The 112,159-nt window shown below is 66.4% G+C and carries 109 protein-coding genes (2 of these 109 running past the window's edge); 73 read left to right on the top strand and 36 right to left on the bottom strand.

The window, feature by feature from the left end; all coding sequences use genetic code 11:
• A protein-coding gene (locus H1S04_RS16720; protein ID WP_181746647.1) for an LON peptidase substrate-binding domain-containing protein crosses the window boundary here: on the top strand, positions 1-445 show its 3' portion. Its footprint begins 194 nt before the window's first position; only the last 445 of its 639 coding nucleotides appear in the window; its start codon lies off the left edge, out of view; it ends in the stop codon at positions 443-445.
• The gene (locus H1S04_RS16715; RefSeq protein WP_181746646.1) at positions 442-648 is read left to right on the top strand and encodes a Trm112 family protein; all 207 of its coding nucleotides are present in this window, start codon (positions 442-444) and stop codon (positions 646-648) included. Before H1S04_RS16720 ends, H1S04_RS16715 begins: the two co-directional genes overlap by 4 nt.
• 59 nt (positions 649-707) lie before the next feature.
• Here H1S04_RS16715 and H1S04_RS16710 read toward each other — a convergent pair whose 3' ends face one another.
• Complete coding sequence (locus H1S04_RS16710; RefSeq protein ID WP_181746645.1) at positions 708-1,931, bottom strand: UbiH/UbiF/VisC/COQ6 family ubiquinone biosynthesis hydroxylase; 1,224 nt, start codon at positions 1,929-1,931, stop codon at positions 708-710.
• 107 nt (positions 1,932-2,038) lie between these two features.
• Here H1S04_RS16710 and H1S04_RS16705 point away from each other — a divergent pair, with 107 nt between their 5' ends.
• From H1S04_RS16705 to H1S04_RS16685, 5 genes are all read left to right on the top strand, one after another.
• Positions 2,039-3,373: an amidase gene (locus tag H1S04_RS16705; RefSeq protein WP_181746644.1), complete on the top strand. Its 1,335-nt coding sequence runs from the start codon at positions 2,039-2,041 to the stop codon at positions 3,371-3,373.
• A gap of 72 nt (positions 3,374-3,445) precedes the next feature.
• On the top strand, positions 3,446-4,618 hold the full coding sequence (locus H1S04_RS16700; protein WP_181746643.1) for an aminotransferase class I/II-fold pyridoxal phosphate-dependent enzyme: 1,173 nt from the start codon (positions 3,446-3,448) through the stop codon (positions 4,616-4,618).
• A gap of 11 nt (positions 4,619-4,629) precedes the next feature.
• Positions 4,630-7,248 (top strand): DNA translocase FtsK, encoded by a 2,619-nt coding sequence (locus tag H1S04_RS16695; protein ID WP_181746642.1) that lies wholly within the window; start codon positions 4,630-4,632, stop codon positions 7,246-7,248.
• 161 nt (positions 7,249-7,409) lie between these two features.
• On the top strand, positions 7,410-8,342 hold the full coding sequence (locus H1S04_RS16690) for an MBL fold metallo-hydrolase (protein WP_181746641.1): 933 nt from the start codon (positions 7,410-7,412) through the stop codon (positions 8,340-8,342).
• Positions 8,343-8,531: 189 nt separating this feature from the next.
• On the top strand, positions 8,532-9,245 hold the full coding sequence (locus H1S04_RS16685) for a DUF2268 domain-containing putative Zn-dependent protease (protein WP_181746640.1): 714 nt from the start codon (positions 8,532-8,534) through the stop codon (positions 9,243-9,245).
• Between the two features lie 66 nt (positions 9,246-9,311).
• On the opposite strand, the gene H1S04_RS16680 is transcribed toward H1S04_RS16685, so the two are convergent.
• The 7 genes from H1S04_RS16680 to H1S04_RS16650 all read right to left on the bottom strand — a co-directional run bounded on the left by H1S04_RS16680 (position 9,312) and on the right by H1S04_RS16650 (position 15,750).
• Positions 9,312-10,334, bottom strand: a complete 1,023-nt coding sequence (locus H1S04_RS16680; RefSeq protein ID WP_181746639.1) for an aspartate-semialdehyde dehydrogenase — start codon at positions 10,332-10,334, stop codon at positions 9,312-9,314.
• A 69-nt stretch (positions 10,335-10,403) separates the two neighbouring features.
• Entirely contained in the window at positions 10,404-11,099 is a 696-nt protein-coding gene (locus H1S04_RS16675; protein WP_181746638.1) for an ABC transporter ATP-binding protein, read from the bottom strand.
• Positions 11,089-11,757, bottom strand: coding sequence for an ABC transporter ATP-binding protein (locus H1S04_RS16670; RefSeq protein ID WP_181746637.1), 669 nt, complete (start codon positions 11,755-11,757; stop codon positions 11,089-11,091). Before H1S04_RS16670 ends, H1S04_RS16675 begins: the two co-directional genes overlap by 11 nt.
• Complete coding sequence (locus tag H1S04_RS16665) at positions 11,750-12,679, bottom strand: branched-chain amino acid ABC transporter permease (RefSeq protein WP_181746636.1); 930 nt, start codon at positions 12,677-12,679, stop codon at positions 11,750-11,752. The genes H1S04_RS16670 and H1S04_RS16665 overlap by 8 nt, the downstream gene beginning before the upstream one ends.
• On the bottom strand, positions 12,679-13,539 hold the full coding sequence (locus tag H1S04_RS16660) for a branched-chain amino acid ABC transporter permease (protein ID WP_181746635.1): 861 nt from the start codon (positions 13,537-13,539) through the stop codon (positions 12,679-12,681). Before H1S04_RS16660 ends, H1S04_RS16665 begins: the two co-directional genes overlap by 1 nt.
• Positions 13,536-14,684, bottom strand: a complete 1,149-nt coding sequence (locus H1S04_RS16655; protein ID WP_181746634.1) for an ABC transporter substrate-binding protein — start codon at positions 14,682-14,684, stop codon at positions 13,536-13,538. The genes H1S04_RS16660 and H1S04_RS16655 overlap by 4 nt, the downstream gene beginning before the upstream one ends.
• 64 nt (positions 14,685-14,748) lie before the next feature.
• Positions 14,749-15,750 (bottom strand): sugar-binding transcriptional regulator, encoded by a 1,002-nt coding sequence (locus H1S04_RS16650; RefSeq protein ID WP_181746633.1) that lies wholly within the window; start codon positions 15,748-15,750, stop codon positions 14,749-14,751.
• 237 nt (positions 15,751-15,987) lie between these two features.
• Between H1S04_RS16650 and H1S04_RS16645 the strand changes: the two genes are divergently transcribed.
• Positions 15,988-17,445, top strand: a complete 1,458-nt coding sequence (locus H1S04_RS16645) for a mannitol dehydrogenase family protein (RefSeq protein ID WP_181746632.1) — start codon at positions 15,988-15,990, stop codon at positions 17,443-17,445.
• Between the two features lie 177 nt (positions 17,446-17,622).
• Complete coding sequence (xylB, locus tag H1S04_RS16640) at positions 17,623-19,053, top strand: xylulokinase (RefSeq protein WP_181746631.1); 1,431 nt, start codon at positions 17,623-17,625, stop codon at positions 19,051-19,053.
• A 3-nt stretch (positions 19,054-19,056) separates the two neighbouring features.
• Here xylB and H1S04_RS16635 read toward each other — a convergent pair whose 3' ends face one another.
• Positions 19,057-19,578, bottom strand: coding sequence for a tetratricopeptide repeat protein (locus H1S04_RS16635; protein ID WP_181746630.1), 522 nt, complete (start codon positions 19,576-19,578; stop codon positions 19,057-19,059).
• Positions 19,575-19,994 (bottom strand): Fur family transcriptional regulator, encoded by a 420-nt coding sequence (locus tag H1S04_RS16630; protein WP_181746629.1) that lies wholly within the window; start codon positions 19,992-19,994, stop codon positions 19,575-19,577. The genes H1S04_RS16635 and H1S04_RS16630 overlap by 4 nt, the downstream gene beginning before the upstream one ends.
• A gap of 133 nt (positions 19,995-20,127) precedes the next feature.
• Between H1S04_RS16630 and H1S04_RS16625 the strand changes: the two genes are divergently transcribed.
• The 4 genes from H1S04_RS16625 to H1S04_RS16610 are packed head-to-tail and all read left to right on the top strand — an operon-like array spanning position 20,128 to position 23,584.
• On the top strand, positions 20,128-21,030 hold the full coding sequence (locus H1S04_RS16625) for a metal ABC transporter substrate-binding protein (protein WP_181746628.1): 903 nt from the start codon (positions 20,128-20,130) through the stop codon (positions 21,028-21,030).
• Positions 21,031-21,033: 3 nt separating this feature from the next.
• On the top strand, positions 21,034-21,900 hold the full coding sequence (locus H1S04_RS16620; RefSeq protein WP_181746627.1) for a manganese/iron ABC transporter ATP-binding protein: 867 nt from the start codon (positions 21,034-21,036) through the stop codon (positions 21,898-21,900).
• On the top strand, positions 21,897-22,754 hold the full coding sequence (locus tag H1S04_RS16615; protein WP_181746626.1) for a metal ABC transporter permease: 858 nt from the start codon (positions 21,897-21,899) through the stop codon (positions 22,752-22,754). The genes H1S04_RS16620 and H1S04_RS16615 overlap by 4 nt, the downstream gene beginning before the upstream one ends.
• Positions 22,751-23,584, top strand: coding sequence for a metal ABC transporter permease (locus H1S04_RS16610; RefSeq protein WP_181746625.1), 834 nt, complete (start codon positions 22,751-22,753; stop codon positions 23,582-23,584). Before H1S04_RS16615 ends, H1S04_RS16610 begins: the two co-directional genes overlap by 4 nt.
• 3 nt (positions 23,585-23,587) lie before the next feature.
• Here the strand turns inward: H1S04_RS16610 and H1S04_RS16605 are convergent, their stop codons facing one another.
• The 3 genes from H1S04_RS16605 to H1S04_RS16595 are packed head-to-tail and all read right to left on the bottom strand — an operon-like array spanning position 23,588 to position 25,789.
• Positions 23,588-24,382, bottom strand: coding sequence for a VOC family protein (locus H1S04_RS16605; protein ID WP_181746624.1), 795 nt, complete (start codon positions 24,380-24,382; stop codon positions 23,588-23,590).
• Positions 24,366-25,067 carry a glutathione S-transferase family protein gene (locus tag H1S04_RS16600; protein WP_181746623.1) on the bottom strand — a complete coding sequence of 234 codons (702 nt, stop codon included), beginning with the start codon at positions 25,065-25,067 and terminating at the stop codon, positions 24,366-24,368. Before H1S04_RS16600 ends, H1S04_RS16605 begins: the two co-directional genes overlap by 17 nt.
• The gene (locus H1S04_RS16595) at positions 25,064-25,789 is read right to left on the bottom strand and encodes a DUF1428 domain-containing protein (protein ID WP_181746622.1); all 726 of its coding nucleotides are present in this window, start codon (positions 25,787-25,789) and stop codon (positions 25,064-25,066) included. The genes H1S04_RS16600 and H1S04_RS16595 overlap by 4 nt, the downstream gene beginning before the upstream one ends.
• Before the next feature lie 99 nt (positions 25,790-25,888).
• Between H1S04_RS16595 and H1S04_RS16590 the strand changes: the two genes are divergently transcribed.
• The 3 genes from H1S04_RS16590 (at position 25,889) to H1S04_RS16580 (ending at position 28,498) form a co-directional block, all read left to right on the top strand.
• Positions 25,889-26,578 (top strand): helix-turn-helix domain-containing protein, encoded by a 690-nt coding sequence (locus tag H1S04_RS16590; RefSeq protein WP_181746621.1) that lies wholly within the window; start codon positions 25,889-25,891, stop codon positions 26,576-26,578.
• A 91-nt stretch (positions 26,579-26,669) separates the two neighbouring features.
• Entirely contained in the window at positions 26,670-27,227 is a 558-nt protein-coding gene (locus H1S04_RS16585; RefSeq protein WP_181746620.1) for a PRC-barrel domain-containing protein, read from the top strand.
• A 128-nt stretch (positions 27,228-27,355) separates the two neighbouring features.
• Positions 27,356-28,498, top strand: a complete 1,143-nt coding sequence (locus H1S04_RS16580; protein ID WP_181746619.1) for a type III PLP-dependent enzyme — start codon at positions 27,356-27,358, stop codon at positions 28,496-28,498.
• A gap of 22 nt (positions 28,499-28,520) precedes the next feature.
• Here H1S04_RS16580 and H1S04_RS16575 read toward each other — a convergent pair whose 3' ends face one another.
• Positions 28,521-28,847, bottom strand: a complete 327-nt coding sequence (locus H1S04_RS16575) for a YnfA family protein (RefSeq protein ID WP_181746618.1) — start codon at positions 28,845-28,847, stop codon at positions 28,521-28,523.
• Positions 28,848-28,983: 136 nt separating this feature from the next.
• On the opposite strand from H1S04_RS16575, the gene H1S04_RS16570 reads away from it, so the two are divergent.
• The gene (locus H1S04_RS16570; RefSeq protein ID WP_181746617.1) at positions 28,984-30,048 is read left to right on the top strand and encodes a DUF2235 domain-containing protein; all 1,065 of its coding nucleotides are present in this window, start codon (positions 28,984-28,986) and stop codon (positions 30,046-30,048) included.
• 507 nt (positions 30,049-30,555) lie between these two features.
• Here H1S04_RS16570 and metF read toward each other — a convergent pair.
• Positions 30,556-31,410 (bottom strand): methylenetetrahydrofolate reductase [NAD(P)H], encoded by an 855-nt coding sequence (gene metF / locus H1S04_RS16565; protein ID WP_181746616.1) that lies wholly within the window; start codon positions 31,408-31,410, stop codon positions 30,556-30,558.
• Between the two features lie 84 nt (positions 31,411-31,494).
• On the opposite strand from metF, the gene H1S04_RS16560 reads away from it, so the two are divergent.
• The 15 genes from H1S04_RS16560 to H1S04_RS16490 all read left to right on the top strand — a co-directional run bounded on the left by H1S04_RS16560 (position 31,495) and on the right by H1S04_RS16490 (position 45,411).
• The gene (locus H1S04_RS16560) at positions 31,495-32,406 is read left to right on the top strand and encodes a LysR family transcriptional regulator (protein ID WP_181746615.1); all 912 of its coding nucleotides are present in this window, start codon (positions 31,495-31,497) and stop codon (positions 32,404-32,406) included.
• Positions 32,407-32,793: 387 nt separating this feature from the next.
• Positions 32,794-33,582: an inositol monophosphatase family protein gene (locus H1S04_RS16555; protein ID WP_181746614.1), complete on the top strand. Its 789-nt coding sequence runs from the start codon at positions 32,794-32,796 to the stop codon at positions 33,580-33,582.
• Complete coding sequence (gene ybgC, locus H1S04_RS16550) at positions 33,579-33,971, top strand: tol-pal system-associated acyl-CoA thioesterase (protein ID WP_181746739.1); 393 nt, start codon at positions 33,579-33,581, stop codon at positions 33,969-33,971. Before H1S04_RS16555 ends, ybgC begins: the two co-directional genes overlap by 4 nt.
• A gap of 83 nt (positions 33,972-34,054) precedes the next feature.
• On the top strand, positions 34,055-34,750 hold the full coding sequence (gene tolQ, locus H1S04_RS16545; RefSeq protein ID WP_181746613.1) for a protein TolQ: 696 nt from the start codon (positions 34,055-34,057) through the stop codon (positions 34,748-34,750).
• Positions 34,751-34,753: 3 nt separating this feature from the next.
• A complete protein-coding gene (locus tag H1S04_RS16540) occupies positions 34,754-35,209 on the top strand; it encodes an ExbD/TolR family protein (RefSeq protein ID WP_181746612.1) in 456 nt (151 codons plus the stop codon).
• A gap of 4 nt (positions 35,210-35,213) precedes the next feature.
• The gene (locus H1S04_RS16535; protein ID WP_181746611.1) at positions 35,214-36,962 is read left to right on the top strand and encodes a protein TolA; all 1,749 of its coding nucleotides are present in this window, start codon (positions 35,214-35,216) and stop codon (positions 36,960-36,962) included.
• Positions 36,959-37,318 (top strand): hypothetical protein, encoded by a 360-nt coding sequence (locus tag H1S04_RS16530; protein WP_181746610.1) that lies wholly within the window; start codon positions 36,959-36,961, stop codon positions 37,316-37,318. Before H1S04_RS16535 ends, H1S04_RS16530 begins: the two co-directional genes overlap by 4 nt.
• Positions 37,318-38,631 (top strand): Tol-Pal system beta propeller repeat protein TolB, encoded by a 1,314-nt coding sequence (gene tolB, locus H1S04_RS16525; RefSeq protein WP_181746738.1) that lies wholly within the window; start codon positions 37,318-37,320, stop codon positions 38,629-38,631. The genes H1S04_RS16530 and tolB overlap by 1 nt, the downstream gene beginning before the upstream one ends.
• 21 nt (positions 38,632-38,652) lie before the next feature.
• Positions 38,653-39,207, top strand: a complete 555-nt coding sequence (locus tag H1S04_RS16520) for an OmpA family protein (protein ID WP_181746609.1) — start codon at positions 38,653-38,655, stop codon at positions 39,205-39,207.
• The gene (locus tag H1S04_RS16515; protein ID WP_181746608.1) at positions 39,207-40,244 is read left to right on the top strand and encodes a tol-pal system protein; all 1,038 of its coding nucleotides are present in this window, start codon (positions 39,207-39,209) and stop codon (positions 40,242-40,244) included. The genes H1S04_RS16520 and H1S04_RS16515 overlap by 1 nt, the downstream gene beginning before the upstream one ends.
• A complete protein-coding gene (gene tilS, locus H1S04_RS16510; RefSeq protein ID WP_298947716.1) occupies positions 40,234-41,481 on the top strand; it encodes a tRNA lysidine(34) synthetase TilS in 1,248 nt (415 codons plus the stop codon). The genes H1S04_RS16515 and tilS overlap by 11 nt, the downstream gene beginning before the upstream one ends.
• Before the next feature lie 58 nt (positions 41,482-41,539).
• The gene (gene ftsH, locus H1S04_RS16505) at positions 41,540-43,432 is read left to right on the top strand and encodes an ATP-dependent zinc metalloprotease FtsH (RefSeq protein WP_181746607.1); all 1,893 of its coding nucleotides are present in this window, start codon (positions 41,540-41,542) and stop codon (positions 43,430-43,432) included.
• A 352-nt stretch (positions 43,433-43,784) separates the two neighbouring features.
• Complete coding sequence (locus tag H1S04_RS16500; protein ID WP_255435660.1) at positions 43,785-44,096, top strand: chorismate mutase; 312 nt, start codon at positions 43,785-43,787, stop codon at positions 44,094-44,096.
• On the top strand, positions 44,077-44,958 hold the full coding sequence (folD, locus tag H1S04_RS16495; protein ID WP_181746735.1) for a bifunctional methylenetetrahydrofolate dehydrogenase/methenyltetrahydrofolate cyclohydrolase FolD: 882 nt from the start codon (positions 44,077-44,079) through the stop codon (positions 44,956-44,958). The genes H1S04_RS16500 and folD overlap by 20 nt, the downstream gene beginning before the upstream one ends.
• Before the next feature lie 51 nt (positions 44,959-45,009).
• Positions 45,010-45,411: a hypothetical protein gene (locus tag H1S04_RS16490; protein WP_181746606.1), complete on the top strand. Its 402-nt coding sequence runs from the start codon at positions 45,010-45,012 to the stop codon at positions 45,409-45,411.
• Between the two features lie 46 nt (positions 45,412-45,457).
• Here H1S04_RS16490 and H1S04_RS16485 read toward each other — a convergent pair whose 3' ends face one another.
• Entirely contained in the window at positions 45,458-45,631 is a 174-nt protein-coding gene (locus H1S04_RS16485) for a DUF1674 domain-containing protein (RefSeq protein WP_181746605.1), read from the bottom strand.
• A 54-nt stretch (positions 45,632-45,685) separates the two neighbouring features.
• Here H1S04_RS16485 and H1S04_RS16480 point away from each other — a divergent pair, with 54 nt between their 5' ends.
• The 7 genes from H1S04_RS16480 (at position 45,686) to H1S04_RS16450 (ending at position 54,281) form a co-directional block, all read left to right on the top strand.
• On the top strand, positions 45,686-46,978 hold the full coding sequence (locus H1S04_RS16480) for an RsmB/NOP family class I SAM-dependent RNA methyltransferase (RefSeq protein ID WP_181746604.1): 1,293 nt from the start codon (positions 45,686-45,688) through the stop codon (positions 46,976-46,978).
• Between the two features lie 9 nt (positions 46,979-46,987).
• Positions 46,988-48,640 carry a heparinase II/III family protein gene (locus H1S04_RS16475; protein ID WP_181746603.1) on the top strand — a complete coding sequence of 551 codons (1,653 nt, stop codon included), beginning with the start codon at positions 46,988-46,990 and terminating at the stop codon, positions 48,638-48,640.
• Positions 48,641-48,673: 33 nt separating this feature from the next.
• Entirely contained in the window at positions 48,674-50,263 is a 1,590-nt protein-coding gene (gene purH / locus H1S04_RS16470) for a bifunctional phosphoribosylaminoimidazolecarboxamide formyltransferase/IMP cyclohydrolase (protein WP_181746602.1), read from the top strand.
• A 20-nt stretch (positions 50,264-50,283) separates the two neighbouring features.
• Positions 50,284-50,862 (top strand): signal peptidase II, encoded by a 579-nt coding sequence (gene lspA, locus H1S04_RS16465; RefSeq protein ID WP_366521916.1) that lies wholly within the window; start codon positions 50,284-50,286, stop codon positions 50,860-50,862.
• Positions 50,863-50,898: 36 nt separating this feature from the next.
• The gene (locus H1S04_RS16460; protein ID WP_181746601.1) at positions 50,899-51,411 is read left to right on the top strand and encodes a DUF3035 domain-containing protein; all 513 of its coding nucleotides are present in this window, start codon (positions 50,899-50,901) and stop codon (positions 51,409-51,411) included.
• 99 nt (positions 51,412-51,510) lie between these two features.
• The gene (locus tag H1S04_RS16455; RefSeq protein ID WP_181746600.1) at positions 51,511-52,977 is read left to right on the top strand and encodes a pitrilysin family protein; all 1,467 of its coding nucleotides are present in this window, start codon (positions 51,511-51,513) and stop codon (positions 52,975-52,977) included.
• A complete protein-coding gene (locus tag H1S04_RS16450) occupies positions 52,974-54,281 on the top strand; it encodes a pitrilysin family protein (RefSeq protein ID WP_181746599.1) in 1,308 nt (435 codons plus the stop codon). The genes H1S04_RS16455 and H1S04_RS16450 overlap by 4 nt, the downstream gene beginning before the upstream one ends.
• Positions 54,282-54,371: 90 nt before the next feature.
• On the opposite strand, the gene H1S04_RS16445 is transcribed toward H1S04_RS16450, so the two are convergent.
• The gene (locus tag H1S04_RS16445) at positions 54,372-54,548 is read right to left on the bottom strand and encodes a hypothetical protein (RefSeq protein WP_181746598.1); all 177 of its coding nucleotides are present in this window, start codon (positions 54,546-54,548) and stop codon (positions 54,372-54,374) included.
• A 146-nt stretch (positions 54,549-54,694) separates the two neighbouring features.
• Between H1S04_RS16445 and mutL the strand changes: the two genes are divergently transcribed.
• The 8 genes from mutL to H1S04_RS16405 are packed head-to-tail and all read left to right on the top strand — an operon-like array spanning position 54,695 to position 62,277.
• Complete coding sequence (gene mutL / locus H1S04_RS16440) at positions 54,695-56,518, top strand: DNA mismatch repair endonuclease MutL (RefSeq protein ID WP_181746597.1); 1,824 nt, start codon at positions 54,695-54,697, stop codon at positions 56,516-56,518.
• Positions 56,519-56,560: 42 nt separating this feature from the next.
• Positions 56,561-56,932: a DUF3775 domain-containing protein gene (locus H1S04_RS16435; RefSeq protein WP_181746596.1), complete on the top strand. Its 372-nt coding sequence runs from the start codon at positions 56,561-56,563 to the stop codon at positions 56,930-56,932.
• A 6-nt stretch (positions 56,933-56,938) separates the two neighbouring features.
• A complete protein-coding gene (locus H1S04_RS16430; protein ID WP_181746595.1) occupies positions 56,939-57,856 on the top strand; it encodes a histone deacetylase family protein in 918 nt (305 codons plus the stop codon).
• Positions 57,853-58,086, top strand: coding sequence for an exodeoxyribonuclease VII small subunit (locus tag H1S04_RS16425; RefSeq protein ID WP_181746594.1), 234 nt, complete (start codon positions 57,853-57,855; stop codon positions 58,084-58,086). Before H1S04_RS16430 ends, H1S04_RS16425 begins: the two co-directional genes overlap by 4 nt.
• Entirely contained in the window at positions 58,086-58,952 is an 867-nt protein-coding gene (locus tag H1S04_RS16420) for a polyprenyl synthetase family protein (RefSeq protein WP_181746593.1), read from the top strand. The genes H1S04_RS16425 and H1S04_RS16420 overlap by 1 nt, the downstream gene beginning before the upstream one ends.
• 22 nt (positions 58,953-58,974) lie before the next feature.
• Positions 58,975-60,891 (top strand): 1-deoxy-D-xylulose-5-phosphate synthase, encoded by a 1,917-nt coding sequence (gene dxs, locus H1S04_RS16415; protein ID WP_181746592.1) that lies wholly within the window; start codon positions 58,975-58,977, stop codon positions 60,889-60,891.
• A 29-nt stretch (positions 60,892-60,920) separates the two neighbouring features.
• Entirely contained in the window at positions 60,921-61,637 is a 717-nt protein-coding gene (locus tag H1S04_RS16410; protein WP_181746591.1) for a VIT family protein, read from the top strand.
• Positions 61,638-61,641: 4 nt separating this feature from the next.
• Complete coding sequence (locus tag H1S04_RS16405; RefSeq protein ID WP_181746590.1) at positions 61,642-62,277, top strand: COG3650 family protein; 636 nt, start codon at positions 61,642-61,644, stop codon at positions 62,275-62,277.
• On the opposite strand, the gene ubiB is transcribed toward H1S04_RS16405, so the two are convergent.
• Both ubiB and ubiE read right to left on the bottom strand, forming a co-directional pair.
• Positions 62,274-63,806, bottom strand: a complete 1,533-nt coding sequence (ubiB, locus tag H1S04_RS16400; protein WP_181746589.1) for a 2-polyprenylphenol 6-hydroxylase — start codon at positions 63,804-63,806, stop codon at positions 62,274-62,276. The genes H1S04_RS16405 and ubiB overlap by 4 nt on opposite strands.
• Before the next feature lies 1 nt (position 63,807).
• A complete protein-coding gene (gene ubiE, locus H1S04_RS16395) occupies positions 63,808-64,554 on the bottom strand; it encodes a bifunctional demethylmenaquinone methyltransferase/2-methoxy-6-polyprenyl-1,4-benzoquinol methylase UbiE (protein WP_181746588.1) in 747 nt (248 codons plus the stop codon).
• A 75-nt stretch (positions 64,555-64,629) separates the two neighbouring features.
• Between ubiE and mutM the strand changes: the two genes are divergently transcribed.
• The 6 genes from mutM (at position 64,630) to recF (ending at position 70,906) form a co-directional block, all read left to right on the top strand.
• Positions 64,630-65,469 carry a bifunctional DNA-formamidopyrimidine glycosylase/DNA-(apurinic or apyrimidinic site) lyase gene (gene mutM / locus H1S04_RS16390; RefSeq protein ID WP_181746587.1) on the top strand — a complete coding sequence of 280 codons (840 nt, stop codon included), beginning with the start codon at positions 64,630-64,632 and terminating at the stop codon, positions 65,467-65,469.
• Positions 65,470-65,538: 69 nt separating this feature from the next.
• Positions 65,539-66,315, top strand: coding sequence for an enoyl-CoA hydratase (locus H1S04_RS16385; protein WP_181746586.1), 777 nt, complete (start codon positions 65,539-65,541; stop codon positions 66,313-66,315).
• A 153-nt stretch (positions 66,316-66,468) separates the two neighbouring features.
• Positions 66,469-66,738 carry a 30S ribosomal protein S20 gene (gene rpsT, locus H1S04_RS16380; protein ID WP_181746585.1) on the top strand — a complete coding sequence of 90 codons (270 nt, stop codon included), beginning with the start codon at positions 66,469-66,471 and terminating at the stop codon, positions 66,736-66,738.
• A gap of 515 nt (positions 66,739-67,253) precedes the next feature.
• Positions 67,254-68,606, top strand: coding sequence for a chromosomal replication initiator protein DnaA (gene dnaA / locus H1S04_RS16375; RefSeq protein ID WP_220185263.1), 1,353 nt, complete (start codon positions 67,254-67,256; stop codon positions 68,604-68,606).
• 117 nt (positions 68,607-68,723) lie between these two features.
• The gene (dnaN, locus tag H1S04_RS16370) at positions 68,724-69,842 is read left to right on the top strand and encodes a DNA polymerase III subunit beta (protein WP_181746583.1); all 1,119 of its coding nucleotides are present in this window, start codon (positions 68,724-68,726) and stop codon (positions 69,840-69,842) included.
• On the top strand, positions 69,839-70,906 hold the full coding sequence (gene recF, locus H1S04_RS16365) for a DNA replication/repair protein RecF (RefSeq protein ID WP_181746582.1): 1,068 nt from the start codon (positions 69,839-69,841) through the stop codon (positions 70,904-70,906). The genes dnaN and recF overlap by 4 nt, the downstream gene beginning before the upstream one ends.
• 9 nt (positions 70,907-70,915) lie before the next feature.
• Here the strand turns inward: recF and H1S04_RS16360 are convergent, their stop codons facing one another.
• Complete coding sequence (locus H1S04_RS16360; RefSeq protein ID WP_255435659.1) at positions 70,916-72,445, bottom strand: phospholipase D family protein; 1,530 nt, start codon at positions 72,443-72,445, stop codon at positions 70,916-70,918.
• A gap of 203 nt (positions 72,446-72,648) precedes the next feature.
• Between H1S04_RS16360 and gyrB the strand changes: the two genes are divergently transcribed.
• Positions 72,649-75,084, top strand: a complete 2,436-nt coding sequence (gene gyrB, locus H1S04_RS16355) for a DNA topoisomerase (ATP-hydrolyzing) subunit B (RefSeq protein WP_181746580.1) — start codon at positions 72,649-72,651, stop codon at positions 75,082-75,084.
• A gap of 172 nt (positions 75,085-75,256) precedes the next feature.
• Positions 75,257-76,012 (top strand): outer membrane protein, encoded by a 756-nt coding sequence (locus H1S04_RS16350; protein WP_181746579.1) that lies wholly within the window; start codon positions 75,257-75,259, stop codon positions 76,010-76,012.
• A 49-nt stretch (positions 76,013-76,061) separates the two neighbouring features.
• On the opposite strand, the gene H1S04_RS16345 is transcribed toward H1S04_RS16350, so the two are convergent.
• On the bottom strand, positions 76,062-76,760 hold the full coding sequence (locus H1S04_RS16345) for a YafY family protein (protein WP_181746578.1): 699 nt from the start codon (positions 76,758-76,760) through the stop codon (positions 76,062-76,064).
• 62 nt (positions 76,761-76,822) lie between these two features.
• Between H1S04_RS16345 and H1S04_RS16340 the strand changes: the two genes are divergently transcribed.
• A complete protein-coding gene (locus tag H1S04_RS16340; protein ID WP_181746577.1) occupies positions 76,823-77,410 on the top strand; it encodes a glutathione S-transferase family protein in 588 nt (195 codons plus the stop codon).
• On the opposite strand, the gene H1S04_RS16335 is transcribed toward H1S04_RS16340, so the two are convergent.
• The 3 genes from H1S04_RS16335 to H1S04_RS16325 all read right to left on the bottom strand — a co-directional run bounded on the left by H1S04_RS16335 (position 77,371) and on the right by H1S04_RS16325 (position 80,809).
• The gene (locus H1S04_RS16335; protein WP_181746576.1) at positions 77,371-78,297 is read right to left on the bottom strand and encodes a DMT family transporter; all 927 of its coding nucleotides are present in this window, start codon (positions 78,295-78,297) and stop codon (positions 77,371-77,373) included. The two genes, H1S04_RS16340 and H1S04_RS16335, sit on opposite strands and share 40 nt — an antisense overlap.
• 548 nt (positions 78,298-78,845) lie before the next feature.
• Positions 78,846-79,142, bottom strand: a complete 297-nt coding sequence (locus H1S04_RS16330; protein ID WP_166328703.1) for an HU family DNA-binding protein — start codon at positions 79,140-79,142, stop codon at positions 78,846-78,848.
• Positions 79,143-79,330: 188 nt separating this feature from the next.
• Positions 79,331-80,809, bottom strand: coding sequence for an AMP nucleosidase (locus tag H1S04_RS16325; RefSeq protein WP_181746575.1), 1,479 nt, complete (start codon positions 80,807-80,809; stop codon positions 79,331-79,333).
• 94 nt (positions 80,810-80,903) lie between these two features.
• Here H1S04_RS16325 and H1S04_RS16320 point away from each other — a divergent pair, with 94 nt between their 5' ends.
• Entirely contained in the window at positions 80,904-81,908 is a 1,005-nt protein-coding gene (locus tag H1S04_RS16320) for an LLM class flavin-dependent oxidoreductase (RefSeq protein WP_181746574.1), read from the top strand.
• 464 nt (positions 81,909-82,372) lie between these two features.
• Positions 82,373-83,260, top strand: coding sequence for an SDR family oxidoreductase (locus H1S04_RS16315; protein WP_181746573.1), 888 nt, complete (start codon positions 82,373-82,375; stop codon positions 83,258-83,260).
• A gap of 310 nt (positions 83,261-83,570) precedes the next feature.
• On the opposite strand, the gene H1S04_RS16310 is transcribed toward H1S04_RS16315, so the two are convergent.
• On the bottom strand, positions 83,571-84,242 hold the full coding sequence (locus tag H1S04_RS16310; protein ID WP_181746572.1) for a flagellar hook capping FlgD N-terminal domain-containing protein: 672 nt from the start codon (positions 84,240-84,242) through the stop codon (positions 83,571-83,573).
• A 25-nt stretch (positions 84,243-84,267) separates the two neighbouring features.
• Positions 84,268-86,259, bottom strand: coding sequence for a flagellar hook-length control protein FliK (locus tag H1S04_RS16305; RefSeq protein WP_181746571.1), 1,992 nt, complete (start codon positions 86,257-86,259; stop codon positions 84,268-84,270).
• An 81-nt stretch (positions 86,260-86,340) separates the two neighbouring features.
• On the opposite strand from H1S04_RS16305, the gene H1S04_RS16300 reads away from it, so the two are divergent.
• From H1S04_RS16300 to H1S04_RS16260, 9 genes are all read left to right on the top strand, one after another.
• Positions 86,341-86,571, top strand: a complete 231-nt coding sequence (locus tag H1S04_RS16300) for a rod-binding protein (protein ID WP_181746570.1) — start codon at positions 86,341-86,343, stop codon at positions 86,569-86,571.
• A 19-nt stretch (positions 86,572-86,590) separates the two neighbouring features.
• Complete coding sequence (locus H1S04_RS16295; protein ID WP_181746569.1) at positions 86,591-86,872, top strand: hypothetical protein; 282 nt, start codon at positions 86,591-86,593, stop codon at positions 86,870-86,872.
• 154 nt (positions 86,873-87,026) lie between these two features.
• Positions 87,027-87,893: a flagellin gene (locus H1S04_RS16290; RefSeq protein ID WP_181746568.1), complete on the top strand. Its 867-nt coding sequence runs from the start codon at positions 87,027-87,029 to the stop codon at positions 87,891-87,893.
• 75 nt (positions 87,894-87,968) lie between these two features.
• Positions 87,969-88,319: a flagellar biosynthesis regulator FlaF gene (flaF, locus tag H1S04_RS16285; RefSeq protein WP_181746567.1), complete on the top strand. Its 351-nt coding sequence runs from the start codon at positions 87,969-87,971 to the stop codon at positions 88,317-88,319.
• The gene (gene flbT / locus H1S04_RS16280; RefSeq protein WP_181746566.1) at positions 88,316-88,717 is read left to right on the top strand and encodes a flagellar biosynthesis repressor FlbT; all 402 of its coding nucleotides are present in this window, start codon (positions 88,316-88,318) and stop codon (positions 88,715-88,717) included. The genes flaF and flbT overlap by 4 nt, the downstream gene beginning before the upstream one ends.
• Positions 88,714-89,505 carry a DUF1217 domain-containing protein gene (locus H1S04_RS16275; RefSeq protein WP_181746565.1) on the top strand — a complete coding sequence of 264 codons (792 nt, stop codon included), beginning with the start codon at positions 88,714-88,716 and terminating at the stop codon, positions 89,503-89,505. Before flbT ends, H1S04_RS16275 begins: the two co-directional genes overlap by 4 nt.
• A gap of 180 nt (positions 89,506-89,685) precedes the next feature.
• Positions 89,686-93,021, top strand: coding sequence for a carbamoyl-phosphate synthase large subunit (gene carB, locus H1S04_RS16270; RefSeq protein ID WP_181746564.1), 3,336 nt, complete (start codon positions 89,686-89,688; stop codon positions 93,019-93,021).
• A 428-nt stretch (positions 93,022-93,449) separates the two neighbouring features.
• Positions 93,450-93,932: a hypothetical protein gene (locus H1S04_RS16265; protein WP_181746563.1), complete on the top strand. Its 483-nt coding sequence runs from the start codon at positions 93,450-93,452 to the stop codon at positions 93,930-93,932.
• 3 nt (positions 93,933-93,935) lie between these two features.
• Entirely contained in the window at positions 93,936-95,162 is a 1,227-nt protein-coding gene (locus H1S04_RS16260) for an HlyD family secretion protein (RefSeq protein WP_181746562.1), read from the top strand.
• 67 nt (positions 95,163-95,229) lie between these two features.
• Here the strand turns inward: H1S04_RS16260 and truA are convergent, their stop codons facing one another.
• The 6 genes from truA to metG form a co-directional block, all read right to left on the bottom strand.
• Positions 95,230-96,009 carry a tRNA pseudouridine(38-40) synthase TruA gene (truA, locus tag H1S04_RS16255; protein WP_181746561.1) on the bottom strand — a complete coding sequence of 260 codons (780 nt, stop codon included), beginning with the start codon at positions 96,007-96,009 and terminating at the stop codon, positions 95,230-95,232.
• Entirely contained in the window at positions 96,009-96,962 is a 954-nt protein-coding gene (locus H1S04_RS16250) for a 5-bromo-4-chloroindolyl phosphate hydrolysis family protein (RefSeq protein WP_181746560.1), read from the bottom strand. Before H1S04_RS16250 ends, truA begins: the two co-directional genes overlap by 1 nt.
• A 155-nt stretch (positions 96,963-97,117) precedes the next feature.
• Entirely contained in the window at positions 97,118-98,038 is a 921-nt protein-coding gene (gene rocF / locus H1S04_RS16245) for an arginase (protein ID WP_181746559.1), read from the bottom strand.
• A gap of 66 nt (positions 98,039-98,104) precedes the next feature.
• Complete coding sequence (locus H1S04_RS16240; protein WP_181746558.1) at positions 98,105-98,866, bottom strand: TSUP family transporter; 762 nt, start codon at positions 98,864-98,866, stop codon at positions 98,105-98,107.
• A gap of 77 nt (positions 98,867-98,943) precedes the next feature.
• Positions 98,944-99,330: an NUDIX domain-containing protein gene (locus H1S04_RS16235; protein ID WP_220185262.1), complete on the bottom strand. Its 387-nt coding sequence runs from the start codon at positions 99,328-99,330 to the stop codon at positions 98,944-98,946.
• Between the two features lie 26 nt (positions 99,331-99,356).
• Complete coding sequence (metG, locus tag H1S04_RS16230) at positions 99,357-101,063, bottom strand: methionine--tRNA ligase (protein ID WP_181746556.1); 1,707 nt, start codon at positions 101,061-101,063, stop codon at positions 99,357-99,359.
• 159 nt (positions 101,064-101,222) lie between these two features.
• Here metG and H1S04_RS16225 point away from each other — a divergent pair, with 159 nt between their 5' ends.
• The 3 genes from H1S04_RS16225 to H1S04_RS16215 all read left to right on the top strand — a co-directional run bounded on the left by H1S04_RS16225 (position 101,223) and on the right by H1S04_RS16215 (position 105,680).
• Complete coding sequence (locus tag H1S04_RS16225; protein WP_181746555.1) at positions 101,223-101,489, top strand: PepSY domain-containing protein; 267 nt, start codon at positions 101,223-101,225, stop codon at positions 101,487-101,489.
• Between the two features lie 127 nt (positions 101,490-101,616).
• Positions 101,617-105,351 carry a methionine synthase gene (gene metH, locus H1S04_RS16220; RefSeq protein WP_181746554.1) on the top strand — a complete coding sequence of 1,245 codons (3,735 nt, stop codon included), beginning with the start codon at positions 101,617-101,619 and terminating at the stop codon, positions 105,349-105,351.
• A 170-nt stretch (positions 105,352-105,521) separates the two neighbouring features.
• Entirely contained in the window at positions 105,522-105,680 is a 159-nt protein-coding gene (locus tag H1S04_RS16215; RefSeq protein ID WP_181746553.1) for a hypothetical protein, read from the top strand.
• A gap of 466 nt (positions 105,681-106,146) precedes the next feature.
• Here the strand turns inward: H1S04_RS16215 and H1S04_RS16210 are convergent, their stop codons facing one another.
• The 4 genes from H1S04_RS16210 to H1S04_RS16195 form a co-directional block, all read right to left on the bottom strand.
• Positions 106,147-106,431 (bottom strand): hypothetical protein, encoded by a 285-nt coding sequence (locus tag H1S04_RS16210; protein ID WP_181746552.1) that lies wholly within the window; start codon positions 106,429-106,431, stop codon positions 106,147-106,149.
• Positions 106,432-106,521: 90 nt separating this feature from the next.
• The gene (locus H1S04_RS16205; protein WP_181746551.1) at positions 106,522-107,355 is read right to left on the bottom strand and encodes a 1-acyl-sn-glycerol-3-phosphate acyltransferase; all 834 of its coding nucleotides are present in this window, start codon (positions 107,353-107,355) and stop codon (positions 106,522-106,524) included.
• Complete coding sequence (locus H1S04_RS16200) at positions 107,352-108,278, bottom strand: ABC transporter permease (protein WP_181746550.1); 927 nt, start codon at positions 108,276-108,278, stop codon at positions 107,352-107,354. The genes H1S04_RS16205 and H1S04_RS16200 overlap by 4 nt, the downstream gene beginning before the upstream one ends.
• A complete protein-coding gene (locus tag H1S04_RS16195; protein ID WP_181746549.1) occupies positions 108,275-108,952 on the bottom strand; it encodes a cell division ATP-binding protein FtsE in 678 nt (225 codons plus the stop codon). Before H1S04_RS16195 ends, H1S04_RS16200 begins: the two co-directional genes overlap by 4 nt.
• A 125-nt stretch (positions 108,953-109,077) precedes the next feature.
• Between H1S04_RS16195 and H1S04_RS16190 the strand changes: the two genes are divergently transcribed.
• From H1S04_RS16190 to H1S04_RS16180, 3 genes are all read left to right on the top strand, one after another.
• Positions 109,078-110,082, top strand: coding sequence for a zinc-ribbon domain-containing protein (locus tag H1S04_RS16190; RefSeq protein WP_181746548.1), 1,005 nt, complete (start codon positions 109,078-109,080; stop codon positions 110,080-110,082).
• Positions 110,079-111,182, top strand: a complete 1,104-nt coding sequence (locus H1S04_RS16185; protein ID WP_181746547.1) for a pyridoxal phosphate-dependent aminotransferase — start codon at positions 110,079-110,081, stop codon at positions 111,180-111,182. The genes H1S04_RS16190 and H1S04_RS16185 overlap by 4 nt, the downstream gene beginning before the upstream one ends.
• Before the next feature lie 297 nt (positions 111,183-111,479).
• Positions 111,480-112,159, top strand: the start of a protein-coding gene (locus tag H1S04_RS16180) for a sodium:alanine symporter family protein (RefSeq protein WP_255435658.1). It continues 757 nt past the right edge of the window; only the first 680 of its 1,437 coding nucleotides appear in the window; the start codon lies at positions 111,480-111,482; its stop codon lies beyond the right edge, outside the window.

The raw sequence follows: 112,159 nt of genomic DNA, 5'->3' as shown, positions 1-112,159 counted from the left end.
GGCGCATGTCGGTTCGGCCGGGCGGATCGTGGGTTTCGCGGAACAGGATGACGGGCGTTACATGATCTCGCTGGGGCAGGTGTCGCGCTTTCGCCTGACCGAGGCCGAGCAGGGCTTCGCGCCCTATCCGCAGGGTTTCGCCGACTGGTCGGATTACGCGGCCGATCAGGGCGCCCCCGAACAGGACCCCGGCTGGGATCGTGGCCATTTCATGGACCTGCTGCGCCGCTACATGGAGGCGCATGCGCTGTCCACGGATTGGGACGTGGCAGGCCGGGCCGAGGTCGAACTGCTGATCAACTCGCTGTCCATGGCCCTGCCGCTGGAGGTTCAGGACAAGCAGGGTCTGCTGGAGGCCGTGACCCTGGCCGAACGGCGCGAATTGTTGGAGGGGCTGCTGGAATATGAACTTCGCGGCGGCGAGAATGACGAGGTGATGCAATGACGACCGAAACCCCCGAACGGCCCGCGCCGGAATTCGACCGCCACATGCTGGAAGCACTGGTCTGCCCGGTGACCCACAGCACGCTGCATTACGACGCCGCCCGCCAGGAACTGGTGTCGAAGGCTGCGGGCCTGGCCTTCCCGATCCGCGCCGGCATCCCGATCATGCTGATCGACGAGGCCCGCCAGATCAAGGCGGACTGACCGCACCGTTTTCTGAATCGCGATGATAACCTGCCGAACTGCCCCGGCGGGTTCTGGCGTTACAACGGCCGGCCGGCCAGCAGACGCGGCATCGGCTGGGTGGTCAGCCCGGCCGCCTGCCGCATGAAGCGCCGCCGCAGGGCCGGCACCGCATTGACCGCGCCCATCCCGAGGTCCCGCGCGGCGCGCAGCAGCGGGTTGTCATTTGAAAACAGCCGGTTGACGCTGTCCATTCCCAGCGCCAGCGCGGTGGAGTCGAACCGCCGCCAGCCCTGATAACGGTCCAGCGTGGTGGCAAAGCCGATATCCTCGCCCAGCCGCGCGGCCTCGACTACGCATTCCGCCAGCGCCGCCACATCGCGCAGCCCGAGATTCAGGCCCTGCCCGGCAATGGGGTGGACGCCATGGGCGGCATCGCCGATCAGCGCCACCCGCTCGGCGGTGTAGTCCTGCGCCAGCGTCAGGTTCAGCGGATAGGAAAAGCGCGGCCCGGCCAGACCGATCCGGCCGGTGATGTTGCCGATATGCGGGGCCAGCACGTCCAGAAAGTCCGCATCACTCAACGCCGCGATCGCGCGCGCCTGCCGCCGGGTAAGCGACCACACGATTGACGACCGGTCCCCCCGCAGAGGCAGCACCGCCAGCGGGCCGGTGGGCAGGAAAACCTGATGGGCGGTTCCCTCGTGCGGGATCTGTTGATCCAGCGCGGCAACCAGCGCGGTCTGGCCGTAATCCCAGCCGGTGCGGGCGATCCCGGCGCGTTCCGCCACGCCCGAGCGGCGGCCGTCGGCACCGACCAGCAGGCGCGCGCGCAGGCTGCGGCCATCCGACAGCCGGGCTGTGACGCCGCCCGGATCGGCGGCCTGCCCGGTCACCTGCGTTTCGGGGATGTGGGTCAGGCGGGACTGCATCGCCTCCAGCAGGGCGCGATACAGGAAGCGGTCCTCCAGCATCTGGCCCAGCACGCCTTCCTCGATCTCGGCGCTGTCGAAGAACAGGCCGAAATGCCCCGCCTCGCCGGTGCTGCGGGCCTGCGTGGCGACAACCTTGCGGATCGGCTGGGCGCTGTCCGCCAGCGCCGGCCAGAGGCCGATGCCCATCAGCAACCGCACCGATGCCAGCGCCAGCGCATATGCGCGCCCGTCAAAGGCATCCGCAGCCCGTGCGCGTGCGGGCGCGGCGTCAACCACCGCCACCTGCAGACCGGCATCCGCCAGCGCCAGTCCCAGGGCCGGCCCGTTCAGGCCGCCGCCCGCGATCACCACATCGAAATCATGTTCCATCCGGTCAGTGTATGCGCCCCCCCGGCGCAGGTCCATGCGGCAAAAGAGATGGACGGCCCCCACGGCGCGGATTAGCCTTTCCAGATGGGACCTCGGAGGCGTGGGGAATGGATTGGCTGACCGGAACGGCATGTGAGCAGGGTCGGGGGATCATGGCGGGGCTGGTCTCGCCCGTAGACCTGACCGAGGCCTATCTGGAGGCCGCTTTGCGTCACCCCGACCGCAATCTGATCTTCGCCCGCCTGACCCCCGACCGCGCGCGGGCCGAGGCGATTGCCGCCCATGACCGCGCCCGCGCCGGGCTGCGCCGGGGTCTGCTGGACGGGGTGTCGATCAGCTGGAAGGACAATGTCGACAGCGCCGGCATCCCGACCGAGGCCGGATCCGCCCTGCTGGCGGGCCGGACGCCCGACCGCGATGCGGCGGTGCTGGAAAACGCCACGGCGGCGGGGCTGGCCTGTCTGGGCAAGACCCACATGACGGAACTGGCCTTCAGCGGGCTGGGCGTGAACCCGATCACCGCCACCCCGCCGAATGCGCTCGATCCGGCGCTGGCGCCCGGCGGGTCCAGCTCCGGCTCGGCGGTGTCGGTGGCGCTGGGGCTGGCGGCGGCAACCATCGGGTCGGATACCGGCGGCTCCATCCGCCTGCCCGCCGCCTGGAACGGGCTGGTCGGCTTCAAGCCCACGCCCGGCGCGGTGCCGATGCGGGGGGTGGTGCCGCTTTGCGGGCGATTCGACGTGGCCGGACCCCTGGCCCGCAGCGTCGAGGACTGCGCCGAACTGCTGGCCGTGATCGCCGGCACCCGTGCGCCCGATCTGACCGGTGCCGCGCCCGCCGGGCTGCGCCTGCTGGTGCCGGACGGCCTTCCCTTCGAAGACGCGCGCGACGCCCCCGTCGCCGCCTTCGAGGAGGCCGTGAACCGGCTGGACCGGGCCGGCGCCCGCATCACCCGCGCCGCCCCTCCGGTCGTGGCCGAGGCGATGGCGCTGTCGCCGGCCCTGTTCGCGCCCGAGGCCTATGGCACCTGGAAGGATCATATCGAGGCCGACCCCGAGGCGATGTATCCGCCGATCCTTGCCCGATTCCGGGCCGGCGCCAGCGTTCCGGCGCCCGATTATGTCGACGCCTGGATCACCTTGGACCGGCTGCGCCAGGTCTGGGCCGAGACGGTGGCGGGCTTTGACGCGGTTATCCTGCCCACCTCGCCCATCCTGCCGCCGGATCGCGAACGGCTGCTGTCTGATCCCGATTTCTTCGCGGCCGAGAACATGCTGGCGCTGCGCAACACCCGCATCGGCAATGTGCTGGGCCTTCCGGCCGTGACGCTGCCGACCGGCCGGCCCGCCTGCGGGATCATGGCGATGGGGATAGCGGGCGCCGACCGGCACCTGCTGCGTGTCGCCCGCGCCATGGAAGCGGCGCTTTCGGCCTCAAGCTGACTGGACGCAAGGCCCTGCTTTCTGTAACCTTCCCTCATAACGGGGCGACACGACCCCGATTGAGAGGCAGTCATGGCAATACCCGAGCGGTTTTCGAACCTGCCGGAATACGCATTCCCGCGCCTGCGCGCGTTGCTGTCGGGCATCCAGCCCGGCGGCGATCCAATCGTCATGACCATTGGCGAGCCGCGTCACCCGGTCCCCGATTTCGTCGCCCCGATCATGGCGGCCAGCATTGCTGATTTCGGCAGATACCCCCCGAACGAGGGCACCCCCGCGCTGCTGGGCGCAATCTCCGACTGGATCGGCCGCCGCCACGGGCTTGAGGTCGCGCCCGACCGCATTACCAGCCTGAACGGCACCCGCGAGGGCCTGTTCAACGCCGCGCTCGCCCTGTGCCCGGAACAGAAGAACGGCGCCCGCCCGGCGATTCTGATCCCAAATCCGTTCTATCAGGTCTATGCCGTGGCCGCCGCCGCCGTGGGTGCCGATCCGGTCTTCGTGCCGGCGACGGCGGAAACCGGACACCTGCCCGATTATGCCGGGCTTGACGCCGCGACGCTGGACCGCACCGCGCTCGCCTATATCTGCTCGCCGGCCAACCCGCAGGGCTCGATCGCCGACGGGGATTATCTGGAACAGCTGATCGCGCTGGCGGACCGGCACGATTTCCTGATCTTCGCCGATGAATGCTATTCCGAGATCTATCGCGACGCCCCGCCGCCCGGCGCCCTGGCCGTGGCCACGCGCATGGGGCTGGCCGACCGGGTGGTGATGTTCAACTCGCTGTCGAAACGCTCGAACCTGCCCGGTCTGCGGTCAGGCTTCGCGGCCGGCAGCCGCGACAATATCGCCGCCCTGCGCCGTTTGCGCAGCTATTCCGGCGCGCCGCTGTCGCTGCCCGCGCAAGCCGTCAGCGCGGCGGCCTGGGCGGATGAAGGCCATGTGACCGAAAACCGCGCGCTGTATCTGCGCAAATACGCCATTGCCGACCGGGTGCTGGGAAATGTCCCCGGCTATCAGGGGCCTGCGGGCGGGTTTTTCCTGTGGCTGCCGGTTGACGATGGCGAAAAAGCCGCCACGATCCTGTGGCGCGATGCCGGCATTCAGGTGCTGCCGGGCGCCTATCTGTCGCGCGAGGTGGACGGCTTCAATCCGGGCCGGGACTATATCCGCGTGGCGTTGGTGGCCGGCGAAGACGAAACCGAGCAGGCGCTGAACCGCCTGCGGCAGACTATCTACTAGGGGGCAGGCGCATGGCCAGCTGGCAGGCGAAACAACGCGATCCGCTGTTTGACCAGAACACCCAGGCGGCGCTGGAACGGCGCGGCAAGGAACTGCTTGGGGCCGGGCTGGTGCTGCTGTCGGTGCTGCTGGCGGCGCTGCTATACAGCTGGTCGCCCGACGATCCCAGCTTTCTGGCCGCGACCGATCAGCCGCCGGTGAACCTGCTGGGCCGCTTCGGGGCCTATCTGGCCGCGCCCCTGATGATGATCGCGGGCTATGGTGCCTGGGGGCTGGTGTTGGGCGCCAGCGTCTGGGGCCTGCGCCTGATGCTGCACCGGGGCGAGGAGCGGGTGATGCGCGCCGTCTTCCTGCCCATCGCCGTGGCGCTGGGATCAGTCTATTGCGCGTCGCTGGTGCCGCCGGCCGGCTGGCAGGAAAGCTTCGGCCTTGGCGGCCATTTCGGCGACATGATGATGGGCGGGCTGATGACGCTGCTGCCCTTCGGTCCGGCAGCGTCGCTGAAGCTGGGCGCGCTGCTGATGGCCGCGGGGGCGATTGCGTTCTATGGCTTCGTGCTGGGCTTCGATCTGGCCGAGGGGCGCCGTCTGGGCCGCTGGCTTTGGGCCGGGCTGGTCACCGCCTATGATATTGCGCTGCGCCTGATGGGCCGCAGCGCACTGGGGGCCGTCGGCGCCGCGCAGGGGCTGAAGGCCCGCGCCGCCGAGCGCCGCGCCCATCGCGGGGAGGCGGCCGAACGGGCGGCCGAGGAGCCTGGCGCCCCGCGCCGGTTGTTCCGGCGTCGCCCGGCCGAGGATTGGGACCAGGATTCCGAACTGGTCGAGCCCGAAGCCCATGACGCGACCGCTCCCTCGGCCGACGAGGTCTCGGCCCGGATCAGCGATGTGATCACAAAACGCGGCGGCAGCTTGCTGGCTTCGGTCACGCAGCGGCTGAATGCCAATCATCAGGAATTCGAGCTTGGCCCGGAGGACGAGGACGAGCTGATCGAACCCGCCGATCCCCATCCTTTCGGGGCCGACACCGCGCGCGTGGTGGTCGCTCCGCCCAAGCCCGCCGCGCCCTCGCGTCAGGCCCGCGCCGAGGCGCAACCGGCGTTGCGCTTCGACGAAAACGTCAGCGATTACGAATGCCCGCCGCTGTCCCTGTTGACCGCCGCCGCGACCATCGAACGCCACCAACTGTCCAGCGAAGCCCTGGCCGAAAACGCCCGCATGCTGGAGGCGGTGCTGGACGATTACGGCGTCAAGGGCCAGATCACCGCGGTTCATCCCGGCCCGGTCGTGACGCTTTATGAACTGGAACCCGCGCCGGGCCTGAAGGCGTCCCGCGTGATCGGCCTGTCGGACGACATCGCGCGCTCGATGTCGGCGCTGTCGGCGCGTGTCTCGACCGTGCCGGGCCGCACCGTGATCGGGATCGAACTGCCGAACGCCCGCCGCGAAAAGGTGCTGCTGCGCGAGATCCTGTCGGCGAAATCTTATGGCGATGCCTCCTACCCACTGCCGCTCGCGCTCGGCAAGGATATCGGCGGCGGCCCGGTCGTGTCGAACCTTGCCAAGATGCCCCACCTGCTGATCGCGGGGACGACCGGCTCGGGCAAATCGGTGGCGATCAACACCATGATCCTGTCGCTGCTCTACAAGCTGACGCCCGAGGAATGCCGGCTCATCATGATCGACCCGAAGATGCTGGAACTGTCGGTCTATGACGGCATCCCGCATCTGCTGTCGCCGGTCGTGACCGACCCCAAGAAGGCCGTGGTGGCGCTGAAATGGGTCGTGGCCGAGATGGAGGAGCGTTATCGCAAGATGTCCAAGATGGGCGTCCGCAACATCGAGGGCTATAACGGCCGCGTCCGCGAGGCGCTCGCCCGGTCCGAGTTGTTCAAGCGCACCGTCCAGACCGGTTTTGACGAGGATACCGGCGAACCCGTCTTCGAGACCGAGGAATTCCAGCCCGAGACCTTCCCCTATATCGTGGTGATCGTCGACGAGATGGCCGACCTGATGATGGTCGCCGGCAAGGAAATCGAGGCCTGCATCCAGCGTCTCGCGCAGATGGCGCGGGCCTCGGGCATCCACCTGATCATGGCGACGCAGCGTCCCTCGGTCGATGTGATCACCGGCACCATCAAGGCGAACTTCCCGACCCGGATTTCCTTCCAGGTGACTTCGAAGATCGACAGCCGGACCATCCTGGGTGAACAGGGGGCCGAACAGCTGCTGGGTCAGGGCGACATGCTGTATATGGCCGGCGGCTCGCGCATCACCCGCGTCCACGGACCGTTCGTGTCGGATGAGGAAGTCGAGGAAGTCGTAAACCACCTGAAATCCTTCGGGCCGCCCAGCTACAAATCGGGCGTGGTCGACGGGCCGGAAGACGATGTGGCCTCCGACATCAATGCGGTGCTGGGGCTTGGCAATTCGGCCGATGGCGACGACGCGCTCTACGATCAGGCGGTGATGATCGTCGCCAAGGACCGCAAATGCTCGACCAGCTATATCCAGCGCAAGCTGGCCATCGGCTATAACAAGGCCGCCCGCATCGTCGAGATGATGGAGGAACAGGGCGTGGTCAGCAGCGCCAACCATGTCGGCAAACGCGAGGTGCTGGTGCCGGAGATCTAGGTCCCCGGCAATGGCATAAGCCACGGGAAATGCGACAGTCTTGTGATCACGTGCAGATCACAAAAGCGCAGGTCCAGAAGCAGGTGGCCCATTGGTTCTGGACAGAAGCGCCGATCAATCACAGGCTGAAATCCCGAGAATTAGCATAGGGAATGCCTGAGATGTTCAAAGCCAGATTCAACCGCCGCGGCGCCCTTGCCGTGGGCGCGCTGCCCTTGCTGCTGACCGTGCCGGCGGCGCGCATGGCGCAGGCGCAGGACGCCGCCCCCGCTGCCGCCTTCGCGGGGCGTGCCAATCAGATCCGCCTCGGGAGTTTCGAGGTGACGACCTTGCTGGGGGGCACCGGCGACATGCCGGACCCGATCCAGACCTTTGGCCTCAACGCCGATCCGGCCGAATTTGAACAGGTGAGCGCACAGAACTTCATCCCGAACGACCGCACCGGCAGCGGCTATACACCGACGCTGGTCAGAACGCCCGAAGCGCTTGTGCTGTTCGATGCCGGCGACAACGCGGCGAACATCGGCGCGTCCATGGCGGCGGTCGGGGTCATGCCCGAAGACATCACCCATGTCGTGCTGACCCATATGCATGGCGACCATGTCCGCGGTCTGATGGCGGACGGCGCGCCCGCCTATCCCAATGCGCAGCTGATCGTCCCCCGGCTGGAAAATGACTACTGGGCCGCCAACCCCGGCGATGCCTATACCGCGAATGTGGTGCCGCTGCTCGATGGGGCGCGCCAGACCGATGACGGCGAGGAGATCGTGCCCGGCATCACCGCCGAGGGCGCTTACGGCCACACCCCAGGCCATACCACCTATCTGCTGGACAGTGAGGGGCAGAAGCTGCTGATCACCGGGGACAGCTTCAGCCACTATGTCTATTCGGTCGAACGCCCGGACTGGCAGGTCCGCTTCGACATCGACAAGGTCAAGGGGGCCGAGGCGCGCGCCAAGGTTCTGGCCCGGCTGGCCGAAGAACGGCTGCCCTTCATCGGCTATCACATGCCTTTCCCGGCCCTCGGGTTCATCGCGCCGAATGGCGAAAATTCGTTTCGCTATGTCCCGGCGACCTATCAGTTCACCCGCTGACCGGCTCCGGTTGAAGCCGAAGCTTGGTCCGCCGGCGCAGATCGCGGCGGTGCATCCAGCCGGGGGCTTGACGCGGCAGGCGCCATCCCGCCTGACGCGCTGATGTCGCGCAGATGGGCGCCCGCACTTCTGGCGTCGCGCGGCGGTTTGGCCTAACCTTTCGTCCTGTCCAAACCGCAGCCGGGCGCCATGTCGATCTTCAACATCCACTACCTGAATTCGCGCAACAATCTCACCCGCGTCATACCCGAGCTTCGCGCCGCAGCCCGCGAGGCCGTCGCGGCGGCCGAGGAACATGCTGCGCTGCCCCGTTTCGACCTCGTAGTGCGTGACGGCAAGGATGTCATGACCGGCTGGGGCATCGGCGGCTGCGCACCGGCGCCGGGCCAGATCCAGATCACCCTCGACCCCGCCCGTTTCGCGCCCGAGCCCTTCATCCGCACCCTCGTCCACGAACTCCATCACCTGATCCGCTGGGACGGCCCCGGCTATGGCAAGACCTTGGGCGAGGCGCTTGTCAGCGAGGGCCTCGCCGGGCATTTCGTCCTGCAGGTGCTGGGCGGCAAGCCGGACCCATGGGACGCGGTCGCGCCCTCGGACGGGCTCACGCGGCGGGCGATGAACGAATGGGCGCGGCTGGCCTATGACCACGCCGAATGGTTCTTCGGCAAGGGGAAGGTCCGCCGCTGGTCGGGCTACGGTCTCGGCCACCGGCTGATCGCGGAATACCTGTCGCAGCACCCGGATGAGGACGCCGCAACTCTTGCGAATACGCCGGTCGACCGCTTCCGCGCCGCTATGCGCAAACTGGCCAACAGCGACGACACGTCCGACGACACGCCCGAAGACACCCCGGCACAGGACATCCCCGCCGAAGCGGCCGAGACGAAAAAAGAGGACTGATCCCGCAGCCCTCCTTCATTCTGGTCCAAATATCCCGGGGGTCCGGGGGCGGTGCCCCCGGCGGCGTCAACCCTTGCGCAGCTCGTCCCGGCCCAGGATTTCGGCGATCTGCACCGCGTTCAGCGCCGCACCCTTGCGCAGATTGTCCGACACCACCCACAGGTTCAGGCCGTTTTCCACCGTCGGATCCTGCCGGATGCGCGAGACGAAGGTGGCGAAATCGCCGACGCTTTCGACCGGCGTGACATAGCCGCCATCCTCGCGCTTGTCGATCACCAGGATCCCCGGCGCCTCGCGCAGGATGTCGCGGGCCTCGTCCTCGTCCAGAAAATCCTCGAATTCGACATTGACCGATTCGGCATCGCCGACGAAGACCGGCACCTGCACGCAGGTGGCGGAAATGCGGATCGCGGGGTCGAGGATCTTCTTCACCTCGGTCACCATCTGCCATTCGGCGCTGCTGGTCCCGTCCTCCATGAATGTGCCGATCTGAGGGATCACATTGAAGGCGATCTGGCGGGGGAAATGCTTCGGCTCGACCTCCTGACCGGGCACATACATGCCCTTGGTCTGGTTCCACAGTTCGTCCATCTGGGCGTTGTTCTCGCCCGAGACGGCCTGATAGGTCGACACCACCACCCGCCGAATCCGCGCCCGGTCATGCAGCGGCTTCAGGACCACCACCAGTTCGGCCGTTGCGCCATCGGGGCTGGCGATGATCATCTTCTCGCGATAGTTGGCGATGGCTTCGGCATTCACTTCGGGCACGATCAGCGGCACCATGGGGTCCAGCCGGAAGGCTTCGGACGTGTCGATCACCACGCAGCCCTGCGCGGCTGCGGCAGGCGCATGCTTGCGCGAGGTTTCGGCGTTGGTCGCAAACAGCGCGATGTCAAAGCCCGAGAAATCGAAGCTGTCGATATTGCGGGTCTTCAGCGTGCGTTCGCCAAAGCTGACTTCCGTGCCCAGCGAATTGCGCCCGGCAAGCGCCACGACCTCGTCGGCGGGAAACTCGCGCTCGGCGAGGATGTTCAGGATTTCGCGGCCCACATTGCTCGTGGCCCCGGCGACGGCGATTCGATAGCCCATCAGGAGACTCCGTTGCTGAATTGCCGATATAGGTCCGCGACTTGGCTTTCGAAAGTGCGAATGCGCAGGTCACGCCCCGAGATAACGCGCGCGCACCGCCTGCGCATCGGCGAAATCGTCCGGGCTGCCGGTCCAGACCGTCGCCCCGCGCGAGATCAGCGTCACCCGATCCGCCAGCGCCAGGGCGAAGCGGGTGTTCTGTTCGACCAGCAGGATCGCCAGCCCCGCCGCCTTCAGCGATGCCAGCGCCGTCTGCAGGGTTGCGACCATCGGCGCGGCCAGCCCCTCGGTCGGTTCGTCCAGCAACAGCAGACGCGGCGAGGTCATCAGCGCGCGCCCGATCGCCAGCATCTGCTGCTCTCCCCCTGACAGCATCCCGGCCGGGGTCGCCAGCCGGGGCGACAGGTTCGGGAACAGCGCCGCCACCCGCCCGATGGTCCAGTCGCCCCGCCCGATGCGCCCGGCGAGGGTAAGGTTCTCGCGGACGGTCAGGCTGGCGAAGATGTCACGCGTCTCGGGGACCAGGGCGATGCCGGCGCGGGCGACACGCGGGGTCGGCCAATGGGTGATGTCCTGCCCGTCCCAGCTGATGCGGCCCTGTGCGGCGGGCAGAAGCCCCATGATTCGCGCCAGAAGCGCCGACTTCCCGGCGCCGTTGCGGCCCAGCAGGGCGTGGACCTGCGCGGGCTCGACCCGCAGGGACAGGCCGTGCAGCGCCTGCACCTTGCCGTAAAAAGCGGTCAGATGTTGGATCTCAAACGTCATAGGTCGCTTTCAGTGCAGGCCGGGCGGCCTCGGGCGCGCCGTCGAAGACGATGCGGCCGCGATCCATGATGGCGATGCGGTCGGCGATGGCGAAGGCCAGATCGAGGTCGTGTTCGATCACCACCAGCGTCAGGTCGCGGGGCAGAGCTGCGATCAGCGCGTGCAGATCGACCGCCCCGCCGGGACCGATGCCGGATGCCGGTTCGTCCAGAAGCAACAGGCGCGGATTGCCCGCCAGCGCCAGCGCCAGATCCAGCCGCCGGGCGGTTCCGTAATCGACCTTCGCCACCGGGCGGTCCAGATCCGTCAGTCCGGCGCGGGCCGCCAGCTGTTCCATCGCCGCCGCATCGCCGTCGCAGGCCAGCGACAGGTTCTCGCGCAGGGTCATGCCGGTGAACAGGCTGGTCTGCTGAAAGCCGCGGCCGATGCCGGCGCGGGCGCGGGACGGGACGGTATCGCGGGTGATGTCGCGGCGATGCAGCCAGATATTGCCCTGCTGGGGGCGCAGCTCGCCCGCGATCAGCCGCAGAAGCGAGGTCTTGCCGGCCCCGTTCGGCCCCAGAATGACCAGTCTTTCGCCCGGTGCCACCCGCAGCGACAGATCGCGGATGACGCTGATCCCACCAAAGCCCAGGGACAGGCCCGAGAGTTCAAGCATCGCGGCGCCCCTCCAGCAGGCCGGACAGACCGCGCTCGCCCGCCAGCACGACCACGATCAGCAGCGCGCCGATGGCCAGATGCCAGTGATCGGTCCAATCCGCCGCCCAGTATTTCAGCAAGACGAAGCCCGCAGCCCCGATCACCGCCCCGCTCAGCGACCCGATGCCGCCGAGGATCAGCACCACCAGCACCTCGCCCGAGGCGGTCCAGACCATCAGCTCGGGCGAAACGAACTGCATATGCTGCGCCGCCAGCACCCCCGCCGCACCCGCAATCATCGAGGAGATCGCAAAGCCCTGCGCGCGGATGCGTTCGGGCGCGATCCCCAGTGCGGCGGCGCGGTCCGGGTTGTCGTGGACGGCCTCAAACCGCTGGCCAAAGCGGCTGCGCAGCACCGCCACGCAGACCGCCAGACAGCCGGCCGCCAGCACCAGCGCGTAAAGCGCGAAGACCAGCGGATCGCCGCTGTCCAGGAAGGGCAGGGGCGGTCGCGCGATGCCCCCCAGCCCGTTATCGCCGCCAAGCGCGTCGGCGCGGAAAGTCAGCGCCCAGATCATCTGCCCGAAAGCCAGCGTGGCCATCAGGAAGAAGACCCCCGTCAGCCGCGCCGAAACCGCCCCGATCGCCGTGCCGGTCAGGGTGGCGGCAGCCATGCCCACGAGCGCCGCAGGCCAGGGCGGCAGTCCCGCCTGATTGGCAAGGGCATAGCCGTAAGCCCCCACGCCCATGATCGCCCCATGCGCCAGCGAGACCATGCCGCCAAATCCCGCCACCAGATCCAGCGCCAGCGCGAGAATGGCGAGGACTGCGATCTCGGCCACCATCTCGCGCGCCAGATAGCCGCCGAAGCTGGCCCATCCGGCGAGTGCCGCCAGCACCAGCGCTGCGATGGCGGCGCGGATCGGGGTCAGCCGGAACATCAGCGACGCGCTTTCACGGCCAGCAGCCCCTGCGGCCGCCAGATCAGGGTTGCAGCCAGTGCGGCATAGATGAGCACCGCGCTGGCATCGGGCCATAGAGCGGCCCCGAAGACCTCGATCCCCGCCACGATCAGCGCCCCGAGGATCGCGCCGGTGATGCTGCCCATGCCGCCGATCACGGTCACGATCAGCGCCGGAATCAGGGCGCTGATCGCCATCCCCGGATTGGCCGAATAGAGCGGGGCCGCCACCGCCCCGCCCAGGCCCGCCAGCGCCGCGCCAAGGGCGAAGGTGGCGAGAAACAGCGCCTCGGTCCGGATGCCGATGGCACGGGCCATGCCCCGGTTTTCGACCGAGGCGCGCAGCATCGCGCCGAGGGTGCTGCGATGGACGCCCATCCACAGGCCCGCGCCGACCACCAGCCCCAGCAGAATGACGAACAGCCGATAGATTGGGTAATCGACCCCCAGCACCGCAGCCGAGCCGGACAGGAGCGCTGGCCTGTCCAGCGTCAGCGCCACGTCGCCCCACAGGATGCGGACGACCTCGACCGCGATGAAGACCAGCCCGAAGCTGGCCAGCACCTGCTGCATCGGCCCGCGCAGCCGGGCCAGCAGGCCCAGATACAGCGCCGCCCCCAGCAGACCCACGGCCAGCGGTGCGGCCAGCAGAGCCGCCCAGAACCCGGCCTTGGCGGCCACTGCGATGCCGATATAGGCACCCAGCATATACAACGCGCCATGGGCAAGGTTGGCAAAGCCCATCAGCCCCATGCTCACCGAAAGCCCGGAGGAGATCAGCAGCAGCAGTGCCGCCTGTTGCAGCGTGTTCAGCACCTGAAGCGTCCAGAAACCTGTCACTCGGGCATCACGCAGCCGTTCGGGGCGTCGCGCACCTGTTCGCGGGTATCCAGCAGCCGATAGCTCATCCCGGCATCGGTTTTGACGGTCTCGAAGACATAGACGTTCTGGACGATGTTGTTGGTGGCCGGGTCGATCTGCAACGGCCCGCGCGGGCCGGTATAGGCAACCTTGGGCAGCGCCGCGGCAATGGCCGCGCGCCCCGTCGCGCCGGTGTCGAGCGCGCCCAGCAGCAACCGGCCCGCATCATAGCCCGCCACCACGTATTCCGAGGGCATGTCGTCCCCATGCGCGGTCTTGTAGGCGTCGACGAAGGCAGTGTTTTCCGGCGTGTCCAGCATCGGCAGATAGTGCAGCGCGCCGATCACCCCCTCGGCGGCCTCGCCCTGGCTGCGCAGGTAAAGCGGCGCGGTCAGGAAGCCCACGGAATAAAGCGGCATCGAATCGCGCAGTCCGAAACTGTCATATTGCCTGACGAAGCTGACCGCATCCGCCCCGCCGTAGAAGACATAAAGCGCCTGCGCCCCCGAAGCCCGCGCCTTGGCCAGGTAGGGGCCGAAATCCTCGGTCTTGCCGAAGGGGGTGAACTCGCCCCCCAGCACCTTGCCGCCACCGGCCTCGAAGGCGGTGGTGAAGGCACCGATCATCTGCTGGCCGGCGGCGTAATCAGGCGCGAGCGTGTAGACCGACCTGATCCCCTGCTCGGCCATCCATTCGCCCATCGGACGGTTCAATTGGCTGTTGGAGAAGCTGATGCGGGTGATGAAGGGCGAGCAATCGGCGCCGGTCGCCTCGTCATTGCCGGCATTGGCGACGATCAGGGGCACGCCCGCGCTGTCGACCACGTCGCGCACCGCCGCCAGCACCGCCGAGGATACGACGCCGACCAGCACATCGGCCTGATCCTGCATGATCAGCTTGCGGGCGGCGGTCAGGCCGGTCTGGGGCTTGGCTTCGGTGTCCTGCGCGATCACGGTGATGTCGTCGCGACCCGCCTCCGCCAGCGCCATGCGGAACCCATCCGCGATATCTTGACCGAGTGCTGCGTAATTGCCCGAGGCCGGCAGCAGCAGGCCGACAGTGGTGTCAGCCGTGGCCGGAGCCGCGAGCGTGGCCAGAAGACAGGCGGCGAGGGTGGATTTCATCGAGCGCTCCCCAATCGGTGACGCAGCGGGCTATACGCGCTCCCGGTGATTTTTTCCACCCTTTTCATAGGTTTTTACCAATTGGCGGGTCGGGGTCGGGCTGGGCGCGCGCTGCCCGATCAGAAGGGCGCTGGATGGCGGGCTGGGCCAGCAGCCAGCGGGCGGTCGCCTCGTCGCAGATCAGCCCGTTGATCAGGCCGCCACGCAACGCGCCAATGATCGGGGCGTGCTTGGCGGGGCCGTGGCAGACCGCGACCACCAGCGCCCGGTCGGTTGCGGGCAGCCGCGCCGAGGCCACCCGCCCGTCCAGCGACAAAAGCCGGCCCTCGCGGTCGAAGGGCCGCCCCAGAATTTCGCCCACACCGCCACGGGCGGTCAGGGCGTCGATCTCTTCCTGCGTCAGGAAGCGGTCGACGCGCAGGGGGGCATCGGGTCCCAGATCGCCCAGGCCGATGATGGCGGCATCCGCCTCCTCGGCCATCTTCATGACGCGGCTGATGCCGGGCTGGCGGTGCAACGCCTGACGCTCCTCGGACGAGGCGGCGATGACCGGCACCATCAACGGATAGCTGCTGGCCGTGACCAGTTCCGACAGCGTGAACAGAACATTGTAATAGGCGGCAGAGCCATCGATGGCGATGTTCCCGGTCAGCGAGACGATGCGGTGCTGCGGGCAGTCGAGGTGCCGCATCTGCGCGACCGCCGAGCGCAGCATCCGGCCGGTGCCGATGGCCAGCGTCGTCGGCTCCGGTCGCGACAGCCGTGCCTCGATCAGATCGGCCGCCTGCATGGCGACGCCGACGCGGCCGCCCGCATCGGGGGTGACCGCCGCCAGCCGCAGGGCGTAGCGGTCCTGCAGTTGCCGGCCCAGATCCAGACATTCGGACAGCGGGTGATCGATTCGCACCTTCACCACGCCCGCCGCCATCGCCTGCGCCACCAGCCGTTGCGCGGTCTGGCGCGACACCCCCATTTCGCGGGCGATCTCGTCCTGGGTCAAGCCGCCGACCCAGGACAGCCACGCCGCGCGAACGGCCTGATCCAGCTTGTCTTTTTCCCGGCTCATCCGCGTCCCCGCTTGCTATGGTGGCGGCGAGCCACTGAGGTAAGAGATTCGATTTGACAAGCCTAACCGATATTGCGAGCGTTTGCCCATGGTGCGGGCAATTGCCGCATTTGGGGAGGCTACTGCCATGTTCCGTGCGACGCATCCGTCAGCGCACCGGTGCCGTTGTGGCGCGCGCGGTGTCACCTCATCCCGCCGCGCCGTCGGGCACGGCGTCTGCAACTGGAAAAGCAGCACATGAAACTGAACAACGCCAATCTCTCCGCGCTGCCGGTTGCGGTGCCGGGCTATGACCGCGACGCCCTGACCGCCGGGATCGTCCATTTCGGGCTGGGGAATTTTCACCGCGCCCATCAGGCCGTCTATCTGGACCGGCTGATGAACACCGGCGAGGGACTGAATTTCGCCATCGTGGGGGCGGGCGTGATGCCTGCGGACGCGAAGGCGCGCGAGGTTCTGGCCGGGCAGGATTTCCTGTATACCGTGGTCGAACAGTCGGCGGAGGCCTCGGATCCGCGCGTGGTGGGGGCGATGATCGACTATCTCGCGCCCGGCAATCCGGCGGCGGTGATCGCCCAGCTGGCCAGTCCCGCGACCAAGATCGCCAGCCTGACCATCACCGAGGGCGGCTATTTCATCGATGCTGCCACCGGGCATTTCGACAGGACGCATCCGGCCATCGTGGCCGACGGAGCCAACCCGGCCGAACCGAAGACCGTCTTCGGCCTTCTGGTCGCGGGCCTGAAGGCGCGCCGTGCGACGGGGGTGGATCCATTCACCGTCATGTGCTGCGACAACATTCCCCATAACGGGGTCATCACCCGCGAAGCCGTGGTGGAAACCGCGCGCCTGTCTGACCCCGAACTGGCCGAGTGGATCGCCGCCAATGTGGCCTTCCCCAATGGCATGGTCGACCGCATCACCCCCGCCACCAGCGATCGCGAGCGCGCCATGATCCGCGAGATGGGCGTGGACGATGACAGCCCGGTCTTCTGCGAAGACTTCATCCAATGGGTGCTGGAGGACAATTTTCCGGCCGGGCGCCCGGCGCTGGAAAGGGTGGGCGTCGAATTCGTCGCCGACGTGACCCCGTGGGAGCTGATGAAGATCCGCATCCTCAATGGCGGGCATGCGATCATCGCCTATCCGTCCGGGCTGATGGACATCCACTTCGTCCATGAGGCGATGGAAAACGACCTGGTCCGCGCCTTCCTGCGCAAGGTCGAAAATGACGAGGTGATCCCCTCGGTTCCGCCGGTGCCGAAGACCGACCTGCACGCCTATTTCGCCAAGGTCGAGGAACGCTGCGCCAATCCCAAGATCGGCGACACCATCCGGCGGCTGTGCCTCGACGGCTCGAACCGGCAGCCGAAGTTCATCATCCCGACCATCGCCGATCGCCTGGCAGCCGGGGAACAGGTCGAGGGGCTGGCGCTGGAATCGGCGCTGTGGTGCCGCTACTGCGCAGGGACCACCGATTCCGGTGCGGTGATCGAACCCAACGACCCGAACTGGGACCACCTGAACACGGTGGCGCTGGAGGCGCGGGAAAACCCCGGCGCCTGGCTGGCCATGACAGAAATCTATGGCGACACCGGGCGCGATCCGCAATTCGCCGAGGCCTTTGGCCGCTGGTTGACGGCGCTGTGGAACGACGGCACGGCGGCGACGCTGCGCCGCTATCTGGACGGCTGACGGTGCCTGCGACCTCGCCCTTTGTCCTGTCGGTGGCAAACCGGGCGCCCCCGGCGGCCAGGCTGCGGGCGGGCGCGAGAACGGGCAATTTTCGCCGATGCTGTCGTTGCTAACATCGCGAAATTCTCCGAAGCTCTGATGCGGCTGATGGCTTCGATCTGAAACCGGGGAGACAACATGTATCTTGGGATCGACCTTGGCACCTCTGGGGTGAAGGTGCTGCTGATGGACGAAAACCAGCATGTGCTGGGATCGGCCACCGCCGCCTTGACGGTTCAGCGACCCCATGCAGGCTGGGCCGAACAGGCCCCCGCCGACTGGATCGCGGCCACCCGTGCGGCGCTGAATGAACTGCGCGCCAGCCATGACCTGTCGGGTGTAAAGGGGATTGGGCTGTCCGGGCAGATGCATGGTGCCGTGACGCTGGACGCCGCCGATCAGGTGATCCGCCCGGCGATCCTCTGGAACGATACCCGCAGCCATGTCGAGGCCGCCCGCCTGGATGCCATGCCGGAATTTCGCGCCATCACCGGAAATATCGTCTTTCCGGGTTTCACGGCGCCGAAACTGGTCTGGATGGCCGAACACGAACCCGAGGCTTTCGCCCGCGTCGATTGCGTGCTGCTGCCCAAGGATTACCTGCGCCTGTGGCTGACCGGCGAGCGCGTGGCCGAGATGTCGGACGCCGCCGGCACCAGCTGGCTGGATACCGGCGCGCGGGCCTGGTCGGACAGGTTGCTGGCCGCTTCGGGCATGCGGCGCGACCAGATGCCCCGGCTGATCGAGGGCAGCGAGAATTCGGGCGGATTGCGCCCCGATGTGGCCGCGGAATTCGGGATGCAGCCCGGCACGCCCGTGGCCGGCGGGGCGGGCGACAATGCCGCGACCGCGATCGGCGCGGGCACGGTGACCGGGGGGCAGGGGTTCGTCTCGCTCGGCACCTCGGGGGTGCTGTTCGCGGCGACGGACCGTTACCTGCCGCGCCCGGAAAGCGCGGTGCATGCCTTCTGCCACGCGCTGCCGGGCATGTGGCACCAGATGGGAGTTATCCTGTCCGCCTCGGCCGCGATGGAGTGGCTATCGAGCATCGTCGGGCGCAAGCCGGCCGAGCTGACCGCCGAGCTGGGCCATCAGCTGCGCGGCCCCGGCGAGGTCACCTTCCTGCCCTATCTGTCGGGCGAGCGGACGCCCCATAACGATGCCGCCGCGCGGGCCAGTTTCGATGGGCTGTCGGCGCGGACCGACCGGGCGGCGATGACCCAGGCCGTGCTGGAGGGCGTGGCCTTCGCCTTCGCCGACAACCTCGCGGCCTTGCGCGCGGCGGGGTCGGACCCCAAGGCGCTGCTGGCGCTTGGCGGGGGCGCGCGGTCGGATTACTGGCTGCAGGTGATCGCCACGGCGCTGGATCTGCCGGTTCTGGTGCCCGAAAGCGGCGATTTCGGCGCGGCCTTTGGCGCCGCGCGGCTGGGGCTGATGGCGGCGACCGGGGCCGATCCGGTGGCCGTCTGCACGCCGCCGAAAATCGCCACCGAGATCCTGCCGGATCCGGCACTGCGCCCGGATTTCGAGGCGGCGCTGACGCGGTTCAGGGGGCTTTATCGCGGCTGAAGATCAGGCGTCTGGCCGGGTCAACGCGTCGTCCAGCACCTCGTTCCAGATCCGTGTGGCCGTTTCCGAGACATCCGGCCGCTGCGCGCGCAGCAATAGCTTTAAAAGCCAATGATATGTCCGCGTCGTCTCGGCCAGTGCGGGGCTTTTTCCGTGGCCCGGTGCGGCTTCCAATTGCCTGGAAAGCTCGCGCTGCTGGGCGTGGGGGGTGCCATAGGATGCCAGTTTCAATGCGCGCTGCATGTCCTGCCGGGCCGCTTCGACATCGCCTTTATTCGCCCGTAAAATTCCCCGCTCCATCAGAATGCCGGCGACCTTGTGTCCCTCGGTTGCGAAAACGGTCACCTGCACGACGGTCAGCGAGAAATTGCAGAAGCGCAGCCGCTTTGCATCGTCATATTTCGGATTCACGCAGGTTTTCGCCGTCAGCGACGCGGCCATGCCGGGAATCCAGATGCACATGAAGATCGTCGCGTAGACGGCGAAAGCTCTGCGCTTGAATTTTGCCGAGAAAAGGCCGCTCAACCCCGCATCTTTCGCGCCCGGATCAGCGTGTGCTGGCTGACGATCTCGTATCCCAGCCGGGCGGCCAGTTCCGCCCGCAGCCGGTGGATCTCGTCACTGGCCAGCTCAATCACCTCGCCGGTGTCCAGATCGACCAGATGGTCATGCTCGGCGGCGGGTGCGATCTCGTATCGCGCCGGTTCGTTTTCCAGCGACAGCTTGCGGATCAGGCCCGCTTCCTCCAGTGCCGACAGGGTCCGGTAGACGGTGGCCAGCGACATGGAATCGTCCAGATCGCGGGCGCGGGCCAGCAATTCGTCGGCATTCGGGTGATCGGCGGCATCCATCAGGATCGACAGCAACGCCATGCGCTGCTGGGTGACACGCAGCCCGGCCTCTCGCAGGGCGCGGGCGAAATCGGTGGTCTCGGCGCTCATCCGCTGGTCCTTGCTGCTTCCCCTTTGGTCTAGCCCCATGCCGCCCCGAAGGCAAGTAATTGCGAGGCGTTCGCAATTACTCTTGACGATTGCGAATGAATTGCATTTACAGAAGGGGCAGGAGGCAGGGCGGATGGTCGTGCGAACGGGAATATGGGCGGCGGCTTTGGCCCTGATGGCGGGATCGGCGATGGCCGAGGATCAGCCGCGAAAGATGAAAGTGGTGACCACCTTCACGGTGCTGGCCGACATGGCGCAGCAGGTCGCGGGCGACGCCGCCGAGGTGGTGTCGATCACCAAACCCGGCGCGGAAATTCACGGATATGAACCCACGCCGCGCGATTTCGTCCGTTCGCAGGATGCCGATCTGATCCTGCGCAACGGGCTGGATCTGGAAATCTGGTTCGAACAGTTCCTGTCCAATCTGGGCGATCTGCCCTCGGTCACGCTGTCGGACGGGATTACGCCCATCCCGGTTGCGGCCGGCGCCTATCAGGGCAAGCCCAATCCCCATGCCTGGATGGGGCTGGATAGCGCCATGACCTATATCGACAATATCGCCACCGCGCTGTCCGCGCACGACCCCGCGAATGCCGCCACCTATCGCGCCAACGCGGCGGCCTACAAGGCGCGCATCCAGTCCGAAATCGGCCCCCTGCGCGACCGCATCGCGGCGCTGCCCGAAGATCGCCGCTGGCTGGTAAGTTGCGAGGGGGCTTTCCCCTATCTCGCCCGCGATTTCGGGCTGCAGGAACTGTATCTGTGGCCGATGAACGCCGATCGGATGGGCACGCCGCAGCAGATCCGCACGGTGATCGACGGGGTGAAGGCGCGTCACATTCCCACCGTCTTCTGCGAAAGCACCGTCAACACCGCGCCCGCCCGCCAGATCGCCCGTGAAACCGGCGCGGCTTACGGCGGCGTGCTGTATGTCGACAGCCTGTCCGCCCCCGACGGGCCGGTGCCCAGCTATCTGGATTTGCTGAAAAAGACCGCGCAGACCATCGCCGATGGCCTCGGCGCGGAAGGAGAATAGCCGATGCGCGACCTCGATCCGGCAGGCGGAATCTTCGCCCGCGATGTGACGGTGACCTATCGCAACGGGCTGACCGCGCTGAACCATGCCAGCTTTGAAATACCGCGCGGCACCGTCACCGCGCTGGTGGGCGTGAACGGCGCGGGCAAATCCACGCTGTTCAAGGCGATCATGGGCTTTGTGCCGGTTGCGGCGGGCCAGATCCGCCTGCTGGGCCTGACCGTGCCGGAGGCGCTGAAGCGCAACCTCGTCGCCTATGTCCCGCAATCCGAGGAGGTGGACTGGTCCTTTCCGGTGCTGGTCAAGGACGTGGTGATGATGGGGCGCTACGGGAAGATGAACTTCCTGCGCATCCCCGCGAAGGCCGATGAGGTGGCGGTCGAGGCGGCGCTGAAGCGCGTCAACATGTGGGATTACCGCGACCGCCAGATCGGCGAGCTGTCAGGCGGCCAGAAAAAGCGCGTCTTCCTGGCCCGCGCGCTGGCGCAGGACGGCCAGGTCATCCTGCTGGACGAGCCCTTCACCGGCGTCGATGTGAAGACCGAGGAGCAGATCATCGCCCTGCTGCGCGAGCTGCGCGATGAAGGCCGGGTGATGCTGGTGTCGACCCATAACCTCGGCTCGGTTCCGGAATATTGCGACCGGGTGGTGCTGGTGCAGGGAACGGTGCTGGCTTACGGGCCGACCGAGACGACCTTCACCCGCGCCAACCTGGAGCGCGCCTTTGGCGGAGTGCTGCGTCATTTCACCCTCGGCGGCGAAGCGCTGCATGATGACGACGGCGCCCGCGCCATCACCATCTTCTCGGACGACGAGCGCCCGCTGGTCCAATACGGCGACCAGATGCAACGCCGCGAGGACCGCGAATGAGCGTGCTGCTGGACCCGTTCGCCTATGGCTACATGACCAGTGCGATGCTGGTCTCGGCACTGGTCGGCGCGGTTTGCGCCTTTCTGTCCTGCTTTCTGATGCTGAAAGGCTGGTCGCTGATCGGCGATGCGCTGTCGCATTCGGTCGTGCCGGGCGTCGCAGGCGCCTATCTTCTGGGCCTGCCGCTGGCCGTGGGCGCCTTCATCTCGGGCGGGTTGGCGGCGGCGAGCATGCTGTTTCTGTCGGAACGGTCGGGGCTGAAGGTCGATGTGGTGATCGGGCTGATCTTCACGGCTTTCTTCGGACTGGGGCTGTTTCTGGTCTCGATCAACCCCATCGCCGTCAATCTTCAGACCATCACCATGGGCAACATCCTGGCCATCACGCCCGAGGAGACGACCCAGCTGGCGATCATCAGCGCCGTGTCGCTGGTGGTGCTGGTGGCGAAGTGGAAGGACCTGATGGTGGTGTTCTTCGACGAAAGCCATGCCCGCTCCATCGGGCTGCGCGCGGGTCTGCTGAAGGGCGTCTTCTTCACGCTGCTGTCGGCCTGCGTGGTGGCAGCGATGCAGACGGTCGGGGCGTTTCTGGTCATCGCGCTGGTGGTGACGCCCGGCGCGACTGCCTATCTGCTGTGCGACCGCTTCCCGCGGCTGATCGTCACGGCCGTCGCCATCGGGGCCGGCACCTGCTTTGTCGGGGCCTATGCCAGCTTCTTCCTGAATGGCGCCACCGGCGGCATCATCGTGGTGCTGCAGACGCTGATCTTTCTGGCCGCCTTCATCTTCGCCCCGAAACACGGCGTGCTGGCCGCCCGTCGTCGCGCCGCCGACGCGCTGAGGCCCGCGCCATGATGGACACCCTGCTGCAGCCCTTCACCTTTCCCTTCATGCGGGACGCCTTTCTGATCTGCCTGATGGTGGCACCGCCGACGGCGCTTCTGTCCTGCTTTCTGGTGCTGAACGGCTGGGCGCTGATGGGGGATGCGGTCAGCCATGCGGTGCTGCCGGGGATCGTGCTCGCTTATATCTGGGGATTGCCGCTGATCTTCGGGGCCTTTGTGGCAGGGATGCTGACGGCGCTGGCGACGGGGTTTCTGTCCGAAAACAGCCGCGTCAAGTCGGACACGGTGATGGGCGTGGTCTTTTCCGGCATGTTCGGGCTGGGCATCGTCATGTATGTGGCGCTGCGCACCAATGTGCATCTGGATCACATCCTGTTCGGCAACATGCTGGGCATCCAGCCTAACGATCTCTGGACGGCCGGCTGGATTTCCCTGCTGGTCAGCGCCTGCCTGCTGCTGAAATGGAAGGACCTGATGCTGCAGGCCTTCGATCCGGCGCAGGCGAAGGCCTCGGGTCTGCCGGTGCGGCTGCTGCATTACGGGCTGCTGACGATCCTGTCGCTGACCATCGTGGCGACCCTGTCCTCGACCGGGCTGATCCTCGCGGTCGGGCTGCTGATCGCGCCCGGCGCGATTGCGTTTCTGACCGTGCGGCGGTTCGGGGCGATGCTGGTCATGGCGGTGGCAGTCAATCTGGCCGGGATGCTGGGCGGCGTTTACGCCAGCTTCTTTCTTGACAGCGCCCCCGCCGCCACCATCATTCTGGTGTTGACGGCAATGTTCATTGTGGCTTTCCTGCGGCGGCTGTCGGTGAACCGCCACCGCAGTCTGAGGGTCTGAGCGTTATTTCTCGGGTCCCACCAGCGCGAACCATGCGCCTTGCGGGTCCTGCGCCACGGCGATCCACGCCGGGCCGGGCACCTCGGCGGGACCGTGATGGACCTTGCCGCCGGCAGCCTTGATCGCCGCGATGATGGCAGTCATCGAGCCATTCATCCCGAAATAGGGCAGCCATACCGGCACCGGAGCGTCCCCCAGACCCTGCACCGCACCAATATCGACGCCATTGCGCTGGAACAGCTGATAGGTGCCCATCGCACCCATCGGCATCGCCTCGCCCTTGGTCCAGCCGAACAGGTCGGCGTAGAAGGCAAAGCCGGCTTCGGGGTCCGAGGTCATCAGCTCGTTCCAGTTTCCATGCCCGGCCTTTTTCTGGTCGAAAGCGCCGGTGGTCTGGGCCTTGGCGATCTGTTCGGGGGTCATCTGGCTCATGTCCGGCTGAAGGATGCCGAACACCGCGCCCTGTGGGTCCGCCGCCACGGCAAAGCGCCCGGTGCCGGGAACGTCGGCGGGCGCCTTGAGCACCTTGCCGCCCGTAGCGGTGATCTGCGTCGCCGTCGCATCGCAATCCTCGACGGCGAAATAGATCAGCCAGTTGGGCGGGGGCGGGCCTTCCTGCATGTCGTTCGACATCAGGCCGGCGACCATCTCCTCGCCGCTGCGGGCGAGAAGATAGGTGAAGCCCTCCATCCCCGCATCGGTGATCTGCCAGCCGAGGATCTTTTCATAGAACGCGGTCGCGCCCTTCAGGTCGCTGGTGCCAAGTTCATACCAGCAGGGATTACCTTGAAAGCTCATCTTGCTTCTCCTTCGGATTGGTGGGGGTGGCGCGGGCGGCGTCGGCCGCTGTCCAATGGGCCATGTGATCGGCCATGGCCCGCTGGAAGGCGGGCCGGGCGGTGGCGCGGTCGACATAGGCGGTCAGCGCCGGATAGTCCGTCAGCGCATCTTCGGCCGCCGCAACCCGCAGCGTGTCGGCAAGCAGGATATCCGCAGCGCTGAATTCGCCGGCGATCCAGTTGCGCCCCGCCAAGATCCGTTCCAGCGCCGCCAGCCTCCCGTCCATGTTCTTGCGCAGATGCTCCACCACTTCGGGCGACGAGGGCGGCCCGAATATCTGCGGCATCCGCCCGGCTAGACGGGTCAAGGTCCAGGCGCTGATCACCGGCTCGACACTGTTCAGCGCCGCGATCAGCCATTGGGCGATCTGCGCGCGCTGGTCGGCGGGAAGCAGGTCGGTGTTCTCCGCCAGATGCAGGACGATGGCGCCCGATTCGAACAGCGTCAGGTCGTCATCGACGATCATCGGCACCTGCCCGAAGGGCTGCATGTCCCGATGGGCATCGGTCTTGGGATAAACCGGAACGGTGGCGATCTGATAGGGCAGCCCCAGTTCCTCGGCCGCCCAGCGGACCCGGATGTCGCGCACGAAGCCGCGCGGGAACTCGGGGAGCCATTCATAGGTATACAGCGTCAGTGTCATCGCGCGGCCCCCGAATCGAAGATCGGATCGAAGCCGCCCCAGACCATGCGCATGCCGTCGAACGGCATTTCCGGCATCTGCTGGCCTTCCATCTCGGCCATCATCTTCTGGCTTGCGGCATCACATGTGGCGCGGTCGGGCCAGGCGGTCCAGGAAAACAGCGCCGCCTCGCCGGGCTCGGCCTTGGTGGCGCGGTAGAAGTCGGTCTGCTTGCCATGGGGCACGTCCACGCCCCAGTTTTCCATGATGCCGAGACAGCCGTATTTCTCGAACATGCCCCAGGCATCTCCGGCCATTTTCACATAGGCCTGCCTGTTCTTTTCCGGGACCGCCAGAATGAAGCCCTGATAATATCCCGCGCCGCTGGGCTGGCCGGCCTCGAACACCGGCTCGAATCCGCCGAAGATCATCCGGCTGCCGTCGAAGGGCATTTCCGCCAGCGCTTCCATGGCCGGATCGGTCTGCATGGTTTCCCACGCCTTGTCGGCGGTGGCGCGGTCGGGCCATTCGACCCATGAAAAGACGACGGTTTCGTCATCCTTCGCCTGCACGGCGCCCTGAAAATCGGTGACCTTGCCCTTCTGCACGTCGGCGCCCCAGCATTCGATCATGCGGGTGGCGCCGTAGCCCTGGAACAGCGGCCACGCAGTTTTCACATGATCGAGGTATTTCTGTTTGTTGGCGGTCGGAACGGCCGCGACGAAGCCGGTGAAATAAGTCATCTCGGGTCTCCTCCAGAATTTTTCTTCGACTCGCATCCTGCCAGTTGCGGTAGTAAAAAACAACTGATATGATGAATAAAACAATACCTGTATGAAAACATGACAAAATCCGGCGAAACCACGCGAATCCGTTATGACGAAGGCTGTCTGGCGGCCCATGCGCTGAACCTGATCGGTGATCGCTGGGCCTTGCTGGTGGTGCGCGAGCTGTTTTTCGCCCCCAAGCGCTTCCAGTTGATCCGCGCCGGGCTGCCCGGCGTGACCGCCAGCGTGTTGACCGCACGTCTGGCACAGCTGCGCGAGGCGGGGGTGCTGATCCATGACGCCACGCAGGGGCTTTATGCGCTCAGGGATTCAGGCCGCGCCCTGCTGCCGGTGCTGGAGGCGCTGTGCCGCTGGGCGCTGCTCATGCCCGGCCATGACCATAAACGCTTCATCAGCCCCAGCGCGCTGATGATCTCGATGGGGGTCAACCTGACGCGTGACCCGATCGGAACGGCTGCCCCGCGGGCCGGCTTCGATTTCGGGGCCGAGCGTTTCACCATGCAGGTGGATCATCCGCAGGTCGCGACCCGCGCGACCGCGCAGCCCGACGCGCCATTCCTGCTGAAGGGCAGCGGCAACGCAATGGCGATCGCCGTCTATGGTCCGACCCCGGTGGCACAGCTGGCCGCGCAGAGGGTAATCGCGGCCGAAGGCGATCTGGCAGCGGCGCAGGATTTTGTCGACCTGTTCCGGCTGGAAGCCCATGCCGCCCCGGCGACATCGACCCGGGCCGAATTTGGCTGAACCTCCCCGATGGCATTCGTTGGCAGAACTTTGCCGATGATCCATTTTGACGAGCCGATCCGTGCAACGATTCCGGTTGTGGCAGGTTGTGATGGTCCACGGCATGAAAAGGATATTCATGATGAAAAATCTTTATCTCACCTCCGCGCTGATCCTGGCACTTGGCGGTGCGGCGATTGCCCAGACGGCAGCACCCGAATCCCCGCCCCCTGCCGATTCTGCCGCGACCCCGCCTGCAGCTGATGCGGCGGCGACCCCGCCTGCCGCCGACGCGGCTGCGTCCACGCCTGCGGGCGCGGAAAAGACCGGGCTGCTGCGCGCTTCGGCGCTGGAAGGTGTGGATGTCTACACCATCGACGTGACCGGTCAGACCACCTGGGATGACGGCGCTGCCTTCACCGAGATCAACACCGATTGGGACAAGATCGGTGAGGTTGAGGATCTGGTCCTCGACGGGAGCGGTAATGTTGTGGGGGCCATCGCCGAGGTCGGCGGCTTCCTGGGCCTGGGCGAAAAGGAAGTCGTCCTGCTGCCCGAGGAAATTGCCTTCGTCGTCACGCCTGACCGCATCGCCGTGGTATCGGGTCTGAGCAAAGAGGCGCTGGAGACCCGCGAAAAGGTCGCTGAAGAAGCCGTCAAGGCACAATAACCACCGTCATGAAATGATTGCATCGCCCCGGCATCGTTCGGGGCGATCGCATTTGAAACGCACGGCAAGATGCTCTATTTCCGGCGAACCCGTCTGGGCCCCTGTCACCCGCGATCATGGAAGGTGCGATGACACAGTTGAAGACCGTCTGGCAAAATCCCGCAGAAATCATCCGCGAAACCCGGCCCGAACATCCGGTCATGGTCTTTGCCCCGACTGTCCTGCAGGACACCGCCAAACGGTTCCTGAAAGGCTTTCCGGGCCTTGTCACCTATGCGGTGAAGTCAAACCCGGACGAAACCGTGATCGAGAACCTGATCGCCGCAGGCGTGACCGGTTTCGACGTCGCCTCGCCGGCCGAGATCGACCTGATCGGCCGGTTGTCGCCGGGCGCCGCGCGCCATTATCACAACCCCGTCCGCGCCCGTTGGGAAATCGCCCATGCGGTGAATGCCGGTATCAAGGCCTGGTCCGTCGACAGCCATTCCGAACTGGACAAGCTGATCGAGATGGTGCCGCCCGAAGGCTGCGAGATCTCGCCGCGTTTCAAGCTGCCCGTGGCCGGCGCGATCTACGATTTCGGCTCGAAATTCGGGGCCTCGCCGGAAGTGGCGGCTGAACTGCTGAAACGTGTGGCCGAGGCTGGCTTCACCCCCTCGCTGACCTTCCATCCCGGCACCCAATGCACCGATCCCGGCGCATGGGAGCAGTATATCCGCACCGCCCGCGAGATCTGCGACATGGCGGGCGTGACCGCGAAGCGGCTGAATGTCGGCGGCGGCTTCCCCTCGCACCGCGTGCACGGGGTGGAACCGGCGCTGGATGACATCTTTGCGCTGATCGGCCGCGTGACCGCCGAAAGCTTCGGCGATGACGCCCCCATGCTGGTCTGCGAGCCGGGCCGGGGCGTCTGCGGCGATGCATTCTCTCTCATCACCCGCGTCAAGGCGGTCCGCGACGGGCAGTCGGTGTTTCTCAATGATGGCGTCTATGGTGGTCTGGCGGAACTGCCGGTGGTCGGCAATCTCGACCGCGTGCAGGTCTTCACGCCCGAGGGCGTGCAGCGCGGCGGCGATGAGGGTGGCCGGGTCATCTTCGGACCGACCTGCGATTCGGTCGACCGCCTGCCGGGCGAACTGGTGCTGCCGGGCGCGGTGCAGGAAGGCGACTACGTCGTTTTCCACGGTGCCGGCGCCTATTCGGTGGTGACCAATACCCGCTTCAACGGCTTTGGCGAGATGCAGCGCGCCACGGCCCTGCGGCTCGACTGAACGGGTTTCGCGGGGGCGTCGTTCAGACGCCCCGCGGCGCCAGCAGGATAACGGCGGCGCCGGTCAGACACAGGGCGGCGCCGGCCAGATCCCAGATATCGGGGCGGCGCCCTTCCACCAGCCACATCCAGACCAGCGAGGCGGTGATATAGATCCCGCCATAGCTGGCAAAGCTGCGCCCGGCCTGATCGGCGGGGCTGAGCGTCAGCAGCCAGGCAAAACAGATCAGCAGCCCCGTGCCGGGCAGCAGCCAAAGCGCCCCTTGCCCCAGCCGCGCCCAGGCCCAGAAGGCATAGCAGCCGGCGATCTCGCACAAAGAGGCCAGGGCAAAGAGGGCAAGCGCATGCATGTCGGCGGGGTCAGGCTCGGGGGTGCGGTCGACGCAGAGCTATATCCCCGTCCCGCGCGCGATGCGAGGCAATCCTGACGATTTTGTCATATCGGCGGTTCACCACCCGTGAAGGAATCGGTGCTATTGTGGCGAAATGAATCGGCCGTCTGTTACCCATGTCGTGCTGCTTGATGGCACATTCGCCTCGTTGATGGAGGGGCGCCATTCCAATATCGGGCAGATCTTTCGGCTGCTTCGGCCGATGCGGGGGGCCGCGTTGCGCGTGCGCTATGACGCCGGCCAGCAATGGGAGGCGTGGCGCCAGATCATGGGCATCGCCATGGGGCACGGCATGGGCGCGCGCATCCGTGATGCATATGGCTGGCTCGCCTCGGCCTATCGTCCGGGGGACCGGATCTTCCTGATGGGTTATTCGCGCGGTGCGTTCGCCATCCGGTCACTGGCGGCGATGATCGGGCGGGTCGGGCTGCTGCGCGCGGATGCCGCGACCGAACGCAATATCCGCACCGTCTGGCGCATGTATCGTGATGCGGGCAGCGCCGCCGCCCGCGCCGATCTGCGCGCCCGCCTGTGCCATGACAGCGCGCCCATCAACATGTTGGGGGTGTTCGACACCGTGATGGCACTGGGGATTCGTCTGCCGGTGCTGTGGATGATGACGGAACCGCGCTTCCGTTTTCACGATCAGCATCTCGGCGATGACGTGCTGCTGGGGGCGCAGGCGCTGGCGCTGGATGAAACCCGTGCCGCCTTCCAGCCGATCCTGTGGAACAGCGCCGGGCGGACCGGCGGCCGGATCGTGCAGATGTGGTTCAAGGGCTATCACGCCGATATTGGCGGCCAGCTGTCGGGGTATGAGGCGGCGCGGCCCTTGGCGAATATCCCGCTGGTCTGGATGCTGGGCCAGGCCGAAAGCGCCGGGCTGGCGCTGCCCCACGGCTGGCGCGACCGGTTCGCGCAGGATGTCGCCGCGCCTTCGGTCGGGAACTGGCGCGGCTGGGGCAAGGCGTTCCTGGCCCGCAGCCCGCGGGTAGCGGGGCTGGACCCCAGCGAGGCGCTGCACCCCTCGGTGCCGCGCCCCTACAAGGGACCGGCCATCCTGACCGGCGATCTGGCCGAGGAGGACTCGCATCCCACTCGCCTGCGCGCGCGTCGCCGCCAGCGGCAGGTGCACAAGGCGGGGCGGCTGCTGCATTAGCGGCGGCTCGGGCGGCCTGTCGACAGGTGCGGATCGCGTCTGCGGCAGGCTGCGGGAACAGCGCATCACCCGCGGCGCCTAGGGTTTACCGGCAGGCACAGCGCAGCCGGCGCGATGGTGGTGCCGGGCGGCTCCTGCCGGATTGCGGCGCCCGTGCGGCCTTAGGCGACCAAGGGGGGGTATGTGGCAGGGAAGCTTCGCGACCCGCTGTCCGGGCCGGGGCGGCAGTTCTGCGGCGGCACCAGATGGCGGCGGATCGGGGGGCAGCCCTTGGGGCAAATGCGCCATCCTGCAAGCCGCGGCGCCGGGACCCTTCAAGCCGCGTAGACTGGGCCGGTTCGGAGAAGCGGCTCGGCTGGCTGAGAACGGTCGGCCGTATTGGTCAGACACCGCATTTCCGCGATGGGCTGGCCCAAAGGCACGCGCCCTCAGAAAAAACGCCGCCCAAGGGGCGGCGTCCAATGTCGCGGTCATTGTTGCCCGCTTATGCGCGGCGCGCCCGTCGGGTCAGGCGGCAAGGCCCTTTTTAGCCGCGCCCAACGCGCGGCAGACCGCCAGGGTCAGGTCGGGCTTGTTCAACGTATAGAAATGCAGATGCTCGACCCCGCCGGCCAGCAGGTCGCGGCACAGCCTGACCGAAAGGTCCTGCGCCAGCGCGGCCTCGCCTTCCTTGCCAGCGGCCTCGAAGGCGGCAATGGCCCAGTCGGGGACCGAGGTGCCGCAGCGCTCGGCGAATTTGCGCGCGCCGGTCCAGCTTTGGATAGGCAGGATACCGGGCAGGATCGGCACATTGATCCCAGCCGCCACGCAGGCGTCGCGGAAGCGGAAAAAGGTGTCGGCGTCGAAGAAGAACTGGGTGATGGCCGAGGTCGCGCCGGCATCGACCTTGCGTTTCAGGAAGGCCACATCGGCGGCGGTGCCCGGCGAATCGGGATGCGGCTCGGGATAGGCGCCGACGCGGATGGCGATGTCGCCGCGCCGGGCGATCGCCTCGATCAGTTCGACCGAGGATGCGAAGCCCTCGGGATGCGGCGTCCAGACTGACTGCCCCTGCGGGGCATCGCCGCGCAGCGCCACGATCTCGCGCACGCCGGCCTGCGCATATTCCTCGACGATCTGCATGGTTTCCTCGCGGCTGGCATCCACGCAGGTCAGATGCGCGGCCACGTTCAGGCCGTAATGGTTCGTCAGCGCCGTCACCGCCTCATGCGTCAGCTGGCGGGTGGTGCCACCGGCGCCGTAAGTGACCGACACGAAGTCGGGCCCCAGCGGCGACAGCGCGCGGGCGGTGTCCCACAGCCGGAAGGACGCATCCAGATTGCGGGGCGGGAAGAATTCGAAACTGACTGCAGGCGTGGTCATCTTGGCAATCCTTGAGGTTCAGCCCTTGTGCCATGCCTGACGGCGTGAGACAAATTCATAATCCACATCATTATGATGAGTCCGATGCATCTTGAACTGCGCCATCTTCGCACCGTTCGCGCCATTCACGAACAGGGTGGCCTGGCCCGCGCGGCGGGCGTGCTGAACATCACCCAATCGGCGCTGTCCCATCAGGTCAAGGCGCTGGAGGATCAGGCCGGGGTAGAGCTGTTCGTCCGCCGCGCCAAGCCGATGCGGCTGTCGCCCGCGGGGATGCGGCTGCTGCGGCTGGCCGAACAGCTGCTGCCGCTGATCGACGCCGCCGAGGCCGAGCTTAAGGGCGTCGAGGCCGGGCGCGTCGGCCAGCTGCACATCGCCATGGAATGTCATGCCTGTTTCGACTGGCTGCTGCCGGTGCTGGACCAGTTCCGCCGCACCTTCCCCGAAGTCGATCTGGACATCCGCGCCCGACTGGCCTTCGCCGCCCTTCCGGCGCTTCTGCGGGGCGAGGTCGATCTGGTCGTCTCGATGGATCCCGAGGATCTGCCCGGCGTCACCTTCGAACCGCTGTTCGACTATGCCCCCACCATGGTCGTCGCCGCCAGTCACCCGCTGGCGGCGCAGGGTTATGCGCGCCCCGAGGACCTGGCCGGCGAAAGCCTGATCGTCTATCCCATGGATCGCGAGCGGTTGGACGTGTTTTCGCAATTCCTGCTGCCCGCCGGGATCGAGCCGCGCGAAGTCCGGCAGGTCGAGCTGACCGACGTGACGCTGATGCTGGTCGCAGCGGGACGCGGGGTGGCGGTGATGCCCGACTGGGTGCTGCGCCGCCATGCGGGCAACCCCGAACTGACCACGATCCGGCTGGGCAAGGACGGGTTGAAGCGCCGGGTCTATGCGGCCATCCGCGATTCCGACCGGCGGCTGCCCTATATGGATCACGTGCTGCGGCTGGCGCGGACCGATACGGTGCGCGCCGGGCGGGCACAGGTCTGACGAACTAGCTTTCCTTCACCGTCGTCGAAGGATGCCGGCGCGCATATGAGTCGCTGACGAAGCGGCCGGTTTTGGCGCTGCGCGCTGCCCCGGTCGCGCCGCCACCACGTGTTTCGCTAACGGTCGTCGATGGATGCGATTTGGCATAGCCCTTGGACACGAACTGTCCCGATTTGGCGCTACGATGCATTTTTGACATTTCAGACACTCCATTTAGTATCGATGCCGAGCATTTGGCCTGTATTTGGTATCATGGATCAGGCGATTCGCACAGCCCGTGTTTCCCATACGTTCCTCTTTTTGGGACATGGCTTCCCTTCGCGCGCCATTCCCCCTAAACCGCGTGAAAACCCGATAGCCAGAATCCCCGAATGCAGGAGCGCCGCGATGCAAAGCGCCAATATGAACGTGATGATCAAGGCCGCGCGCAAAGCGGGGCGTGCGCTGGTCAAGGACTTCCGCGAGGTCGAGAACCTTCAGGTCTCGGTCAAGGGCGCGGGCGATTTCGTCAGCCGCGCAGACCGCGAGGCCGAGCGGCTGATCAAGGAAGAACTGCGCGGCGCCCGCCCGACCTATGGCTGGCTGGGCGAGGAAACCGGCACCGAGCAGGGCGAGGACCCGACCCGGCGCTGGATCGTCGATCCGCTGGACGGCACCACCAACTTCCTGCACGGCCTGCCGCACTGGGCGGTCAGCATCGCACTGGAGCACAAGGGCGAGATCGTCGCGGGCGTCATTTTCGATCCCGCCAAGGATGAGATGTATACCGCCGAAAAGGGCGGCGGGGCGTGGATGAACGGCACGCGGCTGCGGGTCTCCGGGCGCCGGAAGATGATCGAATCAATCTTCGCCACCGGGGTTCCCTTCGGCGGCAAGGGCACCTTGCCCGCGACCCTGCAGGATTTCGCCCGCATCGCCCCGGTCAGCGCCGGCATCCGCCGCTTCGGCTCGGCCGCGCTGGATCTGGCCTATGTCGCGGCCGGCCGCGTCGATGGCTATTGGGAACGCGACATTCATGCCTGGGACGTGGCGGCGGGTATCCTGATGGTCAAGGAAGCCGGCGGCTTCGTCGAGACCATCCGCGGCGACGGCCCGGTGGTCGATGCCGGCAATATCGTATGCGCCAATGCAGCGCTGTTCCCCGAATTCGCCGCGCTGGTGCGGGAGCGCCCCTGATGCATCGCTGGCCGGTCCGGGTCTATTACGAAGACACCGATCTGGCCGGGATCGTCTATTACGCCAATTACCTGCGCTTCATCGAACGCGCGCGGACCGAATGGACGCGCGCGCTCGGCATCGATCAGACCCGCATGAAGGAAGACGAGGGCGCCGTCTTCGCGGTCCGCCGGGTCGAGGCCGACTATCTGTCGCCCGCGCGCTTTGACGATACGCTGATCGTTACCACCGCCCCCCATCGCATCACCCCTGCCCGGATCGAGCTGGACCAGCAGGTCCTGCGCGGCGAACAGCTTCTGTTCAAGGCGCGCGTGATGCTGGCCTGCCTTGGCCCGGACATGCGCCCGCGCCGCTTGCCGGGCGATCTGGCGGCACTCATGGGAAGTTGATCGGCATTTTGTTGGTCCCTGCCGGATTTTCCTGCTAAAGCGCGCGAAAGGCCGGAATTGGCCAGCAGTTTACGGGCAGATTTATGGAACAACTCGCCTCCGCAGGGCAGCAGATTGATTTTTCGCTGATCGCGCTGTTCATGCGCGCCTCGCTGATCGTCAAGATCGTGATGGTGCTTCTGATCCTCGCCAGCTTCTGGTCCTGGGCGCTGATCGTTCAGAAGCTTCTGAAATTCGCCGCCGCCCGTGCCGATGCGGCGAAATTCGACCGCGCCTTCTGGTCGGGAGAGCCTCTGGACGATCTGTATGACCGCATCGGGCAGACCCCGCGCGGCGCGCCCGAGCGGATCTTCGCCGCCGGCATGGGCGAGTGGCGCAAGTCGCAGGACGAGCAGGGCGGCATGATCCCCGGCACCCAGCAGCGCATCGACCGGGGCATGAATGTGGCCATCGGGCGCGAGGAAGCGCGGCTGACGCGCGGGCTGTCCTGGCTGGCCACGATCGGATCGACCGCGCCCTTCATCGGGCTTTTCGGCACCGTCTGGGGCATCAAGACCGCCTTCGAACAGATCGCGATTGCGCAGGATACCTCGCTTGCGGTGGTGGCGCCGGGCATCGCCGAGGCGCTGCTGGCGACCGCGCTTGGCCTGATGGCGGCAATCCCCGCGGTGATCTTCTACAACAAGTTCATTGCTGATTCGGACCGGCTGGGCGCGAGCTATGAAAACTTCGCCGACGAGTTCTCGACCATCCTGTCGCGCCAGCTGAACGAGGGCTGACCGATGCAGGTCCAGTCCCGCAACAGCCCGTCATCCTCGCGCCGGGGGCGCAGCCGCCGCCAGCCGATGGCGGAAATCAACGTCACGCCCTTCGTCGACGTGATGCTGGTGCTGCTGATCATCTTCATGGTCGCCGCGCCCCTGCTGACCGTGGGCGTGCCGCTGCAACTGCCAGAAACCGCTGCGAATGCGGTCGCCGCCGAACCCGAGGAGCCGCTGACCGTCTCGGTCCCGGCGGAGGGTCCGCTGATGCTGATGGAAGACAGCGTCGAGGAGGACCAGTTGGTCCCGCGCCTGCGCGAACTGGCCGCGACGCGGGCTTCGGCCAAGATCTTCCTGCGCGCGGACGGGGCGATCCCCTATGCCCGCGTGGTTCAGGTGATGGGCGCCCTGAACGCCGCCGGCTTCAACAATATCGTGCTGGTGACCGATACCGGCGGGCCGCGGATGGACGGCTGATCCGATGCTGGATCCGCTTGAACACCAGATGCCGCCGGGCCGGGACCGCGCCGAACGCGTGGGCGTGTGGATTTCCGGCGTCGGCCACACGGTGCTGGTCCTGTGGGCCATCATCGGGGGGGCGCTGTTCGCCGCCGATGACAGTCCGCCGGTTGAAATGACCGAGGTGACGACGATCTCGAACCAGCAGTTCGAGGAAATGGCCGCACGCTCGCGCGGGGCCGGCCCGGTGGGTCAGGCCGATGGCGATGCCCCCGCGCAGCCGCAGACGCCCGGCGATACCAGCGCCGCCGAAGGCCCCGACGTGGCGCTCGAGGCGCCCGAGCCAGACACCACGGCTGCGGCGCTGCCCCAGCCCTCGACCACGGCCGAACCGGCGCCCGATCTCAGCGATCTGGAAACCGCGCGGCCGCCCGTCGACGTGGCGACCATCGCGCCGGTCCCGCAGGCCCCCGATGCCGAGGTCGCGCCCGACACGCCGCGCACCGAGGCAACCCCCGACACCGCCGCCCCGGCGCGGCCCGACCAGCCTGTGACGCCGCGCTCGGCGCTGGCGCTGGATCGCTCAGCCCCGCCACCGGATCGTCCGGCGGGGCTGCGCGAAGCCGTCGTTGCCGCGCGCGAAGCGGCCCGTGCCGAAGCTGCCGTAGCGGCCGCCGAGCGGGAACGTCTGGCGACCGCCGCCCAGGCCGAGGAAGACCGCCAGGCCGCCATCGCCGCCGCCGAAGCGCAGGAGGCCGCACAGGAGCGTGAAGCCCGCGCCGCCGCCGCCCGCGCCGAAGAAGAACGCGCCGCAGCCGCACGTGCGGAGGCCGAACGCGCTGAGGAAGCGCGCCGCGCCGAAGCCGCACGGCAGGAGGCCGAGCGCGCCGAAGCCCAACGGCGCGCGGAAGAACGCCGTGCCGAAGCAGCCCGCCGTGAGGAGGAGGCCCGCGCCGAAGCTGAGCGCCGCGAACAGGAGCGTCTGGCCGCAGAACGCCGCGCCGAGGAACAGCGCCGCGCGGAAGAACAGCGCCGCGCGGAAGAACGCCGCGCCGAGCAGGAACGGCTGGCCGACATCGCCCGCCAGATCGAGGAGGAGGAACAGCGCCGCCTGGCCCGCGAGGCCGAGGAACGCGAACTGGCCGATATCCGCGCTGCTGCGCAGGCCGAACTGGCGCGCCAGACCGCGCTTGCCGAGCGGCTCGCCGAGCAGCAGCGCCTGCAGGACGCCGCGCAGAACGCGCAGGAAGCCACCCCCAGCCCGGTCGACGGCAACGCGCCCGAAGGCGAGGGCGAGGGCGGCGGGTCGGACGTGCTGACCGATGCGCTGAACGAAGCCGGCAGCGCCCGGATCGAGGCGAATGATCTGGACGATGCGCTTGCCGATGCGATGGGCGAGACCCGGCCGTCGCAGCTGCCCCCGCGCGAGGCGGTGGACATTGCCAGCGTGCCGATGACTCAGGCCGAGAAGGACGGGTTCCGCGATGCGGTGCAGTCGTGCTGGAACCTCGGCACCGCCTCGATTGAGGCGCTGGAAACCCGCGTCGTGGTCGGCTTCACCATGAGCCGCGACGGCCGCCCCGATCCTGACAGCTTCCGCATCGTCGGCGCGCCCGAGGTCGACGGCGCCCGCCAGCAGGCCTTCGAAGCCGCGCGCCGCGCGATCCTGCGCTGCGCCGGTTCGGGCTATAAGTTGCCGGCGGCCAAGTATAACGAATGGGACGATGTCGAGATGACCTTCACGCCCAACGGCGTCGAGGGTTTCGAATGAGCGTCCGGCGCGCCCTGACAGCGATGATGCTGGCGCCGGTCGCGGCGCTGGCGCAGCCGGCTGCGCTGTCCCCGGCGGAAAAGACCGGTTTCGCGGGCAGGGTCGAAAGCTGCTGGACACTCGCGCAGGGGGTCGACCCACGCGTTACCCTGCGCTTCGCCATGACCCCTGACGGCCGCCCCGTCGCAGACAGTTTTGTGGTGGTGGGCACGGCAGCGCAGACCGCGTTCGAAGCGGCGCGGCGGGCGGTGCTTCGCTGCGCGCGCGCGGGTTACGATCTGCCGAAGGATCGCTATGATGCCTGGGACCTGATCGAGATCACCTTTACTGCCGACGGAATCGGAGCCATGTCATGATGCGGCGCGCCGCCTTTGCCCTGTTGGCCGCTGCGTTGCTTGGGCCGCTGCCGGCGCTTGCGCAGGACGCCCCCTTGCGCATCGAGATCACCGAGGGCGTCGTCCGCCCCATGCCCGTCGCTCTGCGCTTCGAGGATGCGGGCGGTGCTGGCGAACTGTTGGGCGATATCACCGCCGTCATCGCCGACGACCTGAACGGCACCGGCCTGTTTGAGATGACCGAACCCGAAAGCAGCCCGGCGACGGGCTTCGACCGCACCGTCGATTATATCGCCTGGAAAGCAACCGGGACCGAGGCGCTGGTGACCGGTCAGGTCGCCCTCGAGGGCGATTCGGTCATGCTGCGCTTCCGGCTGTTCGACGTCTTCGCCGGTCAGCCGCTGGGGGACGGAATGCAGTTCGTCTCGCCGCGCGAGGGGTGGCGGCGCGCCGCGCACAAGATCGCCGACCAGATCTATGCCCGCATCACCGGCGAGACCCCGTATTTCGACAGCCGCATCGCCTTCATCGGTGAAAGCGGCCCGGCGACCGAACGTGTCAAGCGGGTCGGGGTGATGGATTATGACGGCGCGGGCGTCAAATGGCTGACTTCGAAGGACGATCTCGTGCTGTCGCCGCGCTTCTCGCCCGATGGGCAGACGGTGCTCTATACCAGCTTTGCCAGCGGCGTGCCGCAGATCATGTCGCTGGACGTGGAGACCGTCACGTCGACCGCGCTGACCCGCGATCCGCGCGCCATGAGCTTCGCGCCGCGCTTCTCGCCCGACGGGAAATGGATCGCCTTTTCGCGCGAAAGCAGCGGCAACACCGACATCTGGATCATGGAGGTCGCCAACCCGAGCTTTGCCAAGCCGATCACGCTGGGTCCGGCCATCGACACCGCGCCCAGCTGGTCGCCGGACGGCCGCCATATCGTCTTCGAAAGCGATCGCTCGGGGTCGTCGCAGCTGTATGTGATGCGCGCTGACGGATCGGAACCGACGCGTATTTCCTTCGGCGACGGTGGGGGAAGTTATGGCGAGCCGGCCTGGTCGCCGCGCGGCGACCGGATCGCCTTCACGCGCCAGACCAAGGCGGGTTCGTCCATCGGGGTGATGCGGCCCGATGGCTCGGGCGAGCAGCTTCTGTCCGAGGGCGGTCGCGATTCCGGGCCAAGCTGGGCGCCGAACGGCCGTGTGTTGATCTTCACACGCCTGACCGCCGACGATGAGGTCCCGCAGTTGCATTCTGTGGACATTACCGGGCGAAACATGCGACCAGTTGCGCTGAATGATGCGGCGTCGGACCCTGCCTGGGGGCCGTTGCTGCCTTAAAAAGGCCGAGGAAACAGTCTGATGCGTGTGACCCTGACCCTGATCGCGGCCGTTCTGGCGCTGTCGGCATGCAATATGCCGAATGATACGCCGCAGGCATCGGCACCCGTCACCGATCCCTATGTCTCGACCGCCGGGGGAAATGTCGTCTATCGCGGCGATGTCAATGTGGCGGGCAACCGCCTGCCGGGCGCCGACACCGTGGCCCTCGGCGCCGATTTCGCCGCCGCCGGTGCCACCGTCTATTTCGCTGAAGCCGAAACCTCCCTGTCCGAGGAAGCCCGCACCACCCTGTCGCGTCAGGCGCAATGGCTGGTCCAGAATGCCGGCTTCACTGCCGTGGTCGAGGGGCATGCGGACGAACCCGGAACCCGCGAATTCAATCTGGCGCTGGGGGCGCGGCGGGCGACTTCGGTGCAGGAATATCTGGTCGCCAAGGGGGTCGAGGCCGGCCGCATCCGCACCGTTTCCTTCGGCAAGGAACGCCCGGCGTCGATCTGCGCCTCGGAGGCGAGCTGCTTGGCGCGCAACCGCCGCGCCGTCACCGTCGTCGCCCCGCCCGCGGCGGGCGTCTGATGCGCTCTGCTGTCGCCGTTCTCGGGCTGGTGGCGCTGACCGCCCTGCCCATGCTGGCGCAGGAGGCCATCGTTCTGCCCAATGGCGTGGTGGTGAACGATCCTGCCCTCGCTCAGGGGCTGGAGGCGATCCCCTCCACCGATGAGATCGCGGCCGAGGTGGAAGCCGAAAATGCCGCTGCGCGCCCGCAGGTCGACGCGGCCACGCTGGCCGACATGCAGGCCAACCTGCGCGAGGTTTCGGCTGATCTGCAGGCGCTCAGGGCCCAGCTTCTGGCCTCGGGGGCACAGGGTTTCGTGGCGGCAGGGGGTGATTCGGCCATCGACCGGATGAACGCGATGGAAGCCCAGATCGCCGCCGTGACCGAGAAGACCGAGCAGCTTTCCAACCGGATCAAGCAGGTGGTGGCGGAAGGCACCAACCGCATCGGCGACATTGAGTTCCGCCTGTGCGAGCTGGACGCCAATTGCGATCTGGGTGCGCTGATGACCGCCGATCTGGGCGGGCAGGGGGCCGTGGCCCCGGCGCCGGGCGGTGGTCCGGTGCCGCCGCCGCCCTCTGATGTCAGCGCCGAGACACTGCCGCCCATGGCCGAGCCCGAGACTGTCGCGACGCCCCCCACCGAGGAGGAGGCACGCGAATTCGCCGAGATCCGCGGCCTGGTCGCGGCGCAGGACTGGGCGCCGGCCAAGGCCAAGCTGGACCATCTGGTCACCGCCCATGCCGGCGGCCCGCTGACGGCCGAGGCCCTGTATCTGCAGGGAATCGCGCGTCAGGGGGATGGTCAGTTGAATCAGGCCGCGCAGTCCTATCTGCTGGCCTTTTCCGCCGCCCCGGACGGCCCGCGGGCACCGGCCAGCCTGCTGGCGCTTTCGCAGGCGATGACCGGGCTCGGCGCGCCCGGCGATGCCTGCCCCTATCTGGACGAGTTGACCCGACGCTTCCCCGCCTCGCCCGAAGCGGCCGAGGCCGCACCGCTGGCCGAGACCGCCGCCTGCGCCGAACTGGCCGCTGCGGACGAGGGCGGTGCGAACTGAAATCCCCGATGATGCGGCGCCCGGCGATGTCCGGGCGCGGGCTTTCGCGGCGCTGGATGTGCTGGCGGGCGATGCGCGCGGCCTTGGCATCGCGCTGTCGGGCGGGGGCGATTCCGTCGCGCTGATGCATCTGACCGTCGAATGGGCGGCGGCGCGCGGCTGGGCATTGGCCGCGGCGACGGTGGATCACGGGTTGCGCCCCGAATCGGCTGCTGAGGCGGCGGCGGCGGGGGCTGCGGCGGCCCGGCTCGGTCTTCCGCATCAGGTCCTGCGTTGGCAGGCAGCGGATGCGCCGGGCAACCTAATGGCCAATGCACGGCAGGCGCGGCTGGACCTGCTGGCCGAGTGGGCGCAAAGGCTGGGGCTGGACGCGGTGGCGCTCGGCCACACCCGCGACGATATCGCCGAGACCCTGCTGATGCGACTGGCGCGCGGCGCCGGCATTGATGGGCTGGCCGCCATGGCCGCGCGCCGAACCGATCGCGGCATGATCTGGCTGCGCCCCCTGCTGGGGATCGGGCGGGTGGAGTTGCGCGACTATCTTCGTGGCCTGCGGGTGAGCTGGATCGACGATCCCAGCAATGACAGCGACCGCTTTGAACGGGTGCGCGCGCGGCAGGCCATCGCGGCGCTGGGGCTGGACCCGGCAGCGCTGGCGCAGTCCGCGGCCCATCTCGACAGCGCGCGGGCGGCGCTGAATGCCGCGCTGATGCCGCTGCTGGACAGCGCCAAGGCACGCCATGGCGCGCTGCTGCTGAACCGCGCCGCTTTCGAGGCGGCACCGGTCGAGCAGCAACGGCGGCTGATCGTCGCGGCGGTGCGCTTTGTCACCGGCGCGGGCTATCCGCCGCGCAGGGCCGGGGTCGAACATGCGCTGGCGGCGCTGGCGCGTGGGGCGCGGGTGACGCTGGACGGCGCTGTGCTGGATCCCGGCGCGGCGTTGCTGATCCACCGGGAGGCCGCGGCCGCCGCAAGGGCCGGTCTCGTTGCCGGGATCTGGGACAATCGCTGGCGCATCGGCGGTTTGCAGCGGGGTGATTCGGTCGTGCCGCTGGGGGCGGATGCCCCTGCGGCCGATTGGCGCGGCGCCGGGCTGACCCATCTGGAGGCGCAGGCACTGCCGGCCATCCGGCGCGGCGGTCACCTGATCGTGCCAGCCTTGGCGCCCGCGCAGGGGCTGACGGCGGAACCGTTGCGTGGCATGATGGATTTCCAAGGAATCCTGCTTGGGCATTGAACCCCGCCCCCGAATCCCTATTTTCAGGCCAAACCCTTTCCCGCCGGAGGACCGCCCTTTGGGTAACGCACGCAATATCGCCTTCTGGGTCGTTCTGTTTCTGATGATCCTCGCGCTGTTCAACCTGTTCAGCGACGGTGCCTCGCAGATGAACAGCCGTCAGGTGAGCTATTCGGAATTCATGAGCCAGGTCGACAACGACCAGGTCGCCTCGGCAACGATCGATGGTGAGCAGGTCTATTACAAGACCGCCGACGGCAACCAGTTCACCACCATCCGTCCTCAGGGTGAGGAAATCGCCGACAAGCTGATCGCCAAGAATGTCGATGTGCGGGTCGAGCGCCAGCAGCAATCGGGCTTCATGTCGATCATCGGCGTCTGGCTGCCCTTCATCCTGCTGATCGGGGTGTGGATCTTCTTCATGAACCGCATGCAGGGCGGCGGCAAAGGCGGGGCGATGGGCTTTGGCAAATCGCGCGCCAAGCTTCTGACCGAAAAGCATGGCCGGGTGACCTTCGACGACGTGGCCGGCATCGACGAGGCCAAGGAGGAGCTGGAGGAGATCGTCGAATTCCTTCGTAATCCGCAGAAATTCAGCCGTCTGGGCGGCAAGATCCCGAAAGGCGCGCTGCTGGTCGGCCCGCCCGGCACCGGTAAGACGCTGCTCGCGCGCGCCATCGCCGGCGAGGCGGGCGTGCCCTTCTTCACCATCTCGGGTTCCGATTTCGTGGAAATGTTCGTGGGCGTCGGCGCATCCCGCGTCCGCGACATGTTCGAACAGGCGAAGAAATCCGCCCCCTGCATCGTCTTCATCGACGAGATCGACGCCGTTGGCCGGGCGCGCGGCGTCGGCATCGGTGGCGGCAATGACGAGCGCGAACAGACGCTGAACCAGCTGCTGGTCGAGATGGACGGCTTTGACGCCAATGAAGGCGTCATCATCATCGCCGCCACCAACCGCAAGGACGTGCTGGACCCGGCGCTGCTGCGCCCTGGCCGCTTCGACCGCCAGATTCATGTCCCGAACCCCGACATCAAGGGGCGTGAGAAGATCCTGGGCGTCCACGCCAAGAAGGTGCCGCAGGGCCCTGATGTCGATCTGCGCATCATCGCGCGCGGCACGCCGGGTTTCTCGGGCGCGGATCTGATGAACCTGGTGAACGAGGCCGCGCTGATGGCCGCGCGCATCGGGCGTCGCTTCGTGACCATGGAAGATTTCGAGAATGCCAAGGACAAGGTCATGCTGGGCGTCGAGCGGCGCAGCATGGTCCTGACGCCCGAGCAGAAGGAAAAGACCGCCTATCACGAGGCGGGCCACGCCATCGTGGGCCTGACGCTGGACAAGACCGACCCGGTCTATAAGGCCACGATCATCCCACGCGGTGGCGCGCTCGGCATGGTGGTGTCCCTGCCCGAGATGGACCGGCTGAACTTCCACAAGGACGAGGCCAAGCAGCGCCTGGCCATGACCATGGCGGGCAAGGCAGCCGAAATCATCAAATATGGCGAGGAAGGGGTCTCGAACGGGCCGGCCGGCGATATTCAGCAGGCGTCCGCGCTGGCGCGGGCCATGGTGATGCGCTGGGGCATGTCCGACAAGGTCGGCAATATCGATTATGCCGAGGCGCATGAGGGCTATAACGGCTCGACCGGGGGGTTCTCGGTCTCGGCGGCGACGAAGGAGCTGATCGAGCAGGAGGTCCGCGACCTGATCGAGGAAGGCTATCAGACCGCCCACCGGATCCTGACCGAGAAAGAGGAGGAGTTCGAGCGTCTGGCCCAGGGCCTGCTGGAATTCGAAACCCTCACCGGTGAGGAAATCGGCAAGGTCATCCGCGGCGAGGCGCTGGGTGGCGATGATGATACCCCGTCCTCGGGCATCCCGCAGGTCAGCACCGCGCCGAAGGCCGGGCGTGCGGCCGAAGGGGGCGCGCCGGTGCCGCAATCCTGACCGCCGCCATCCTGTCTTCAACAACAAACCCCGGCCGTTCGGTCGGGGTTTGTCTTAACATAACGGCTTTCGCCGCACTCGTTACAACACCGTAAGAACTGACGCGTATCACAAGACCATAAGCACTGAGGCCAACACGACGAGTGCGAAGCCGAACCCCAGATTGATAACGACGCCAAGCTTATCCATGGCGTTTCCTTTCATCGCGGCAAAATGCCGCTCGTCTTCGAGATGCAGGAAAACGTCCGGTGCGCAGTCGGAGTTCCGTCACGGAACCGTCATCTCCGCGCTGCGGCAAATCTGCCACGCTTCGGGCTTGCGCGATGGCGATCCAGCGGGCAGAAGTGCCGCCATGGCGCATGAAGACATTCAGAACATGGTGGCGCTGCGCGCCCGCATCGACGCATTGGACGCGCAGCTGATCGCGCTTCTGGCCGAACGCAGCAGGCTGATCGACCGCGCCGCCGAGATCAAGGCGCAGGTCGGCCTGCCCGCCCGCATCGATGCTCGGGTCGAGGAAGTGGCCGCGCTGGCGCGGCGCCGCGCCGCCGAATCCGGGCTGGACCCGGATCTGGCCGAAGGGCTGTGGCGGCTGATGATGGAACATTTCATTGCGCAGGAAGAAGCGCAGCTTGGGGGCGGTCATGGTGGCACAGCGGATTGACGGCAAGGCGTTCGCGGCGGGGCTGCGGGCGAAAATCGCCAGCCAGGTGGCGGCGCTGAAGGATGAACACGGCATCACGCCCGGCCTCGCGGTGGTGCTGGTCGGCGACGACCCCGCCAGCCAGGTCTATGTCGCTTCAAAGGGGCGCCAGACGGTCGAGGCGGGGATGAACTCCTATGAGCATCGGCTGCCCGCCGATGCCGGTCAGGCCGAACTGCTCGCCCTGATCGGGCGGCTGAACGCCGATCCGGCGGTGCATGGCATTCTGGTGCAATTACCACTTCCGGCCCATATCGATGAAAATGAGATCATCAACGCCATCGCGGTGAAGAAGGATGTGGACGGGTTTTCCGTCGCCAATGCCGGACGCCTGGCGACCGGGCAGCGCGGCGCCATGGTGCCCTGCACGCCGCTGGGTTGCCTGATGCTGCTGCGCGATCACCTGGGGGATCTGTCGGGCAAGAATGCGGTGGTGATCGGACGGTCGAACATCGTCGGCAAGCCCATGGGGGCCCTGCTGCTGGGCGACAGCGCCACGGTGACGGTCGCGCATTCGCGAACCAAGGATCTGCCCGAGGTGGTGCGCGGCGCCGATATCGTCGTGGCCGCCGTCGGGCGCCCGGAAATGATCAAGGGCGACTGGATCAAGCCCGGCGCGACGGTGATCGATGTCGGCATCAACCGGACCGAGAAGGGGCTGGTCGGCGATGTGGATTACGCATCCGCCGCCGAGGTCGCCGGCGCCATCACCCCGGTGCCAGGTGGGGTCGGCCCGATGACCATCGCCTGCCTGCTGGCCAATACGCTGACCGCCTGCTGCCGGTCGAACGGCTTGCCGGACCCCGAAGGGCTGACCCCGTAGATTTGGCGTCTTTTATGTAAACGACAGTTTGTTGCTACGAGAGGCTGCGGGATGCTTGAGTATTTCCTAGGTTTTCTCGGGTTAGGCCTGACCAGTTTGCAGCGGGCTGATGATCGCAAGCTGCGTGCATTGACCATACTGTCGAACATCGACGCCGCAGTCATTGAGAGTGCGATGATGCTAGATTTCGAGATTGTGCGTCTGCGAGATGTGGCTGTCTCGGCGGGCATAGATCCCGAGGTCGTTATCAACTCTCTTGTCGTGATGCGTGCCCAATGCGAGCAAATCCGGGACATGGCCAATACGAACCGGGCATTGGTAAATGAGAAGGGCGCAAGCGTTGAAGGTATAGGTGCACTGGAACAATGGGCCGGAACCTGCTCGCAGCTTGCCAAGCAGGTTGTTCTCTCTGTGCAGCACATTGAAGACGCTATCGCGCGCCCGCGTTGGTGACCGGCTGCCGACGATCAAGCTTTTGGGTTGATCTTGCCGATCTGCCTCAGAAATCGACGCAAAGCCCCTTTTTCTCGTAATCGCCATAGCGCACGGGTTCCGGCCCGTCGCGGCCGCCGAGTTCGGGTGGCAGGTCCAGCGGCTTGGCGGCCTTGCGGCGCGCCTCTGCCTCGGCGAGGGCGCGTTGGGCCTCGGGTGGCAATTCGCGTGTCTCGGTCATGGCGGGCGGCCTTTCATTGCGTTAACAGGGCAGAATCTAGGGAAAGGTTCCGCTTTGGGCAAGCCAGCAGCACGCAGATCACCGGGAAATGCCGCGCGGCCGGATGCGGCGCGCAAGGGCGCGCTGCGGCTTCTGAACGGGCTGCGCGAGGGGCTGTCGCTGGCCGATCAGCCGGGCGCGCTGGCAAACCTTGCCCCCGCCGACCGGGCGCGGGCGCAGCGGCTGGCGCTGACGGTGCTGCGCAATATCGACCGCGCCGATACGCTGCTGGTCGAACATCTGTCGAAAAAGCCCCGGCCCGAGGTGCTGGATGTGCTGCGCCTCGGCACGGTCGAACTGCTGGAGATGGGCGAGGCCCCGCATGGTGCAGTGAACGCGGCGGTCGGGCTGGTGCAGTCCATGGGGCCGAAGGGGCGCGCCGCCTCGGGCATGGTCAATGCGGTGCTGCGCAAGATCGCCGATCAGCGCGACATCTGGCAGACCCTGCCGCCCGAGGAAATGCCCGACTGGCTGCGCGACCCCATCGCCGCCGCCTGGGGCGAGGACACCGTTCTGGCCATCGAGGCCGCGCATCAGGCCGGCGCGCCAGTCGATTTCAGCGCCAAGCCCGACAGGACCGCGCCGGGCGAGGCGCTGCCGACCGGATCTTACCGGCTGGACGGGCAGGCGCAGATTTCGGCGCTGCCGGGCTATGCCGAGGGGGACTGGTGGGTGCAGGATGCCGCCGCCGCCATGGCCGCGCGCCTGCTGGACCCCCGCCCCGGCGAGGTGATCGTGGACCTGTGCGCCGCACCCGGCGGCAAGACGCTGCAACTGGCCGCTGCCGGCGCAAAGGTCACGGCGGTCGATATTTCCGGCCCCCGGCTGGGTCGGCTGCGCGAGAATCTGGCGCGCTGCGGGCTGAGCGCCGAGGTGATCGAGGCCGATGCGCTGGCATGGACCCCGGCCGAGGCGCCCCATGCCGTTCTGCTGGACGCACCCTGTTCGGCCACCGGCACCATCCGCCGCCATCCCGACCTGCCGCTGATTCGCGACGACAGCGGGATCGAGGGGCTGGCGGCGCTGCAGGCGGCGCTGATCGACCGCGCTCTCGAAATCTTGAAGCCGGGCGGTCGGCTGGTTTTCGCCACCTGCTCGCTGCTGCAGGCCGAGGGCGAGGATCAGCTGGCGGCGGCGCTGCAGCGACATCCCGGCCTGACGGTGATCCGCCCCGATCTTCCGGGCATTCAGCCCGACTGGATCACCGATCGGGGTGGCCTGCGGCTGCGGCCCGATTATTGGCCTGACAAGGGCGGCATGGATGGCTTCTTCATCGCCGGCTTGCAGAAGCCCGAAGCGGCCCGGTAAATTCAGCTCATGACCGATCCTCGCCCCCATGGTTTCACCCAGCGGCCCGAAGCGCGCAGCCTCGGCTCTGCCCTGCGCGGGCAGGAGATGGTGGACGGCGCCTTGCCGCTGACCGGACTGCGGCTGGAAGGCGATCCCTTCGCGCATCGGCTGGCGGATACGGATCACATGGCGGAACTGCATGGCTTCGGCTGGCTGGACGATCTGGCCGCCGTCGGCAACGCCAAGGCGCGTGACCTCGCGCAGGCCCGCGTGCTGGCCTGGCTGGCCGCGCATCCCGCCCCGCCCGAAGACCCTGCAGGCGATCCGGTCTGGCGTGCCGACGTGACCGGCCGGCGGATGCTGCGCTGGATCTTCAATTCCGGCCAGATCCTGCCGGGGCTGGACCGCGCCGGCGCGCAGCCGGTCTTTGACAGCCTCCACGCCCAGCTGGCGCTGCTGGAACGGACCGAGGCCCCGGCCGGCCCGGCGCGGATCGAGGCGCTGAGCGGTCGCGCCATCGCTGCCATGCTGCTGCAAGGGGCCACGGACCGCGCCGGCCCTGCGCTGGAGGCCCTGGCGGCCGAGATGGATGGCAGCATCCGTCAGGGCGTGCTGCGCGGCCGCTGCCCGGAAGCACTGCTGACCTGCCTGTCGCTGCTGGGCTGGGTCAAGGCCACCGCGACCGAGACCGGCCAGCCGCTGCCGCCCGAGATTGACGCGGCCATTGCCGAAATCGTCCCGATCCTGCGGGCGCTGCGCCATGCCGATGGCGGCCTGCCGCGCTTTCACGGCGGTGGGCGCGGGGCGTCGGGGCGTCTGGATCACAGCCTGAAGGCCGCCGAAGGTCCCGGCCTGACCGCGCCGGGCCATGCGATGGGCTTTGCCCGGCTGGCGCGGGCGCGGGCGACGGTGGTGCTGGATGCGGCGTCCCCGCCGGCGGGACCGGGGGCGGCCCATGCCCATGCCTCGACGCTGGCGATTGAATTCACCTCGGCCCGGCACCCGATCGTGGTCAATTGCGGCCCCGGCCGGATGTTCGGGCAGGCCTGGGCACGGGCTGCCCGCGCCACCGCCTGCCACTCGACCCTCAGCCTGACCGGGCTCAGTTCCGCCAAGCTGCTGCCGCCGGATGGGCAGGGGCAGGAGCGGCTGACCCTGCTGCCGCAGAAGGTCTGGGCCGGGCAATGCGATGCGGAGGGCAATCTGCTGCCCGCGGACGCCCCGCCGCCCTCGCCCCGGCTGCCCACGACGATCCTGTCGGGGCACGACGCCTGGCAGGGCACCCACGGGCTGACCCATCTGCGCGAGCTTTACCTGTCCCCTGATGGCGACGAATTCCGGGGCGACGACACGCTGGCGGCGCTGGATATCGCCGGGCAGGGGCGTCTGGACCAGATCCTGACCAACCACCCCGAGGGCATCGGCTTCGACATCCGTTTCCACCTGCATCCCGACATCGACGTCGTGCAGGACGGCGCGGCCGCGCGGCTGATCCTGCCGGGCGGCGAGGAATGGCAGTTCAGCCATGATCTGGTGGCCGAGCTGCGACTGGAGCCGACAGCCTGGCTGGAGCCGGGCCTGCCCGATCCGCGCCCCGGCGTGCAGATCTTGCTCAGCCATCACCTTACAGACCATGCGGTGCAGATTGGCTGGACCTTCAGGCGGGCAGGCGCTAGCTAGGCGCCAACCGAAAGCCGCCACCTGAAGGTTCCCATGCCGCAAGACATCGTCCCGCTGAAACGCGCCCTGATCTCTGTTTCTGACAAGACCGGGCTGATCGAATTCGCACAGGCGCTCGACGCCAGGGGGGTCGAGATCCTGTCGACCGGGGGCACCGCCGGGGCGCTGCGCGACGCGGGCATCGCCGTCAAGGACGTGTCCGAGGTCACCGGCTTCCCCGAGATGATGGACGGTCGCGTGAAGACGCTGCACCCGGTCGTCCATGGCGGTCTGCTGGCGCTGCGCGACGATGCGGGGCATCAGGCCTCGGCCGCCGAGCATGGGATCGGCATGATCGACCTGCTGGTGGTCAACCTCTACCCGTTCGAGGAAACCGTCGCCAAGGGCGGCAGCTATGACGACTGCATCGAGAATATCGACATCGGCGGCCCGGCCATGATCCGCGCGGCGGCGAAGAACCACGCCTTTGTCAGCGTCGTTGTCGATGTGCAGGATTACGCCGAGGTGCTGGCCCAGCTGGACGCAAAGGGCGGCACCGATCTGGCCACCCGCAAGCGGCTGGCGCAGACGGCCTATGCGCGCACGGCGGCCTATGACGCCGCGGTCTCGAACTGGATGGCGGATGCGGTGGAGGTGGAAACCCCGCGGCGCCGTGCCTTCGCGGGCACGCTGGCGCAGGGGCTGCGCTATGGCGAGAACCCGCATCAGCGCGCCGCCTTCTATGTCACTGGCGAGGCGCGTCCCGGCGTCGCCACCGCGCGTCAGTGGCAGGGCAAGGAGCTGTCCTACAACAACATCAACGACACCGACGCGGCCTTCGAGCTGGTGGCCGAATTCGACCCCGCCGAAGGTCCGGCCTGCGCGATCATCAAGCACGCCAATCCGTCCGGCGTCGCCCGCGCCGCCACCGCGGCCGAGGCCTATCGCCGCGCCTTCGACTGCGACCGCACCTCGGCCTTCGGTGGCATCATCGCGCTGAACCAGACGCTCGACGGGGATACCGCCCGCGCCATCACCGAGATCTTCACCGAGGTCGTCATCGCCCCCGACGCCACCGACGAGGCCAAGGCGGTCTTTGCCGAGCGCAAGAACCTGCGCCTGCTGACCACCGGCGGCCTACCCGATCCGGCTGCATTGGGCACCGCCTTCCGACAGGTCGCGGGCGGCTTTCTGGTGCAGTCGCGCGACAATGGCCGTATCGCGCTGCCCGAACTGAAAGTGGTGACGAAGCGCCAGCCGACCGAGGCCGAACTGGCCGATCTGCTGTTCGCATGGCAGGTGGCCAAGCATGTGAAATCCAATGCCATCGTCTATGCCAAGGATCTGGCGACCGTGGGCATCGGCGCCGGCCAGATGAGCCGGATCGATTCCACCCGGATCGGCCACAGCAAGGCGCAGGACATGGCCGAGGCGCTGGCGCTGCCGCTGCCGCTGACGGTGGGGTCGGCGGTGGCCTCGGACGCGTTCTTCCCGTTTGCGGACGGCGTCGAGGCGCTGGCAGATGCGGGTGCAGCGGCGGTGATCCAGCCCGGCGGTTCCATGCGCGACGCCGAGGTGATTGCGGCGGCCGACGCGCGCGGTCTGGCCATGGTCTTCACCGGTCAGCGGCATTTCCGTCACTGATGGCCAAGGACCCGACAAACATGCCCGCCGAGGTCCCCGCCCCGAAGCCCGCGCCGAAGCCGCGCAAGCCACGCGCGAAGAAAGCGCCCGCGCCGCCGCCGGTCAGCCTGCGCGCCATGGCCTGGGTGGCGGGGCTGATCCTGCTGCTGGATCAGGTCAGCAAATATTACGTGGTCCATGTCATGCGGCTGGACCGCCTGCGCGAGATCGAGCTGCTGCCGCCCTGGCTGAACCTGCATATGGCGTGGAATCAGGGGGTGAATTTCGGCCTGCTGTCGTCCTCGCAGGACATCATGCGCTGGGTGCTGATCGCGGTGGCGGTGGCGGTCTGCGTCTGGGTGATCCTGTGGATCCGGCGGGTGCGGCCGGGCTGGTTCGCACAGGCCTCGGCCGGGCTGCTGGTGGGCGGCGCGATCGGCAATGTGATCGACCGCGTCCTTTATGGCGCGGTCGCCGATTTCCTGAACATGTCGCTGCCGATCTGGCGGAACCCCTACAGCTTCAATGTTGCCGATATCGCCATCTTTGCCGGCGCCATCGGCCTGATCCTGCAACCGCCGCAAAGTGCCGACAAGGCCCGTGACCTCGCCACGAAATGACGCTAGAACGGCAACAATGAAAAACGGGGGACCGGTATGCGGGTAATCTGGGCACTGATCGGGACGGCGGCGCTGGCGGCCTGTTCCAGCGATCCCCTTCTGCACAACATCCGCGCCGGTCAAAGCACGCCGGACGAATTTGCCATCGTGCCGACGCGCGCGCTGTCGATGCCGGGCGACCTGAACGTGCTGCCGCCGCCCACGCCGGGCGGCGCGAACATCACCGATCCCAATCCGAAAGGCGATGCCGTGGCGGCGCTTGGCGGCAACCCGGCGCAACTGGCTGCGCAGGGCGTCGGCGCGGCCGATGGCGCGCTCATCAACTATGCCTCGCGGCTGGGCGTGCAGGGCGGCATCCGCCAGCAACTGGCCGTCGAGGATGTCGAGTGGCGCTCGAAGCGGTCGCGCAGGCTGCTGGAAACCGTGGCCCGCAGCGATGTCTATTACCGCGCCTACCAGACCATGACGCTGGACAGCTGGGCCGAAAACGAACGCTGGCGCCGCGCGGGTGCGCAGGTGCCCTCGGCGCCGCCGAAGACCCTGGACTGAGCGGCGCCGCCGCGTTCTCTGGTCACCCGGTCGTGATTTGCGACCGGCGGCCTGGCGTTTCATGTTCCCCACGCTTCCCGTCCCGCGAAAGGACCGCCGATGCGCGCGCTATCTTTGGCAGCCCTGCTGGCCGCCACCCCCGCCCTGGCCGAGATGCCGGAGGGCGTGACCCATTTCACCCTGGACAACGGCATGGAGGCCGTGGTGATCGAGGATCACCGCGCCCCGGTGGTCGTGCAGATGGTCTGGTACAAGGTCGGCTCGGCCGATGAAAAGCCCGGCAAGACCGGGCTGGCCCATTATCTGGAACACCTGATGTTCAAGGGCACTGACAAGCTGGCGCCGGGCGAGCTGTCGAAGACCGTCACCGCCAATGGTGGATCCGACAATGCCTTCACCAGCTATGATTACACCGCCTATTTCCAGCGCATCGCCGCCGACCGCCTGCCCCTGGTGATGGAGATGGAGGCCGACCGGATGCAGAACCTGCGCATCGGCGAGGAAGACTGGCAGGCCGAGCGTCAGGTGGTGCTGGAGGAACGCGCGCAGCGCACCGACAGCGATCCCTCGGCCCTTTTCGGCGAGGAGCGGAGCGCCGCCCAGTATCTGAACCATCCTTACGGCCGCCCGGTGATCGGCTGGCGGGCCGAGATGGAGGGGCTGACGCGTGCCGATGCGCTGGATTGGTATGACAGCAATTATGCGCCGAACAACGCGATTCTGGTCCTCGCAGGGGACGTGACCCCCGAAAAGGCGCGCGAACTGGCCGAGCAGTATTACGGCGGTATCCCCGCCAAGGAAGGCGTTGCCCGCGAGGCGCGGCCGCAGGAACCCCAGCAGCGTGCACCCCGCCGGATGGAGATGACCGACCCGCGGGTGCCGCAGCCCTCGCTGATCCGCACCGTGCTGGTGCCCGAACGCAATCCGGGCGATCAGAAGATGGCCGCGGCGCTGACGGTGCTGGCGGAACTGCTGGGCGGCTCGGCCCAGACCTCGGTTCTGGGGCAGAAGCTGGTGATGACCGGCAAGGCGCTCTATGCCGGGGCGGGCTATGACGGCTTCGCGGTCGATCCGACGAATTTCTATATCTCCATCGCCCCGGTCGAGGGGATGGAACCCGCCGACGCCGAGGCGGCGCTGGATCAGGTGCTGGCCGATTTCCTGAAGGAAGGCCCCGACCCGGCGCAACTGGAACGGGTCAAGACCCAGATCCGCGCTGCGGAGGTTTACGAACAGGACTCGGCCCATGGCCGCGCCTATGAATACGGGCAGGGCCTCGCAACTGGCCTGACCGTCGAGGACGTGAACGACTGGCCCGACGAATTGGCCGCCGTCACCGCCGAAGACGTGATGAAAGCCGCCGATCTCGTCCTGAACAGCACCGCCACCGTGACCGGCTGGCTGCTGCCGCAGAAGGCGGCCGACGCCGGGGCCGAGATCGCGGTGGAATCCACGCCGCCTGTGGCCGCCCCCGTGGGCGCCGATGCGCCCGCCACCGGCGGCCCTGCCGTCGACGCACCCGCCGCCGATATCCCCGCCGCCGCGACCGAGGAGACCGCACAATGAGCTTTCTGCGCCTTTGCACCTTCCTCGCCGCCAGCCTTGTGGCCGTCCCGGCCCTTGCGACCGATATCCAGGAAGTCACCTCACCCGGCGGCATCAAGGCCTGGCTGGTCGAGGATCACAGCATTCCCTTCACCGCGCTGAACCTGGCTTTCCGGGGCGGCGCCAGCCTTGACGCGCCGGGCAAGCGCGGGGCCATCAGCCTTATGACCCACACGCTGGAGGAAGGCGCGGGCGACATGGACGCCACCGCCTATGCCGCTGCCACCGAAGCGCTCGGCGCCAAGATCGGCTTCGATGTGGGCGACGACGCGCTGACGGTGGCGGCGCGGCTGCTCAGCGAAAATCGTGACGAGGGCGCCGATCTGATCGCGGCCGCCCTGACCCAGCCGCGCTTCGACGACGACGCCGTGGCCCGCGTGAAGGGGCAGGTGCAGGCGATCATCCGCGCCGAGGACAGCGACCCCAATGCCATCGCCCAGAAGGCGCTGGCGAAAGCAATCTGGGGGGCGCATCCCTATGGCAGTTCGTTGAACGGCACCCTCGAATCCGTTGCTCCGCTGGGGCGCGAGGATCTGGTCGAGGCGCAGAATCGCGTCATCGCCCGTGACCGGGTGATCGTCGGCGCCGCCGGCGATATCACCCCCGAACAGCTGGGGCTGCTGGTTGACCGTATCCTTGCCAAACTGCCCAAAACCGGCACAGTGCCGCTGCCTCAGGCGGCGCAGTTCGAATCCAAGGGGGGCACCGAGGTGATCGACTGGGACAGCCCGCAAACGGTGATCTCCTTCGCGCAGCCGGGCCTCTCCATGGATGACCCCGACTACTTCGCGGCGTTCGTGGCCGATCATATCCTTGGCGGCGGCGGCTTTTCCTCGCGCCTGATGGCGGAAATCCGCGAAAAGCGCGGGCTGACCTATGGCGTGTCCACAGCGCTTTCGAATGCGGTGAACGGCGCCAGCTGGGTCGGCGGGATGGCAAGCTCGAACGCCTCGGCGGCCGAGGCGACGGATCTGGTCAAGCTGGAATGGGGCCGCATGGCCGAGGGCGTGACCGAAAAGGAACTGACCGACGCCAAGACCTATCTGACCGGCGAATATCCGCTGCGCTGGGATGGCAATTCCAAGATCGCCGGGATTCTGGTGGGGATGCAGCTGATCGGCCTGCCGATCGACTATCCCGACACCCGTAATGCGAAGATCGAGGCGGTGACCGCCGAGGACGTGGCCCGCGTCGCGCGCGAGCGGCTGGATCCCGAGAAGCTGCAATTCGTGCTGGTCGGCCGCCCCGATGGGGTGAAGAAATAACCGCGCCGCCACGGATCAATGCAGATATGCCCGATGAATAAGCGCCGCCCCCTCGGGCGGCGCTTTCTGTTCCGGCAGGGCTGCCCGGTCTTACTTCACCCGAACCGCGCCCGATCCCCCCAGCGCCGCCCCCGCGACGGCGCCCACCGGGCCGGCCACGACCGCCCCGGTCGCGGCGCCGGTAGTGGCGCGGGTCGCGGTGTTCGGCCCGCAGGCCGCGAGGGTCAGGGCGATTCCGCAAAATGCAATGGCAGCAAGTCTCGTCATGGTCTTCTCCTTGCTTGATAAAATGGTCGGGCTGAAGCTGCCCGGCTGACAGGCAAAACGAACTGTTCCGCCATAAGTTTCCGTATCCATCCCAAAAATGCGCAGAATCATTTTCAGACCCGCCGCGACTTGCTAGATATTGTGGGATGAACGAACACAGCCGCCATATGCGCCCGGTTATCCGCCAGCTTGATGATGATGTCGCCAACCGCATCGCGGCGGGAGAGGTGGTCGAACGCCCGGCCTCGGCGGTCAAGGAGCTGGTCGAAAACGCGCTGGATGCCGGGGCGAGGCGCGTCGACGTGACCATCTCGCAAGGCGGGAAGGCGCTGATCCGGGTGGCCGACGATGGCTGTGGCATGAGCGCCGAGGATCTGCCGCTGGCGATGTCGCGGCATGCCACCTCGAAGATCGACGGCACCGACCTGCTGGACATTCACAGCTTCGGCTTCCGGGGCGAGGCGCTGCCCAGCCTTGGCGCGGTGGGGCGGCTGACCATCACCTCGCGCGCGGGCGAAACAGGCGCCGAAATCCGCGTGGCAGGCGGGCGCGCCGATCCGGTGCGCCCGGCGGCCGCCAATCGCGGCACCGTGGTGGAATTGCGCGACCTGTTCTTCGCCACGCCCGCGCGGCTGAAATTCCTGCGCAGCGAGCGCGCCGAAACCCAGGCCGTGGCCGAGGTGGTCCGCAGGCTGGCCATGGCCGAGCCGTCAGTCGGGTTCACGCTGCATGACGATGACCGGCTGCTGTTTCGGGCCGATGCCGAACAGGGCGATCTGTTCGACGCCCTCCACGCCCGGCTGACCAGGGTGATGGGCCACGATTTTATCGACAATGCCGTTCGCATCGACGCCGAACGCGACGGCGTGCGGCTGACCGGCTTCGCGGCGCTGCCGACCTATTCGCGCGGGGCGGCGGTGGCGCAGCATGTCTTTGTCAACAACCGCCCGGTCCGCGACAAACTTCTGACCGGGGCGCTCAGGGCCGGGTATTTCGACGTGCTGCCCGCCGGGCGGCATCCGGCGGCGGTGCTGTTTGTCACCTGCGATCCGCATTTCGTCGATGTGAACGTGCATCCCGCCAAGGCCGAGGTCCGCTTCCGTGCACCGGATGTGGTGCGCGGGCTGGTGGTCTCGGCGCTGCGGCATACGCTGGCGGGGGAATCGCGGCGCGCTTCGGATACGGTGGGCGCGGCGACGCTGGCGGCCTTCCGGGCCGAGCCGCAGGGGGCCGCGCCCGGTGGCGCGCAGCGCTATCAGATGGACTACGCGCGCCCCTCGGCGGGGGCGGTCCGGACCGCATATCAGGCGCTGGCCCCGGCCTTTGACGGGTTCCACGAAGCCCCCTCGGCGCGGGTTGAGGCACCCCCCGAGGAACTGGTGAGTGACGCGCCCCTGGGCGCGGCGCGGGCGCAGATCCACGAGAATTACATCATTGCCCAGACCCAACACGGCATGGTCATCGTCGACCAGCATGCCGCGCATGAGCGGCTGGTTTATGAACGCCTGAAGGCGCAGGCCGAGACGAACGGCATCGCCAGCCAAGCCCTGCTGATCCCCGAGATCGTCGAACTGCCCGAAGGCGACGCCGCCCGTATCCTGGCCGTGGCCGAGGATCTGGCCGCCCTTGGTCTGCATGTCGACGCTTTCGGCGGCGGCGCCGTCGCCGTGCGCGAGGTGCCGGCGCTGCTGGGCCGGGTCGATGCGGCCGCACTGATTCGCGACATCGCCGATGATCTGGCCGATCAGGGGGCAAGCGACCGCCTGCGGGGACGGGTCGATGCGGTGCTGTCCTCGATGGCCTGCCATGGTTCGGTCCGGTCGGGGCGGCGGCTGTCGGCCGAGGAGATGAACGCCCTGCTGCGCGAGATGGAAAGGACGCCCAGGTCGGGTCAGTGCAACCACGGCCGGCCCACCTGGGTCAGCCTGTCCCTGGGCGATATCGAGCGGCTGTTCGGCCGCAAGGATTGACGCGGGGCCACGCAGGCGCGACAAGCATGAGGGGAGACCAGAATGCTTGAAATCACCGCCGACAAGATCGCCTATGTCATCATTCGCGCCCGCGAATATGAAAGCGGCGTGAACGCCTGGGCGCATAGCGGCCACCGCACCGGCCATGGTGTCCGCACCGAGCTGCACGAATTCATCGCCGGCCTGAACGATGATGAGCAGGCGGCGCTGACGGCGGTGATGTGGATCGGCCGCGAAAGCTTCGATGCCGAGGATCTGGACGAGGCCGTGGCCACCGCGCGGGCCGAACGATCCGGCCCGACCGAGGATTACCTGATGGGCGAACCGCGTCTGGCCGACTATCTGGAAGCCGGGATGGATTCGCTCGGGATTTCGCCCGAGGGCGCGGAAGATGATTTGCATCGGCCGGTCTGATCCCGCATGACCCTGCTGTTCACCCATGACGCCGCGGCCCATCACCGGACCCCGCCCGGTCATGGCGAGCAGCCGGGCCGCCACGCCGCGGTCATCGACGCGCTGGCGGGGCTGGCGCTTGACCGGCGCGAGGCGCCTTTGGTCCGCGACGCCGACCTGCGGCTCTGTCTCCCGCAATCCTATCTGGATTTTCTGGCCGAAGCACTGCCGGCCGAAGGGCTGCGGCAACTGGACGAGGATACGTTCCTGTCGTCCGGCAGTCTCGAGGCCGCGCGGCGCGGCGCCGGCGGTGCGGTGGCGGCGGTCGATGCGGTGCTGGACGGGGCGGCCGCGAATGCCTTCGTCGCCATGCGGCCGCCGGGCCATCATGCGCTGACGGACAAGCCGATGGGCTTCTGCCTGTTCGCCAACGCGGCCATCGCAGCGAAACACGCGCTGGATGCGCGGGGGCTGGACCGGGTGGCGGTCTTGGATTTCGATGTCCATCACGGCAACGGCACCCAGGCGCAGTTGTGGGACGAGGCCCGGACGCTGTTCGCCTCCAGCCAGCAATATCCGCATTGGCCGGGCACCGGCGCCGTCGAGGAACGCGGCGCGCATGACAATGTCATAAATGCCCCGCTGCCGCCCGAATCGGATGGCGCCTTCGGGCGCGCCGCCTGGGATGCGATGCTGGGGCGGGTGGCGGCATTCCGGCCGCAGCTGCTGATCCTCTCGGCCGGGTTCGATGCCCATGCCGATGATCCCAAAGGCGAACTTCGCTGGCAGGACGCGGATTTCGCGCTGCTGACGGCGGCAATCTGCGATGTTGCGCGCGATTGTGACGCGGCAGTGGTTTCTTGCCTCGAAGGGGGCTACAACCTTGCGGCACTGGGACGATCGGCCCGGGCGCATGTGGACGCACTGATGAGGGCTGCGGGATGACTGAAATCGCAACCATGTCCTTCGAGGACGCGATGAAAGAGTTGGAATCGGTCGTGTCGCGGCTGGAAAGCGGCAATGCCTCGCTGGAGGATTCCATCAAATTGTATGAACGCGGCGCCGCCCTGCGCGCCCATTGCGAGGCCCGCCTGCGCGAGGCCGAGGAGCGGGTCGAGAAGATCACGCTGGCGCAGGGCCAGCCCACCGGCGTCGCCAAGGCCGAGGGCCTGTGATGCTGCAGACCCGGATGGAGGAGGTGAAGGCGCAGGTCGAAGCCGCACTGGATGCCGCGATGAACGACCTGCCCCAGGGCGAGTTGACCGACGCCATGCGCTACGCCTGCCTCGGCGGCAAGAAGCTGCGGGCCTTTCTGGTGATGGAATCGGCGCGGCTGCATGGCGTGCCGGACAGCGCCGCCCTGCCGGTGGCGATGGCGGTCGAGGCGCTGCATTCCTACAGCCTCGTCCATGACGACCTGCCGGCGATGGATGATGACGACCTGCGGCGGGGCCTGCCGACCGTGCATGTGCAGTGGTCGGAAGCCACCGCCATTCTGGCCGGTGATGCGCTGCAGACGCTGGCCTTCGAACTGATGACCGACCCCGCCATCGGCGATGCCGAGGTGCGCGTCCGTCTGCTCGCGGCCTTCGCCCATGCGGTAGGACCGGCGGGGATGGTTTACGGGCAGATGCTGGACATCATTGCCGAACAGTCCGAAACCCCCCTCGATATCGCCGGGATCACCCGGATGCAGGTCGCCAAGACCGGCGCGCTCATCGCCTTCGCGGCGGTATCGGGCGCGCTGATCGCGGGCACGGAAACCGAGGCGCTGCGGATCTATGCCGCCAAGCTCGGCCTTGCCTTCCAGATCCATGACGACATTCTGGATGTGACCGGCAATCAGGAGACCACCGGAAAGCGCGTCGGCAAGGATGCGGGCGCGGGCAAGGCCACTTTCGTGTCTTTGCTGGGTCTGGACGGCGCCCGCGCGCGCGAGGCCGAACTGATCGAACGCGCCAATGCGGCCCTATCACCTTATGGTGAAAAGGCGGAAAACTTGCGCGAGCTGGCGCGTTTCGTTATCGACCGCCAAAGCTGAACGCCCCGGAAAGGGACGCGCCATGAGCCAAGATCGACCCAAGACCCCCGTTCTCGACCGGGTAAACCTGCCATCCGACCTGAAGGCGCTCAGCGATCGCGAGCTGCGCCAGCTTGCCGATGAACTGCGCGCCGAAACCATCAGCGCGGTTTCCGTCACCGGGGGGCATCTGGGCGCCGGCCTGGGCGTGGTCGAATTGACGGTGGCGCTGCATGCCGTCTTCGACGCGCCGCGCGACAAGATCATCTGGGACGTGGGCCATCAGTGCTATCCCCACAAGATCCTGACCGGCCGGCGCGACCGCATCCGCACCCTGCGCACGGGCGGCGGGCTGTCGGGCTTCACCAAGCGCGCGGAAAGCCCTTATGACGCTTTCGGGGCCGGGCACAGCTCGACGTCGATTTCTGCGGCGGTGGGTTTCGCCATGGCGCGCGAGCTGGGCGGCGATCCGGGTGATGCGATTGCGGTCATCGGCGACGGCGCCATGTCGGCGGGCATGGCCTTCGAGGCGCTGAACAATGCCGGCCATCTGGGCAAGCGGCTGTTCGTGATCCTGAACGACAACGAGATGTCGATCGCACCGCCCACCGGGGCTCTGTCGACCTATCTGACCAAGCTTTACACCGAAGGCCCGTTTCAGGAGTTGAAGGCCATGGCCAAGGGCGCCGTGGGCTTCCTGCCCGAGCCGATCCAGATGGGTGCGCGCCGGGCCAAGGAAATGCTCAAGGGCATGGCCATCGGCGGCACGCTGTTCGAGGAGTTGGGCTTTTCCTATATCGGTCCGGTTGACGGGCATGATCTGGATCAGCTTCTGCCGCTTCTCCGCACGGTCAAAAGCCGCGCCACCGGGCCGGTGCTGATCCATGCGATCACCAGGAAGGGCAAGGGCTATGCCCCCGCCGAGGGGGCGGCCGACCGTGGCCATGCGCGCGGCAAGTTCGATGTGGTCACGGGCGAGCAGGCCAAGGCGAAATCCAACGCGCCCAGCTATACCTCGGTCTTCGCCAGGGCCCTGATCGCCGAGGCCGAGCGCGACGACAAAATCGCCGCCGTCACCGCCGCCATGCCGGACGGCACCGGGCTGAACCTGTTCGCCGAACGCTTCCCGCGCCGGACCTTCGACGTGGGCATTGCCGAACAGCACGCGGTCACCTTCTCGGCCGGGCTGGCGGCGGGGGGGATCAAGCCTTTCTGCGCCATCTATTCGACCTTCCTGCAGCGCGGCTATGACCAGATCGTGCATGACGTTGCGATCCAGCGGCTGCCGGTGCGCTTCGCCATCGACCGCGCCGGTCTGGTGGGCGCGGACGGCGCCACCCATGCGGGTGCCTTCGATGTCGGCTTTCTCGCCAACCTGCCCGGCATGGTGGTGATGGCCGCCGCGGATGAGGCCGAGCTGGTCCATATGGTCGCCACCGCCGCCGCCCATGACAGCGGACCCATCGCCTTCCGCTTCCCGCGGGGCGAGGGCACCGGGGTAGAACTGCCCGAACGGGGCACGCCGCTGGAGATCGGCAAGGGCCGCATGATCGCCGCGGGCAGTCGCGTCGCCATCCTGTCCTTCGGCACCCGCCTGTCCGAGGTGATGGCCGCCCGCGAAGCCCTGATGGCGCGCGGCATTGCCCCCACCGTGGCCGATGCCCGTTTCGCCAAGCCGCTGGACCGCGACCTGATCCTGCGCCTCGCCCGCGGCCACGAAGCGCTGATTACCATCGAGGAGGGCGCCGTCGGTGGCTTCGGTAGCCATGTCGCCCAGCTTCTGGCCGATGAAGGGGTGTTCGACCACGGGCTGAAGTTCCGCTCCATGGTGCTGCCCGACACCTTCATCGACCATGACAGCCCCGCCGCGATGTATGCTGAAGCGGCCATGAACGCCCCCGACATCGAGGCGAAAGTGCTCGAGGTGCTGGGCGTGGCCCAGATTCCGGCCCGCGCCTGAAATGCAACTCTGACCCGGAGCATCTGCGCATGTCCCGCCACAGCTTCGCCGATGCGCATCCCGACGATCCGCATTTCGTGTCCCGCTCCGGCTGGCTCCGGGCGGCGGTGCTGGGGGCGAATGACGGGATCCTGTCGGTGGCGTCCCTGCTGGCCGGCATCGCGGCGTCCGGTGCGGATCGCCACGCGGTGCTGCTTGCCGGGATCGCCGGGCTGTCGGCGGGGGCCTTGTCGATGGCGGCGGGGGAATATGTCTCGGTCTCCAGCCAGTCGGATACCGAACGCGCCGATATTGCGCGCGAGAAACAGGCCCTGCACGAGGACCCCGAGGGCGAGTTGCGCGAATTGGCCGAGGTCTATCAGGAACGCGGGCTCAGCCCCGAAACCGCGCTGCTCGTCGCGCGCGAGATGAGCGCGCATGACGCGCTCGGCGCGCATGTCCGGGACGAACTGGGGCTGTCCGAAGTCCATGCCGCCAACCCGTTGCAGGCGGCTTTCACCTCGGCCCTGACATTCACCACGGCGGGCGCCTTGCCGCTGCTGGGCGCCTGGCTGGCGCCGGCGGGGCAGATCCTGCCGGTGGTGCTGGTGGCGACGGTGCTGGCGCTGGCGGTGCTGGGGGCGGTCGGGGCGCGCACCGGTGGCGCGCCGGCAGGGCGCGCGATGCTGCGTGTCGTGTTCTGGGGCGTCATCGCCATGGCGGTGACGGCCGCAATCGGCAAATTGTTCGGAGTGGCAGTGGGGTAGGGCGATGTTGAAACGGATGAAGATGGTGAAGCAGGCGGTCCTCATGGCGTTGCTGATGGCCGGTCCGGCGGTGGCGACGCAGGAATATATCCTGCCGACGCTGTTCGACGTGCAGGATGTGGCCGCCGATGACGTGCTGAATATCCGCGAAGCCCCCGACGCGAGTTCCGCCATCATCGGCACGCTGGCCCCGGACGCCACCGGAATCGAGGTGGTCGCCACGGACCGCTCCGGCCAATGGGGGCAGGTCAATGCGGGCGAGCGGGCGGGCTGGGTCTCGATGCGGTTTCTTGTCAATCGCACGGATGTCTGGCAGCCGGGTGCGCTGCCTGCCGGCTTTACCTGCGGCGGGACCGAACCTTTCTGGTCGCTGGCCCCGAAGGGTGACGCGTTGGTCTGGTGGACGCCCGATGGCGAAACCGCCTATCGCGGCCTGCACGTGCTGGATACCGGTGTCTTCCGCAGCCCGCGCCGCGCCCTGGTCGCCGGATCGGGCGATCAGGCGCTGACGGCGAGCGTAACCCCGGCCTGGTGTTCGGATGGCATGTCCGAGATGGCCTTCGGGCTGGAGGCCACGGTCATCCTGCAGGGCGCCGCCGGGCCGCAGCTTTATTCCGGTTGCTGCCGCATCGCGCGTTAGGACGCGATCACCGCCAGCAGGGCCACCATCAGCGCCGTCGCGCCCGACCCGATCGCGGCCGAGCGCCAGCTGAACCACTGAGGTTTCGGCGCGGGCTCGGCCCGCTGCCGGGCACGCCAGATGGCGTCCTCGATCAGGCCCGGCATCAGCGGCATGGCGCGCTGCAGGGTGTGGGCGATGCGCCGGCTGTCCTTCAGGAAAGCGCGCGGGCCCAGATTGGCCTTGATGTAATCCTCGACCACCGGGCGCGCGGCCTTCCAGATGTTCAGGTTCGGGTCCAGCGAGCGGGCCACGCCTTCGACCACGACCATGGTGCGTTGCAGCAGGATCAGCTCGGTCCGGGTCTGCATGCCGAAGCGTTCGGTCACCTCGAACAGATAGCCCAGCAGGTTCGCCATGGAGATCTGGCTGGCATCGGCGCCGAAGATCGGCTCGCCCACCGCGCGCAGCGCGCGGGCGAAGGCGGCGGGGTCGCGGTCGCGGGGGACATAGCCCGCCTCGAAATGCACGCGGGCGAGGGCGTCGTAATCGCGTCGGATGAAGCCCATCAGGATCTCGGCATAGACGCGGCGGGTATATTCGTCGATCTCGCCCATGATGCCGAAATCATAGGCGATCACATCGCCATTCGGGGCTACCTTCAGATTGCCCTGATGCATGTCGCCGTGGAAAAACCCGTCGCGCAGCGCATGGGCCAGAAACAGCTGCAGGATGCGTTCGGCCAGCACGGTCGTGTCATGTCCCGCGGCCCGGATCGCCGCGATATCGCCCAGCGAAATCCCTTCCGCCCAATCCGAGGTCAGCACCCGGCGCGATGACAGGCCCCAATGCGGCATCGGCACCTGGATGCCCTTATCGTTGCGCGTATTCTCCGCGAAAAGCGAGGCCGAGGCCGCCTCAAGCCGCAGGTCCAGTTCGCCGTTCACGGTGTCCTGGAAATGCTGAACCACATCCTTGGGCCGCAGGCGGCGGGTGGCGGGCGACAGCGCCTCGATCATATTGGCGCCGAAATGGAAGGCGTCGATGTCGCGGGCGAAGGCCGCACCGATATTGGGGCGCAGCACCTTCACCGCGACCTCCTGCCTGGTATCGGCGCGGCGCGCCCGGTGGACCTGCGCGATCGAGGCCGCCGCCACGGGTTCGGAGAACTCGACGAAGACCTCGTCCAGCGGACGGCCCAGATCAGCCTGGATCATCTGCCTGGCTGTCTCGGTCGGGAAGGGGGGCAGCTTGTCCTGCAGATAGGTCAGCTGGTCGGCCAGTTCGACCCCCACCACATCCGGACGCGTCGACAGAATCTGGCCGAACTTGATATAGGCGGGGCCGAGCGCGGTGATCGCGCGGGTGATCGGCGGCAGCGCAGGATCGCCCTTGTAGCCCAGCCAGCGGAAGGGCCAGCCCAGCACGCGCGCGGCGATGCGGACATTGCGCGGCGCCTGCATGGCATCCAGCGCCACGCGCATCGCGCCCGTGCGCTCGAACGTGGCGCCGGTACGGATCAGGCGCCAGATGTTATGCGGGCCGCGCATGTTACAGCTTCCAGCCCGAATGCAGCGCGGCGATGCCCATCGAGAGGTTGCGATATTGCACCCGTTCAAACCCGGCCTCGCGGATCATCGCGGCGAAGGTTTCCTGATCGGGGAATTTGCGGATCGATTCGACCAGATACTGATAGCTGTCGCGGTCATTGGCGATCAGCTGGCCCATCACCGGGATGACATTGAAGCTGTAGCGGTCGTAAGCCCATTGCATCGCCGGGACCGGCAGCTGCGAAAATTCCAGCACCATCAGCCGGCCGCCGGGGCGCAGCACGCGGAAAGCTTCCGCCAGCGCGTCGGGAATGCGGGTGACGTTGCGGATGCCGAAGCTGATCGTATAGCGATCGAAGCTGTTATCCCTGAAGGGCAGCGCCATCGCATCCCCCGTGACCCAGCCGAGGCGGTCGGCCAGACGGTCGGCCTCGGCGCGCTTGCGGCCTTCGACCAGCATCGATTCGGTCATGTCGCAGACGGTGACCTGCGCTTGCGGCGCGCGGTCCAGAAAGCGGAAGGCGATATCGCCGGTGCCGCCCGCCACGTCCAGCAGGTGCTGGCCGTCCCGCGGGGCCAGCCAGTCCATCATGGCGTTCTTCCAGATCCGGTGGATGCCCACGCTCATCACGTCGTTCATCACGTCATAGCGCGAGGCCACACGCGAAAAGACGCCATGGACCAGGCCGGCCTTTTCGTCCTCGGCCACGGTCTGAAAGCCGAAATGGGTTTCCTTATGGGATGTCATGCTCTTGCCGTTTCAGCTGCTCGGGGCCAGTTAAGGCCTAAGATTGGCCCACACAATGCGACGAAAGACAGCGGAATGCCAGAACTGCCCGAAGTCGAGACCGTCCGGCGTGGCCTGCAGCCGCATCTGGAAGGGCGCCGCATCGCGCGCCTGACGCTGAACCGGGACGGGCTGCGCTGGAAGTTCCCGCCCGATCTGGTGCAGGTCGCCACCGGCGCGACCGTGACCGGGCTGCGCCGGCGGTCGAAATACGTGCTGCTGGATCTGGACCGCGAGGCCGCGATCCTGATCCATCTGGGCATGTCGGGACGGATGCTGATCGAGGGGGCGGGCCTGGGGGATTTCCACCGCGACCCGGCGATCCTGCCGCGCCATGACCATGTGGTGTTCGAAACCGATGCGGGCACCCGGATCACGCTGAACGACGCCCGCCGCTTCGGCATGGTGGATCTGATCCGGGGCAGTTCGCCCTTGCTGGATGTGCTGGGGCCGGAACCGCTGGGCGACGATTTTACCGGCGCCGTGCTGGCCGCCGCCTTCGTCGGGCGCCGGGCGCCGGTCAAGGCGGCGCTGCTGGATCAGGGCGTGGTGGCGGGGCTGGGAAACATCTATGTCTCCGAGGCGCTGCACCGCGCTGGGATCGATCCGCGCCGGGCTGCCGGCCGCATCGGCCGGGCGCGGCTGGATGCACTGGTGTCCCATATCAAGGACGTGCTGACCGAAGCCATCGCGGCGGGCGGGTCCTCCCTGCGCGACCACCGGCAGACGACCGGCGAGCTGGGCTATTTCCAGCACAGTTTTCGCGTCTACGACCGTGAAGGCGCACCGTGTCCGCGCCCCGGCTGCGGGGGCAGCATCCAACGGATCGTCCAATCGGGGCGGTCAAGCTTCTGGTGCCCCCGTTGTCAGCGCTAGCATGAAGGCTGGTTCTTGTGCGGCGGCTTTGTTAGGACATGGCGATCCGCAATCCCGAAGGGGCACCCCATGGCTTACCACACCATTACCGTCGAGATCGACGATTACGTGGCGCTGATCCGGCTGAACCGGCCCGATGCGCTGAATGCGCTGAACTCGGAACTGCTGGGAGAGCTGTCCTCGGCGCTTGTCGATGCTGACGCCAATGACAAGGTGCGCTGTATCGTCATCACCGGCAGCGAAAAGGCCTTCGCGGCGGGCGCCGACATCAAGGAAATGTCCACCAAGACCTTCGTGGACGTCTATAACGAGAATCTTTTCGTGGCGCCGACCGAAACGATTTCCAACATCCGCAAGCCGATCATCGCGGCGGTGTCGGGCTATGCCCTGGGCGGGGGCGCGGAACTGGCCATGGCCTGCGATTTCATCATCTGCGCCGATAATGCCAAGTTCGGCCAACCCGAGATCAACCTGGGCGTCATCCCGGGCATCGGTGGCACCCAGCGCCTGACCCGTTTCGTGGGCAAGTCGAAATCCATGGACATGAACCTGACCGGCCGCTTCATGGATGCCGAGGAGGCCGAACGGTCGGGCCTGGTATCACGCGTGGTCCCGACCGCCAAGCTGATCCCGGAAGCGATGGCGATCGCACGCAAGATCGCGGAAAAATCGCAGGTCGCCGTCAAGGCTGCCAAGGAATGCGTCAACCGCAGCTATGAAACCACCCTGCGCGAGGGGATTCAGTTCGAGCGCCGGTTGTTCCACGCACTGTTTTCGACCGAGGACAAGAAGGAGGGCATGGCCGCCTTCCTGGAAAAGCGCGAACCGCAATTCCGCGATCGCTGATTTCCCTTGGCTTTCCGGCTCGGCGCCTGTATAGCGCCGGGCTACATGCGCGTGGGCCCGCTTAAGGCAAGAATCATGACCGTTCCACGAACGGTGCCATGGGGCTTTTGCGTAACCGATATTTGAAATTCGACGAACACACAGGAAGCATCCATGGCCAATACGCCCCAGTCCAAGAAACGCGCCCGCCAGATCGAGCGTCGCACCGATGTCAACAAAGCCCGCCGCTCGCGCATCCGCACCTTCCTGCGCAAGGTCGAGGAAGCCATCGCCTCGGGCGATGCCGTTGCCGCCAAGGCCGCGCTGCAGGCTGCCGAACCCGAACTGATGCGCGGTGTGACCAAGGGCGTCGTTCACAAGAACACCGCCGCGCGCAAGGTCTCGCGCCTGGCATCGCGCGTGAAAGCAGTCGCCGCGAAGTAATCGGACGGAAGGGTGATTCTGCCCAGGGTAGTGCGGAAACGCGCCAGATGAAGTTGACGTAAGGGCGCATCCGGGATGCGCCCTTTTGCTTTTTGTGACTCCAACTTTCTGAATTTCCAGTAAATTCGAACAAGTCTCTGGATTTGCGACGGGTTTGTGAAAGCGTCCCGGATTCGTTCCAGCGAAGTTTCTGTCAAGCGCGAAGATCGGTTGCGGGGGGGCTTCTGGAAGGGCTAGCTTCATCCCTGCGATTCACGTCGCCTTGGGGGACATCGCGCCCCGGCAGGCCTGCCAGCCCGCCAGAGGGTGCGATCAATCAGACCGTTTCAGCGGTCGGACGCTGCCGATGCGAAGGGCTGCCACCTTTCGCAAACGGAGGTCGAATTTGTCCGGGCCAGACAGGCCGCGCAGCCTTCGCGCTGCGGCGACCTTCTGTTGCCATGCCCAGGGCGCCGTGTCTCGCCCTTGCCGCGGATGCGGTCGGGATCGGGGACAAGACGGACGAGACAAAAAGAATGAAAAACCTATGGGATCGGGCCAGTAACACGCTGCGCGACCGTGTCGGCAGCAATAACCACACGGCTTGGATCGCGCCGCTGGATCTGACCGGAATCGATTCGGGCGAGGCGCAGATCGTGACGCCGACGCGCTTCATCTCGGACTGGGTGCAGCGCCATTATGCCGATGCGATTCGCGATGCCCTGATCGAGGTCGGCGCCCCGATCGCCCGGCTGAACTTCCGCGTGGCTGCCCCCCGTCGCGCCGCCGCGCCGCGCAAGCAGGCCGATGCAGCCTCCGCGACCCCCCTCATCCGCGCAGCCGAACCGGAAATGTCGGCGCCGCTCGACGCCCGCTTCACCTTCGACAATTTCGTCGTCGGCAAGCCGAACGAGTTGGCCCATGCCGCAGCCCGTCGCGTGGCCGAAGGCGGCCCGGTGACCTTCAACCCGCTGTTCCTCTATGGCGGCGTCGGTCTGGGCAAGACCCACCTGATGCATGCCATCGCCGCCGATATCCGCGCCCGCCGCCCCGAGGCCCGCGTGCTGTATCTGTCGGCCGAGCAGTTCATGTATCGCTTCGTGCAGGCACTGCGCGAGCGCACCGTCATGGATTTCAAGGAAATGTTCCGCACCGTCGAGGTGCTGATGGTCGATGACGTGCAGTTCATCGCCGGCAAGGAATCGACGCAGGAGGAATTCTTCCACACCTTCAACGCGCTGGTGGATCAGGGCAAGCAGATCGTGATTTCCGCCGACCGCGCGCCGGGCGAGATCAAGGATCTGGAGGACCGCATCAAGTCGCGCCTGCAATGCGGGCTGGTCGTCGATCTGCACCCGACCGATTACGAACTGCGCCTGGGCATCCTGCAATCCAAGACCGACGCTTTCCGCGCGCAATATGCCGGCCTCTGCATCGAGCCGGGCGTGCTGGAGTTTCTGGCCCACCGCATCACCTCGAATGTGCGGGTGCTGGAAGGGGCGCTGCAGCGCCTGTTTGCCTTCGCCAGCCTCGTCGGACGCAAGATCGACATGGATCTGACGCAGGATTGCCTTGCCGACATCCTGCGCTCGTCCGACCGCAAGCTGTCGATCGAGGATATTCAGCGCAAGGTGGCCGAGCATTACAACATCAAGCTGGCCGATCTGGTCGGTCAGAAGCGCGTGCGCACGATTGCACGGCCCCGGCAGGTGGCGATGTATCTGGCCAAGCAGATGACCACCCGCAGCCTGCCCGAAATCGGCCGCCGCTTCGGCGGGCGCGATCACACCACCATCATGCACGGCGTCCGCAAGATCGAGGAGCTGTGCGCCGAAGATTACGGTATGGCCGAGGACGTTCAGCTGCTGCGCCGCGCCCTCGAGGCATGACAGCCAAGGCTTGATTCCGGCGGCGTTTTTAATGACATTCGGCGAGCCGGCCGCAGGGCCGGTTTCGATGCGCCGGAACGTGCGCAGGACCGAACCGCGCATGACAGGGGACCGACAATGAAATTCTCGATCGAACGGGCCGATCTGGTCAAGGCCGTGGCGCAGGCGCAATCGGTGGTGGAACGCCGCCACACGATCCCGATCCTCGCCAATGTCCAGATCGAGGCCGCGCCCGAAGGTGTCAGCTTCCGCGCGACCGATCTGGACACCGAGGTGGTGGACCGCGCCAATGCCCATGTCGAGCGTCCCGGCGCCACCACCGTCTCGGCGCAGATGCTGAACGAGATCGCGCGCAAACTGCCCGACGGCGCGTTGGTGACCATTGCGGTGGACGGCGCCAACGAACGCCTGACCGTGCAGGCGGGGCGGTCGAATTTTACCCTCGCGACGCTGCCGACCGAGGATTTCCCGGTCATGGCCAATGCCGAATATTCGGCCAATTTCGCCGCCCCCGCGCCGGTGCTGCGCCGGCTGTTCGACAAGTCGAAATTCGCCATCTCGAACGAGGAGACGCGCTATTACCTGAACGGCGTCTATATGCATGTGGCGCAGGGCGAGGACGGACCGGTCCTGCGCTGCGTGGCGACCGACGGCCACCGGCTGGCGCGCATCGACGCCCCTCTGCCGGAGGGCGCCGCCGACATGCCCGGCGTGATCGTGCCCAAGAAGACCGTGGCCGAACTGCGCAAGCTTCTGGACGATGATGAAACGCAGATCGCGGTCTCGGTCAGCGAGACGAAGGTGCGTTTCGCGACGCCGAACATCACCCTGACCTCGAAGGTGATTGACGGCACCTTCCCCGATTACACGCGCGTCATCCCGACCGGCAATGCGCGCAAGCTGGAAGTCGATGCCAAGGATTTCGCCCGCGCGGTGGACCGGGTGGCGACGGTCAGCAGCGAACGCTCGCGCGCGGTGAAGCTGGCGCTGGACATGGACCGGCTGGTGCTGTCGGTGAACGCCCCCGATGCCGGCACCGCGGATGAGGAACTGGCCGTGGCCTACGGCGACGATCCGCTGGAAATCGGCTTCAACGCCAAATATCTGCAGGAAATCGCCGGTCAGGTGGACCGCGAGAATGCCGTCTTCATGTTCAACGGCGCGGGCGATGCGGCGCTGATCCGGGAAGGCAATGACCTGTCGGCGGTCTATGTCGTCATGCCGATGCGCGTGTGACGCTCGGCCGGCTGACGCTGGCGCAATTCCGGTCCTGGCCGCGTCTGGATCTGGATCTGGACGCGCGGCCGGTGGCGCTGCACGGACCGAACGGGTCCGGGAAAACCAACGTTCTGGAAGCGGTGTCGATGCTGTCGCCCGGTCGCGGGATGCGCGGCGCAGCGCCCGCCGATCAGGCCCGCCAGGGGGTGGGGGCCGGCTGGCGCATCCGGGCCGAGATCGGTGGCCACCAGGTCGAGACCTCGGCGCTGCCGGGGGCCAGCCGCGGCGTGATGCTGGACGAGAAGGCGGCGCCGCAAACTGCGCTGGCCTCGCTTCTGCGGGTGATCTGGCTGACGCCCGCGATGGACCGGATCTGGACCGACGCGCCGGAAGGGCGCCGGCGGTTTCTGGATCGCGTGACCCTGTCCTTTCACCCCGACCATGCCGAGGCCGCGCTGACCTATGACAAGGCGATGCGCGAACGCAACCGGCTGCTGAAGGATCAGATCACCGATCCTGGCTGGTATCGTGCGCTGGAATCGCAGATGGCCGAGGCAGGCGCGCGCATCACCCGCAACCGGCTGGACGCGCTGAGTGCGATCACATCGGCGCAGGAGGCGGATAGCGGCTTTCCCGCCGCCCGGCTGACCCTGCTGCCGGGCGAGGGCTTTGCCGATGATCCCAATGCGGAGGACATCGCCGGGCGCCTCGCGGCAATGCGGCCACGCGATCTGGCCGCCGGGCGCAGCCTGACCGGCCCGCACCGCGCCGATCTGGGTGCGGTCTGGGGGCCGCAGGACATGGCGGCGGCGCTGTCCTCGACCGGGGAACAGAAGGCGCTGCTGCTGTCGCTGATCCTCGCCAATGCCCGCGCGCTGGCGGATCAGCCGGTGATGCTGCTGCTGGACGAGGTGGCGGCGCATCTGGACGCGGCCCGGCGCGCGGCGCTGTATGACCAGATCACCGCGCTGCCCGCACAATCCATGCTGACCGGCACCGGGCCAGAGCTGTTCGCCGAATTCGGCCCCCGCGCCCGGCAGATCTCAGTCAGCCGGACGAACGGCGCATCGCAGGCGGATTGAGCGCTGGGATCACAGCAGCCATTCGATCGGCAACAGGTTCAGTGCGTAGACCATGATCCGGCTGCCAGGGCGCAGGCCCGGTTCATACTCGATCACGGCCGTGCTGCCATCGGGTTGCGGGTCGAGCCAGACCATCGCCTCGTCCTGCAATTCGGGCTGATAGCTGCGCGGGATCAGCGCTTCGGTGAACATCAGGGTGCTGTGCCGGGCCATGGTCGGACTGTCGATCAGGAAGCCCATCTCGCAATTCAGCAGGGCCGAGCGCGGGTCGAAATTGAACGAACCGATGAAGACGCGCCGGTCATCGACCACGAAGGTCTTGGCATGCAGCGAGGCCCCGGATGAGCCGATCGGGCCCAGTTCCTCCTTGCCCTGCGGGCGGTCGCCGCTGCGCTTCAGCTCGTACAGATGGGCGCCGGCCTGCAGCAGCTCGCGCCGGTATTTGGTATAACCTGCATGGACCAGCGGGACGTCGGTTGCCTCCCATGAATTGGTGAGGATCCGCAGCTCGACACCCTGCCGGGCGAGGTTGCCGAAATATTTCGTTCCTGCCTTTGCGGGCACGAAATAGGCCGATATCAGGTCCATCCGTGACGCCACCGGCCCCAGAATCTCGACCAGCCGGTTGATCATCAATTGCGTGCGGGGAACATAGTCCATGCCTTTGCGGGGATCGTCGGCGACCACCTGCACATCGGTCCATTCCAGCGCCGGCGCGCCTCCGGCGGCCAGTTGATCGGCGGCAGAGCGGGCATCGGCCAGATAACGCTGGCCGGCCCCCGAGGCGGTCGCCTGCGCCAGCGCGGCATCGAAACCGGTCATGTCGCCGCCGCCGGCGATCACCTGGTCGAGCTTCAGCACCGGTTCGCTGTTCCAGTATTCGTCGAAGATTGCGGCGGTATCGGTGACGACCTTGCCCACACCCAGCACGTCGAGATCCAGATAGGAAGGTTTGTCGCCGACGTCGAAATATTCATCGCCGATATTACGGCCGCCGACGATGGCCGCGGCCCCGTCGACGATGAAGGCCTTGTTGTGCATCCGCCGGTTCATCCGCAGCGGATAGAGCGCATAGCCCAGCATCTTCGGATTGCGAACGGTCGAGGGGTTGAACAGCCGCACCTCGAAATTCGGCTGGGCGTTCATCGCCGCAAGAATGGTGTCCATGCCCGCCACGCCGTTGTCATCCAGCAGCAGCCGCACCCGCACCCCGCGCGCGGCAGCGGCCCGGAGCGCGTCCAGCAGCAGCAGCCCTGACACGTCGTCGTGCCAGATGTAATACATCACGTCCAGCGAGCGCTCGGCATGCTTCGCCAGTGCGATCCGGCTGTGCAGCGCATCGGGGCCCTCGGCCAGCGGCATCACGCCGGACTTGCCGGGATGGGCGGCCTGTGCCTCGACCGCCCGCGGCCCCAGCCTGGTGTCGGGATCAAAGGGGATCGCGGTCTGGATTGCGCGTCCGGCCGTGGCGGGCACCGGGAAGATCCATCGCCCCGCCACCCACAGCACCGCCAGCACCAGAATGATCCACAACAACATCCGCAACCACCGCATCCAATGCCTCAAAACCCCGCAAATGACGGCAGTTTCACGCCGCTTTCGCCGATTGTGCAAGCCGCTGTGCGGGCGATGCGCAAGACTTCGCGCCAAGGCGGCGAAAAGCCACGAAATACGGTGGCTTTGCCGTGACTTTACCCCGCCGAACCCCTATATCTGCTGCAGATATACAGGAACCTTCACGCATGAACGATACCGCCCCGCAGCAAGCTGAATACGGCGCCGATTCCATCAAGGTGCTGAAAGGGCTGGAGGCCGTCCGCAAACGCCCCGGCATGTATATCGGCGACACCGATGATGGCAGCGGTCTGCACCATATGGTTTACGAAGTCGTCGATAACGGCATAGACGAAGCGCTTGCGGGCCACGCCGATTTCGTGCGCGTCAAGATCCACGCCGACAGCAGCGTTTCGGTGCGCGACAACGGTCGCGGCATCCCGGTCGACATGCACCCGACCGAAGGCGTCAGCGCCGCCGAGGTCATCATGACCCAGCTGCATGCGGGCGGCAAATTCGACCAGAACAGCTACAAGGTCTCGGGCGGGTTGCACGGGGTGGGTGTGTCGGTGGTGAATGCGCTCTCCGACTGGCTGGAGCTGCGGATCTGGCGCAATGGCAAGGAATATTACGCCCGCTTCGAAAAGGGCGATACGGTCGAGCACCTGCGCGAGGTGGGCGATGCCCCCGGCGAGAAGGGGACGGAGGTGCGCTTCCTCGCCTCGTCGCGCCAGAGCGAGGAAGGGGGCACCTTCTCGAACCTCGATTACGTGTTCAAGACCCTGGAAAACCGGTTGCGCGAACTGGCTTTCCTGAACAGCGGCGTGCGCATCATCCTGGAGGACGAGCGCCCGGCCGAGCCGCTGCGCACCGAGCTGTTCTATGAAGGCGGCGTGCGTGAATTCGTGAAGTTCATCGACCGCTCGAAAACGCCGCTGATCCCGACGCCCATCTTCATGCAGGGCGAACGCGGCGGCATCGGGGTCGAGGTGGCGATGTGGTGGAATGACAGCTACCACGAGACGGTGCTGCCCTTCACCAACAATATCCCGCAGCGCGACGGAGGCACCCATCTGGCGGGCTTCCGCGGGGCGCTGACGCGCGTGATCACGAAATACGCGCAGGACAGCGGCATTGCCAAGAAGGAAAAGGTCGAATTCACCGGCGACGACGCCCGCGAGGGGCTGACCTGCGTTCTGTCGGTGAAGGTGCCGGACCCGAAATTCTCCAGCCAGACCAAGGACAAGCTGGTCTCGTCCGAGGTGCGTCCGGCGGTCGAGAACCTGGTCGGCGAGAAGCTGTCCGAATGGTTCGAGGAAAATCCCGCCGAGGCAAAGCAGATCGTCGGCAAGATCGTCGAGGCCGCGCTGGCCCGCGAAGCCGCCCGCAAGGCGCGCGAACTGACCCGGCGCAAGACCGCGATGGATATCGCCAGCCTGCCCGGCAAGCTGGCGGATTGTCAGGAAAAGGATCCGGCGCTGTCGGAACTGTTCATCGTCGAGGGTGACTCGGCCGGTGGTTCGGCCAAGCAGGGGCGAAGCCGCAAGAATCAGGCCGTGCTGCCCCTGCGCGGCAAGATCCTGAATGTGGAACGGGCGCGGTTTGACCGGATGCTGTCTTCGGAAACGATCGGCACGCTGATCACCGCGCTGGGGACCGGTATCGGCCGTGACGAATTCAACCTCGACAAACTGCGCTACCACAAGATCATCATCATGACCGATGCCGATGTGGATGGCGCCCATATCCGCACGCTGCTGTTGACCTTCTTCTTCCGCCAGATGCCGGAGCTGATCGAGGCCGGGCATCTCTATATCGCCGAGCCGCCGCTGTATAAGGTTGGGCGCGGGCGCTCCGAAGTCTATCTGAAAAACGAGGCAGCGCTGGAGGATTACCTCATCCAGCAGGGCATCGACGGCGCGGCGCTGCGCCTCGGCTCGGGCGAGACCCTGTCGGGCAATGACCTGATGCGCGTGATCGAGGAAGCCCGTACCGCGCGGCGCATCCTGCGCGCCTATCCGACCCATTATCCGCCGCAAATCACCGAACAGGCGGCGATCGCGGGCGCGCTGATGGGCGGCCGGCTGGAGGACGATGCCGGCGCGGTGGCGGCCGATGTCGCAACGCGTCTGGATCTTGTGGCCGAGGAATATGAACGCGGCTGGAGCGGGCGTCCGACGCAGGACGGGGGCATCCGGCTGTCGCGGATGCTGCGCGGCGTCGAGGAGGGCCGGACGCTGGACGGCGCCATGCTGCGCTCGGCCGAGTCGCGCCGCCTGGGGGCGATGACGGAGAAACTGCAGGACATCTATGCCAAGCCGGCCTTGCTTGTCCGCAAGGACCGTGAAGTGCCGATCTATGGTCCGCTGAGCCTGCTGCAGGCGATTCTGCTGGAAGGTGAAAAGGGGCTGTCGCTGCAGCGCTACAAGGGTCTGGGCGAGATGAACCCGGAACAGCTGTGGGAAACCACGCTGGACCCGCAGGCGCGGACCATGCTGCAGGTCAGGATCGAGGACCTGTCCGATGCCGAAGACATCTTCAGCAAGCTGATGGGCGATCTGGTCGAGCCGCGCCGCGAGTTCATCCAGCAGAATGCGCTGAGCGTCGAAAATCTGGATATCTGATCTCGATTCCACCACCTGAGGACGAAATGCGTGGTAATCCTGCCGCAGTTTGCGGCAGGATTGTCGCGTATTAACGCTCTATCCATAAGTGCAATTGCCCCCCAAAAGGGCACCTCTTATCTTGCGGGGATCAGTTCATCGAGAGTCACCCTCTCTGCTTGTGGAGCCAGCCATGAAGATTAACGCGTTCCTGTTTACCTCTGCCGCCGTTCTCACCGGCTCCGCTGCATTCGCCGGGGGCTATATCGCCCCGGTGGTCCAGGAGGTCGTGCCGGTCGTCGAAGTTGCGCAAGCCCCGCTTTGGGCCGGCGGCTATGTCGGTGGCACCCTGGGCTACGCGTTCCAGGGCGAGGACCGCGTGGGCTATCACGAAACCGCCACCGCCACGAACGCCGAGCGCTTTCTGGGCGACGCGGGCGAGCTGAAGCTGAAAGGCGTGAATGGCGGCATCCGCGCCGGCTATCGCTGGCAGCGCGACGCCTGGGTCTTCGGCCCGGAACTGAGCTTCGATTTCGGCAGTATCGAGGATTCGACCAGTGGCCGGCTGACCCCCGGCGGCTATGTTCCGTTTGAGATGAAGACGGAATCGAAGGTCAAGAATGTCGCCGCGCTGGTGCTGAAAGGCGGCTATCTGGTGAAGCCTGATCTGCTGCTGTTCACCAAGGCTGGCGTCGCCCGTGCGGATATCGAATACCGCGCCAGCTTCGTCGACGATGATGGCGACACCGGCTCGGGCGAGGCGGATTTCAAGAAGACCGGCTATATCGTCGGGGTCGGCCTGGAAAAGCGCGTCTCGGAAAAGCTGTCGGTCAGCGGCGAATATGAATACGCCAATTTCGGCAAGGAAACCCGTGAATTCGGCGCCCTGCACACCGAGGCGACGCCGAAATACCACAATATCAAGATCGGTGTGAACTACCGCTTCTGATCCCGTTTCCGGGTTTTGGGGGCCGCGCGGGCAACTGCGTGGCCCTTTTTCATGCGCGCGGGTGCCGGTCGCGCAGGATCCGCGCATAGTCGCGCAGCAGGGACACGCGCTGGGGGCGAAAGCTTTGCCCAGTCAGCCGGGCGGCGATGATGCGATTGCAGTGAAACATGCGGTAATCCTGCCGTAGCTTGCACCAGCCCAGCAACAGCAGCGCATGTTCGGAATAGGACATGCCCAACGGGCGGATCTCGCGCGTGGACATGCGGTCCTGCAGGTCCAGATAAGTGATGTCGAGCTCGGTCTCGTCCCAGCAGGCCTGACGGATCAGCGCCATGTCGATGGCGGGCAGGGGGCGCTCGCTCCGGGTGGGGAAGCTGCGCAATGTGGCATGGACGGCCTGCTGGGCCTGACGGTCGGGCAGGGTGGCGATGATGCGCGCCAATGCGGTTCGGGCAGCCTCGGTCAGTTCGGGGTCGCCGATGCGGGGCAGCGCCTCGACCGCAAGGCGCAGCGCCTCGATCTCCAGCCGCGAGAAGCTTTGCGGGGGCAGGGCCGGGTCCTCCGTCAGCCGGTAACCGAGGCCCGCCGCGCCGTCGATCAGCGCGCCGCCGGCACGCAGGGTGGCGATATCACGATACAGCTGGCGCGGGCTGACGCCGGTTTCCTCGGCCAGCCGTGCGGCGGTCACCGGGGCCGGCAGGCGGCGCATCGCATCCATCAATCGCATCAGCCGGTCGGTGCGTGCCATGCTGCCACATTCTGTCAGGGTCCCTGGCCCATAACTGACCCATCAATCGACAGGAGTCCATCATGCTGACCTTTTACCATTCACCGAAATCGCGCTCGACCTCGGTCATGGTGCTGCTGCACGAACTGGGCATCACCGATCAGGTCAAGATCGTGCAGGTGACCATTCCGCGCCAGGACGGTTCGGGCGCGCGAGACCCCGCGAACCCCCATCCCGAGGGCAAGGTGCCCTATCTGACCGATGGCACGGACCACGTCCGCGAACGCGGCGCGATCATCCTGTACCTGACCGACCGCTTCCCCGCGGCTGGTCTGGGCCGTTCGGTCGGCCATCCGCAGCGCGGTGAATATCTCTCGTGGCTGTTCTGGTATCAGGGCGTGTTCGAGCCGGTGGCGATTCTCAGCTGGACCGGGCTGACGCATCCGGCCATCACCGCCTCGCTGCGTGATTACGACACCGCCATCCAGCGTCTGGACGAGGTATTGAGCCGCCAGCCCTATCTTCTGGGTTCGGAATTCAGCGCCGCCGATCTGCTGTGTTCCGGCCCCTTCGCCTGGTTCGGCGATCAGATGCCAGCCACGCCTGCGATCCTCGACTGGGTGGCGCGGTGTCAGGGGCGCGAGGCGGTGGCACGCGTGGGCGAGCGCTGATCCTCGGACGCATCCGGGGCCGGCGGGATGCGGGCCATCTGCACCATCAGGATCCCCGCCGCCACGATGCTGGCCCCGACCACGTCCGAGGCGCCGAAGCGCTCGCCCAGAAACAGCGCGGCAATGGTGACGCCGAAGATCGGCGACAGGAAATGGAAAGTTGCCGCGCGCACCGCGCCGATGCGGTTGACCAGCCGAAACCAGATGAACGTCGCTGCCAGTCCGGGTGCCGCGACGGTGTAGAGGAAGGCGAAGACCAGCCGCCAGCTCCAGTCGACAGGCTGGCCCCATTCCAGCACGGCGGCGGGAACGATCAGCGCCGCCATGCCCACGGCCATCTGCAGGCCCACGATCATCAGCATGTTGCGGCTGCCACCGGTGCCGCGCACGACCAGCGTGGCCACCGTCAGTGCGACGACGGCGATTACGCACAGAATGGTGCCGAGAGGGTCCAGCCCGTGTTGCAGCCGGACGCCCATGATGATGGCGACGCCCAACACCCCCAGCACCAGCCCGGCGATGGCCACCGGCCGTAACCTCTCGCCCAGCCAGACCCAACCGAAGAACGCCACCAGAAGCGGCATCATCGAGGCAATGATCGAGGCCGCCGACGCCTCGATCGAGCGCATGGCGACCCAGTTGAGGCCCAGATAGAAGGCGTTCTGCATGATCCCGAAGACGATCAGCACCCGCCACTCCGCACGGGTCAGTCGCCATGTCTGGCCCATGGCCCGCGCGATGGCGATGCCGATCACAGCCGAGAGCGCAAAGCGGATGACAAGGGCGGTCAGGGGCGGCGCGGCGGTCACGATCACACGGGTCGAGGTGAAGGCCGACGACCACATCACCGCGAATGCCAGCCCCATCAGAATGGCCTTGAAATCCATTGCCTCGCCCCTCTGCCGCGAGGGGACCTTAGGCAGGCATTCCGCGCTGCGCCAGACCCGGCGGCAGGATTGTCGCAGAAAAGCCGCTGTCCAGGAAACGGTGATGCGAGAAGTTCTGCCGGTTGGTGTCCTGCCGTGAGGCGATTTGCCCCGCGTGACATCGTGGGTGCCGTCGATTCATATGCCCGCACCGTCATCGGCCCCCATTTTTCGGTCTCGGTTGACGGGGGGTCAGGCGAAAGGTCGAAAGTTGGTTGCGGCAGCGACCCCGCGCCCGCAGGTTTTTCTGGCGGGAACCGAGGCGCGGAGTGTGCGGGCTCCGATCGGTTGCGGCGGAGGATAACGAAGATAGGCCGGACCGCGCTGGCGTGGCCGAATAAGCGTCACGGGAGGGGGGGGAAGCCTTCAGGGCGTCGTCGTTGCGGGTGGACAGCCGATCAAACGGACCCCAAGGCCGACCCGCATGGTTGTGCGGCATGGCCAGGGACAGCGGGCGGCAAAGAAAAAGGCCGCCCCGAAGGACGGCCCCAGATCCTGCGGAAAGCCGATCAGGCGTTCACGCTGTCCTTCAGCGCCTTGGCGACCGTGACCTTGACTTGCTTGTCAGCCGGCTTGGTCATCATTTCCTGGGTCTGCGGGTTGCGGACCTGACGCTCGGGGCGGGCGCGGCAGGCAACTTTGCCGATGCCGGGCAGCGTCACGGCGCCGCCATTCGACACTTCACGGGTCACGACCGAGGCGATCGCATCCAGCGCAGCGGTGGCGGTTTTCTTGTCGCTGCCCATTTCCTCGGCCAGAACGGCGACGAGTTGGGTCTTGGTCATCGGCTTCACGGCTTGAGCCATAAGTCAGTCTCCTCGTTATCCCCTTCGGTTGGGGAATTCAGTCACCGCACGCTGCGGCATCCACCTGCTACACAAGGTTTCGCGCAACATTTCAACCGTTTTTCGCGGGCTTGGCACGTTCTGACGCAGGAAAGCGCCATTTCCGCCGATCCCTGGCGGCATGACGCAGGGTCAACACGTCCTTTGGTTCAAAGAAATGCCGTTTCGCTGAATGAGCGCAGCTTGCGCGAATGAATGCGTTCCAGCGGCATGTCGCGCAATTTTTCCATCGCCCGGACGCCGATCAACAGATGGTTGGCGACCTGCGTGCGGTAGAAATCGGTGGCCATGCCGGGCAGCTTCAGCTCTCCGTGCAGGGGCTTGTCGGACACGCAGAGCAGCGTTCCGTAGGGCACCCGGAAGCGGAAGCCGTTGGCGGCGATGGTGGCGCTTTCCATATCCAGCGCGACGGCGCGCGACAGCGACAGGCGGTGGATCGGGCCGGACTGGTCGCGCAGCTCCCAGTTGCGGTTGTCGATGGTGGCGACGGTGCCGGTGCGCATGATGCGCTTCAGCTCATATCCTTCCAGCTTGGTGACCTCGGCCACGGCCTCCTGCAGGGCCACCTGAACCTCGGCAAGCGCAGGGATCGGCACCCAGACCGGCAGGTCATCGTCCAGCACGTGATCCTCGCGCAGATAGGCATGGGCCAGCACGAAATCGCCCAGGCGCTGGCTGTTGCGCAGGCCGGCGCAATGGCCGACCATCAGCCAGGCATGGGGGCGCAGCACCGCGATATGGTCGGTCGCGGTCTTGGCGTTCGACGGACCCACGCCGATATTGACCAGCGTGATGCCCTGATTGCCGGCGCGTTTCAGGTGATAGGCGGGCATCTGGGGCATCTTCGCCAGCGGCACGATCTCGCCATCAGGGCGGTCGATGATCTGGTTCCCCGGCGCCACGAATTCCGTGTAGCCGGACGCCGGATCGCCGAGCGCGGCGCGGGCGAAGGCCTCGAACTCGTCGACATAGAACTGATAGTTGGTGAACAGGACGAAATTCTGAAAATGCTTCGGGTCGGTCGCCGTGTAATGCGCCAGCCGCGCCAGCGAGTAATCAATCCGCTGCGCCGTGAAGGGCGCCAGATCCTGCTCGCCATTCGGGCCGGGCGTGGCCACGCCGTTCACGATGTCATCATTGACGGTGTTCAGGTCGGGCACGTCGAAGACGTCGCGCAGGCTGAAATCCAGCACGCCTTCCTGCGGCACGTTCAGATCGGTGCGGGTGGCGACGGCGAAATGCACCGGCATCGGCGTCTCGCTGTAGCCGACGGTGATCGGCACGCCGTGGTTGCGCATCAGCAGACCCAGCTGCTCGCGCAGGTAATGTTCGAACAGGTCGGGCCGGGTGATCGTCGCCGTATAGGTGCCCGGCAGCGAGACATGGCCGAAGGACAGCCGCGAATCCGCCGTGGTATGGCTGGTCGTGGCCAGCCGCACCTCGGGGTAGAAGGCGCGATAGCGCGCGCCCGGCTTCTCGCCCCCCAGCGTATGGATGAAACGGTCGGTCAGGAAGCCGCTGGAACGGTCGTAAAGCTCCTTCAGCCGTTCGACCGCCGCGCGGGGATCGGTGAAACTTTCCGGCGCGGCGGGGGCGGGCGTTTCCAGCTGCAATTGTTCGTCGTTCATCGAAAACCTCGTCGTTCCGATGACAGTGCCAGCCGGGCGCGACACTGGCAAGACGGCGCCGAGGTTCCTAAATCATGCGCAAAAGGAGAGTTGCATGCGTTATTCCATCCTTGATCTCGCGCCTGTTCCCGAGGGCAGTTCGGCCCGTGAGGCGATTGCAAGCAGCCTTGCCCTCGCGCAAATGGCCGACGGGCTGGGCTATCACCGCTATTGGCTGGCCGAGCATCACAACATGGTCGGCATCGCCTCGGCGGCGACTTCGGTCCTGATCGGGCATATCGCAGGGGCGACCAAACGGATACGGGTCGGCGCGGGCGGGGTGATGCTGCCCAATCACTCGCCCCTGTCCATCGCCGAACAGTTCGGGACGCTGGCCACCATCCATGGCGACCGCATCGACCTGGGCCTCGGTCGGGCGCCCGGCGGGGACGGCGCGGTATTTCGGGCCCTGCGCAAAACGCCTGACATGGCCGAGAACTTCCCGCAGGATGTGCTGGAGCTGATCTCTTATCTCGATGATCCGAACCCGGCGGCGCCGGTCCAGGCCCATCCGGGGCAGGGCACCTATGTGCCCGTCTGGATGCTGGGGTCGTCGCTGTTCGGCGCGCAACTGGCGGCGATGCTGGGCCTGCCGTATGCCTTCGCCTCGCATTTCGCGCCGACCGCGCTGGATGAGGCGCTGGCCTTCTATCGGGCGCGCTTTCAGCCGGCCGGCCGCCCAGATGCCGAGGATGGCCCGCGCTTCATGCTGGCGATCAACGTGATCGCGGCCGATACCGATGCCGAGGCGCGGCTGCTGCAATCCAGCCAGCAACTGGCCTTCGCTCGGCTGCGCAGCGGCCGGCCCGGCAAGCTGCCCGCCCCCACGCACGACCTGTCTGAAATCACCCCGCCCATGGAACGCATGGTGGGCGAGGCATTGCGGATCAGCGCGGTCGGCAGTCCGGCGACGGTGCGTGCGCAGCTTTCGGACCTGATCCAGCGCTATCAGCCTGACGAGGTGATCCTGACCGGGCAGATCCACGACCCCGAGGCGCGGCGCAAATCCTTCCGCATCGCCGCCGAGGTCATGGAGTCCTTGCAGAAGACCCCGGCTTGACCGGCCGAGCGAGCGGCACGGGGCGCGGCAGATGGGGCGTTCCAAGCGCTTCCATCGCGGCTGCCGGATGACCGGAGATGTCGCGCCGGCAGTGTCGGCGGGGGAGGGGGGCCTTACAACCTCCCGCGCGCGGGCGCCGCGGCGCCCTCCCCGCTACCGCGTGAACGGATGAGTCGCGCTGCCTTTTTCGACGGTAAGGGGCACGCAACTTCCTTGGCACAGGAAGGGCCAATGCCCCCAACTGCCGCCGCCACGAGACGGAATATCGCGCGCTGCCTGTCTGCCGAGACAAGCGACGCCCGCGCTTCTCCGCGCGAGACGTTCTGCCAGTGCAGCGCCCTGTATGAGGCGCCTCCGTCCTGCAGAACATGTCGTCGCGTTATTCGCTGCGACCGTCCGTCCGCTTGACCGCAGCGCCCGTCTGCCTCCATCTTTGCGGCCACGCGATAACTCTCCGGTGCCCCATGCATATGCTGATCTTCGGCCACGGCTACACCGCCGCCGCGTTGACCCCGCAACTGGTCGCGGCGGGCTGGACGGTTTCGGGCACTACCCGCGCCGATGCGGCGCGGGTTGCCGCCGCGGGCGCGCGGCCAATCCTGTGGCCGGGAAACGAAGCGCTTCTGCGTGATGAGATATCGCGCACCGACGCCATCCTGATCGCGGCGGCGCCGGACATTGCGAGCGGTGATCCGGTGCTCGCCGCCTTCTCCGAGGATCTGTTGCGCAGCCGCGCAGGCTGGATCGGATACCTGTCTTCGACCAATGTATATGGCGATCGGGGTGGCGATTGGGTTGACGAAAGCACCCAGCCTCGTCCGACGACCGCGCGCGGCCAGGCGCGCCTTCGGGCCGAGAACGACTGGGTCGAGCTTGCCCGCCGCGCGGATCTGCCGCTGACGATCTTCCGCCTGGCCGGCATCTACGGTCCCGGCCGTGGCCCCTTCACCAAGCTGCGCAACGGCACGGCGCGGCGCATCGTCAAACCCGGCCAAGTCTTCTCGCGCATCCATGTTGATGACATCGCGGGCGCCATCCTCGCCTCTCTCGATCGAACCGCCGCCGATGAAGGCCATCCAGCGGCGACCACACAGATCTATAACCTCTGCGATGACGCGCCGTCCGCGCCAGAGTTAACCATTGAAACTGCCGCGCGCCTTCTGGGGCTGCCCGTCCCGCCGGCCGAGCCATTCGCCCAAGCCGCCATGACCCCCATGGCCCGCAGTTTTTATGCGGAATCGAAGAAGGTGCGGAACGCCCGGCTCAAGCAGGATCTGCGCTACCGCCTTCACTATCCCGATCTGGAAGCGGGTCTGAGGGCAATATTCGCCGCCGAGGAAGGCCCTATCTGATCGCGCCGTCCGCGTTGGCGGCAGTCGGGCCGTGCGGCGAAACCGCAGGTCCCGCGCCTTTATTCCACGTTTCACGGCGATGCCCAAAAGCCAGATCGCAGACCAGACGCCCCATTCAGCGCCATAACGGTGACGGCGCGCAGGCCGTTCGGCGATGGGATGGGAGACAGTCGCTTGCTGCAGCAAAGCATCGGCCTTCGTACAGGGCGCCGGGAAATCAAGCTTTGCAAAAGCCTCAGCCGTTCGACACCGCGACAGCGCTTCGTCGCCTTCGCGGGATCCGTCGCGATCAATGCCCGCAGCGCGCTCCTCACGGATTGCCCGAGACAGCCAGAGCGTCGATCTGATCCAGTTTCGCGGTTGCGCCACCGTCGAGCACGAACGAGATCTTGCCGTTGCTGCGTTGGACTTCGTGAACCGTGCTGTATGTTGGCACGTTGCCCTGTTGGATCAGCTTCTCGCCGCGATAGCTTTCCAGCGAGAAGCTGTAGATCCCTGCCGGCAACCGAGCCCCGTTGGCATCCACCCCGGACCACTCGACAAGTCCTGTCCCCTTGCCGATATCCTCTGCGGATATGCGTCGGCCGTAGCTGTCCTTGGCGACCAGCACCACCCGATCTGCCGTTGGATCGGGCGAGATGTCCATGATCAGCGGGTCTTTCCCGAAGTAGACCGGACCGGTGGTGCGCACCTGCCGGCCAATCCAGTCAGAATAGGTGGAAAGCGAATCCGCACCCAACTGCCCCGACATCTGCTCCAGCAGGTCGTTGGTCTTGACCTGCTGCTCGACTCCCGAGAATGTTGCGAGCTGGACCGCGAATTCTGATCCTTCCATGGGGTTCAGCGGATCCTGGTTTTTGATCTGCGTCGTGAGCATCTTCAGGAACGTCTCGAAGTCACCGCCGGAAAAGCCGCTGCTTTTGGACTGCGGCGGCGCCGTGTTCGCCGCGCCGGTTGCCGATACAGCCGAAGTGGTTACCATTCTATGTTGCCTTCCATGCTGGGTTTCATAGCCGCAGGTCCAGTCGTCCGTGCCCGGCGGGGCGCCGCGTCGGCTGGGTTCGCGTCCGGTCGGCCGCCACCTCCATCGCGCCGTCCTTTGGCGATGCCTCCCACGACTGCCATCCGTCATTGTCTCGCCGATCACGGCCCGAGCCGCCAAAATCCAACGTGGCATCGCCCATGCCTGATTGCGCCAGATCCGCCATGAGCATGTCGGCGTTGCGTCGAAGCAGCGCCAAGGTATCCGGGCGATCGGCGGAAATGGCGATCGTCATCGCGCCGTCCTGTTGGCTGACGGTAAATCGAACGGTGCCGAGCTCCTCAGGCGTCAGAACCAGTTCGGTCTCGCTTTGCGGGGCCGCAGTTCGCGTGATCGCCTCCGCCAACTGGCGGGATGGCTGCATGCCGGATGCGAGAGCAGGCGACAGCCGCTCGCCGAGTGGTGAAGTGGGGTGTAGCCCGCCCCCATCTGTCAACACGATCTCGTCACGCGCTCCCGCACCAATCTGATCGTCCTCCACGGCGGAAATGACGAGCAATTCCGGGGCCGCAACGTTTCCGGTCAGGGTGGCGATGACTGCCGGCGGAGCAGCGTTCTTGGGCCAGTTGCTTGCGTCCGGCGCAACCTCTGCCTTTTCCGTTCTGGAGCGCGTTTCGATGGTTCCAGGAATCGACGGCCCTGTTGGGTGGGCCGGACCCTCTGCGATTAGTTCGCCCGGGGCCATTCGCAGCCCGGTCGTCAGCATGGCGGCGTGAGGCAGAGGGGTATCCGTTTTCGTGCCGGGGATAGAGCGGAGCGTGGTGGAGCCGGTCTCATCGCTGTTCAGAAAATCACCTTCGCCTATGTAGGGTAACGGCGATGCGATCAGTGAAGACGTGGCAAGCGAAGCTGCGGGTTGGGCCGATGCGCCACGGCTTCCGGTGGAGGTGCTCGGCACCTGCAGCAGCTTTTCACCCGCCAGAACTGCAAGCGGTGCGTCGCGAGGCGGCAGAGGAGGGGGCGTCGGAAACGATGGTTGCTCGCTCACCGCCGGCGGCAGGTGAGCGACCGGAAACGTGCGGCTCGACTGGGGCGTCAGATCAGAAGCCTGGGCGCGCCTATCCGGATTGGATATTGCATTTGGGGTTGCCTCGCCGAGACCTGTCGTGCTTGCCGAAATCGGCGGCGGTTCGCTGGCCGCAGGGCCACGGACGTTGGGTCGGCGGTCGGGCGAGGGCGCGTCTTTCAATCTGGTGGGTTGCGAACGATCTTCCGACAGGGCCGAACTGTCGAGGCCAGGTATCTCAGTGGTTGTCGACTTGGTTGTGGGAGTTGCGTCACGACTTTCGTCGATCATACCCCCCGCGCTTTCAGTTGGCGCTACGGCACGCAGGGTGAACCTGGGACTGGTGGCCATAGCAATCGCGCTTTCTTTTGGCGCGGCGGCATACCTTGCGAAGCCAGGATCGAGAGTCATGATTTGCGTTTGGCGGGGACTGGCTGTTTCCAGAACATTGGAGTCGCAGCATTCGACCTCAGTGTCGGGATATTCTGGAATATCGGCGGACGGATCGCTGTTCTCGTCATTGAAATATGCTTCACCTATCGCCACTGGCACCACGACCACGCCTTGCGGCAGCTTGGGTCGCTGAGGGGGGAGTTCAACGAAGGCGACTTCCGCAGGGGACGGGTCCATATTCGAGACGGGAGTGGTGGCGCGAGGCTGATCCTGAACGGCCGGAACCTGAGAAGGCGGTTTGCGAACGTCCATTGACGTCCCGTTTGAGCGTGGCTGTTCGGGAGGTTCGGGTGGCTGTCCAAGGTCATCCTCGGTGCCGGTAACAACGTTGGTGGCCCTGACAGCGGGATCGGCTGTCTCCGCCAGCGCGCTGGTATTTGCTTTCTCGGCTGCCGACACCATCAGCGATGCGAACTCCGCCCCGCGCTTGGCGCTGCCGCCAGATAGAGTGGGGATCGATTCGGCTGTCGGGGCCAAGGGTGCGATTCGGATGTCCATGCGTCCTGCTTAACGGTTCCGGGTTACCAAATATTTACCGCCTCCGCTTAAACATCGAAAATAGATGATTCGGAGAAGTCAATGCGTGTAGATAACATCCCTGCATTTTATCCATCTCATACATTGCCCACGCAGAAGCTCGAGTTGGCTTTTCTGGAGGAGATGATGAAATATATAGTGCCACAAACCTCTGCCGGCGAATTTTCCGGGGGCGTTGGGGAGGAGCAGTTCTCCTCATTTCTCAGCCGCGAATACGCGGTTACGCTTTCCAACCGGCTCAACCTTGGCCTCGAGGCGCCGCGCAATGCATGATATTGAAAAATGTCTGGATATGGCGGCAGAATCTTTGATCGCCGGCGATGCTGACGCGGCACTGAATTATCTGGAGAGGGCTGGAGCAAGGCTGGAGCGTTCGCCGGATGCAACCCGTTCGGGGGTGCGCAAGCGGCTGGCGCGGCTGGAGGGGCTTGCGCGTGCGGCGGCGGACGGGATCGCGGATGCTCGTGCGTTGATCTCAATCGCGGGGGCATCGGCGCGCAATGTCACGACCTATGACCGGCGCGGCGAGCCGAACAAGGTGCGCGTCACACGTCCGACGCTCGGTCGGTTTTAATAAAATGTGCAGCATCAAGATATGGAGCGAATCTGAAAATTAGAGAATTGGTAATGATTGTCCGGTAAAACCGGGCTTGTGTTGAAAGCACCGGAATATCCGTGGTCAGAATGGCCTTAAATGCAACGGCAAATGCCATATTAAGGAGGACAACATGTCCAGCATTCTGACGAACAACGGCGCAATGGTCGCGCTGCAAACCCTGAAAGGGATCAACTCGAGTCTGGCGAAAACGCAGGATCAGATCTCGACCGGCAAGGACATCAACAATGCCAAGGATGACGCGGCTATCTGGGCCATCTCGAAGGTGATGGAATCGGATGTCGGCGGCTTCAAGGCGGTCTCGAAAAGCCTTTCGCTTGCGTCCGGCGCGATTTCGACGGCCACCAAGGCGGCAGAATCCGTCCAGTCGCTGATCACTGAAATCGGGAAAAAGGTCGCCTCGGCGAAGGACGGCAACCTCGATCGCGCGACGCTGCAGGCGGATGTCGTCAAACTGAAGGCACAGATCGAAACCAACGTGAAGGCGTCCCAGTTCAACGGGATCAATCTGGTGAATGGCGACCAGTTTGACGGGGCTTCGACCTTCAAGGCGCTGTCAGCATTGAACCGCGCGCAGGATGGGACCGTAACGGCCGATACGATCGATGTCGACCTGAGCAATACCGACCTGCGGCTTACGGGTGGCACGGTTGCGGCGATGACCGACCTTGCCGCGCTCGATCTGACGGCGGTGACGGACTGGGATGCCGCCCTGGCAACCGTCAACGCGGCGTTCAGTGCGGCAACGGACGCCGCGACGGCCTTCGGTGGGGCCAACAAGCGGATCGAAATCCAGTCGAGCTTCATTTCGCAGCTGAGCGATTCGATGACCTCGGCGGTCGGTGCGCTGGTTGATGCCGATATGGAAGAAGCCTCTGCCCGCCTGCAGGCGCTGCAGACCCAGCAGCAGTTGGGGGTCCAGGCGCTTTCGATTGCCAACCAAGCGCCGAAATCGCTGCTGTCGCTGTTCCGCGGCTGATAACACGGGTCGGGGCGTCGCGCATGCCCCGACCTTCACTTGCATTGACGGGGTGAACGGGTGCTCGAAACTTCCATGGTCCGATCTGCCGGATATGGCTCGCCGCTGGCGAAATCGCCGCGCGAGGTCGAATACGAACTTTTCGCACGCGTCACGCGCGCGCTGCAATCTGCGGGCCCATCGGGCTCGGGACCGAAGGCCGCGCAGGCCATCGTGGACAACAACTATCTTTGGACTGAACTCGCGGCGGATCTGGCCGGCCCGGAAAATGGACTTCCCGAACAGTTGAAGGGCCAGCTTCTGTCCTTGGCGATGTTTTCAATTCGTCACGGCAACCGTGTCCTTGCCGGCCAGGGCGATGTTTCGGCGCTGATCGATATCAATCTCAACATCATGAAAGGCCTGCGGGGCCGGGGTGGCGAATGAGCGGGCTTGTTCTGAAACTGGCGCCGAATGAACGTATCCTCATCAATGGGGTGGTCATTGAAAATGGCGATCGGCGCGCGCGACTCTCGGTGAAGACGCCGCAGGCGAACATCCTGCGACTGCGGGATGCCATTCATCCCGATGACGCCATCACCCCGGTCAGCCGGATTTGCTACGAAGCGCAACTGGTCCTCTCGGGTGACCGCGCCGTCGAAGACGGCCGCAGGATCCTGTTGCGGGGGATCGAGCAGCTTACCCAGGTGTTTGAGGACAGAGACAGTCGCCATCTTCTCGGCGATGCCACGGCGGGGGTGATCGAAAGCAACTTCTATCGCGCCCTGCGTGCTTTGCGCGATCTGCTGCCCCGGGAGGCGCGCCTCCTCGCGGCGAAAGCATGAGTTATCAGGTTTTTACCGGCTCGGGCGGACTGGCAGGTTGGACGCTGCTCAACAAGACGGCGACACGCCAGCGCGATCTGGTCGCCGCCGACGGCGCGGTGGCCACCGCGACGAACAACTTTCGCGCGAAGATCGGTTCGGTGACCTCGGTGGACGATCTGCTCTCGGATCATCGTCTGCTGACGGTCGCATTGCACGCCTTTGGACTGGAAAACGATATCGGCAACCGGGGGTTTATCCGCAAGGTGCTGGAGAGTGACCTTTCGGAAAAGGGCAGTCTCGCGAACAGGTTGTCCAACAAAAGCTACCAGCGGCTGGCCGAGGCGTTTGCGTTCAACAGCGCCGGGCCTCCGCAAACGCAGCAAGCCGGTTTTGCCGACAGGATCACCGCCCAATATGTCGACCGGGAGTTCGAGGCGCGCGTCGGCGAGGGCGACCAGAACCTGCGTCTTGCGCTGAACGCCCGGCGTGAGCTGGCGGCGCTGGCGGCTCGGCCCTCCACCAATGCCACCAAATGGTATGAGGTGCTGGGAAGCAAGCCGTTACGGGCGGTCTTTGCGGGGGCCTTCGGCTTCGGCTCTGCCTATGGCAAGCTGCCCATCGATCGGCAGATGGAGGAATTTGCGAAGGGCGCACGAAAATTGTTGGGGTCGGACGACATGCAACAGTTCACCCTGCCCGAGAAGGTCGAGAAGCTGGTGCGAAGCTTCCTGGCGCGCAGCGCGATCCAGGTCGATGGCGCGACCCGCCGCTATTCCACGGCGCTCAGCCTGCTGTCGGGCGGGTAGGTGGTTGGGGCACGAAATGCGTGCCGGGGCGCCCTTCCTGCGGATCTGGCGATGCGTGAAGGCTGGGTCGTTGCGGGGCGCGGGGTGCCGCAGAATCCGGGAACCTTCCCCTTGCTTCCCGGCGCCGCATCACTATAACCCCGGTCGATTTGCCGACAGTTCAGCGCCCGGGGGCCCGCCATGCCGAAGAGAAACGACATCCAGTCCATCCTCATCATCGGTGCCGGTCCCATCGTCATCGGCCAGGCATGCGAGTTCGACTACTCTGGCGCCCAGGCCTGCAAGGCGCTGCGCGAAGAAGGCTACCGGGTCATCCTGGTCAACTCGAACCCGGCTACGATCATGACCGATCCCGAGATGGCCGATGCAACCTATATCGAGCCGATCACCCCGGAAGTCGTCGAGAAGATCATTGCGGCGGAACGGCCCGACGCCTTGCTGCCCACCATGGGGGGGCAGACGGCGCTGAATACGGCGCTCGCTCTGGCTGACGCGGGGGTGCTGAACAAATACGGTGTCGAGTTGATCGGTGCGCAGCGCGCCGCCATCGAGATGGCCGAGGACCGGAAACTGTTCCGCGAGGCGATGGACCGGATCGGCCTGGAAAATCCGCGCGCGACAATCGTCTCGGCGCCCAAGGATGCCAAGGGCCGCTATGACATCAATGCGGGCGTGGCCCAGGCTCTGGCGGCGCTGGAGGAGATCGGCCTGCCGGCGATCATCCGGCCCGCCTTCACGCTGGGCGGGACCGGGGGCGGCGTTGCTTATAACCGCGACGATTACGAGGCGATTGTCCGCTCTGGCCTGGACGCCTCGCCGGTGGCGCAGGTGCTGATCGATGAAAGCCTGCTCGGCTGGAAAGAATATGAGATGGAGGTCGTGCGCGACCGAAAGGACAATGCGATCATTGTCTGCGCCATCGAAAATATCGACCCGATGGGTGTGCATACCGGCGATTCCATCACCGTCGCCCCGGCGTTGACGCTGACCGATCGTGAGTATCAGCGGATGCGCAACGGCTCGATTGCGGTCCTGCGCGAGATCGGGGTGGAGACCGGCGGCTCCAACGTGCAATGGGCGATCAATCCGGCGGATGGCCGCATGGTGGTGATCGAGATGAACCCGCGCGTCTCGCGCAGTTCGGCGCTGGCGTCGAAGGCCACGGGTTTCCCGATTGCCAAGATCGCCGCCAAGCTGGCCGTGGGCTATACACTGGACGAGCTGGACAATGACATCACCAAGGTGACGCCCGCCAGTTTCGAACCCAGCATCGACTATGTCGTCACCAAGATCCCGCGCTTCGCGTTCGAGAAGTTCCCCGGCAGCAAGCCCGAACTGACCACCGCGATGAAATCGGTGGGCGAGGTCATGGCGATTGGCCGCAGTTTCCACGAATCGCTGCAAAAAGCGCTCGCCTCGATGGAAAACGGGTTGACCGGGCTGGATGACATCGTCATTCCCGGCGCGGCCGAGGAGGGCAAGCCCGCGGTCATCCGCGCGCTGGCGATGCAGACGCCGGACCGCATTCGCGTGATCGCGCAGGCGATGCGCCACGGGCTGAGCGACGAGGATATTCACGCCGTGACTGCCTTCGATCCCTGGTTCCTGGCCCGCATCCGCGAGATCGTGGAGGCCGAGAATCGCGTTCGCGAGAAAGGACTGCCCACCGGCGAGGGGCTGCGGGCGCTGAAAATGATGGGTTTCACCGATGCACGCCTGGCCCAGCTGACCGGCCGCGACGAGGCCGAGATCCGCCGCATCCGCCGCGCCGCCGGTCTGCACCCGGTCTTCAAGCGCATCGACACCTGCGCGGCCGAATTCGAGGCGCAGACGCCTTATATGTATTCGACCTATGAAGCGCCGGCGATGGGCGATGTCGAGAACGAGGCGCGGCCCAGCGACCGCAAGAAGGTTGTCATCCTCGGCGGCGGCCCGAACCGGATCGGGCAGGGGATCGAGTTCGATTACTGCTGCTGCCACGCCTGTTTCGCGCTGACCGATGCCGGCTATGAAACCATCATGGTCAACTGTAACCCGGAGACGGTCAGCACCGATTACGACACCTCCGACCGGCTGTATTTCGAGCCGCTGACCATGGAGCACGTGCTGGAGATCCTTGCGGTCGAACAGGAAAACGGCACCTTGCACGGCGTTATTGTCCAGTTCGGCGGCCAGACGCCGCTGAAGCTCGCCGATGCGCTGGAGGCCGAGGGGATCCCGATCCTCGGCACCTCGCCCGACGCCATCGATCTGGCCGAGGACCGCGAGCGCTTCCAGAAGCTGCTGCACGAGCTGGACCTGAAACAGCCCGTCAACGGCATCGCCCATAGCGCCGAGGAAGCGCGCGAGATCGCCGCCCGCGTCGGCTTCCCGCTGGTGATCCGCCCCTCCTATGTGCTGGGCGGCCGCGCGATGGAGATCGTGCGCGATATGGATCACCTGAATCGCTACATCACCCATGCGGTTGATGTTTCAGGGAAAAACCCCGTGCTGCTCGATAGCTATCTGTCCGGCGCGATCGAGGTCGATGTCGATGCGTTGTCCGATGGCAAGACCGTCCATGTCGCGGGTATCATGGAGCATATCGAAGAAGCCGGCGTCCATTCGGGGGATAGCGCCTGTTCGCTGCCGCCGCACACGCTGGATGCCGAGACGATCGAGGAGCTGAAGCGCCAGACCGTCGCCATGGCGCTGAAACTGGGCGTCGTCGGGCTGATGAATGTGCAATTCGCCATCAAGGACGGGCAGATCTATGTGCTCGAGGTGAACCCGCGCGCCTCGCGGACCGTGCCCTTCGTGGCCAAGGCGACCGACAGCGCCATTGCCTCCATCGCCGCGCGGCTGATGGCGGGCGAGCCGATGTCGAACTTCCCCGCCCGCGCGCCCTATCCGGCGGGTGTCGGCCCCGATCATCCGCTGCCCTTCGCCGATCCGCTGACGCTGGCCGATCCCATCACCCCCTGGTTCTCGGTCAAGGAGGCGGTGCTGCCCTTCGCGCGCTTCCCCGGCGTCGATACGCTTCTCGGGCCCGAGATGCGTTCGACTGGTGAGGTCATGGGCTGGGATCGCAACTTCCCGCGCGCCTTTCTGAAGGCCCAGCTTGGCGCCGGGACCGTCTTGCCCTCGTCGGGTCAGGTGTTCATCTCGATCAAGGACGCCGACAAGACGGCCGAGATGGCTGCGGCCGCCCGCGAACTGGTCGAGATGGGCTTCGGCATCATCGCGACCAGCGGCACGGCCGAGTTCCTGGCCGGGAACGGCGTCGAGGCGCAGCGCGTCAACAAGGTCTATGAGGGTCGTCCGAATATCATCGACCGGCTGAAGAACGACGATATCGCAATGGTCCTCAACACCACCGAAGGCGCGCAGACGATCAACGATTCCCGCGAGATTCGCGCCGTGGCGCTGTATGACAAGATCCCCTATTTTACCACGGCCGCGGGCAGCATTGCGGCGGTGGCAGCGATCAAATCGCGCGATGAGGGAGAGGTCGGGGTGCGAAGCCTGCAGGCCTGACGCCGCCCGGCACGGCGCTGACACAGGTCTGATGTCGGGTGCGGATCTGCGTCGCTGCCAGTCGCGGTGAAAGCAAATGATAAGGCTCGGCTCGCGTTGATGCACGGCCGGCCCTTTGTCTCGTACCCGCACGGCCCTCGCCTCTATCCCGCTCCGCCTGAGTCGGCTGTCGTGACGCGACGTTGCGCGGGGGGCGGCGGCGGTGCGGTCGGACCCCCGGCGAAATGGCCCTCAAGGCGCTTTTCCGCGAATACGCCCCGCATTTCGGCCAAATTTCGCCCCATCGCGCGAGGGTTGGAGTATTGTTTCATATGTGCGACCCGTTGACGCGCGCAGGCGAAAGTGGGAAGCGCAAGCGCAGACAAATGCCCGTTGGCCCTCCTGCGCTTCCGCGCAGGGCGCCGGGACGCCTTCAGAGAGTTATTGGTATGCCTGAAGAAATAAACCCGCTCGCTACGCATTACTTACCATCCTTCATTACCGCGCCCGGACAGGTCGACGGCTTGCTGGTGGGGATCGGGATTTTCCTGCTGGTCGTGGTGTTCCTGCTGGGCGTCGCTTTCCTGTGGCTGCACAGCCTGCCCGAGCGTCTGGCCCATCATGGCCAGAAGCTGCAATTCGAAATCGTCGCGGTATTGTGCCTGCTGGCGCTGTTCACGCATAACAACCTGCTATGGGGCGCGGCCCTGATACTGGCGATGATCGACCTGCCGGACCTGACGACGCCGCTGACGCGCATCTCGGAGGCGCTGGAGCGGATGACCGGCACCCGCGTGCGCGTGCCCGCCGTCGAACCCGCCCCTGTGCCGGACGCGCCTTCCCCCGCGGTCGAGACCCCCGCGCAGCCGGACGCGCAGCCTTCCTCCGCCGAGATTTTCGCGGCCGAAACCGCCCCCGCGAAGGAGCACTGAGCCATGCTTGAAGTTCTTCTGTGTTCGCTGGTCACGATTCTGCCCGATTATCTGTATCGCCGCTATGTGCAGGGCAAGCGCTGGGGCAAGGAAATCACGCTGTTTTCGGTGTGGTACGTGCTGCGCTATGGTATTACCGCCTGCTTCATCCTGACCATTTCGCTGATCACGGTGGTGTTCTACTTCCATCCGTCAACCTCGAACGTGGTCGTCCATTTCCGCACCGTGCCGATCATCCCCGATGCCAGCGGTCGAGTGGTCGAAGTCTACAAGAACACCAGCGACACGGTTCGCGCGGGTGATCCCCTGTTCCGCGTCGACACCTCGCGTCAGGAAGCCCAGGTCGAGATCGAGCGCCGCCGCATCGCCGAAGCCGATGCCGCCATGCTGGTCGCCGCCTCCGACATGGCCGCCTCTGAAGGCAACGTTGCCGAAGCCCGCGCCGGGCTGCGCCAGATCGAGGATGAGCTGGCGACGAAGGAAGGCCTGTCCGGCTCGGCCGTGACGCGCCGCGAGATCGAGACCCTTGAAGTCAGCCGGACCGCCGCCCAGGGCGCGCTTGCAGCGGCCGAGGCGTCGCTCGCCTCGGCCAGGGAACGGCTGCAGACGCTGCTGCCCGCCCAGAAGGCCACAGCCGAAGCCTCCCTGCGCCGGGCCGAGATCGAGATCGAGAACGCCACCGTGCGCGCCGGCGTCGACGGCACAGTCGAACAGTTCACCCTGCGCAAGGGCGACATGGTGAATTCGTTCCTGCGTCCGGCGGGGGTGCTTGTCCCCTCGGATGCCGGTCGGCGTTATGTGCAGGCCGGGTTCGGCCAGATCTCGGCCCCGGTTATCAAGGTCGGCATGATCGGCGAGATTTCCTGCAATACCACACCGTGGAAGGTCATTCCGGTCGTCGTCTCGCAAGAGCAGGATTTCATCGCTGCCGGTCAGGTCAACAGCGGCGAGCGGCTGGTCGATGTCAGCGAGACCAAGCGCGACGGCACCGTTACGGTGAATTTCGAACCGCTTTACCCCGACGGGTTCAAGGACATCGTGCCGGGCAGCCAGTGCATCGCGAACGTGTATTCGAACAATCACGACACCATCGACAACCCGGAAACGGCAGGCCTGACCAAGGTGGCGCTGCACGGCGTGGATGCGCTGGGGCTGGTCCATGCGATGCTGCTGCGGATTCAGGTGGCGATGATGCCTTTCCGCACGCTGGTTTTCTCGGGCGGGCACTGAAACCTCGCCGCCGAAATGCGAATGGCGCGCCCGGCGGCGCGCCATTTTTCATTTCAAGGCCGGGATATCAGTTCTGGAAGGGGTCCGGGGCGTAAGTCACGCCGGTCAGCGACAGGCCCTGCGGCGGGCAGACCGGCCCGCAGGCGGCGCGGTCGCGGGCCTCGCGCGCGGCGCGCACGTGATCAGGGTCCCACGCCCCCGCGCCAACGCGCTCGAGCGTGCCGACGATGCTGCGGACCTGATTGTGCAGGAAGCTGCGGGCGCGCAGGTGAAAGCGGATCTCCTGCCCGGCGGGATAGGGCAGCGCTTCGATGCGGATCTCGTCCAGCGACTTCACCGGCGAGGCCGACTGACACATGGTGCTGCGGAAGGTGGTGAAATCGTGGCGGCCGATCAGATGGGCGGCGCCTGCGCGCATGGCGTCCACATCCAGCGGGCGCAGGACGTGCCAGACGCGGCCGCGATCCGCGACCACGGGCGCGCGGCGGGCGACCAGCCGAAACGTATAGCGACGCTCCAGCGCCGAGAAACGGGCGTGGAAATCGTCGGATGCCCGCACGGCAGCGGTGATGGCGACGGGGGCGGGTTTCAGATGCCAGTTCAGCGCCTCGGACAGTCTGAACGGCTCCCAGTCGCGGATCAGATCGGCGTGGAATACCTGGCCCGCGGCATGGACGCCCGCATCGGTGCGCCCCGCCGCGGCGATCCGGGCGCCGGTTGCAAAGCCCGTGTCCAGCTTTGCCAAGGCGGTTTCGATGGCGCCCTGCACGCTCGGTTGGCCGGATTGGGCCTGCCAGCCGGCGAAGGGCACGCCGTCATATTCGACCCGGAATGCATAGCGCGGCATCAGTCGGTCTTTCGTCCCGCCTTGGCGGTCGCGCGCAGCAGATCGGTCAGGTCGACACCCTTGCGGTCTTCCAGTGCCGGCTGACCGGGATCGGGCATGCGCACGCCTTCGCGCGCCAGCCGGTCGCGCAGGACCTGCAATTCGATGTCGAAATCGGTCCGGCCGCTGTCGATCAGCGCGCGGGTGCGGGCGGCGAAATTGGCTTCCAGATCGGTCAGCAGCGCCTCGTAATCGCCACGCGCGCCGGGGTCCTGCGTTTCGGCATAGAGGTCGGCGAATTTCACCGTCGCGTCGCGCGCGCCCATCAGATAGACGCCCAGATAGCGCCGGGCAGCGGTCACGTCGCCCGGATCCTGCTCGACCCGGCGGAACAGCTCGCGCGCGGTTTCGGCGAACAGGGCGACGCGGGCTTCCAGCCGGCGGTCGCGGGTGCGCCGAATGGCGTCCTGCATTCCGGCCAGATAGGCCTCGCCCTCGGCGATGATGCGGGCCACCCGGTCCTGCTGGAAACTGTCGACCCCCTCCATCCCTTTGTCGCGCATCGGGTCGGGTCCGAAGGCCAGATAGTGCAACAGCGCCCCGGCAAAGCCGATCAGCATGGCCGGGGCCAGGGCGCCGGGTTCGGCGGCACCAATGGCGAGGCCAAGCCCGGTCAGCACGCCGCCGAACAGCTTGCGCGGCCAGGCAGGGCGGCGCGCCACGCGGCGGGCATCATAGACGGCTTCGGCCTGCAGGCCTTCGCGGGTCAGGCGCGACCCCAGCGCCACGATGCCGAAGGCGGCGAGGTTGGCGACCATGCCGACCGGTCCCTGCCAGAACGCGCTGAGCAGGAAGGGGATCGCCGCGATGGTGATCCATTTGGTGCGCGACTCATAGGGGTGGTGCTGATCGGCGCGAGGTTCGGCGCGCGCGGGCTCCCCCGGCGAATAGCGGCCGCGATAGCGTTCAGCCATGCTGCCTCCTCATGCCGCACCGGCCAGCGACGCGTAAAGCGTCAGGCCGATCAGCAGATAGAAGGACAGCCGTTGCATGGCTTTCTGGGACATCGCGGACTCCGGTTTGGACATCAACGAACAGATGGGCCGCGCGCTCCCCGATTGCAACCGGGTCAGAAGCTGCGGGTGCGGCGATCAAAGACCTTCTGGCCCATCATCGAGCCGACCAGATCGACCATCAGCTTCGCCGTGCGGCCGCGATCATCCAGAAACGGGTTCAGCTCGACCAGGTCCAGCGAGGTCACGAGGCCGGATTCGTGCAGGATCTCGCAGACCAGATGCGCCTCGCGGAAGGTGGCGCCGCCGGGGACGGTGGTGCCGACGGCGGGGGCAATGGCGGGGTCGAGGAAATCCACGTCCAGCGAGACATGCAGCATCCCGTTCGCGGCGCGCACGCGGTCGAGAAACTCCATCAGAGGTGCGACGATGCCCCGCTCGTCCAGCACGCGCATGTCGTTGACGGTGATCTCGGTCTCCTCGAGCGCCGCGTGTTCCGCCGGATCGACGCTGCGGATGCCGAACATGCAGATGTTCTCGGCCGGAACCGGCGCCGGGAAATCGGGGAAGGGCGCAAAGCCGTCGCGACCCGCGGCATAGGCCATGGGCGTGCCGTGCAAATTGCCCGAGGTCGTCGTGAGCGGCGTGTGGAAATCGCTGTGGGCGTCCAGCCATATGACGAAAAGCGGCCGCCCCGCGGCCTTCGCATGGGCCGCGACCCCCGCGACGGTGCCAAGCGCAAGGCCATGGTCCCCGCCCATGAAGATCGGCATCCCGTCGGGCATCGCCTGTTCGGCCGCCGAGCTCAACGCGTCGGTCCAGCCGATCATTTCGGGCAGGTGGTGAATGGCGTTGTTGGGATGGGTCACATCCTTCAGCGGCGGCAGGGCGACATCGCCGCGATCCTCGACCGAATGGCCAAGCGTTTCCAGCACGCGTCCAAGCCCTGCGATGCGGTAGGCGGCCGGCCCCATCACGCAACCGGGGACGCGCTGCCCCTCGTCCACCGGGGCGCCGATCAGGATGCAATGCGTCATGGGGTCCTCTGTCTGGTTGCGCGCGGAACATACGACCTGCGCGCTTGTGATGCCAGACCTTGCGTCCTAGCCGAACTTGCCGATCGCCGAAAGGATGAGGGAAACACCCGACAGAAACAGCAGCGCGAGCGCGGCCTTGCGGATGGTCACCGGCGCGACAGGGGGCGGGAAACGCCGCGCGAGCCATGTGCCCAGAACGACCGCCGGGGCCGCACCGGCGGCGCTGATCAGCAATGCCGGGGTGATGCCGCCTGAAGCCGCGACAAGCCCGCTGCGGAGGATCTGCGTCAGGAAAAAGACCGAAACGAGCGTCACTCGCACCGCATTGAGCGTCATCGGCTGGCGGTAAAGGTGCCAGATGACCGGCGGCCCGGTGGTGGCGAAAAGGCCGCCCATCAGGCCACCGATCAACCCCGACAGGAAGAAGGTGAAAGGCGGCGAGCGTGTCTCGCGGCGCGTCGGCCGCGTGGCAAGCTGCGCCGCCGAGCCGGCGATCGCTATGCCGAGCAGAAGTTGCAGCAGCCCGAGCGCGGTGCCCGCCAGCCAGCCGAGCAGGAAGAAGCCCGCGACCAGGCTCGGGAAGGCGCCGAGCAGGATCAGCTTCAGCGCAGGCCTGTCGACATCGCGCCAGCCATGCGCCAACACAAGCACCGAATTGACCAGCACCAGAAGCGAGGTGACCGCCGCCGCCTGCGGCACCGGCATCAGCCCAAGCGCCCCGGTCGCGCCCATCAGGATCAGCCCGAGCGCAAATCCGGTCAGCGTCTGCACCCATGCGGCAAGCGCGGCGATGGCCCAGAAGATCAGGATGCCGGGATCAAATGACATGAAACCACCCGAAAAAGCCTGCGCCGAGGTAAGGGCGCGATCCCCCGGAAGTCCAGACCGAGGATCTGACCTTGGAGTCAGCGGCCGTCAAGAAGGCGGCGGATCGTGACATGGGCATCGCGAAAGATCGGATGCCAGTCCTGGCCCGGCGTCTTTGCCAGCGGGTGCCAGAAAAAATCGAACAGCAATCCGCCCCGGTCTTCGGTCCGGTGCTGCCAGCGGTCGGGCAGCGCCGGGGCCGGGCAGTCGAAGAAATGCCATATCCGGCCTTCCGATCCGATGGGGGCCGTGCCCAGAAGGACCGGCGGCGCCATAACGCGGATGCCGCTTTCCTCAGACAGTTCACGAATTGCGGCCTTGGCGGGCGTTTCATGGCGCTCGATCCCGCCCTTGACGAATTGGCGCCCGGCCAGCGGATGGATAAAAGCCAGCACCAGCCACTGGCCATCCACCCGCCTTGTCACCAGTGGGCAGACCTTTGTCGTGCCTGTCAGGCGCGGGTGCCCTTGAAGCGCTCGGCCCATTCGTCGCGCTCATCGTCGGTGACCTTGGCGAAAAGGTTTTCGGGTACGGTGAAGGCGTGGCCGGGGGGCAGGGCGGTCAGCGCGGCATCCACATCATCGGGCCAATCGGCGCGGCTGTTCATCGCCTCGGTCAGGGCGGCCGAGGTGAAGGGGATGAAGGGTGCCGAGAGGCTGGCATAAAGCGCGATCAGGTTCAGGCCCATGCGAACCTGCATGGCGGCCTTTTCCGGGTCTTCCTTGAAGGTCGACCAAGGCGCCGCCGCCTGCAGATATTCGTTGCCGAGCACCCAGATGGCGCGCAGCTCGGCCGCGGATTTGCGCACCTCCATCCGGTCCATGAAGGTCTGGTAATCGCGGATGCGGGTGGCCAATGCGGCGGCGAGATCGCGTTCGGCCTCGCCCCATTCGCCACCTTCCGGCACCGTCTCGCCGAATTTCGAGCGGCAGAACTTGGTGATCCGGCTGACGAAATTGCCCAGCACATCGGCCAGGTCCTTGTTCACCGATTGCTGGAAATTCTCCCAGGTGAATTCGCTGTCGCCGGATTCGGGGGCGTGCGACAGCAGCCACCAGCGCCAGTAATCGGCGGGCAGCAGCGACAGCGCGTCATCCATGAACACGCCGCGCCCTTGACTGGTCGAGAACTGGCCGCCGTCATAGGTCAGGTAGTTGAAGCTTTTGATGTAATCGACCAGCTTCCAAGGCTCGGCCGAGCCGAGGATCGTGGTCGGGAAGGACAGCGTGTGGAAGGGGACATTATCCTTGCCCATGAACTGGGTATAGGTCACGTCGTCGGCGCCCCGATCCATGCGCCACCAGCGTTCCCAGTCGCCGCCCTTGGCATCGGCCCACTCGGCGGTCGCGCCGATATATTCGATGGGCGCGTCGAACCAGACATAGAAGACCTTGCCCTCCATTCCCGGCCAGGGCTGGTCGCCCTTCTGCACCGGCACGCCCCAGTGCAGATCGCGGGTGATGCCGCGATCCTGCAGGCCGTCACCGTCGAACAGCCATTTCTTCGCGATGGAGGTGGTCAGCACCGGCCAGTCGCTCTTGCTGTCGATCCATGCCGCGATCTGGTCGCGCATGGCGGATTGGCGCAGATACAGGTGCTTGGTCTCGCGCACCTCCAGATTGGTGCTGCCGCTGATGGTACTGTGCGGGTTGATGAGGTCGGTGGGATCCAGCTGCTTGGTGCAGTTTTCGCATTGATCGCCGCGCGCCTTGTCATAGCCGCAATTCGGGCAGGTGCCCTCGATATAGCGATCCGGCAGGAAGCGGCCATCGTCGATGGAATAGACTTGCTTTTCGCTGACTTCGCGGATCAGGCCGGCCTCGTCCAGCTTGCCGGCGAAATGCTGGGTCAGATGCCGGTTCTGCGTGCTGGAAGACCGCCCGTAATGGTCGAAGGAAAGGCCGAAACCCTCGGCCAGCTTCGACTGTTCGGCATGCATCCGGGCGCAATAGACATCGACCGGCTCGCCGGTCTTGGCGGCGGCGAGTTCCGCCGGGGTTCCGTGTTCGTCGGTGGCGCAGATGAACATCACCTCGTGTCCCCGCCCGCGCAGGTAACGCGCATAGAGATCGGCCGGCAACTGGCTGCCGACGAGGTTGCCCAGATGCTTGATCCCATTGATGTAAGGCAGGGCGGAGGTGATGAGGTGGCGTGCCATATGCGTTCCCGGAAATTACCGGCGGTATGTAACCTTTGCGGCCTTGCTTGGAAAGGGTTGTGGCGGTTGGGGGACAGCTGGCGGCGCAGTTGACCGTGAAGGATAGACGCGGCAGACGGATTCCCATATATTTCTTGTATACGACTATGGGGGTTCAGCATGCGCGCTGCTCTTGTCTGGGGGTTGTTGATGCTGACGGTTGGCACCGCCCTCGCCGATAATGCCGATCCCATGGAAACTGCGATTCGGGATCGACTGGCGGCCCAAGGCTATGAAGGGATCGAGATCACCCGCAAGGACGGCCAGTTCCAGGTCCAGGCCCGGCGCGACAAGCTGATCGTGGAAACGGTCTATGACGCCAACTCGGGCGAGGTGATTTCGGAACGCATGCGACAGGCGGATGCGAGCGCGCCCGCCGAGAAATAGCCGCGAAATCCTGCTGGAATCGGGCGCGCAATATGAGCGTTGCGCAAGATTTTCATGTGAAACATGAATTTGAAGAATATCATTGCCGCCGCTATAAGCGCCTATTCCCGTTGTGACAGGTGAGCCCGTGCCCGAACTTCCCCGCTCTGCCGCATTCGATCAGCTTCGCAGGCTGGCGCAGGACCGAATCCTGATCCTTGACGGGGCGATGGGGACGCAGATTCAGGATCTGCGCCTGTCCGAGGATGACTATATCGGCCATGGCGCGGGTTGTGCGTGCCATATCCATTCCGACCATCCGCAGAAGGGCAATAACGACCTTCTGAACCTGACCCGCCCCGACGCGATCGAGGAAATTCACTATCGCTATGCCAAGGCGGGGGCGGATATCGTTGAAACCAATACGTTTTCCTCGACCACCATCGCGCAGGCCGATTACGGGCTGGAAGATAAGGTCTATGATCTGAACGTCCAAGGCGCACGGCTGGCCCGCGCCGCGCTGGATCGGGCGACGGCCGAAGACGGCAAGCCCCGCTTCGTCGCGGGCGCGCTCGGGCCGACGAACCGGACCGCCTCGATCAGCCCAGACGTGAACAATCCGGGCTTCCGGGCGGTGACCTTCGACCAACTGGCGACGGCTTACGCCGAACAGATTCGCGGGCTGATGGACGGCGGCGCCGACCTGATTCTGATCGAGACGATTTTCGACACCCTGAACGCCAAGGCCGCCGTTTTCGCCTGCGAACAGGTCTTTGTCGAAAAGAACCTGCGCCTGCCCGTGATGATCTCGGGCACCATCACCGACCTGTCGGGGCGCACGCTGTCGGGGCAGACGCCCACCGCATTCTGGCACTCGATCCGCCACGCCCAGCCCTTGACCATCGGGCTGAACTGCGCGCTGGGCGCCGAGGCGATGCGCCCCCATCTGGCCGAGATCTCGGACGTGGCCGACACGCTGGTCTGCGCCTATCCCAATGCCGGCCTGCCGAACGAGATGGGGCTTTACGACGAAACCCCCGACCAGATGGCGGCGCAGGTCCGCGATTTCGCCCGTGAAGGGCTGGTCAATATCGTCGGCGGCTGCTGCGGCTCGACCCCCGATCACATCGCCGCCATTGCGCGCGCGGTGGAAGGCATCGTGCCCCGCAAGATCCCCGAGATCACCCCCGCCCTGCGCCTGTCGGGGCTGGAGCCTTTCACCAAGACCCCCGAAATCCCTTTCGTGAACGTCGGCGAGCGCACCAACGTCACCGGCAGCGCCCGCTTCCGCAAGCTCATCACCGCCGGCGATTACGCGGCGGCGCTGGATGTGGCCCGCGATCAGGTCGAAAACGGCGCCCAGATCATCGACATCAACATGGATGAGGGGCTGATCGACAGCCGGCAGGTGATGGTCGATTACCTGAACCTGATCGCGTCCGAACCCGATATCGCCCGCGTCCCGATCATGGTCGACAGCTCGAAATGGGAGGTGATCGAGGCCGGGCTGAAATGCATTCAGGGCAAGCCGATCGTGAACTCGATCAGCCTGAAGGAAGGCGAGGAAGCCTTCCTGCACCATGCCCGGCTGTGCCGCGCTTACGGTGCGGCGGTGGTGGTGATGGCCTTCGACGAGGTCGGGCAGGCCGATACCGAGAACCGCAAGGTCGAGATCTGCGCCCGCGCCTATGATCTGCTGACGCAGGAGGTGGGCTTCCCGCCCGAGGATATCATCTTCGATCCGAACGTCTTCGCCGTGGCGACCGGGATCGAGGAACACGACAATTACGGCGTCGATTTCATCAACGCCACCCGCCGCATCGTGCAGACCCTGCCGCATGTCCATATCTCAGGCGGGGTCTCGAACCTCAGCTTCAGCTTCCGTGGCAACGAACCGGTGCGCGAGGCGATGCATGCGGTGTTCCTCTATCACGCCATTCAGGCCGGGATGGACATGGGCATCGTCAATGCCGGGCAATTGGCGGTTTACGACCAGATCGACCCGGACCTGCGCGAGGCCTGCGAGGACGTGGTCCTGAACCGCCGCGCCGATTCGACCGAGCGGATGCTGGAAATCGCCGAACGCTATCGCGGCGAGGGCGGGACCAAGGCGCGCGAGAAGGACATGTCCTGGCGCGAATTGCCGGTCGATCAGCGGCTGGCCCATGCGCTGGTGAACGGCATCACCGAATTCATCGAGGAAGACACCGAACTTGCCCGGCAGGCGGCCGAACGCCCGTTGCATGTCATCGAAGGCCCGCTGATGTCGGGCATGAACGTGGTCGGCGACCTGTTCGGGGCGGGCAAGATGTTCCTGCCCCAGGTGGTGAAATCGGCCCGCGTGATGAAACAGGCCGTGGCCTATCTGCTGCCCTATATGGAGGAGGAGAAGGCCGCTTCGGGCGAAGCCAATACCAATGGCAAGATCCTGATGGCGACGGTGAAGGGCGATGTGCACGATATCGGCAAGAACATCGTCGGCGTCGTGCTGGCCTGCAACAATTACGAGATCATCGACCTCGGCGTGATGGTCCCGGCGGCGAAGATCCTGGAGGTCGCGAAGGCCGAGGGCGTCGATATCATCGGGCTTTCGGGGCTGATTACCCCCTCGCTGGACGAGATGGTCCATGTCGCCGCCGAGATGGAGCGCGAGGGTTTTGATATCCCGCTGCTGATCGGCGGCGCGACCACCAGCCGCGTGCATACGGCGGTGAAGATCAATCCGCGCTATCACAAGGGCCAGACGGTCTATGTCACCGATGCCAGCCGGGCGGTCGGCGTCGTCTCGCAGCTTCTGTCGGACCAGAAGGCCGAATATGCGGCCAATGTCCGGGCCGAATATGTCGATGTGGCCGAGAAATATAATCGCGGCGACAAGGACAAGCCGCGCCTGTCCCTGCAGGCGGCGCGCGACAATGCCGTCGCCGTCGATTTCGCCGCATGGCAGGCGACCACGCCGAAATTCTTCGGCCCGCGCGTGATCGAGGATTTCGATCTGGCCGAGATCGCCCGCTATATCGACTGGACCCCCTTCTTCCAGACCTGGGAGATGAAGGGCGTCTATCCGCGCATCCTCGACGATCAAAAGCAGGGCGAGGCGGCGCGCGCGCTTTTCGCCGATGCGCAGGCCATGCTGGCGCGGATCATCGCCGAAAACTGGTTCCAGCCGCGCGCGGTGATCGGCTTCTGGCCGGCGAACCGGGCGGGCGACGATATCCGCCTGTTCACCGATGAAAGCCGGGCCGAGGCGCTTGCCACCTTCCACACCCTGCGCCAGCAGGTCGAGAAGCGCGAGGGGCGCCCGAATGTGGCGCTGTCGGATTTCGTCGCGCCGGCGGGGCAGCCCGATTATGTCGGCGGCTTCGTGGTTACCTCGGGCCCGCAGGATCACGAGATCGCCGCCCGCTTCAAGGCCGAGGGCGACGATTATTCCGCGATCATGGTTCAGGCCCTGTCTGACCGCTTCGCCGAGGCTTTGGCCGAACTGGTCCATGAACGCGTGCGCCGCGATCACTGGGGCTATGCGCCGGATGAGGCGTTGTCGAATGCAGAACTGGTCGCCGAAGGCTATGACGGCATCCGCCCGGCGCCCGGCTATCCGGCGCAGCCCGACCATACCGAGAAGCGGACCCTGTTCGACCTTCTGAACGCCACCGAAGCCACCGGGGTGGAACTGACGGAATCCATGGCCATGTGGCCGGGATCGTCCGTGTCCGGCATCTATATCGGCCACCCCGATGCCTATTATTTCGGCGTCGCCAAGGTCGAGGCCGATCAGGTCGCCGATTACGCCGCCCGCAAAGGCATGGATCTGGCCGAGGCCGAGCGCTGGCTGGCGCCGATCCTGAACTATGTTCCGGGGCAGGCGGTGGCAGCGGAATAGGCCGGACGTGACCTGGTGCGGCATTCCGGCCTGCGGGATTTGGGGGCAGGACGGATGGATGCGGACCGGGGTATCGCGGTTTGGCGTCTGGCTGGCGGCTCAGCCAGCAGCAGCGCAGGACCGGAACAGCATAATTGCCCGAGGTCGCGCGGGGCTGGCGCCTCGGTGATGTGGATTTCATGAACGGCATCAACGGTTCTGACGAGCTGATCCGGCAATCCGAGGGCGGGGCAGCGATCTCGGTCCGGGTCATCTGGGCCGTCAGCGGTGGTTCGCGACTGGGCTTCTTTGGCCGCGCAGGCCGGCGTGACCGCGTTGGTCCTGCATGAAATCACCGAGCGCTGCGCGTCCTCCGGCTATACCGTCTGTCGCATCAAGGGGACCGGGGCGGACGGCCTCGGGCGGCTGACGAACCAGTTGCTGCTATCGGCTTATGGCGGCCCTTCCGATGTGCAGATCCTGTTCGGAAATAGCCGCCTTTATGGGGTGCAACCGGCCTATGAGGCGACCTTCAGCGAAGGATTCTTTCCGGGCCGGCCCCGCAAGCTGGCAATGCTGAGCGATTGGCAGGGGCGATTGGCGCAGGCGTTGCTTAAGCCCGCCGATCCGATCCCGATTGCGGGGCGGTACCGGATTCAGACGAATGGCGGCCCGAATTGCAGAATATTGCCATCGTCACGCCCGGCGCGCTGCTGGCCGCGAATCTGCTGGATCAGGTTTATCCCTGAACGCCAAAGAGGACGGGCCGCAGCGCGATGCTGCGGCCCGAATCCCGGTGAATGCCTAGCGCAGCGCTCAGACGGGGGCGGCCGCGGTGGTGGGCACATATTTCGGGGTGCCCCCTTCCATGATCCGCTTGCCTTCGGCGCGGCACAGATTATCCGCGGTCTCGGTGTCCATCTTTTCCGGCCGCTTGATCGAGCGGTCCCAGGTCACCTGTTCATGGGTGTAGATCTGACAGATCACCGGACCCATGGCCGAGTCGGCGATGACCGGGGTGGTTTCGTAATCCTTCGGGCTGATCGAGCAGGCGGACAGTGTTGCGATGGCGACGACAGCGAGGGCGGGCTTCAAGTACATTTTACTCGTTCCTGTGTTCGAATGGGACCGCGAATCGCGATCGGCGTGAAGCCCATGATATGAATGAACAAACCCCCCCGCAAATGCTGTTTATGCGGTATCTGGGATGTGGGTTTCGCCGGCTTGGAACCCCGCCTCGGCCATCAGCGCATCGCTGCGGGTCTCGATCGCGTCGCGCAGGCGGGTGATGAAGGCGTCGCGGCTCTCGCCCGGTTCGGCCTGCATGGGGGGCAGGAATTCGATCACCGCGCGGCCGCTGGCGATGGGCATGCCGCCCTTCGGCCAGAACAGCCCGCAATTGACCGCGACGGGCCAGACCGGCAGGCCGGTTTCGGCATGCAGCGTGCCGATCCCGTGCTTGTAGGGGCGATGCTCGCCCGGTTTGGTACGGGTGCCCTCGGGGTAGATAATCAGGTGGCCCAGCCCGTCCGGGGTGTCCATGCGCGCCCGGACGGTCGAGACGATCTGCCCCATGGCGTCGCGCCCGCGCGCCCGGTCAATCGGGATCGAGCCGACCTCGCGCGCATACCAGCCCATGATCGGCACGCGCATGATTTCGCGCTTCATGACGAAATTGCGTCGTCCGGCGGCGCAGGCGATGGCCAGAATATCAAGGAAACTCTGATGCTTGGCGGCAATCAGCGCATCAGTGCCGCGGGCCGGAGGGGTGCCGCGCAGCTCCACCGCGACGCCCATATGCCAGCGCGCGGCGCGCAGCATATAGTCGATCCAGCTGGTCGCGACCCGGTTCGCGCCCTTGCGGCCCTTGCTGCGTTGGGTCAGCCCCCACAGCCCGAGCACCAGCGTCGCCAGCGCGATATGGACGTAATAGGTGAGCGCCCGGACATAGCTGAAAGGACCGGTCCGCCCCGGTCTGGGCGCCAGTCGGGCGGCCTCGGCCGCGGTCAGCAGCGGCCCGGTCATGGCACCGCCCGCAACATGCGCAGCGCCGCCCAGCGGGTGGCGAAGAAGCCCACGCCCGCCGCCACGATCGGGATCAGCAGCGGCCACAGCCAGCCCCAGCCCTGGAAGCCAAGGCCGGTCAGGAAGCCGCCAGCCTGCTCCATATTGGGCAGGAACGCGATGGCCAGCATTCCCAGAAGCGTGCCACCAAGCGCGCCGGCCCCGGCGCGGCGGGTGAAACGCCGCACGAAAGCCTGCGCGATGGTCACATCGCGCGCGCCGATCAGGCGCAGCACCCGGATCACCTGCCCATTCGCCGCCAGCGAGCTTTGGGCCGCCAGCGCCATCATCGCGCCGCCCGCCCCGGCGATCAGCGCCAGCGAGATGAGGCCGAGAAAGCGCAGCCGCCTCGCCGCCGAGATCAGCGGCTGGCGCCAGCGGGTATGGTCGTCAAGGACCGCGCCGGGCGCTTCGGCGGTCAGTCGCAGGCTGAGGCCTTCGGCGTCGAAGCCGTCATCCGATTCGGTGACCTCGATCAGGCGCGGGACCGGCAGTGCCTCGACCGGGACATCGGGGCCGAACCACGGCGCCAGCAGCTGCTCGACCTCCTCCTCGGGAATCATGCGGGCCTCGGCGATGCCGGGGGTCTGCTTCAGGATAGCCATGACGATGCCGGTCTGCGATTCGATTTCATCAGCCGGGGCCGAGATGCGCACCGTGACCGTCTGCGCCAGCGATTGCGACCAGCGATCGGCCAGCCGCCCGGTCGCGAAGGACAAGGCCAGGGCGAAGACCGCCAGAAAGGCCATCGCCCCCGCCGTCAGCAGCGTCAACTGGGCGGTGAATCCGGTCGAGGGCACGATCCGCCCCGCCACGCTGCCGTCGCGCCCGATCAGCCCGCGCCACAGGCTGCGCCAGTCGACATGCCGAAGATCGCCTCTCATAGGTCTGCCCCCGCCAGTTGCACCCGCCGCCCGGAAATCCGCAGCACCCTTGCCTGCACGTCCATCTGGCGCGCGGCGCGGATCAGGTCCATGTCATGGGTTGCGATCAGGATGGTCTTGCCCGAGCGGTTCAGCTCGACCAGCAATTGCAGCAGACGCATGGACATGTCCCAGTCGAGATTGCCCGTCGGCTCGTCCGCGAGCACGAAATCGGGCGACATGATGACGGCGCGGGCAAGCGCCGCGCGCTGACGCTCGCCCCCCGACAGCGCCGGGGGCAGGGCGCGGGCATGGTTGGTCATGGCGACCCAGCCCAGCAGATCCTTCAGCGCCTTCATGTCGACGGGTTGGCCCGCCACGGTCAGCGGCAGCGCGATGTTTTCCGCCACCGGCAGATGGTCCAGAAATTGCGCGTCCTGGTGCAGCACCCCCACCTTGCGGCGCAGCATGGCGATGCCGTCGCGCGACAGGTTGGCCACGTCATGGCCGAAGGCAGTCAGATGGCCGCCGCTGGGCAGCAGATCGGCATAGCAGAGCCGAAGGAAGGTGGTCTTGCCCGAGCCGGACGGCCCGGTCAGGAAGTGAAACGATCCCGCAGGCAGGCTGAGCGTGATGTTCGACAGCAAGGCGCCGCCGCCACGATAGCCAAAGGACACGTCCTGCATTTCGATCAAAGCGGCCTCCACGGGATCGGTCTCGGTATCTTGTCATGCCGCAGCGCTTGGAAGCCGGGCGCCCAGTTGATAGAACAGCCCGCGCAGGATTGCCAGAAACGGCGCAGCTTTTGACAGGACTTCACATGCGGCTGATTTGCCCCCAATGCAACGCGCTGTATGACGTTTCCAGTGCGATGATCCCGCCCGAGGGGCGCGAGGTCGAATGTTCCGCCTGCGGGCATGTCTGGCATCAACCGGCGGATATCCGCGAAATGCGGGGACTGGCCGGCGATCTGCGCCCCCCGGCCCCGAAATCCGCTTCTGCCGCCCCGGCCGTCGATCTGGGCGCGGCCCCGGCGCTGCGCCGGCCGCTGCCCGATGACGTGTTGTCGATTCTGCGCGAGGAAACCGCCCGCGAACTGTCCGCCCGGCGCGGTGTGCCGCTGGAGGATTCCCCGCCTCCCCCGCTCGCGCCCGCTGATTCGCCGGTGGCCGACGCGCGACCGCCGGACGCCCCCAAACCTGGCGCCAAGCCGAAACCCGCCAAGCCGAAACCTGCCGATCCGGCGCTGACGGCAGTGGGGCCCCCTGCGGCCGATTGGCCGGCGACCACCGTGACCGCGCCCGACGATTCGCAGCCGCGCGTCATCACCCGCCGGCAACCCGCGACCCCGGTTCCGGCACGGGGTCTGCGCCCGACGCCGATCCTCGCCAAGGCCCCGTCGCGTCCGCTGGCTGAGGATACACTTGCCGCGACCCCGACCGAGATGCCGGCCCCGGTGATTGCCCCTCCCCCGGCGCTGCCGCCCGTGCCGCGCCGGCGCAGCGTCAAGATGCTACCCGATGCCGAACGGCTGGCCGCGACCCTGCAAACCCAGTTGCCCCCGCCTGCGGACCCGCCGACGGTCTCCCCTGCACCTGCACCCACCGTCGCGCAGTTCGCGCCGGACGGTTACCGCGCGGGTTTTTCGCGCGCGCTTTCGGTCGTTGCGGCCTTGCTGCTGGCCTATGTCGCGGGCACGGCCTGGGTGGGCACGGGCGGCGCGCCGTCGCCGGTCGTCGCGGCCGTGGCCGGGATCGACGCGGCGCGTGCGGGGCTGCAGGATGTCGCCCGGTCGCTGGTCGGCCAGAATGAGAAGGCCGAATGATGCGCTTTGCCCCGCTCCCCGAATCCTTGCCGCCAACGGTGCCCTTCACCGGCCCGGAAACGCTGGAGCGTCGCCGGGGCGCGCCCTATGTCGCCCGGCTGGGCGCGAACGAGAACGGCTTCGGCCCCTCGCCCCGCGCCATCGCGGCGATGGCCCGTGCCGCCGCCGAGGCCTGGAAATACGGCGATCCCGACAACCACGACCTGCGCAACGCCCTGGCCGCGCATCACGACGTCGCCCCCGACCAGATCCTGATCGGCGAGGGGATCGACGGCATTCTGGGTCTTCTGGTGCGACTTCTGGTGGCACCCGGCGAGACGGTGGTGACTTCGGAAGGGGCCTATCCGACCTTCAACTATCACGTTGCCGGTTTTGGCGGGGTGCTGGCCAAGGTGCCTTACCGCGACGATCGCGAGGACCCCGAGGCGCTGCTGGCCCGCGCCGCCGAAACGCAGGCGCGGCTGATCTATCTCGCCAATCCCGACAATCCGATGGGCAGCTGGCACGCGGGTGCCGTGATCGAGGCGATGCTGGATGGCATCCCTGACGGCGCGCTGCTGGTTCTGGACGAGGCCTATGCCGAATTCGCCCCAGATGACGCCATTCCCCGGATCGACGCGGCGGATCCTCGGGTCATTCGCCTGCGCACGTTTTCAAAGGCTTACGGGATGGCTGGGGCGCGGATCGGCTATGCGCTCGGGGCGGCTCCGCTGATCGCGGGTTTTGACCGCATCCGCAACCATTTCGGGGTCAACAAGATGGCGCAGGCGGGCGCATTGGCGGCGCTGGGCGATCAGGACTGGCTGGCCCATATCCGCGCCGAGGTCGCTCGCGCCCGCGCGCGGATCACCACGATAGCGGCGGAAAACGGGTTGGCCGCCTTGCCTTCGGCCACCAATTTCGTCGCCATCGATTGCGGACGGGACGGGGCTTTCGCCCGTGCCGTGCTGTCAGGGCTGGACCGCGCCGGCATCTTCGCGCGCATGCCCGGCGTCGCGCCGCTGGACCGCTGCATCCGCATTTCCTGCGGCCCCGAGGACGAGCTGGACGCCTTCGCCGCCATCCTGCCCGAGGCATTGGCGACCGCCCGCGCAGGCTGAGAGGACCGTTTCCGGGCCAGCCGGATGCGCTGCACATCATGGAAAACATTGGCCTTTCGCGGCAGGGTTTCGGCCCTGCGCGGCTTGCGTTCGGGCTGGTGAGCCGTTACCCGTCCCCCGATTCAGGGGGAATGCCTGTGGGTGCAATCCGCTGTGGGGCACGGGCTGTCCGGCCGCCTCGGGCCGGCATCAGCGAATAGCCGCATCTGCGCCGGGCCTTCGCCCTTTGCCGCGGATCACGGGAATGTTAACCTTGACGGAATGTTCTCGGGGCAGGCCGGGATGAAAGGGAACAAGATGGATTTTCTGAACCAGATCATTGGTTTTCTGAACGATATCTTCTGGGGCTATGTGCTGATCTACGGTCTGCTCGCCGTGGGGATCTATTTCACCCTGCGGCTGGGCTTTATCCAGATCCTCCATTTCCGCGAGATGCTGCGCTGCGTCACCGGCTCCGATACGGGGGACAAGGACGGGATATCGCCCTTTCAGGCGCTGACGGTGTCGCTGGCCAGCCGTGTCGGCACCGGCAATATCGCCGGCGTCGCCGTGGCGCTGACGCTGGGGGGGCCGGGCGCGATCTTCTGGATGTGGGTGGTGGCGCTTCTGGGCATGGCCACCGCTTACGCCGAGTCGACGCTGGCGCAGCTTTACAAGACCCACGGCCCGGACGGGATGTATCGCGGCGGTCCCGCGGCCTATATCTCGCGCGGGTTGGGGATGCCGGCAATGGCGGCGGTCTTCTCGGTCGCGCTGATCATCGCCTTCGGGCTGGTCTTCAACGCCGTGCAGGCGAACTCCATCGCCGAAGCTGCCGCCACCGCCTTCGGCATTGGCGCGGAGAGTGTCGGCATGACCAAGCTGATCGTCGGCGTTGCCCTCGCCGCGCTGACCGGGGTGATCATCTTTGGCGGCATCCCGCAGATCGCGCGGGTGGCGGAATATGTCGTGCCCTTCATGGCCGGTGCTTACCTGCT

Origin of the sequence: Paracoccus sp. S1E-3, from assembly GCF_013868135.1 — a bacterium.
Taxonomy (GTDB): domain Bacteria; phylum Pseudomonadota; class Alphaproteobacteria; order Rhodobacterales; family Rhodobacteraceae; genus Paracoccus.
This window is presented reverse-complemented; position numbering and strand designations above follow the sequence as displayed.

What these genes read in the sequence shown, in the direction of transcription:
- H1S04_RS16250 (WP_181746560.1), bottom strand. Translation starts at nt 96,962, where the DNA reads ATGGCTGAACGCTATCGCGGCCGCTATTCGCCGGGGGAGCCCGCGCGC.
- H1S04_RS16695 (WP_181746642.1), top strand. Translation starts at nt 4,630, where the DNA reads ATGGCCAGCTGGCAGGCGAAACAACGCGATCCGCTGTTTGACCAGAAC.
- H1S04_RS16645 (WP_181746632.1), top strand. Translation starts at nt 15,988, where the DNA reads ATGAAACTGAACAACGCCAATCTCTCCGCGCTGCCGGTTGCGGTGCCG.
- metG (WP_181746556.1), bottom strand. Translation starts at nt 101,063, where the DNA reads ATGGCACGCCACCTCATCACCTCCGCCCTGCCTTACATCAATGGGATC.
- H1S04_RS16715 (WP_181746646.1), top strand. Translation starts at nt 442, where the DNA reads ATGACGACCGAAACCCCCGAACGGCCCGCGCCGGAATTCGACCGCCAC.
- H1S04_RS16475 (WP_181746603.1), top strand. Translation starts at nt 46,988, where the DNA reads ATGACCGATCCTCGCCCCCATGGTTTCACCCAGCGGCCCGAAGCGCGC.
- mutL (WP_181746597.1), top strand. Translation starts at nt 54,695, where the DNA reads ATGAACGAACACAGCCGCCATATGCGCCCGGTTATCCGCCAGCTTGAT.
- H1S04_RS16315 (WP_181746573.1), top strand. Translation starts at nt 82,373, where the DNA reads ATGCATATGCTGATCTTCGGCCACGGCTACACCGCCGCCGCGTTGACC.
- H1S04_RS16320 (WP_181746574.1), top strand. Translation starts at nt 80,904, where the DNA reads ATGCGTTATTCCATCCTTGATCTCGCGCCTGTTCCCGAGGGCAGTTCG.
- tolQ (WP_181746613.1), top strand. Translation starts at nt 34,055, where the DNA reads ATGGAACAACTCGCCTCCGCAGGGCAGCAGATTGATTTTTCGCTGATC.
- dxs (WP_181746592.1), top strand. Translation starts at nt 58,975, where the DNA reads ATGAGCCAAGATCGACCCAAGACCCCCGTTCTCGACCGGGTAAACCTG.
- H1S04_RS16185 (WP_181746547.1), top strand. Translation starts at nt 110,079, where the DNA reads ATGATGCGCTTTGCCCCGCTCCCCGAATCCTTGCCGCCAACGGTGCCC.
- dnaN (WP_181746583.1), top strand. Translation starts at nt 68,724, where the DNA reads ATGAAATTCTCGATCGAACGGGCCGATCTGGTCAAGGCCGTGGCGCAG.
- folD (WP_181746735.1), top strand. Translation starts at nt 44,077, where the DNA reads ATGGTGGCACAGCGGATTGACGGCAAGGCGTTCGCGGCGGGGCTGCGG.
- H1S04_RS16690 (WP_181746641.1), top strand. Translation starts at nt 7,410, where the DNA reads ATGTTCAAAGCCAGATTCAACCGCCGCGGCGCCCTTGCCGTGGGCGCG.
- H1S04_RS16575 (WP_181746618.1), bottom strand. Translation starts at nt 28,847, where the DNA reads ATGCATGCGCTTGCCCTCTTTGCCCTGGCCTCTTTGTGCGAGATCGCC.
- H1S04_RS16590 (WP_181746621.1), top strand. Translation starts at nt 25,889, where the DNA reads ATGACAAAATCCGGCGAAACCACGCGAATCCGTTATGACGAAGGCTGT.
- H1S04_RS16515 (WP_181746608.1), top strand. Translation starts at nt 39,207, where the DNA reads ATGCGCTCTGCTGTCGCCGTTCTCGGGCTGGTGGCGCTGACCGCCCTG.
- H1S04_RS16600 (WP_181746623.1), bottom strand. Translation starts at nt 25,067, where the DNA reads ATGACACTGACGCTGTATACCTATGAATGGCTCCCCGAGTTCCCGCGC.
- H1S04_RS16265 (WP_181746563.1), top strand. Translation starts at nt 93,450, where the DNA reads ATGCCTGAAGAAATAAACCCGCTCGCTACGCATTACTTACCATCCTTC.
- dnaA (WP_220185263.1), top strand. Translation starts at nt 67,254, where the DNA reads ATGAAAAACCTATGGGATCGGGCCAGTAACACGCTGCGCGACCGTGTC.
- H1S04_RS16530 (WP_181746610.1), top strand. Translation starts at nt 36,959, where the DNA reads ATGAGCGTCCGGCGCGCCCTGACAGCGATGATGCTGGCGCCGGTCGCG.
- H1S04_RS16405 (WP_181746590.1), top strand. Translation starts at nt 61,642, where the DNA reads ATGTTGAAACGGATGAAGATGGTGAAGCAGGCGGTCCTCATGGCGTTG.
- rpsT (WP_181746585.1), top strand. Translation starts at nt 66,469, where the DNA reads ATGGCCAATACGCCCCAGTCCAAGAAACGCGCCCGCCAGATCGAGCGT.
- H1S04_RS16435 (WP_181746596.1), top strand. Translation starts at nt 56,561, where the DNA reads ATGCTTGAAATCACCGCCGACAAGATCGCCTATGTCATCATTCGCGCC.
- H1S04_RS16710 (WP_181746645.1), bottom strand. Translation starts at nt 1,931, where the DNA reads ATGGAACATGATTTCGATGTGGTGATCGCGGGCGGCGGCCTGAACGGG.
- gyrB (WP_181746580.1), top strand. Translation starts at nt 72,649, where the DNA reads ATGAACGATACCGCCCCGCAGCAAGCTGAATACGGCGCCGATTCCATC.
- metF (WP_181746616.1), bottom strand. Translation starts at nt 31,410, where the DNA reads ATGACCACGCCTGCAGTCAGTTTCGAATTCTTCCCGCCCCGCAATCTG.
- H1S04_RS16225 (WP_181746555.1), top strand. Translation starts at nt 101,223, where the DNA reads ATGCGCGCTGCTCTTGTCTGGGGGTTGTTGATGCTGACGGTTGGCACC.
- ubiB (WP_181746589.1), bottom strand. Translation starts at nt 63,806, where the DNA reads ATGCGCGGCCCGCATAACATCTGGCGCCTGATCCGTACCGGCGCCACG.
- H1S04_RS16410 (WP_181746591.1), top strand. Translation starts at nt 60,921, where the DNA reads ATGTCCCGCCACAGCTTCGCCGATGCGCATCCCGACGATCCGCATTTC.
- H1S04_RS16275 (WP_181746565.1), top strand. Translation starts at nt 88,714, where the DNA reads ATGAGTTATCAGGTTTTTACCGGCTCGGGCGGACTGGCAGGTTGGACG.
- H1S04_RS16705 (WP_181746644.1), top strand. Translation starts at nt 2,039, where the DNA reads ATGGATTGGCTGACCGGAACGGCATGTGAGCAGGGTCGGGGGATCATG.
- H1S04_RS16450 (WP_181746599.1), top strand. Translation starts at nt 52,974, where the DNA reads ATGAGCTTTCTGCGCCTTTGCACCTTCCTCGCCGCCAGCCTTGTGGCC.
- H1S04_RS16630 (WP_181746629.1), bottom strand. Translation starts at nt 19,994, where the DNA reads ATGAGCGCCGAGACCACCGATTTCGCCCGCGCCCTGCGAGAGGCCGGG.
- H1S04_RS16535 (WP_181746611.1), top strand. Translation starts at nt 35,214, where the DNA reads ATGCTGGATCCGCTTGAACACCAGATGCCGCCGGGCCGGGACCGCGCC.
- H1S04_RS16675 (WP_181746638.1), bottom strand. Translation starts at nt 11,099, where the DNA reads ATGACGTTTGAGATCCAACATCTGACCGCTTTTTACGGCAAGGTGCAG.
- H1S04_RS16560 (WP_181746615.1), top strand. Translation starts at nt 31,495, where the DNA reads ATGCATCTTGAACTGCGCCATCTTCGCACCGTTCGCGCCATTCACGAA.
- H1S04_RS16520 (WP_181746609.1), top strand. Translation starts at nt 38,653, where the DNA reads ATGCGTGTGACCCTGACCCTGATCGCGGCCGTTCTGGCGCTGTCGGCA.
- H1S04_RS16190 (WP_181746548.1), top strand. Translation starts at nt 109,078, where the DNA reads ATGCGGCTGATTTGCCCCCAATGCAACGCGCTGTATGACGTTTCCAGT.
- H1S04_RS16655 (WP_181746634.1), bottom strand. Translation starts at nt 14,684, where the DNA reads ATGAAATCCACCCTCGCCGCCTGTCTTCTGGCCACGCTCGCGGCTCCG.
- xylB (WP_181746631.1), top strand. Translation starts at nt 17,623, where the DNA reads ATGTATCTTGGGATCGACCTTGGCACCTCTGGGGTGAAGGTGCTGCTG.
- H1S04_RS16335 (WP_181746576.1), bottom strand. Translation starts at nt 78,297, where the DNA reads ATGGATTTCAAGGCCATTCTGATGGGGCTGGCATTCGCGGTGATGTGG.
- H1S04_RS16625 (WP_181746628.1), top strand. Translation starts at nt 20,128, where the DNA reads ATGGTCGTGCGAACGGGAATATGGGCGGCGGCTTTGGCCCTGATGGCG.
- H1S04_RS16650 (WP_181746633.1), bottom strand. Translation starts at nt 15,750, where the DNA reads ATGAGCCGGGAAAAAGACAAGCTGGATCAGGCCGTTCGCGCGGCGTGG.
- H1S04_RS16445 (WP_181746598.1), bottom strand. Translation starts at nt 54,548, where the DNA reads ATGACGAGACTTGCTGCCATTGCATTTTGCGGAATCGCCCTGACCCTC.
- H1S04_RS16430 (WP_181746595.1), top strand. Translation starts at nt 56,939, where the DNA reads ATGACCCTGCTGTTCACCCATGACGCCGCGGCCCATCACCGGACCCCG.
- H1S04_RS16570 (WP_181746617.1), top strand. Translation starts at nt 28,984, where the DNA reads ATGAATCGGCCGTCTGTTACCCATGTCGTGCTGCTTGATGGCACATTC.
- flbT (WP_181746566.1), top strand. Translation starts at nt 88,316, where the DNA reads ATGAGCGGGCTTGTTCTGAAACTGGCGCCGAATGAACGTATCCTCATC.
- H1S04_RS16485 (WP_181746605.1), bottom strand. Translation starts at nt 45,631, where the DNA reads ATGACCGAGACACGCGAATTGCCACCCGAGGCCCAACGCGCCCTCGCC.
- H1S04_RS16460 (WP_181746601.1), top strand. Translation starts at nt 50,899, where the DNA reads ATGCGGGTAATCTGGGCACTGATCGGGACGGCGGCGCTGGCGGCCTGT.
- H1S04_RS16295 (WP_181746569.1), top strand. Translation starts at nt 86,591, where the DNA reads ATGGCGGCAGAATCTTTGATCGCCGGCGATGCTGACGCGGCACTGAAT.
- H1S04_RS16310 (WP_181746572.1), bottom strand. Translation starts at nt 84,242, where the DNA reads ATGGTAACCACTTCGGCTGTATCGGCAACCGGCGCGGCGAACACGGCG.
- ubiE (WP_181746588.1), bottom strand. Translation starts at nt 64,554, where the DNA reads ATGACATCCCATAAGGAAACCCATTTCGGCTTTCAGACCGTGGCCGAG.
- H1S04_RS16605 (WP_181746624.1), bottom strand. Translation starts at nt 24,382, where the DNA reads ATGAGCTTTCAAGGTAATCCCTGCTGGTATGAACTTGGCACCAGCGAC.
- H1S04_RS16345 (WP_181746578.1), bottom strand. Translation starts at nt 76,760, where the DNA reads ATGGCACGCACCGACCGGCTGATGCGATTGATGGATGCGATGCGCCGC.
- H1S04_RS16555 (WP_181746614.1), top strand. Translation starts at nt 32,794, where the DNA reads ATGCAAAGCGCCAATATGAACGTGATGATCAAGGCCGCGCGCAAAGCG.
- H1S04_RS16420 (WP_181746593.1), top strand. Translation starts at nt 58,086, where the DNA reads ATGCTGCAGACCCGGATGGAGGAGGTGAAGGCGCAGGTCGAAGCCGCA.
- H1S04_RS16290 (WP_181746568.1), top strand. Translation starts at nt 87,027, where the DNA reads ATGTCCAGCATTCTGACGAACAACGGCGCAATGGTCGCGCTGCAAACC.
- H1S04_RS16500 (WP_255435660.1), top strand. Translation starts at nt 43,785, where the DNA reads ATGGCGCATGAAGACATTCAGAACATGGTGGCGCTGCGCGCCCGCATC.
- H1S04_RS16300 (WP_181746570.1), top strand. Translation starts at nt 86,341, where the DNA reads ATGCGTGTAGATAACATCCCTGCATTTTATCCATCTCATACATTGCCC.
- lspA (WP_366521916.1), top strand. Translation starts at nt 50,284, where the DNA reads ATGCCCGCCGAGGTCCCCGCCCCGAAGCCCGCGCCGAAGCCGCGCAAG.
- H1S04_RS16210 (WP_181746552.1), bottom strand. Translation starts at nt 106,431, where the DNA reads ATGTACTTGAAGCCCGCCCTCGCTGTCGTCGCCATCGCAACACTGTCC.
- H1S04_RS16330 (WP_166328703.1), bottom strand. Translation starts at nt 79,142, where the DNA reads ATGGCTCAAGCCGTGAAGCCGATGACCAAGACCCAACTCGTCGCCGTT.
- H1S04_RS16665 (WP_181746636.1), bottom strand. Translation starts at nt 12,679, where the DNA reads ATGTTCCGGCTGACCCCGATCCGCGCCGCCATCGCAGCGCTGGTGCTG.
- purH (WP_181746602.1), top strand. Translation starts at nt 48,674, where the DNA reads ATGCCGCAAGACATCGTCCCGCTGAAACGCGCCCTGATCTCTGTTTCT.
- truA (WP_181746561.1), bottom strand. Translation starts at nt 96,009, where the DNA reads ATGCCGCGCTATGCATTCCGGGTCGAATATGACGGCGTGCCCTTCGCC.
- tolB (WP_181746738.1), top strand. Translation starts at nt 37,318, where the DNA reads ATGCGGCGCGCCGCCTTTGCCCTGTTGGCCGCTGCGTTGCTTGGGCCG.
- H1S04_RS16540 (WP_181746612.1), top strand. Translation starts at nt 34,754, where the DNA reads ATGCAGGTCCAGTCCCGCAACAGCCCGTCATCCTCGCGCCGGGGGCGC.
- H1S04_RS16350 (WP_181746579.1), top strand. Translation starts at nt 75,257, where the DNA reads ATGAAGATTAACGCGTTCCTGTTTACCTCTGCCGCCGTTCTCACCGGC.
- H1S04_RS16260 (WP_181746562.1), top strand. Translation starts at nt 93,936, where the DNA reads ATGCTTGAAGTTCTTCTGTGTTCGCTGGTCACGATTCTGCCCGATTAT.
- rocF (WP_181746559.1), bottom strand. Translation starts at nt 98,038, where the DNA reads ATGACGCATTGCATCCTGATCGGCGCCCCGGTGGACGAGGGGCAGCGC.
- flaF (WP_181746567.1), top strand. Translation starts at nt 87,969, where the DNA reads ATGGTCCGATCTGCCGGATATGGCTCGCCGCTGGCGAAATCGCCGCGC.
- H1S04_RS16595 (WP_181746622.1), bottom strand. Translation starts at nt 25,789, where the DNA reads ATGACTTATTTCACCGGCTTCGTCGCGGCCGTTCCGACCGCCAACAAA.
- H1S04_RS16305 (WP_181746571.1), bottom strand. Translation starts at nt 86,259, where the DNA reads ATGGACATCCGAATCGCACCCTTGGCCCCGACAGCCGAATCGATCCCC.
- H1S04_RS16385 (WP_181746586.1), top strand. Translation starts at nt 65,539, where the DNA reads ATGGCTTACCACACCATTACCGTCGAGATCGACGATTACGTGGCGCTG.
- H1S04_RS16490 (WP_181746606.1), top strand. Translation starts at nt 45,010, where the DNA reads ATGCTTGAGTATTTCCTAGGTTTTCTCGGGTTAGGCCTGACCAGTTTG.
- H1S04_RS16425 (WP_181746594.1), top strand. Translation starts at nt 57,853, where the DNA reads ATGACTGAAATCGCAACCATGTCCTTCGAGGACGCGATGAAAGAGTTG.
- H1S04_RS16325 (WP_181746575.1), bottom strand. Translation starts at nt 80,809, where the DNA reads ATGAACGACGAACAATTGCAGCTGGAAACGCCCGCCCCCGCCGCGCCG.
- H1S04_RS16360 (WP_255435659.1), bottom strand. Translation starts at nt 72,445, where the DNA reads ATGTTGTTGTGGATCATTCTGGTGCTGGCGGTGCTGTGGGTGGCGGGG.
- mutM (WP_181746587.1), top strand. Translation starts at nt 64,630, where the DNA reads ATGCCAGAACTGCCCGAAGTCGAGACCGTCCGGCGTGGCCTGCAGCCG.
- H1S04_RS16685 (WP_181746640.1), top strand. Translation starts at nt 8,532, where the DNA reads ATGTCGATCTTCAACATCCACTACCTGAATTCGCGCAACAATCTCACC.
- H1S04_RS16200 (WP_181746550.1), bottom strand. Translation starts at nt 108,278, where the DNA reads ATGAGAGGCGATCTTCGGCATGTCGACTGGCGCAGCCTGTGGCGCGGG.
- H1S04_RS16680 (WP_181746639.1), bottom strand. Translation starts at nt 10,334, where the DNA reads ATGGGCTATCGAATCGCCGTCGCCGGGGCCACGAGCAATGTGGGCCGC.
- H1S04_RS16240 (WP_181746558.1), bottom strand. Translation starts at nt 98,866, where the DNA reads ATGTCATTTGATCCCGGCATCCTGATCTTCTGGGCCATCGCCGCGCTT.
- H1S04_RS16580 (WP_181746619.1), top strand. Translation starts at nt 27,356, where the DNA reads ATGACACAGTTGAAGACCGTCTGGCAAAATCCCGCAGAAATCATCCGC.
- H1S04_RS16670 (WP_181746637.1), bottom strand. Translation starts at nt 11,757, where the DNA reads ATGCTTGAACTCTCGGGCCTGTCCCTGGGCTTTGGTGGGATCAGCGTC.
- H1S04_RS16205 (WP_181746551.1), bottom strand. Translation starts at nt 107,355, where the DNA reads ATGACCGGGCCGCTGCTGACCGCGGCCGAGGCCGCCCGACTGGCGCCC.
- H1S04_RS16615 (WP_181746626.1), top strand. Translation starts at nt 21,897, where the DNA reads ATGAGCGTGCTGCTGGACCCGTTCGCCTATGGCTACATGACCAGTGCG.
- H1S04_RS16455 (WP_181746600.1), top strand. Translation starts at nt 51,511, where the DNA reads ATGCGCGCGCTATCTTTGGCAGCCCTGCTGGCCGCCACCCCCGCCCTG.
- H1S04_RS16585 (WP_181746620.1), top strand. Translation starts at nt 26,670, where the DNA reads ATGGTCCACGGCATGAAAAGGATATTCATGATGAAAAATCTTTATCTC.
- H1S04_RS16700 (WP_181746643.1), top strand. Translation starts at nt 3,446, where the DNA reads ATGGCAATACCCGAGCGGTTTTCGAACCTGCCGGAATACGCATTCCCG.
- H1S04_RS16610 (WP_181746625.1), top strand. Translation starts at nt 22,751, where the DNA reads ATGATGGACACCCTGCTGCAGCCCTTCACCTTTCCCTTCATGCGGGAC.
- H1S04_RS16340 (WP_181746577.1), top strand. Translation starts at nt 76,823, where the DNA reads ATGCTGACCTTTTACCATTCACCGAAATCGCGCTCGACCTCGGTCATG.
- carB (WP_181746564.1), top strand. Translation starts at nt 89,686, where the DNA reads ATGCCGAAGAGAAACGACATCCAGTCCATCCTCATCATCGGTGCCGGT.
- H1S04_RS16620 (WP_181746627.1), top strand. Translation starts at nt 21,034, where the DNA reads ATGCGCGACCTCGATCCGGCAGGCGGAATCTTCGCCCGCGATGTGACG.